115 protein-coding genes (1 of these 115 only partly in view) are annotated in these 110,884 nt (G+C 63.0%); 69 read left to right on the forward strand and 46 right to left on the reverse strand.

Going from position 1 to position 110,884, the window contains the following annotated elements:
- Window positions 1-253: 253 nt before the first annotated feature.
- Window positions 254-1,549 (forward strand): glucoamylase family protein, encoded by a 1,296-nt coding sequence (locus tag NLY37_RS15700; RefSeq protein WP_023724933.1) that lies wholly within the window; start codon window positions 254-256, stop codon window positions 1,547-1,549.
- A gap of 165 nt (window positions 1,550-1,714) precedes the next feature.
- On the opposite strand, the gene NLY37_RS15705 is transcribed toward NLY37_RS15700, so the two are convergent.
- Entirely contained in the window at window positions 1,715-2,320 is a 606-nt protein-coding gene (locus NLY37_RS15705; protein ID WP_023671992.1) for an NADPH-dependent FMN reductase, read from the reverse strand.
- Window positions 2,321-2,409: 89 nt separating this feature from the next.
- On the opposite strand from NLY37_RS15705, the gene NLY37_RS15710 reads away from it, so the two are divergent.
- Window positions 2,410-2,778 carry a winged helix-turn-helix transcriptional regulator gene (locus NLY37_RS15710; RefSeq protein WP_023683744.1) on the forward strand — a complete coding sequence of 123 codons (369 nt, stop codon included), beginning with the start codon at window positions 2,410-2,412 and terminating at the stop codon, window positions 2,776-2,778.
- 500 nt (window positions 2,779-3,278) lie between these two features.
- On the opposite strand, the gene NLY37_RS15715 is transcribed toward NLY37_RS15710, so the two are convergent.
- Window positions 3,279-3,674, reverse strand: coding sequence for an acyl-CoA thioesterase (locus NLY37_RS15715; protein WP_023741089.1), 396 nt, complete (start codon window positions 3,672-3,674; stop codon window positions 3,279-3,281).
- A 223-nt stretch (window positions 3,675-3,897) separates the two neighbouring features.
- Between NLY37_RS15715 and NLY37_RS15720 the strand changes: the two genes are divergently transcribed.
- From NLY37_RS15720 to NLY37_RS15730, 3 genes are read left to right on the forward strand one after another with little or no spacing between them, the layout of a single operon-like run.
- Window positions 3,898-5,514: a GMC family oxidoreductase gene (locus NLY37_RS15720; protein ID WP_023741088.1), complete on the forward strand. Its 1,617-nt coding sequence runs from the start codon at window positions 3,898-3,900 to the stop codon at window positions 5,512-5,514.
- Window positions 5,511-6,725, forward strand: a complete 1,215-nt coding sequence (locus NLY37_RS15725) for a mandelate racemase/muconate lactonizing enzyme family protein (protein ID WP_023741087.1) — start codon at window positions 5,511-5,513, stop codon at window positions 6,723-6,725. Before NLY37_RS15720 ends, NLY37_RS15725 begins: the two co-directional genes overlap by 4 nt.
- The gene (locus NLY37_RS15730; protein ID WP_023683741.1) at window positions 6,722-7,639 is read left to right on the forward strand and encodes an NAD(P)-dependent oxidoreductase; all 918 of its coding nucleotides are present in this window, start codon (window positions 6,722-6,724) and stop codon (window positions 7,637-7,639) included. The genes NLY37_RS15725 and NLY37_RS15730 overlap by 4 nt, the downstream gene beginning before the upstream one ends.
- 92 nt (window positions 7,640-7,731) lie before the next feature.
- On the opposite strand, the gene NLY37_RS15735 is transcribed toward NLY37_RS15730, so the two are convergent.
- Complete coding sequence (locus NLY37_RS15735; protein ID WP_023683740.1) at window positions 7,732-8,670, reverse strand: diacylglycerol/lipid kinase family protein; 939 nt, start codon at window positions 8,668-8,670, stop codon at window positions 7,732-7,734.
- A gap of 659 nt (window positions 8,671-9,329) precedes the next feature.
- Here NLY37_RS15735 and NLY37_RS15740 point away from each other — a divergent pair.
- On the forward strand, window positions 9,330-9,566 hold the full coding sequence (locus tag NLY37_RS15740; RefSeq protein WP_023733333.1) for a hypothetical protein: 237 nt from the start codon (window positions 9,330-9,332) through the stop codon (window positions 9,564-9,566).
- Between the two features lie 118 nt (window positions 9,567-9,684).
- On the opposite strand, the gene NLY37_RS15745 is transcribed toward NLY37_RS15740, so the two are convergent.
- Entirely contained in the window at window positions 9,685-10,317 is a 633-nt protein-coding gene (locus NLY37_RS15745) for a hypothetical protein (protein WP_023733334.1), read from the reverse strand.
- A 284-nt stretch (window positions 10,318-10,601) separates the two neighbouring features.
- On the opposite strand from NLY37_RS15745, the gene NLY37_RS15750 reads away from it, so the two are divergent.
- The 3 genes from NLY37_RS15750 (at window position 10,602) to NLY37_RS15760 (ending at window position 12,725) form a co-directional block, all read left to right on the forward strand.
- A complete protein-coding gene (locus NLY37_RS15750; protein WP_023741085.1) occupies window positions 10,602-11,117 on the forward strand; it encodes a hypothetical protein in 516 nt (171 codons plus the stop codon).
- A gap of 100 nt (window positions 11,118-11,217) precedes the next feature.
- Window positions 11,218-11,712, forward strand: coding sequence for a YegJ family protein (locus tag NLY37_RS15755; protein ID WP_023741084.1), 495 nt, complete (start codon window positions 11,218-11,220; stop codon window positions 11,710-11,712).
- Window positions 11,713-11,723: 11 nt separating this feature from the next.
- Window positions 11,724-12,725, forward strand: coding sequence for a serine hydrolase domain-containing protein (locus NLY37_RS15760; protein ID WP_023691556.1), 1,002 nt, complete (start codon window positions 11,724-11,726; stop codon window positions 12,723-12,725).
- Between the two features lie 28 nt (window positions 12,726-12,753).
- On the opposite strand, the gene NLY37_RS15765 is transcribed toward NLY37_RS15760, so the two are convergent.
- Complete coding sequence (locus NLY37_RS15765) at window positions 12,754-13,731, reverse strand: DUF3137 domain-containing protein (protein WP_023741083.1); 978 nt, start codon at window positions 13,729-13,731, stop codon at window positions 12,754-12,756.
- 46 nt (window positions 13,732-13,777) lie between these two features.
- Entirely contained in the window at window positions 13,778-14,824 is a 1,047-nt protein-coding gene (locus NLY37_RS15770; protein ID WP_023741082.1) for a CapA family protein, read from the reverse strand.
- A gap of 146 nt (window positions 14,825-14,970) precedes the next feature.
- Here NLY37_RS15770 and NLY37_RS15775 point away from each other — a divergent pair, with 146 nt between their 5' ends.
- The 4 genes from NLY37_RS15775 to NLY37_RS15790 all read left to right on the forward strand — a co-directional run bounded on the left by NLY37_RS15775 (window position 14,971) and on the right by NLY37_RS15790 (window position 21,720).
- Window positions 14,971-16,236 carry a hypothetical protein gene (locus tag NLY37_RS15775; protein WP_023724942.1) on the forward strand — a complete coding sequence of 422 codons (1,266 nt, stop codon included), beginning with the start codon at window positions 14,971-14,973 and terminating at the stop codon, window positions 16,234-16,236.
- Window positions 16,237-16,357: 121 nt separating this feature from the next.
- Entirely contained in the window at window positions 16,358-19,801 is a 3,444-nt protein-coding gene (gene uvrB / locus NLY37_RS15780; RefSeq protein WP_502882081.1) for an excinuclease ABC subunit UvrB, read from the forward strand.
- 70 nt (window positions 19,802-19,871) lie between these two features.
- Window positions 19,872-21,398 carry an ABC-F family ATP-binding cassette domain-containing protein gene (locus NLY37_RS15785; RefSeq protein WP_023741080.1) on the forward strand — a complete coding sequence of 509 codons (1,527 nt, stop codon included), beginning with the start codon at window positions 19,872-19,874 and terminating at the stop codon, window positions 21,396-21,398.
- A gap of 148 nt (window positions 21,399-21,546) precedes the next feature.
- Window positions 21,547-21,720: a hypothetical protein gene (locus NLY37_RS15790; RefSeq protein WP_023672009.1), complete on the forward strand. Its 174-nt coding sequence runs from the start codon at window positions 21,547-21,549 to the stop codon at window positions 21,718-21,720.
- Window positions 21,721-21,769: 49 nt separating this feature from the next.
- Here the strand turns inward: NLY37_RS15790 and NLY37_RS15795 are convergent, their stop codons facing one another.
- Window positions 21,770-22,384 (reverse strand): glutathione S-transferase family protein, encoded by a 615-nt coding sequence (locus NLY37_RS15795; protein ID WP_023741079.1) that lies wholly within the window; start codon window positions 22,382-22,384, stop codon window positions 21,770-21,772.
- A 200-nt stretch (window positions 22,385-22,584) separates the two neighbouring features.
- On the opposite strand from NLY37_RS15795, the gene NLY37_RS15800 reads away from it, so the two are divergent.
- Both NLY37_RS15800 and NLY37_RS15805 read left to right on the forward strand, forming a co-directional pair.
- On the forward strand, window positions 22,585-23,013 hold the full coding sequence (locus NLY37_RS15800) for a VOC family protein (protein WP_023691563.1): 429 nt from the start codon (window positions 22,585-22,587) through the stop codon (window positions 23,011-23,013).
- A gap of 71 nt (window positions 23,014-23,084) precedes the next feature.
- On the forward strand, window positions 23,085-23,438 hold the full coding sequence (locus NLY37_RS15805) for a DUF1428 domain-containing protein (protein WP_023733342.1): 354 nt from the start codon (window positions 23,085-23,087) through the stop codon (window positions 23,436-23,438).
- A gap of 7 nt (window positions 23,439-23,445) precedes the next feature.
- Here NLY37_RS15805 and NLY37_RS15810 read toward each other — a convergent pair whose 3' ends face one another.
- Window positions 23,446-25,080, reverse strand: a complete 1,635-nt coding sequence (locus NLY37_RS15810) for a tetratricopeptide repeat-containing sulfotransferase family protein (RefSeq protein ID WP_023691564.1) — start codon at window positions 25,078-25,080, stop codon at window positions 23,446-23,448.
- Between the two features lie 203 nt (window positions 25,081-25,283).
- Window positions 25,284-25,466, reverse strand: coding sequence for a hypothetical protein (locus NLY37_RS15815; protein ID WP_023741078.1), 183 nt, complete (start codon window positions 25,464-25,466; stop codon window positions 25,284-25,286).
- 323 nt (window positions 25,467-25,789) lie between these two features.
- Here NLY37_RS15815 and NLY37_RS15820 point away from each other — a divergent pair, with 323 nt between their 5' ends.
- The 3 genes from NLY37_RS15820 to NLY37_RS15830 are packed head-to-tail and all read left to right on the forward strand — an operon-like array spanning window position 25,790 to window position 26,497.
- Window positions 25,790-26,059 (forward strand): hypothetical protein, encoded by a 270-nt coding sequence (locus NLY37_RS15820; RefSeq protein ID WP_023701590.1) that lies wholly within the window; start codon window positions 25,790-25,792, stop codon window positions 26,057-26,059.
- Window positions 26,056-26,322, forward strand: coding sequence for a hypothetical protein (locus tag NLY37_RS15825; RefSeq protein ID WP_023672015.1), 267 nt, complete (start codon window positions 26,056-26,058; stop codon window positions 26,320-26,322). The genes NLY37_RS15820 and NLY37_RS15825 overlap by 4 nt, the downstream gene beginning before the upstream one ends.
- A 37-nt stretch (window positions 26,323-26,359) precedes the next feature.
- Window positions 26,360-26,497, forward strand: coding sequence for a hypothetical protein (locus NLY37_RS15830; RefSeq protein ID WP_023683725.1), 138 nt, complete (start codon window positions 26,360-26,362; stop codon window positions 26,495-26,497).
- Window positions 26,498-27,051: 554 nt separating this feature from the next.
- Here NLY37_RS15830 and NLY37_RS15835 read toward each other — a convergent pair.
- Window positions 27,052-27,465 carry a Kazal-type serine protease inhibitor domain-containing protein gene (locus NLY37_RS15835; protein ID WP_023672018.1) on the reverse strand — a complete coding sequence of 138 codons (414 nt, stop codon included), beginning with the start codon at window positions 27,463-27,465 and terminating at the stop codon, window positions 27,052-27,054.
- A 484-nt stretch (window positions 27,466-27,949) separates the two neighbouring features.
- On the opposite strand from NLY37_RS15835, the gene NLY37_RS15840 reads away from it, so the two are divergent.
- The 3 genes from NLY37_RS15840 to NLY37_RS15850 all read left to right on the forward strand — a co-directional run bounded on the left by NLY37_RS15840 (window position 27,950) and on the right by NLY37_RS15850 (window position 29,344).
- Window positions 27,950-28,162 carry a cold-shock protein gene (locus NLY37_RS15840; RefSeq protein WP_006202520.1) on the forward strand — a complete coding sequence of 71 codons (213 nt, stop codon included), beginning with the start codon at window positions 27,950-27,952 and terminating at the stop codon, window positions 28,160-28,162.
- Window positions 28,163-28,513: 351 nt separating this feature from the next.
- Entirely contained in the window at window positions 28,514-28,726 is a 213-nt protein-coding gene (locus NLY37_RS15845; RefSeq protein WP_023672019.1) for a cold-shock protein, read from the forward strand.
- Between the two features lie 192 nt (window positions 28,727-28,918).
- Window positions 28,919-29,344 (forward strand): BA14K family protein, encoded by a 426-nt coding sequence (locus tag NLY37_RS15850; protein ID WP_023737823.1) that lies wholly within the window; start codon window positions 28,919-28,921, stop codon window positions 29,342-29,344.
- 64 nt (window positions 29,345-29,408) lie between these two features.
- On the opposite strand, the gene NLY37_RS15855 is transcribed toward NLY37_RS15850, so the two are convergent.
- The 3 genes from NLY37_RS15855 to NLY37_RS15865 form a co-directional block, all read right to left on the reverse strand.
- Window positions 29,409-30,047, reverse strand: coding sequence for an MBL fold metallo-hydrolase (locus tag NLY37_RS15855; protein WP_023695789.1), 639 nt, complete (start codon window positions 30,045-30,047; stop codon window positions 29,409-29,411).
- Between the two features lie 230 nt (window positions 30,048-30,277).
- On the reverse strand, window positions 30,278-30,592 hold the full coding sequence (locus NLY37_RS15860; RefSeq protein ID WP_023672022.1) for a hypothetical protein: 315 nt from the start codon (window positions 30,590-30,592) through the stop codon (window positions 30,278-30,280).
- A gap of 145 nt (window positions 30,593-30,737) precedes the next feature.
- Complete coding sequence (locus NLY37_RS15865) at window positions 30,738-31,631, reverse strand: branched-chain amino acid aminotransferase (RefSeq protein WP_023741077.1); 894 nt, start codon at window positions 31,629-31,631, stop codon at window positions 30,738-30,740.
- 244 nt (window positions 31,632-31,875) lie between these two features.
- On the opposite strand from NLY37_RS15865, the gene NLY37_RS15870 reads away from it, so the two are divergent.
- From NLY37_RS15870 to NLY37_RS15885, 4 genes are all read left to right on the forward strand, one after another.
- Window positions 31,876-32,409, forward strand: a complete 534-nt coding sequence (locus NLY37_RS15870; protein WP_023683723.1) for a MarR family winged helix-turn-helix transcriptional regulator — start codon at window positions 31,876-31,878, stop codon at window positions 32,407-32,409.
- Complete coding sequence (locus NLY37_RS15875; protein WP_023672025.1) at window positions 32,396-33,115, forward strand: response regulator; 720 nt, start codon at window positions 32,396-32,398, stop codon at window positions 33,113-33,115. The genes NLY37_RS15870 and NLY37_RS15875 overlap by 14 nt, the downstream gene beginning before the upstream one ends.
- Before the next feature lie 75 nt (window positions 33,116-33,190).
- Window positions 33,191-34,606: an ATP-binding protein gene (locus tag NLY37_RS15880; RefSeq protein ID WP_023705896.1), complete on the forward strand. Its 1,416-nt coding sequence runs from the start codon at window positions 33,191-33,193 to the stop codon at window positions 34,604-34,606.
- A 221-nt stretch (window positions 34,607-34,827) separates the two neighbouring features.
- Window positions 34,828-35,850, forward strand: coding sequence for a glycosyltransferase family 4 protein (locus NLY37_RS15885; protein WP_023741076.1), 1,023 nt, complete (start codon window positions 34,828-34,830; stop codon window positions 35,848-35,850).
- A gap of 10 nt (window positions 35,851-35,860) precedes the next feature.
- Here the strand turns inward: NLY37_RS15885 and NLY37_RS15890 are convergent, their stop codons facing one another.
- From NLY37_RS15890 to NLY37_RS15900, 3 genes are all read right to left on the reverse strand, one after another.
- Complete coding sequence (locus NLY37_RS15890; RefSeq protein ID WP_023672028.1) at window positions 35,861-36,220, reverse strand: tRNA-binding protein; 360 nt, start codon at window positions 36,218-36,220, stop codon at window positions 35,861-35,863.
- Between the two features lie 6 nt (window positions 36,221-36,226).
- A complete protein-coding gene (locus NLY37_RS15895; protein WP_006202532.1) occupies window positions 36,227-36,727 on the reverse strand; it encodes a type III secretion system chaperone family protein in 501 nt (166 codons plus the stop codon).
- 316 nt (window positions 36,728-37,043) lie between these two features.
- Window positions 37,044-37,346: an accessory factor UbiK family protein gene (locus NLY37_RS15900; protein WP_023711152.1), complete on the reverse strand. Its 303-nt coding sequence runs from the start codon at window positions 37,344-37,346 to the stop codon at window positions 37,044-37,046.
- Between the two features lie 397 nt (window positions 37,347-37,743).
- On the opposite strand from NLY37_RS15900, the gene NLY37_RS15905 reads away from it, so the two are divergent.
- From NLY37_RS15905 to NLY37_RS15945, 9 genes are all read left to right on the forward strand, one after another.
- Window positions 37,744-37,983 (forward strand): BrnA antitoxin family protein, encoded by a 240-nt coding sequence (locus tag NLY37_RS15905; protein WP_023683720.1) that lies wholly within the window; start codon window positions 37,744-37,746, stop codon window positions 37,981-37,983.
- Between the two features lie 103 nt (window positions 37,984-38,086).
- Window positions 38,087-38,971 carry a prolipoprotein diacylglyceryl transferase gene (lgt, locus tag NLY37_RS15910; protein ID WP_023672032.1) on the forward strand — a complete coding sequence of 295 codons (885 nt, stop codon included), beginning with the start codon at window positions 38,087-38,089 and terminating at the stop codon, window positions 38,969-38,971.
- A complete protein-coding gene (locus NLY37_RS15915) occupies window positions 38,968-40,032 on the forward strand; it encodes a class I SAM-dependent methyltransferase (RefSeq protein WP_023683719.1) in 1,065 nt (354 codons plus the stop codon). Before lgt ends, NLY37_RS15915 begins: the two co-directional genes overlap by 4 nt.
- 151 nt (window positions 40,033-40,183) lie before the next feature.
- Window positions 40,184-40,978 carry a peptidoglycan editing factor PgeF gene (gene pgeF / locus NLY37_RS15920; RefSeq protein WP_023741075.1) on the forward strand — a complete coding sequence of 265 codons (795 nt, stop codon included), beginning with the start codon at window positions 40,184-40,186 and terminating at the stop codon, window positions 40,976-40,978.
- Window positions 40,978-42,129 carry a M24 family metallopeptidase gene (locus tag NLY37_RS15925; protein ID WP_023741074.1) on the forward strand — a complete coding sequence of 384 codons (1,152 nt, stop codon included), beginning with the start codon at window positions 40,978-40,980 and terminating at the stop codon, window positions 42,127-42,129. The genes pgeF and NLY37_RS15925 overlap by 1 nt, the downstream gene beginning before the upstream one ends.
- 55 nt (window positions 42,130-42,184) lie before the next feature.
- Entirely contained in the window at window positions 42,185-42,781 is a 597-nt protein-coding gene (locus NLY37_RS15930; RefSeq protein ID WP_023741073.1) for a hypothetical protein, read from the forward strand.
- 141 nt (window positions 42,782-42,922) lie between these two features.
- On the forward strand, window positions 42,923-43,858 hold the full coding sequence (locus NLY37_RS15935) for a ribose-phosphate pyrophosphokinase (protein WP_023686119.1): 936 nt from the start codon (window positions 42,923-42,925) through the stop codon (window positions 43,856-43,858).
- Between the two features lie 93 nt (window positions 43,859-43,951).
- Entirely contained in the window at window positions 43,952-44,467 is a 516-nt protein-coding gene (locus NLY37_RS15940) for a hypothetical protein (protein WP_023741072.1), read from the forward strand.
- A gap of 146 nt (window positions 44,468-44,613) precedes the next feature.
- A complete protein-coding gene (locus NLY37_RS15945) occupies window positions 44,614-45,585 on the forward strand; it encodes a Bug family tripartite tricarboxylate transporter substrate binding protein (protein ID WP_023741071.1) in 972 nt (323 codons plus the stop codon).
- Between the two features lie 35 nt (window positions 45,586-45,620).
- On the opposite strand, the gene NLY37_RS15950 is transcribed toward NLY37_RS15945, so the two are convergent.
- Window positions 45,621-46,493, reverse strand: a complete 873-nt coding sequence (locus NLY37_RS15950; protein WP_023741070.1) for an AraC family transcriptional regulator — start codon at window positions 46,491-46,493, stop codon at window positions 45,621-45,623.
- A gap of 204 nt (window positions 46,494-46,697) precedes the next feature.
- Here NLY37_RS15950 and NLY37_RS15955 point away from each other — a divergent pair, with 204 nt between their 5' ends.
- The gene (locus tag NLY37_RS15955; protein WP_023741069.1) at window positions 46,698-47,939 is read left to right on the forward strand and encodes an MFS transporter; all 1,242 of its coding nucleotides are present in this window, start codon (window positions 46,698-46,700) and stop codon (window positions 47,937-47,939) included.
- A gap of 141 nt (window positions 47,940-48,080) precedes the next feature.
- On the forward strand, window positions 48,081-48,995 hold the full coding sequence (locus NLY37_RS15960) for an alpha/beta fold hydrolase (RefSeq protein WP_023741068.1): 915 nt from the start codon (window positions 48,081-48,083) through the stop codon (window positions 48,993-48,995).
- 99 nt (window positions 48,996-49,094) lie between these two features.
- Here the strand turns inward: NLY37_RS15960 and NLY37_RS15965 are convergent, their stop codons facing one another.
- Entirely contained in the window at window positions 49,095-49,937 is an 843-nt protein-coding gene (locus NLY37_RS15965) for an alpha/beta fold hydrolase (protein WP_286440066.1), read from the reverse strand.
- Between the two features lie 149 nt (window positions 49,938-50,086).
- Here NLY37_RS15965 and NLY37_RS15970 point away from each other — a divergent pair, with 149 nt between their 5' ends.
- Window positions 50,087-50,518, forward strand: coding sequence for a MarR family winged helix-turn-helix transcriptional regulator (locus NLY37_RS15970; RefSeq protein WP_023670043.1), 432 nt, complete (start codon window positions 50,087-50,089; stop codon window positions 50,516-50,518).
- A gap of 22 nt (window positions 50,519-50,540) precedes the next feature.
- Here NLY37_RS15970 and NLY37_RS15975 read toward each other — a convergent pair whose 3' ends face one another.
- The 4 genes from NLY37_RS15975 to NLY37_RS15990 form a co-directional block, all read right to left on the reverse strand.
- Window positions 50,541-51,302 (reverse strand): glutamine amidotransferase, encoded by a 762-nt coding sequence (locus tag NLY37_RS15975; protein WP_023741067.1) that lies wholly within the window; start codon window positions 51,300-51,302, stop codon window positions 50,541-50,543.
- A gap of 79 nt (window positions 51,303-51,381) precedes the next feature.
- Window positions 51,382-52,383, reverse strand: coding sequence for a rhamnose ABC transporter substrate-binding protein (locus NLY37_RS15980; protein ID WP_023701576.1), 1,002 nt, complete (start codon window positions 52,381-52,383; stop codon window positions 51,382-51,384).
- Between the two features lie 46 nt (window positions 52,384-52,429).
- A complete protein-coding gene (locus NLY37_RS15985; protein WP_023741066.1) occupies window positions 52,430-53,419 on the reverse strand; it encodes an ABC transporter permease in 990 nt (329 codons plus the stop codon).
- Entirely contained in the window at window positions 53,416-55,977 is a 2,562-nt protein-coding gene (locus NLY37_RS15990; protein WP_023741065.1) for an ATP-binding cassette domain-containing protein, read from the reverse strand. The genes NLY37_RS15985 and NLY37_RS15990 overlap by 4 nt, the downstream gene beginning before the upstream one ends.
- Window positions 55,978-56,219: 242 nt before the next feature.
- Here NLY37_RS15990 and NLY37_RS15995 point away from each other — a divergent pair, with 242 nt between their 5' ends.
- The 7 genes from NLY37_RS15995 to NLY37_RS16025 all read left to right on the forward strand — a co-directional run bounded on the left by NLY37_RS15995 (window position 56,220) and on the right by NLY37_RS16025 (window position 62,496).
- Window positions 56,220-57,452 (forward strand): ROK family transcriptional regulator, encoded by a 1,233-nt coding sequence (locus tag NLY37_RS15995; RefSeq protein WP_245259840.1) that lies wholly within the window; start codon window positions 56,220-56,222, stop codon window positions 57,450-57,452.
- Window positions 57,453-57,714: 262 nt separating this feature from the next.
- Window positions 57,715-58,359, forward strand: coding sequence for a 50S ribosomal protein L25/general stress protein Ctc (locus NLY37_RS16000; protein ID WP_023686131.1), 645 nt, complete (start codon window positions 57,715-57,717; stop codon window positions 58,357-58,359).
- 21 nt (window positions 58,360-58,380) lie between these two features.
- On the forward strand, window positions 58,381-59,121 hold the full coding sequence (gene pth / locus NLY37_RS16005) for an aminoacyl-tRNA hydrolase (RefSeq protein WP_023741063.1): 741 nt from the start codon (window positions 58,381-58,383) through the stop codon (window positions 59,119-59,121).
- Between the two features lie 95 nt (window positions 59,122-59,216).
- The gene (gene ychF, locus NLY37_RS16010) at window positions 59,217-60,320 is read left to right on the forward strand and encodes a redox-regulated ATPase YchF (protein ID WP_023686133.1); all 1,104 of its coding nucleotides are present in this window, start codon (window positions 59,217-59,219) and stop codon (window positions 60,318-60,320) included.
- 200 nt (window positions 60,321-60,520) lie between these two features.
- Window positions 60,521-61,495 (forward strand): magnesium/cobalt transporter CorA, encoded by a 975-nt coding sequence (corA, locus tag NLY37_RS16015; RefSeq protein WP_023741062.1) that lies wholly within the window; start codon window positions 60,521-60,523, stop codon window positions 61,493-61,495.
- Between the two features lie 78 nt (window positions 61,496-61,573).
- Complete coding sequence (locus tag NLY37_RS16020; RefSeq protein WP_023670033.1) at window positions 61,574-62,035, forward strand: MaoC family dehydratase; 462 nt, start codon at window positions 61,574-61,576, stop codon at window positions 62,033-62,035.
- On the forward strand, window positions 62,032-62,496 hold the full coding sequence (locus NLY37_RS16025) for a MaoC family dehydratase (RefSeq protein ID WP_023733357.1): 465 nt from the start codon (window positions 62,032-62,034) through the stop codon (window positions 62,494-62,496). The genes NLY37_RS16020 and NLY37_RS16025 overlap by 4 nt, the downstream gene beginning before the upstream one ends.
- 174 nt (window positions 62,497-62,670) lie before the next feature.
- Here NLY37_RS16025 and NLY37_RS16030 read toward each other — a convergent pair whose 3' ends face one another.
- The 5 genes from NLY37_RS16030 to petA all read right to left on the reverse strand — a co-directional run bounded on the left by NLY37_RS16030 (window position 62,671) and on the right by petA (window position 67,374).
- Complete coding sequence (locus tag NLY37_RS16030; protein ID WP_013529989.1) at window positions 62,671-63,216, reverse strand: adenine phosphoribosyltransferase; 546 nt, start codon at window positions 63,214-63,216, stop codon at window positions 62,671-62,673.
- Between the two features lie 9 nt (window positions 63,217-63,225).
- Entirely contained in the window at window positions 63,226-64,371 is a 1,146-nt protein-coding gene (locus NLY37_RS16035) for an alpha-hydroxy acid oxidase (protein ID WP_023741061.1), read from the reverse strand.
- A 186-nt stretch (window positions 64,372-64,557) separates the two neighbouring features.
- The gene (locus NLY37_RS16040) at window positions 64,558-65,430 is read right to left on the reverse strand and encodes a cytochrome c1 (protein WP_023670029.1); all 873 of its coding nucleotides are present in this window, start codon (window positions 65,428-65,430) and stop codon (window positions 64,558-64,560) included.
- A 23-nt stretch (window positions 65,431-65,453) separates the two neighbouring features.
- Entirely contained in the window at window positions 65,454-66,797 is a 1,344-nt protein-coding gene (locus tag NLY37_RS16045) for a cytochrome b (protein WP_023670028.1), read from the reverse strand.
- Between the two features lie 16 nt (window positions 66,798-66,813).
- Window positions 66,814-67,374, reverse strand: coding sequence for a ubiquinol-cytochrome c reductase iron-sulfur subunit (gene petA / locus NLY37_RS16050; protein ID WP_023670027.1), 561 nt, complete (start codon window positions 67,372-67,374; stop codon window positions 66,814-66,816).
- 259 nt (window positions 67,375-67,633) lie between these two features.
- Here petA and NLY37_RS16055 point away from each other — a divergent pair, with 259 nt between their 5' ends.
- The 3 genes from NLY37_RS16055 to NLY37_RS16065 are packed head-to-tail and all read left to right on the forward strand — an operon-like array spanning window position 67,634 to window position 68,681.
- Entirely contained in the window at window positions 67,634-67,909 is a 276-nt protein-coding gene (locus NLY37_RS16055) for a type II toxin-antitoxin system Phd/YefM family antitoxin (RefSeq protein ID WP_023701566.1), read from the forward strand.
- On the forward strand, window positions 67,909-68,331 hold the full coding sequence (locus NLY37_RS16060) for a type II toxin-antitoxin system VapC family toxin (protein ID WP_023741060.1): 423 nt from the start codon (window positions 67,909-67,911) through the stop codon (window positions 68,329-68,331). Before NLY37_RS16055 ends, NLY37_RS16060 begins: the two co-directional genes overlap by 1 nt.
- 5 nt (window positions 68,332-68,336) lie before the next feature.
- Window positions 68,337-68,681, forward strand: a complete 345-nt coding sequence (locus NLY37_RS16065; protein ID WP_023724965.1) for a cupin domain-containing protein — start codon at window positions 68,337-68,339, stop codon at window positions 68,679-68,681.
- Window positions 68,682-68,694: 13 nt separating this feature from the next.
- Here NLY37_RS16065 and NLY37_RS16070 read toward each other — a convergent pair whose 3' ends face one another.
- The 5 genes from NLY37_RS16070 to NLY37_RS16090 are packed head-to-tail and all read right to left on the reverse strand — an operon-like array spanning window position 68,695 to window position 73,709.
- Complete coding sequence (locus NLY37_RS16070) at window positions 68,695-69,003, reverse strand: DUF6665 family protein (protein ID WP_023724966.1); 309 nt, start codon at window positions 69,001-69,003, stop codon at window positions 68,695-68,697.
- A 1-nt stretch (window position 69,004) separates the two neighbouring features.
- Window positions 69,005-69,481: a GNAT family N-acetyltransferase gene (locus tag NLY37_RS16075; protein ID WP_023741059.1), complete on the reverse strand. Its 477-nt coding sequence runs from the start codon at window positions 69,479-69,481 to the stop codon at window positions 69,005-69,007.
- Window positions 69,482-69,484: 3 nt separating this feature from the next.
- Window positions 69,485-71,368 (reverse strand): ABC transporter ATP-binding protein, encoded by a 1,884-nt coding sequence (locus tag NLY37_RS16080; protein WP_023741058.1) that lies wholly within the window; start codon window positions 71,366-71,368, stop codon window positions 69,485-69,487.
- A gap of 10 nt (window positions 71,369-71,378) precedes the next feature.
- On the reverse strand, window positions 71,379-73,274 hold the full coding sequence (locus NLY37_RS16085; protein ID WP_023713950.1) for an ABC transporter ATP-binding protein: 1,896 nt from the start codon (window positions 73,272-73,274) through the stop codon (window positions 71,379-71,381).
- 27 nt (window positions 73,275-73,301) lie between these two features.
- Window positions 73,302-73,709 (reverse strand): hypothetical protein, encoded by a 408-nt coding sequence (locus NLY37_RS16090; protein WP_023683691.1) that lies wholly within the window; start codon window positions 73,707-73,709, stop codon window positions 73,302-73,304.
- 445 nt (window positions 73,710-74,154) lie between these two features.
- Between NLY37_RS16090 and NLY37_RS16095 the strand changes: the two genes are divergently transcribed.
- Together NLY37_RS16095 and soxR are read left to right on the forward strand one after the other, a co-directional pair.
- Window positions 74,155-74,613, forward strand: a complete 459-nt coding sequence (locus NLY37_RS16095; protein WP_023670018.1) for a tRNA (cytidine(34)-2'-O)-methyltransferase — start codon at window positions 74,155-74,157, stop codon at window positions 74,611-74,613.
- Window positions 74,614-74,759: 146 nt separating this feature from the next.
- Window positions 74,760-75,206, forward strand: a complete 447-nt coding sequence (soxR, locus tag NLY37_RS16100; RefSeq protein WP_023691595.1) for a redox-sensitive transcriptional activator SoxR — start codon at window positions 74,760-74,762, stop codon at window positions 75,204-75,206.
- Here soxR and NLY37_RS16105 read toward each other — a convergent pair.
- Window positions 75,203-75,460 (reverse strand): hypothetical protein, encoded by a 258-nt coding sequence (locus NLY37_RS16105; RefSeq protein ID WP_023683688.1) that lies wholly within the window; start codon window positions 75,458-75,460, stop codon window positions 75,203-75,205. The genes soxR and NLY37_RS16105 overlap by 4 nt on opposite strands.
- Before the next feature lie 273 nt (window positions 75,461-75,733).
- Between NLY37_RS16105 and hemF the strand changes: the two genes are divergently transcribed.
- From hemF to NLY37_RS16120, 3 genes are all read left to right on the forward strand, one after another.
- The gene (hemF, locus tag NLY37_RS16110; protein WP_023670015.1) at window positions 75,734-76,648 is read left to right on the forward strand and encodes an oxygen-dependent coproporphyrinogen oxidase; all 915 of its coding nucleotides are present in this window, start codon (window positions 75,734-75,736) and stop codon (window positions 76,646-76,648) included.
- Between the two features lie 238 nt (window positions 76,649-76,886).
- Window positions 76,887-77,147, forward strand: a complete 261-nt coding sequence (locus tag NLY37_RS16115; protein WP_023686144.1) for a DUF1344 domain-containing protein — start codon at window positions 76,887-76,889, stop codon at window positions 77,145-77,147.
- A gap of 232 nt (window positions 77,148-77,379) precedes the next feature.
- Window positions 77,380-77,565, forward strand: a complete 186-nt coding sequence (locus NLY37_RS16120; protein ID WP_023670013.1) for a DUF1059 domain-containing protein — start codon at window positions 77,380-77,382, stop codon at window positions 77,563-77,565.
- 6 nt (window positions 77,566-77,571) lie between these two features.
- Here NLY37_RS16120 and NLY37_RS16125 read toward each other — a convergent pair whose 3' ends face one another.
- Genes NLY37_RS16125 through NLY37_RS16135 form a run of 3 tightly spaced genes read right to left on the reverse strand, consistent with a single transcriptional unit; the run spans window position 77,572 to window position 80,101 of the window.
- Window positions 77,572-78,843 (reverse strand): CCA tRNA nucleotidyltransferase, encoded by a 1,272-nt coding sequence (locus NLY37_RS16125; protein ID WP_023741057.1) that lies wholly within the window; start codon window positions 78,841-78,843, stop codon window positions 77,572-77,574.
- The gene (locus NLY37_RS16130) at window positions 78,840-79,472 is read right to left on the reverse strand and encodes a CoA pyrophosphatase (protein ID WP_023683684.1); all 633 of its coding nucleotides are present in this window, start codon (window positions 79,470-79,472) and stop codon (window positions 78,840-78,842) included. Before NLY37_RS16130 ends, NLY37_RS16125 begins: the two co-directional genes overlap by 4 nt.
- Window positions 79,472-80,101 (reverse strand): DUF1285 domain-containing protein, encoded by a 630-nt coding sequence (locus NLY37_RS16135; RefSeq protein ID WP_023686147.1) that lies wholly within the window; start codon window positions 80,099-80,101, stop codon window positions 79,472-79,474. The genes NLY37_RS16130 and NLY37_RS16135 overlap by 1 nt, the downstream gene beginning before the upstream one ends.
- Window positions 80,102-80,245: 144 nt before the next feature.
- On the opposite strand from NLY37_RS16135, the gene NLY37_RS16140 reads away from it, so the two are divergent.
- From NLY37_RS16140 to NLY37_RS16155, 4 genes are read left to right on the forward strand one after another with little or no spacing between them, the layout of a single operon-like run.
- A complete protein-coding gene (locus NLY37_RS16140) occupies window positions 80,246-81,250 on the forward strand; it encodes an AAA family ATPase (protein WP_023705921.1) in 1,005 nt (334 codons plus the stop codon).
- Window positions 81,250-82,164, forward strand: a complete 915-nt coding sequence (locus NLY37_RS16145) for a DUF58 domain-containing protein (protein WP_023683683.1) — start codon at window positions 81,250-81,252, stop codon at window positions 82,162-82,164. Before NLY37_RS16140 ends, NLY37_RS16145 begins: the two co-directional genes overlap by 1 nt.
- On the forward strand, window positions 82,161-84,986 hold the full coding sequence (locus tag NLY37_RS16150; RefSeq protein ID WP_023713952.1) for a DUF4159 domain-containing protein: 2,826 nt from the start codon (window positions 82,161-82,163) through the stop codon (window positions 84,984-84,986). The genes NLY37_RS16145 and NLY37_RS16150 overlap by 4 nt, the downstream gene beginning before the upstream one ends.
- Before the next feature lie 4 nt (window positions 84,987-84,990).
- Window positions 84,991-87,075: a membrane protein gene (locus tag NLY37_RS16155; protein ID WP_023741056.1), complete on the forward strand. Its 2,085-nt coding sequence runs from the start codon at window positions 84,991-84,993 to the stop codon at window positions 87,073-87,075.
- Window positions 87,076-87,119: 44 nt separating this feature from the next.
- Here NLY37_RS16155 and clpS read toward each other — a convergent pair whose 3' ends face one another.
- From clpS to NLY37_RS16175, 4 genes are all read right to left on the reverse strand, one after another.
- On the reverse strand, window positions 87,120-87,425 hold the full coding sequence (gene clpS / locus NLY37_RS16160) for an ATP-dependent Clp protease adapter ClpS (protein WP_023670006.1): 306 nt from the start codon (window positions 87,423-87,425) through the stop codon (window positions 87,120-87,122).
- 133 nt (window positions 87,426-87,558) lie between these two features.
- Window positions 87,559-87,906, reverse strand: coding sequence for a hypothetical protein (locus NLY37_RS16165; protein WP_023713954.1), 348 nt, complete (start codon window positions 87,904-87,906; stop codon window positions 87,559-87,561).
- Window positions 87,907-88,062: 156 nt separating this feature from the next.
- Entirely contained in the window at window positions 88,063-88,293 is a 231-nt protein-coding gene (locus NLY37_RS16170; RefSeq protein ID WP_023741055.1) for a hypothetical protein, read from the reverse strand.
- A 39-nt stretch (window positions 88,294-88,332) separates the two neighbouring features.
- Window positions 88,333-88,635, reverse strand: coding sequence for a hypothetical protein (locus NLY37_RS16175; RefSeq protein WP_023683677.1), 303 nt, complete (start codon window positions 88,633-88,635; stop codon window positions 88,333-88,335).
- A 258-nt stretch (window positions 88,636-88,893) separates the two neighbouring features.
- Here NLY37_RS16175 and NLY37_RS16180 point away from each other — a divergent pair, with 258 nt between their 5' ends.
- The 3 genes from NLY37_RS16180 to NLY37_RS16190 all read left to right on the forward strand — a co-directional run bounded on the left by NLY37_RS16180 (window position 88,894) and on the right by NLY37_RS16190 (window position 91,514).
- Window positions 88,894-89,610, forward strand: a complete 717-nt coding sequence (locus NLY37_RS16180; protein ID WP_023670002.1) for a response regulator — start codon at window positions 88,894-88,896, stop codon at window positions 89,608-89,610.
- On the forward strand, window positions 89,607-91,016 hold the full coding sequence (locus NLY37_RS16185) for an ATP-binding protein (protein ID WP_023683676.1): 1,410 nt from the start codon (window positions 89,607-89,609) through the stop codon (window positions 91,014-91,016). Before NLY37_RS16180 ends, NLY37_RS16185 begins: the two co-directional genes overlap by 4 nt.
- Window positions 91,017-91,109: 93 nt before the next feature.
- Window positions 91,110-91,514, forward strand: a complete 405-nt coding sequence (locus NLY37_RS16190; RefSeq protein WP_023691602.1) for a YciI family protein — start codon at window positions 91,110-91,112, stop codon at window positions 91,512-91,514.
- Between the two features lie 18 nt (window positions 91,515-91,532).
- Here the strand turns inward: NLY37_RS16190 and NLY37_RS16195 are convergent, their stop codons facing one another.
- Both NLY37_RS16195 and NLY37_RS16200 read right to left on the reverse strand, forming a co-directional pair.
- Window positions 91,533-93,008 carry a pyridoxal phosphate-dependent decarboxylase family protein gene (locus NLY37_RS16195; RefSeq protein WP_023701549.1) on the reverse strand — a complete coding sequence of 492 codons (1,476 nt, stop codon included), beginning with the start codon at window positions 93,006-93,008 and terminating at the stop codon, window positions 91,533-91,535.
- 19 nt (window positions 93,009-93,027) lie between these two features.
- A complete protein-coding gene (locus tag NLY37_RS16200) occupies window positions 93,028-94,113 on the reverse strand; it encodes a PLP-dependent cysteine synthase family protein (protein ID WP_023691604.1) in 1,086 nt (361 codons plus the stop codon).
- A 215-nt stretch (window positions 94,114-94,328) separates the two neighbouring features.
- Between NLY37_RS16200 and NLY37_RS16205 the strand changes: the two genes are divergently transcribed.
- Window positions 94,329-96,344, forward strand: a complete 2,016-nt coding sequence (locus tag NLY37_RS16205; protein WP_031203841.1) for a transcriptional regulator — start codon at window positions 94,329-94,331, stop codon at window positions 96,342-96,344.
- A 97-nt stretch (window positions 96,345-96,441) separates the two neighbouring features.
- On the opposite strand, the gene choV is transcribed toward NLY37_RS16205, so the two are convergent.
- From choV to NLY37_RS16220, 3 genes are all read right to left on the reverse strand, one after another.
- Window positions 96,442-97,623 carry a choline ABC transporter ATP-binding protein gene (gene choV, locus NLY37_RS16210; RefSeq protein WP_023669996.1) on the reverse strand — a complete coding sequence of 394 codons (1,182 nt, stop codon included), beginning with the start codon at window positions 97,621-97,623 and terminating at the stop codon, window positions 96,442-96,444.
- Window positions 97,620-98,474 (reverse strand): choline ABC transporter permease subunit, encoded by an 855-nt coding sequence (choW, locus tag NLY37_RS16215; protein ID WP_023669995.1) that lies wholly within the window; start codon window positions 98,472-98,474, stop codon window positions 97,620-97,622. The genes choV and choW overlap by 4 nt, the downstream gene beginning before the upstream one ends.
- 136 nt (window positions 98,475-98,610) lie before the next feature.
- Entirely contained in the window at window positions 98,611-99,546 is a 936-nt protein-coding gene (locus NLY37_RS16220; protein ID WP_023686157.1) for a choline ABC transporter substrate-binding protein, read from the reverse strand.
- Between the two features lie 237 nt (window positions 99,547-99,783).
- Here NLY37_RS16220 and NLY37_RS16225 point away from each other — a divergent pair, with 237 nt between their 5' ends.
- The 6 genes from NLY37_RS16225 (at window position 99,784) to NLY37_RS16250 (ending at window position 106,574) form a co-directional block, all read left to right on the forward strand.
- The gene (locus NLY37_RS16225; RefSeq protein WP_023683669.1) at window positions 99,784-100,395 is read left to right on the forward strand and encodes a thymidine kinase; all 612 of its coding nucleotides are present in this window, start codon (window positions 99,784-99,786) and stop codon (window positions 100,393-100,395) included.
- Between the two features lie 14 nt (window positions 100,396-100,409).
- The gene (locus NLY37_RS16230) at window positions 100,410-101,588 is read left to right on the forward strand and encodes a glycosyltransferase (RefSeq protein ID WP_023691608.1); all 1,179 of its coding nucleotides are present in this window, start codon (window positions 100,410-100,412) and stop codon (window positions 101,586-101,588) included.
- Window positions 101,589-101,672: 84 nt separating this feature from the next.
- Window positions 101,673-102,056: a c-type cytochrome gene (locus NLY37_RS16235; protein WP_023734985.1), complete on the forward strand. Its 384-nt coding sequence runs from the start codon at window positions 101,673-101,675 to the stop codon at window positions 102,054-102,056.
- Window positions 102,057-102,377: 321 nt separating this feature from the next.
- On the forward strand, window positions 102,378-103,466 hold the full coding sequence (locus NLY37_RS16240; protein ID WP_023669990.1) for a hypothetical protein: 1,089 nt from the start codon (window positions 102,378-102,380) through the stop codon (window positions 103,464-103,466).
- A gap of 27 nt (window positions 103,467-103,493) precedes the next feature.
- Complete coding sequence (locus NLY37_RS16245) at window positions 103,494-104,639, forward strand: hypothetical protein (RefSeq protein WP_023741053.1); 1,146 nt, start codon at window positions 103,494-103,496, stop codon at window positions 104,637-104,639.
- A gap of 24 nt (window positions 104,640-104,663) precedes the next feature.
- Window positions 104,664-106,574 carry an ATP-binding protein gene (locus tag NLY37_RS16250; RefSeq protein WP_023741052.1) on the forward strand — a complete coding sequence of 637 codons (1,911 nt, stop codon included), beginning with the start codon at window positions 104,664-104,666 and terminating at the stop codon, window positions 106,572-106,574.
- Window positions 106,575-106,642: 68 nt separating this feature from the next.
- On the opposite strand, the gene NLY37_RS16255 is transcribed toward NLY37_RS16250, so the two are convergent.
- Window positions 106,643-106,780 carry a hypothetical protein gene (locus NLY37_RS16255; RefSeq protein ID WP_023701543.1) on the reverse strand — a complete coding sequence of 46 codons (138 nt, stop codon included), beginning with the start codon at window positions 106,778-106,780 and terminating at the stop codon, window positions 106,643-106,645.
- Window positions 106,781-106,907: 127 nt separating this feature from the next.
- Here NLY37_RS16255 and NLY37_RS16260 point away from each other — a divergent pair, with 127 nt between their 5' ends.
- From NLY37_RS16260 to NLY37_RS16270, 3 genes are all read left to right on the forward strand, one after another.
- Complete coding sequence (locus tag NLY37_RS16260; protein WP_023683664.1) at window positions 106,908-108,212, forward strand: DUF6638 family protein; 1,305 nt, start codon at window positions 106,908-106,910, stop codon at window positions 108,210-108,212.
- Between the two features lie 16 nt (window positions 108,213-108,228).
- Entirely contained in the window at window positions 108,229-109,353 is a 1,125-nt protein-coding gene (locus tag NLY37_RS16265; protein ID WP_023686165.1) for a DUF2333 family protein, read from the forward strand.
- A 312-nt stretch (window positions 109,354-109,665) separates the two neighbouring features.
- Window positions 109,666-110,884 carry the 5' portion of a formate--tetrahydrofolate ligase gene (locus NLY37_RS16270; protein ID WP_023741051.1) on the forward strand. It continues 461 nt past the right edge of the window, so the window shows 1,219 of its 1,680 coding nt (coding positions 1-1,219); it begins with the start codon at window positions 109,666-109,668; the stop codon falls past the right edge of the window.

The raw sequence follows: 110,884 nt of genomic DNA on the forward strand, positions 1-110,884 counted from the left end.
AAACGACGCCTGACAGGCTGGGTGACTTCACGGGGCATGCTCATGTGATGGATCGCAGCCGGATATATCAGGGGAGGACGGCCAGGCCAGATGGCAGGGCCGTGCATATGGCGGTCCAACCGATCTTCGCAGCCCCTCGATTTGAATTCGGTGCGTCGGCAGCGCCTTTCGCTATCGGCCCCAGCCTGCCCTCACCCATGATTGATCCGCTGGAAGAATGGCAAAAGCAACCAAAGCCTCTATATCGATTGTCATGGATGCATCGAACGAACACGCGCTAAACGACGAGCTTCTCCAAGATATCCAGCGCCTGTCCTTCGAGTATTTTCTCAACGAGGCCAACCCTGCCAACGGCCTGGTCGCCGACCGCAACACGCAGGCGTCGCCTGCCAGCATAGCCGCCGTCGGGCTCGCTTTGTCGTCCTATCCCGTCGGTGTCGAGCGCGGTTTCATGACGCGCGATGCCGCAATCGAGCGGACGCTCGCCACGCTTCGCTTCTTCTGGAACGCCCCGCACGGGCCGGAGCCCGATGCCACCGGCTACAGGGGTTTCTACTATCATTTCCTCGACATGAAGACCGGCCGCCGCGTCTGGAATTGCGAACTGTCCACGATCGATACCGCCCTTTTGCTTGCCGGTGTTCTGGCCGCCGGCGCTTATTTCGACGAGGACGATGAGCTCGAACTGGAAATCCGCCAGCTTGCCGATGCGCTCTACCGCCGTGCCGACTGGCGCTGGGCGCAGAACGGCGGCGCCACCGTCACCCATGGCTGGCGGCCTGGAAAAGGCTTTCTCCGCTACCGCTGGGAAGGATTTGACGAGGCGCTGATCCTGTACGTCCTGGGTCTCGGTTCGCCGACCCACTCGCTAACTCCCGAGAGCTACGCGGCCTGGCTGTCCACTTACAAATGGAAGACCATCTACGGCCGCGAGATGGTCTATGCCGGCCCGCTTTTCATCCACCAGTTCTCGCATATCTGGATCGATTTTCGCGACATCCGCGATGCCTTCATGCGCGATCACGACCGGGACTATTTCGAAAACAGCCGCCAGGCGACGTATCTGCAGCGCGATTACGCAATCCGCAATCCGAGGGGGTTCGCGGGCTATGGCGAGAATTGCTGGGGCGTCACCGCCAGCGACGGCCCAGGTCCGATCGCGCGGCGAGCCGATGGACGCCGCTTCTTCGGTTATCTCGCCCGCGGCGCACCGTTTGGCCCCGATGACGGCACGCTGTCGCCATGGGCGGCAATCGCCTCCTTGCCTTTTGCGCCGGAAATCGTGCTGCCGGCGCTGCGCCATTTCCACGAGATGGACCTGCGCGACGGCAACCCTTACGGCTTCACCGCGAGCTTCAACCCGACGATCGCTGCCGACGACGGCCGCGCCTGCGGTTGGGTATCGCCGGACCATGTCGGCATCAACCAGGGGCCGATCGCCCTGATGATCGAGAACTACCGGTCCGACTTCCTGTGGCGATTGATGCGCCGCGTGCCGGCCATCACCACAGGACTGCGCCGGGCCGGGTTTTCCGGCGGTTGGCTGTGACAGGCGGCGATCCTTCGCGCGGGATCGTCAAGGCATCAGCGCGACCTTGCCGGTCCGACTCCACCATCCGGCCAAGGGAGCCGAGAGCGCCTCTTCACGTGAATGAAAAAGGGCGGCGCAAACGCCGCCCTTTGGAAAAATCATCGGTCCTTGGGAGGATAAGGCTCAGGCCGCCTGGGCTTCGCCGGCAATCGCGTCGGCCTGACGCGCTGCCTTGAGCACGCGGGCCCACCAGGCAACGTCGTTGACCAGCGCCGTGGCAGCCTGGTTCAGATGCTCGATCTCCTCGAGCTTCTTCTCGCCCTGGCGCACCGCCAGGAAATCGCTCCAGGCAATGTGAACGGCGGATTTGACCGGCGCCATCTGCAATTCGACCGCGGCAAGACGCAAATGTTCGACAGCGCGCGAGCCGCCGACGCTGCCATAGCCGACGAAACCGGCCGGCTTCTTGTTCCATTCATTGGCGGCGTAATCGATGGCGTTCTTCAGCACGGCCGTCGGGCCATGGTTGTATTCGGCGGCGGTGAAGATGAAGCCGTCGAATTCGGCGACCTTCTTTTGCCAGCGCTGGGCAACTTCGTTCTGCGACGGCGCCCAGGCGGACGAGGCGACCTCGTCGAAGAAGGGCAGCGGCCAGTCGCGCAGGTCGACGGTCTCGACGTCGATGTCGGCATGGGATTTCGCGATCTTGGCGATCCACTGGGCGGGCACATCGGCGAAACGCGCGGCGCGTGTCGAACCGACGACGATGGCGATTTTGGGCTTGGACATGGGGCTCTCCATATATGCAAAAGCTGGTATCGTTTGGATACCGGCGCTATATGAGATACTGACAAATGGCAGCGCAAGGAGGCACCGTTATGTTACTGAGGCACCCGCACAACACCGAAGACTGCCGCGCCGTCTCGGAAATCCTGCAGCGCGTCGGCGACAAATGGACCGTTCTGGTCGTCGGCAAGCTGGGCGGCGGACCGCTGCGTTTCAATGAGTTGCGCGCCGCTGTCGGCGGCATTTCGCAGAAGATGCTGACCACCACCTTGCGCGGTCTTGAGCGCGACGGCTTCGTCACCCGAACCGTGTTCCCGACCATCCCGCCACGCGTCGACTATGAGCTGACGGAGCTCGGCCATGAGCTGCTGGTGCCGGTCGGCGCGCTCGGCGAATGGGCGCGGAAGAACACCTCGCGGGTCCAGGCGGCGCGTGAAAGATTCGATGGCGTGCACGCCTGAAAACCGTTGCTCAGCAATAGTTTACGGATTTTGCCGTCCACGACGCGTACCCGGGTTTAACTGGATCCGCCCTTGCATCGTTGGTCACGCCATGGCGACATAGCTGCAGCGTTCCGTTCGCCGGCGCATCATCATTTTGAGGCTGACGAGGTCTTCCGCTGACGGGCCCTCAGGCCTTTGACGCAGGGTTGCTGCAACACACTGCGCCGCACGTCTCTACCCTTGCAGACCGCTGGGCAGTCCGCTCGTTGCCAACGGTCCGGTCGTGCGTGCAGGCAACGCTTGGAAGCTCTTTCCTGATCTCGGTATAAGCGGTCGTGCCAAGCAGGCAGATCACCGCGACGAGGGCCGCCACGAGCCAGCCGTTCAGCATGTGTTGACGCATTGTCTTCCCTCCGCCGCCCGCAGAATCGGATGTGAAGGCAACCATTGGATGTCGCGCAGCGCATCGCCCGCGCGGGGGATGTTACATAAGCGCAAGCTTGGCAGAATCGACGATGTCAACTTTCGGTTGGAATCGGCTTCGGCTTGCCGTCGCTATCCAGCGCCACCATGACGAAATCGGCGTAGGTGACCTTCTCCATCAGGTCGGAGAGGTAGCGTTGCGCCCAGGCCTCGACCTTGAGCGTCATGGAGGTGCGGCCGACGCGCTCGACATGGGTGTAGATGCACAGCGTGTCGCCGATCTTCATCGCCTTGGCGAAGGACATTTCCTTGACCGCCGCCGTCACCACGCGGCCCTTGGCCCGCTCGGCCGCACGGATGCCGCAGGCAAGATCCATCTGCGCCATCACCCAGCCGCCAAAGATGTCGCCGGCCGCATTTGCATCGGCCGGCATGGCGAGCGTACGCAAGGTCAGATCACCGATCGGCCGTCCGTCCGCGTAATGCACCATCCGAGATTCCCCTGAAGCGATAGCCCTTGATCCCGTAGCGTCATGGACCCAAGAGGTCAACGCGACGGGCGAGGCTCCCGGCGCAATGTCGGTTCCATGGTGGCTTTTCCGACCAGGCGTCTCACGGTCGCTTTTTTCACAAGCCATGCCGGAAGCCGCAGGGGCGCGGCCAAGCCGTCGCGGATAGGCTGCGCTCAGTTTTGCGGAGCCGCCAACACCAATCATGCAGACCTATGACTTCATCATCGTCGGCTCCGGCTCAGCCGGATCGGTTCTCGCCGACAGGCTGTCGGCTTCCGGCCGTTACTCCGTGCTGGTGCTGGAAGCCGGCGGCAGCGACCGCCGCTTCTATGTCCAGATGCCGCTTGGCTACGGCAAGACTTTCTTCGACCCCGCGGTCAACTGGAACTACAAGCCCGAGCCGGACCCCGGCCTTGCCGGCAATGTCGACCATTGGCCGCGCGGCAAGCTGCTTGGCGGCTCAAGCTCGATCAACGCCATGGTCTGGATCCGAGGCGCGCGCGAGGATTTTGATGACTGGCGCGATGCCGGAAATCCCGGTTGGGGCTATGACGATCTGTTGCCGGGCTTCAAGGCGCTTGAGGACAATGAGGCCGGCGCCGACAGATGGCGCGGCACCGGCGGGCCGCTGCATATCACCGACACGACGAACGCCGTCCATCCGCTGACCAGGCGCTACCTCGCAGCCGGCCAGCAGGCTGGGCTGCCGCTCAACCCTGACTTCAACGGCGCCGCCCAGGAAGGCGTCGGCGTCTACCAGATCTCGACCAGGAATGGCCGCCGCATGTCGGCCGCGCGCGCCTTCCTGCGCCCGGCGATGAAGCGCGCGAATGTGCGCGTCGAAGCCAATGCGCTGGCGACCAGAATCCTGTTCGAGGGCAAGCGAGCCGTCGGCATCGAATATCTGCAGAACGGCGAGACCAAGACGGCGCGGGCCGGCCGCGAGGTGATCCTGTCCGCCGGTTCGATCAACTCGCCGCAGCTGCTGCAACTGTCCGGCGTCGGCCCCTCGTCACTGCTCAAGGGGCTTGGCATCCCGGTCGTCCACGGCAACGAAAATGTCGGCGCGCATCTGCAGGACCATGTCGGCATCAACTATACCTTCAAGGGAAACGTGCCGACGCTCAACCAAATCCTGCGGCCCTGGTGGGGCAAGCTGCTGGTCGGCATGCGGTACATCCTCACCCGCTCCGGCCCGCTGTCGCTGTCGATGAACCATGGCGGCGGCTTCTTCCGAACCGACCTGGCGTTTTCGCGCCCCAACATGCAGCTTTATTTCCAGGCTTTCTCGACCGTCATTCCGAAGAGCGGCGAGCGGCCGATCCTGACGCCGGATCCGTGGCCGGGCTTTTCCATCGGCCTCTCCAACTGCCGCCCGTCCAGCCGCGGCGAGATCATGATCCGCTCCAGCAATCCGCTGGACTATCCCAGGATCGTCGCCAACGCCTATTCCACCAACGCCGATGTCGACGAGATGCTGGCGGCGGTGAAATTCGTGCGCAAGATAGCCTCGATGCCCGCCATGGCCGAGATCATCACTGAGGAGGTTTTGCCGGGCCCATCGATCCAATCGGATGCCGATCTGATCCAGGATTTCAGGAAGCGCTCAGGCACCGTCTATCACCCGGTCTCGACGTGCCGCATGGGGCCGGGCGCCGGGGCCGCCGTCGTCGACCCGCGCCTGAAAGTGCACGGGCTCGCAGGTCTGCGTGTCATCGACGCCTCGATCTTTCCCGCCAACATCACCGGCAACACCAACGCCGCCTCGGTCATGACCGGATGGAAGGGCGCCGAACTGGTTCTGGAGGACCAAAAATGAAGATCACCGACGTCAAGACCTGGGTAGTCGGCAACCCGCCGCCCGGCATCGGCGGCAAGTATTTCATCTTCGTCAAGCTGACCACCGATAGCGGCGTCGTCGGTTACGGCGAGGCCTACAACGCCACCTTCTCGGCTCACATAACAGCGAAGCTGGTCGAGGACATGGCCGAGCGTTACCTGATCGGCCACGATCCGCATGACATCGAGACCTTCTTCCGCCGCGCCTATTCCTCAGGATTTACCCAGCGCCCCGACGTTACCGGCATGGGCTGTTTCTCGGCGCTGGAAATGGCCTGCTGGGACATTGTCGGCAAGGAAGCCGACAAGCCGGTCTACAAACTGCTCGGCGGCCAGGTGCACGAGACGCTGCGCTCCTACACCTATCTCTATCCGCACACCGGCAGCGTCCATTCGGAGGACGCGCCGGACGGCCGGAACGTCTACAATGACCCCGAATTGGCGGCCGCCTGCGCGCTCGAATATGTCGAGCAGGGGTTCAACGCCGTCAAGCTCGACCCGGCAGGCCCCTACACCGCCTTCGACGGCCACCAGCCGCGCCTGATCGACATCGATGTCTCCACCCGCATGGTCAAGGCGATCCGCGAAGCCGTCGGCACCCGCGCCGATATTCTGTTCGGCACGCATGGCCAGTTCACCGCATCGGGTGCGCTGCGCATGGCACGCGCCATCGAGCCCTACGATCCCTTGTGGTTCGAAGAGCCGGTGCCGCCCGACATGCCCGAAGTGATGGCTCAGGTGGCGCGAGGCACGTCGATCCCGATCGCCACCGGCGAGCGGTTGACGACCAAGTTCGAATTCGCCCGAATCATCGAGAACCGCGCCGCCACCATCCTGCAACCGGACCTTGGCCGTTCCGGCGGCATTCTCGAAACCAAGAAGATCGCCGCCATCGCCGAGGCATACCACATCCAGATCGCGCCGCACTGCTATTGTGGGCCGATCGTTGGGGCCGCCAACATCCAGCTGGCGGTGACGCTGCCCAATTTCCTCATCCTGGAATCGCTGAAGCAGTGGGACGGCTTCCACGCGACACTGCTCAAGAAGAAGATCGAATGGCAGGACGGCAATGTCATTCCGTCGAAGGAGCCGGGCCTCGGCGTCGAGCTGGACGAAGCGGTCTGCGACGCGCATCCCTACACCGGCAAGGACCTGCATTTGCAGATGATGCAAACGCCGCTGATGCCGTGAGCGAACGCTACGCCTTCATCGGCCTTGGCCATCTCGGCGGCAACCTTGCCGCCAGCCTGTTGCGCAACGGTTTTGTCGTCATCGTCTTCGACCGCGACCCCGCCGCCGTCGAGCGCCTCGTGGCGCTCGGCGCCACGGCCGCGACCAGCCCGGCCGAAGCGGCGGCACAGGCCGGCAATGCCATTACTTGCCTGCCCTCGCCCAAGGTCAGCGAAGCGGTGCTGGCTAATGCCGGCGGCCTGCTCGAGGGTCTGCCCAGGGGCGGCTCCTGGATCGAGATGTCGACCAACGGCCGCGACGAGATCCTGCGCCTCGCCGCCCTCGCCGCGGCCAAAGGCATCGAGACGCTGGAGTGCCCGGTCACCGGCGGCGTGCATCTGGCCGCGGTCGGAAAGATCACCGCGCTTGTCGGCGGCGATGCTGCGCTTTACGAGCGCCATCGTCCGGCCATCGAAGCGATGTGCGCAAAGTCGTTCCTGATGGGTCCGGTCGGCTCCGCGGCGGTGATCAAGGTGATCACCAACATGCTGGCCTTCATCCATCTCGTCGCCGCCGGCGAGGCGCTGATGTTGGCCAAGCAAGGCGGCCTCGACCTCGCGCAATCCTACCACGCCATCGTCGCCTCCTCCGGCAACAGCTTCGTCCATGAGACCGAAAGCCAGCTCATCCTCAACGGCTCCTACGACATTGGCTTCACCATGGACCTGGCACTGAAGGACCTCGGCTTTGCGCTTGCGATGGGCAGGGAGTTCAGACTGCCACTCCAACTGGCGCCGCTTGTGAGTGAGATTTTCCTGATGGGCAAACAGGAATATGGCGGCGGCGCCTGGTCGACCCAGATCGTCAAACTGCTCGAGGATGCCGTCGACATGGATCTGCGCGCGCCCGGTTTCCCAGCCAAGCTGGAAAGCTAAGCCGGGTAAATATGTCCTGCGATTTCAGGCCTTTGGCCGGTTCGCCGGAATCGCCGCTCAAACCACCTGAATCAATCCCTCAACGCCTTGATTCAATATCTCAGCGTCAGCGCTCCGGGCAGGATCTCAAACGTCGCGGGTATACGCCCCGGCGACTCGCCATCTATGTCGACCAGCGCGCCGTTCTTCTCGACATCGCCGATAGGTTCGACCACCACTTTCCGGCCACGCAATATGGTGATGGCCGGATGGTTGCGGTGCCGGCCGCCATAGAGCAGCCGAATATCCCAGATCAGCTTCAGCTTGCCGGCCGCGCGCAGGATGACGATGTCGAACTGGCCGTCGGCGAGTTCGGCGTCCGGGGCGATCATCATGCCGCCGCCGAAGAACTTTCCGTTGGCGACCGCCACCAGCGCCATGCGCGCCTCGACCGGGGTGCCATCGTCGACGGTGATCCTGACGTCCTGGAAGCGGTAGCGGATGAACTCGACCACGGTGCGCCAGAAAAACAGCGCCTTGGCCGACATCCTGCCCTTGCGCTTGTCGGCATTGACCGCACGGTCCGTGGCGCCGGATAGGCCGAGGCTGGCGATATTGATGAAGTGCCGGCTGGCCAGCGCGCCATGGTCGTCGATGTAGCAGATGCGCCCTGCATCGACCTTGCGCGCCTTGGCTTCGGCGATCCGCTTCAGCACCGCATCCACCTCTTTCGGCAGCCCGAGCCCGCGCGCGAAATCGATGCCGGTGCCGCAAGGCAGCAAGGCAAGTTCGGTTGTCCGGCCGCTCTCATCGAAAGCCTGCAGCAATCCGTCGGCCACTTCGCTGGCGGTGCCGTCGCCGCCGGCCGCGATCACCAGCTCGAAGCCGCTTGCCGCGAGGTCGAGCGCCAGCCTTTCGGCGTCGCCCTCGGCCTGCGTCTCGCGCAGCTCGAATTCGCCGAAATGCTTTTTCAGCGAAGCAGCCACCTCCGGCCAATGCCGTTTCAGCCGGCCGCCGCCGGCAATCGGATTGAGCACCACCCCGACTTTCAATGCGCACCCTCCCCGCACCGAGCCGATAGGCTCGATGCTTTGCCTGCATTGAAGCCCGCGCCAGCCGGCGGAGCAAGGGGCACAGCCGATCAGGCGCCAAAAAGCGGGCGGGCTGTCTAATGCAGCTGGAGTCGAAATTCCGAGCTTTGTGGCAAACCGTCCCCGATAATCCCGTTATCCACAGGCTCACGCCCATTCCCCAAAACCCTTACCCGGCGTAAGTTTAACTCATCTCAGGCGGCTACCGATCGCCACGCCGAAAGGCAAAGCGAAAAGGCGGATTTCCTGAGGCCCGTACGGCCCGAAGCGAGAGCAGGCTTGCTTGTTCGAGGGACGGATGCCGAGACCTACGGGGCCGCGGAAAGCGTGCGAACGCCAACGGCGGACCGATGCTGCCATGAAGGACGGCGAAAACCTTCGATGGCGCGCCGAACGAAGCTCGCAAGGGTGGAGAACGGCGTGGTCTGGAACGGGCACTGCCTTCGGGCGGTGACTGGCAGGACCGTCAAAATCAAGGCCGGCATGGCGCGACGACTTTGCGGAAGTTGCTGCCGCGACCGTGTCCTGATCTGACAGGGAGGCGCTGGGAGAAATCCCGGCGCCGACTGTCTTTTGGGCCAAGGTCCGGTCGGCGAAGCGACGCGTAAGAAGCCGATACTTTGCTGGAACGAGATTTCGGCGCTGACGGAACCATCTTCATCACCAGGCGCGATCAGCAATTCACCGACATGATCCCGCGCCTGATCGACAGAGGCGTGTCCTTCGTCGAGATCGGTGGCAATGACGCGATCATGCTCACCGTGCTTTCGGCGGCAGACTTCGCTCCGCCCGAAGGCGCCCGGGCGCTGTTCAGCCAACCGTTCCGATCGATCCGGCCACCCGTCGCACCGGGCTGATCGTCGCCGTGCGCAAGCTGCACATCGTGCTGCCGGCGCTGTTCGAAGCAGGCGCGAGGCTGGAGCGCGTCTACAACTGAAGCCGCGCCCTGCACCGCGGCCTGCCCGGCGGGCCAAGCTACTTCTTCGGGCCGATGCCCGGGATCAAATTGAGGCCAGCGTTTATATATTCCGGCCGTATGGCGCCGCTGATGAGCGTGAAGGTGGCGAGCATGATGCTGGCCAGCGCACCGTCATGCCATGGCCTGAGGGCCAGCGCGTTGACGGCATAGGCCCAGAATGGGAAGGCGAGCATCGACATGACGATGTTGGCTCCCGGAGCCTCCGCATTGTCGGCTGAATCGCTGACCGATTTCAGATACACCGGCGTCATCGCCAGCGCGACGATCAACATGATCCATGAAATGGTCCAGACGCTGATACCGGCCATTTCAATCTTATAGATGGCTGCCTGCACCTTACCCGGAATGTCCCCCGGATTGCCTTTGGTCTCTTCCGCCACCGCATCGGTCAACGCCTTGGCAACCGGCTGCTCAGTGGCATTGACCAGGATGGAGTTGACGAAGATGAAAAATGCCACGACTTCGGCAGGCACGTACTTCGCAACCCGGTCGAGATAGCCATCGCCGCCTTTCGATCCTTGATCTTCTTGCTTGTCATCGTCGACGCCGAGCGGAGCATCGCCTGGAATACCCTCGAGCGTTGATTCCCTTTTCGGCACAGGCTCGGCGGACCGGACAATTCTTCCCATGACAAACCCCTCCTATATTGTTGTATCGCCCCGTGAGTATCGTAGTAGAAAACCGGGCCAAGAAACAGTTGTCGCGGCCATAGCCGACAAGATTTATTCAGGCTTCTTACTGCAAATGCATCACGCCCCCGCCCTATTGCTACCGGGTGTCTCGAAATCCACCTGTAGTGAGCGGTACCCAAAAACGCATCCCCCGGCTCATCGCGTGATCGCGGCCAAAATCCCGCCTTGTTCGCGCGCGATGGAAGGACTGGCTGCCGGGGGGCAATCCGAAGGACAAGACCGTGCTCAAGACCGCCCTTGTCGCCATGACCATTGTCGGCTGCGACTGCGACGCCAAGCTTTGCGAATATATCGGCGAGACGCCGGCGAAGTGGGCGACCATCGCCGACTGCGAAGCGGCGATGAAAAGCCAGATGCTGCACCAGAAGAACTTCGACTATCCGCTGGTCTCCGGCATATGCCGCAGCAAGGGGTCGGCGTCTTCTTCGCAACTGGCGGCGGCCGCATCCCGCCCGGAACTGAAGCCGGCCAGCCGGAATGTCCAAACCCCGTTGCCGCCGGAACTGAGCCATCGGCCGAGCGTTTCCGTCGGCTCCCCGACGACGGCCATGGAGGCAGCAGCGGCACGGCCGGTCGCCTACGAGCAAGTGGTCGATGGCGGAACAGGCGTGCTCTACCGCACCAGGAACGGCTACGCCGTTGTCAAGACAGATCTCGGCCGCGTCGCGTCGGCAACGGTCGGCATTGCCAAGCGGTCCGCGAACTGGCTGGCAGGGCTGGTGCCGAGCGGGTTGTGAGCGGCCTGCCGTTCGGACCATACCACGCTGTCGCACTGCCGTTGAAAACTCCAGATAGATGCATGATGGTGTCAGCATCGACACGCAGGAGCGCCATTTCATGAAGCATGCAGTTCGAACCGTGTTGTCCCTGGTGCTGGCCTTGGCGCCGATTCCGGCCGGTGCGCAGGATTCCGGCCAGGGCGGCGACAAGGTTGTAGGCGTCGCCAGGGACGATCCGGACATGGCGGCGGCCATTGCGCAGGCGCGCGCCAGCCTCGATGAATTCCTGTCCTTGTCGGATGCGCCGCCAGCCGGGACAACCAGCTACAAATTGAAAGTCGAGGTCAGGGACGGAGACGCCTCGGAGCATTTCTGGATCATCCCCTTCCACAAGACCTCGACCGGATTTGCAGGAACATTGGCCAATGAGCCGCAAGCGGTGCACAATGTCGTGGCCGGCCAGGAACTCGAATTCAACCGGGACGATATTTCCGACTGGGGCTACACCAAAAACGGTCGCCAGGTCGGCAGCTTCACCGTCTGCGTGATGTTCAAGACGATGGCGCAAGAAGATGTCGAATATTATCGCCAGAACTACGGCTTCGACTGCTGAGGCGCGGCAACATGAAAGGGGCTGAATATCCCGGCGAAAAATGGAACGTCGTATCGGCGGCCGATGCCGGATGGAACGTCGATCTCCTCGCCGAGGCGAAAGCAGCGGCACGGCAATTTGGTTCGATAGCGTCTGTGGCCATCCATCGCGGATCTGTCGTCGCATCCAGCGGTTCGGCCTCGAAAAAAGTCGTCATCCGCTCGGTCCGCAAAAGCCTGCTGAGCGCTCTAATCGGCATCGAGGTCAAGCGCGGACGCATTCGTCTGGACAACACGCTGGGCGAGCTCGGCATCGATGATGTCGCGCCGTCGTTGAGCGAAGCCGAAAAGCAGGCAACAGTCGGCGATCTCATCAAGGCTCGGTCCGGGATTTACCACCCGGCGCTCGCCGAATCCGAACAGATGAAAGCCGACCGGCCCGTCCGCGGCAGCCACCCCAGGGACAGCCACTGGTATTACAACAATTGGGACTTCAACGCCCTTGGCACCATCTATGAGAGGGCAACCGGCCGCTCCGTTTTTGACGGCTTCCATGCCGACATCGCCGTCCCGCTCGGCATGCAGGATTTTCACCCTGACGACGGCGCGTATTTGCGCGGCCCCGAATCGGAGCACCCCGCCTATCATTTTCGCATGACCGCGCGCGATCTTGCCCGATTCGGCCTTCTGTACCTGCGCAAAGGCAGCTGGCGCGGCACGGAGATCGTGCCGCGGGCGTGGATCGAAGACAGCACAAAGGCTTATTCGATCACTCCAGACGGAAGCGGCTATGGTTACATGTGGTGGACTACCGGCCGTGATGGCGAAGCCCAGTCCGAAGCCACCGTTCTTCGCAATGCGGATTTGCCCAGGGTTCGCTATTTCGCCCATGGCGGTTTCGGTCAGATGATCGGCGTCTTGCCGGCAGCCGAACTGGTAGTCGTCAACCTCGCGGTCAGCCGCTCCAGATCCGCCGAGGAGCAGCGCAGGCTCGGCGATATTGTCCGCCTTGTCGCGAGAGCCGCACCCGGATGAATGGCGGCTTGTTGCAATCGGGAACTGCCTAGCTTGCGGCCGCCTCGCCATCCGTCGCGCCGATCTTGCGCACCAGCGCCGCGGTCGCCAGGATCGCGCCCATATCGGCGATCATCGGGGCGATGTGCTTGGTGTAATCGAGTGGCACGGAAATGGCGGGCAGTTCGAAGAAATTCTTCGGCTGCGGCAAGAGCAGGAAACCATCGCTGCCATTAAGTGCCACCCGCGCCGGATCATCGCGCCATGTCTCGTGCAGCCATTTCAGCGCCTGCGCCAACCGGCCGCTCACCAGCGGCTGCGCGGCGGCGACATTGTCAGTGCGAAATTCGTAGTCGCCGTCGAGCAGCGGATCGCCGCTGGACAGTTCCTGCATCTTGCCGGCGAAGATGCCGCGGAAGAAACCGACCACCGCGTTGCTGCGGCGCGTCGCGACCAATATGCCGGGGAACGGCGCGATCGTCTCGAACGCAACGATGACGCCCTTGAAGACCGTCGACGAGCCTTTGCCCGAACCTTGGCGCAACTCCGCCTCGTAGAGCTCGAACGGAAAATCCTCGTAGCGGCCTGACACGATGTCGTCGAAGCTCTGCCGGTTGAAGGCGCCGACCACGGCGCGCGGCAGCCGGTCGAAGGAATTCGGCGTCACGCTGTGCTGATAGCGCACATCCCTGATGAAGCCGAAGATGATCGGCAGCAGCGTGTCACGGAACGATTGCTGCAGCCGCGTCGCCGGCCTGATCGCCAGGAAGTACAGCAGCAGCGCCGCGAAGAAACCGCCGACATAGAGGAACACATGCGGCGTCGAGAACCATTGCTCGTTCAAGTCGGCGACCTTGTTGAACAGCCAGGCCACCAGCACGACAAAAACCAGCAGCAGCCCCAGAAACACCGGCACCCGCCAGCGCACCTGGCGGCAGGCCGAAGCCCGTCCAGCCTCATAGATCTCGATATTCTTCCTGATGCCGGCGACCACCGCTTCATCAGGCATGAACTCAGCTGCTTCCATCGCCCCCTCGCAAAGTCCTATTATACCTATGATAACGGGAAAGTTGTCAGTCGCCAAAGATCGCCTTCAGCCTGGCCTGGACCTTGCCCTTCATCCGGCCAGTCAGCGCCTCGACCGGAACCAGCCGCTCATGCCCGCCTGCGCGCAGCCGCATGAAGGGATGCATCCGGTACCCGGCGATCGCACCGCGCATGCCGAGATCTGCGCTGACATCGACGACGAAAATGCCGGCGATGCGGCCGGGCCAGGGCTGCCGCGCCAGCGCCGTGCCGAGGAAGTCGCCAAGCCCGTAAGCCACGAGCGTCTTGCCGACCCATTGCACCGGCTGCACGACATGGGCGTGGTGCCCGGCAATCAGCCCCACGCCGTGACCGGCCAGCAACCTCGCCAGCGTTTGCGTTTGCGGCTGCGGAAAATGCCGGAACTCCCAGTCCCAGTGCGGCACCGCACAGGTGAGATCGATGTTCTTGTCGGCCGCGCCTCTCGGCCATGCCGCCGGATCGCCTTGCATCGAGACAAGCTCGGTGAATGGCCCGGCGTCACCATTGCGCCACAGTGTGAAGGCGGCAAAGCCGATCGTCAGCGGCCCGGCCTTGACCTGCTCGACCGGCCCTTTTTTCGCGGTGCCGATGGTGCGGATGCCAAGCCGCTTCAGCGCCGCAGCCGTCTCGTCGAAACCGGCGACGCCCTGGTCGAGCACATGGTTGTTGGCCAGCGACAGCACGAGCTTTTCACGCGCGATGCCTACGGCGGCAAGCGCCGCGGCAAGAAACCGCTCGCTCATCGCATGGTGAGTGCCAAGCCGCGTGCCAAACGCCACGCTCGGCCGCTCGACGACCGGACTTTCGCAATTGCCGATCACCAGATCGGCTGAGCCCAAGAGCTTTGCGATTTCCGGATCGCACTCCGGCGCACTACGGTTGGCCACCGCCGAAATATCGCCGACAAAGGCCAGCCGCACCTTCCGCCCCGGCGGCGGATCGATGATCGTCGTCGCCGCCCTCGGTGCGAAATCCCTGACATCGCCGCCGAGAGATGGTTTCAGGAAGCGCGGCAGCCATGACAGTTTGTAGGAAAGCGGATAATTCGACACGCGACGCCCAATCGTTTGCCCAATCGGTTAGCTTGTGTAGACGGTCTGCCCGGGAAGTGTCGACCGTCAGTCCTTGAAACACTGCCGCCGGCAGACACGGCGCCAAATGCGTGTAATGTCTGCGCATCGCATAGTGGAGGGATGAGATGACACGTTTTGCAGGCCTGCTGGCGTCCGCCCTCCTCCTGTTGGTGCCTTTATCTTCGGCCCGCGCCGCCGCGCCCGAAGCGGCAACCGCTTTGTTCGAGGCCAAAACGGTGACCGAGCGCAACGCCGCGCTTACCACGCTCGAGGCTGCAGCCCAGGGCGATCCGGCGTCAGCCTATGCCGCCGGCGCCGGCGAATTCTTCACCGCGCTGGAAATCCTCGCCGGCGGTCTGCACCGCCACGGGTTCGAAAGCCCGCAATCCTTCATGCTGCCGCTGATGCGGCTGCCGATTCCGGACAATCCCAATCCCGAACCGCTGACCTATGAGCAGTTCCGCGCCATCCTGGTCGCCTTCCGCGACCGGCTGGAGACATCCGCGGCCACTCTGGGCTCGGTACCCGCCGATGCCGATATCGGCATGGTCGTCGACCTCACCCATGCCGGCATCGATCTCAACGAAGACGGCGCCATCGCGCCGGATGAAAGCATGGCCGCCATCATGGCCTCGCTGTCGCGCGGCGGTATCTCGTCGGACGGCGCCGCTTCCTCGCTCACATTCCGCTTCGACCGCGCCGACGGTTTCTGGCTGCAGGGCTATGCCGAATTCCTGATGGCGCAGGCCGATTTCTGGCTGGCGCATGATTTCAGGACCATGTTCGACGGCTCGTTCCACATGCTGTTTCCGCGCGCCAAACTGCCGCTGCAGGACATTCTCGTGCCTCCCGCCGGCGACATGCGCAGCAGCATCTTCTCATCGGAATGGCGCATCGCGGATTTCATCTCCATGGTTCACCTCGTGAACTGGCCGGTGGTCGAGCCCGAGCGCCGTCAAGCGGCGCGCCGCCATCTGCTCGAAATGATCCGGCTGTCGCGCGAGGACTGGAAGGCGATCCGCGCCGAGAACGACAATGACCGCGAATGGCTGCCGGGACCGCAGCAGAAGGGCGAGAACCCGCTCACCGGGCTCGAAGTCGGCGAGGAGCAGGTCGAGGCCTGGCTCGCCACTCTGACCATGGCCGAAGACCTTTTGGAAGGCCGCAAGCTGCTGCCGCATTTCCGCATCACGGCCAGCACCGGCCAGGGCATCAACATGAAGCGTTTCTTCGAAGAACCGAAGCCTTTCGACCTCGTGCTGTCGATTACCGGCCCGGCCATCGCGCCCTACCTCGAGAGCGGTGAGATCTTGACCAGCGGCGAGTTCGACCAGATCCAGCGCCAGTTCGGTGGCGGTGGGTTTTTGACCTTCGCGCTGTGGTTCAATTGAGCAGGCGGCCCGGCTCGCGTAACACAGCTCCTGACACCCTTGTGTCAGGAGCTTCGACCCGCTTAGCGCCCTTCGCCACTGCACTCTTTCCATTTTGGCGGACTCTGCCCATATTTGGGGCATGGCCAAACTCCCTGACAAAAAGACACCGTCTTCGGCGGGTGACAACGGCGCTTCGCCGCCGAAGCGGCGCAGCCCGCTGACCGATTTCCTCGATGCCTCGGAGCCTCTGCACAGAGGCGGCTTCGCCGAGGCGCCGCAGGCCGACTTCACCGGCGCGCCGCTGAGCGGCTCGATTGCCGACTGGGCCGAGCAGATCGAGCAGGAGGCCGAGAAGGAAGGCCGTCTCACCGGTAAGGGCGATGGTAGATCGCCAAAGTCCGCGAAAAAGATCCCGGAGCGGTCCGCTGCGCCCGGCCGCAGTTCGCGCGGCACCTCGATGGGCGGCGCGGCCACGGCCCGCGAACGCACCGCCGCCGGCCTCAACCCGGTCGCCGGTCTCGACATCTCGCTGGAAGACGCCGAGACCATGGCCTCGGGCAGCGTCACCGCAACGGTCGCGGCGCTGTCGGCGCTGATCGAATCCGGCAACCCCTTGCACAAGGACGGCGTGCTGTGGACGCCGCACCGCCCTGCCCGCCCGGAAAAATCCGAAGGCGGCATCGCCATCAAGATGGTGTCGGATTTCGAGCCGGCCGGCGACCAGCCGACCGCCATCAAGGATCTTGTCGAGGGCGTCGACAACAATGACCGCACTCAGGTGCTGCTCGGCGTCACCGGCTCCGGCAAAACCTTCACCATGGCCAAGGTGATCGAGCAGACGCAGCGCCCTGCTTTGATCCTGGCGCCCAACAAAACGCTGGCCGCGCAGCTCTATTCCGAGTTCAAGAAATTCTTCCCCGACAATGCGGTCGAGTATTTCGTCTCCTACTACGACTACTACCAGCCGGAAGCCTACGTTCCGCGCACCGACACCTTCATCGAGAAGGAATCCTCGATCAACGAGCAGATCGACCGGATGCGGCATTCGGCCACGCGTTCGCTGCTCGAGCGCGACGACGTCATCATCGTCGCCTCGGTGTCCTGCATCTACGGTATCGGCTCGGTCGAGACCTACACGGCGATGACCTTCCAGATGCAGATCGGCGACCGGCTCGACCAGCGGGCTCTGCTCGCGGATCTGGTCGCCCAGCAGTACAAGCGCCAGGACATCAATTTCGTGCGCGGCTCGTTCCGCGTGCGCGGCGACACGATCGAAATCTTCCCGGCTCACCTTGAAGACCGCGCCTGGCGCATCTCGATGTTCGGCGACGAGATCGAGGCAATCACCGAATTCGATCCGCTCACCGGCCAGAAGACCGGCGAGCTGAAGAGCGTCAAGATCTACGCCAACTCGCACTACGTGACGCCGCGTCCAACGCTCAACCAGGCGATCAAGTCGATCAAGGAGGAGCTCAAGCACCGGCTCGTCGAGCTCGAGCGCGCCGGCCGCCTGCTGGAGGCACAGCGGCTCGAACAGCGCTGCCGCTTCGATCTTGAGATGCTGGAAGCCACCGGCTCCTGCGCCGGCATCGAGAACTATTCGCGCTATCTCACGGGACGCCAGCCGGGGGATCCGCCGCCGACTTTGTTCGAATATATCCCCGACAATGCGCTGGTCTTCATCGACGAAAGCCACGTCACCGTGCCGCAGATCGGCGGCATGTATCGTGGCGACTTTCGGCGCAAGGCGACACTGGCGGAGTATGGTTTTCGCCTGCCCTCCTGCATGGACAATCGCCCGTTGCGCTTCGAGGAATGGGACGCCATGCGTCCGCTCTCCGTCGCGGTTTCTGCGACACCCGGCGCCTGGGAGATGGAACAGGCCGGCGGCGTGTTCGCCGAGCAGGTCATCCGCCCGACCGGCCTGATCGATCCGCCGGTCGAAGTCCGCCCGGCGAAAAGCCAGGTCGACGATGTCGTCGGCGAAATCCGCGACACCACGGCCGCCGGCTACCGCACGCTGGTCACCGTTTTGACCAAGCGCATGGCCGAAGACCTGACCGAATATTTGCATGAGCAAGGCGTGCGCGTTCGCTACATGCACTCCGACATCGACACGCTGGAGCGCATCGAGATTCTGCGCGATCTCCGCCTCGGCGCTTTCGACGTGCTGGTCGGTATCAACCTGCTGCGCGAAGGCCTCGACATTCCCGAATGCGGTTTCGTCGCCATCCTCGACGCCGACAAGGAGGGCTTCCTGCGCTCCGAGACGTCGCTGATCCAGACCATCGGCCGCGCCGCCCGCAACGTCGACGGCAAGGTCATCCTTTATGCCGACCAGATCACCGGCTCGATGGAGCGGGCGATGGCCGAGACCAACCGCCGCCGCGAAAAGCAGATGGAATGGAACGCGGCCAACGGCATCACCCCGGAATCGGTGAAGTCGCGCATCTCCGACATTCTGGACTCGGTCTACGAGAAGGACCATGTCCGCGCCGATATCTCGCAGTTCACCGACGGCGCCGGTGCGATGATGGGCAACAATCTCAAGGCTCATCTCGACGCCATGGAAAAGCAGATGCGCGACGCCGCCGCCAATCTCGACTTCGAGAAGGCCGCCCGCATCCGCGACGAGATCAAGCGGCTGCGCGAGATGGAACTGTCCATCTCGGAAGACCCTCTGGCCAAATACGCCGACATGGAAAGCCCGGTCTCCGGCCGCGAGAAGGGCAAGCACAACAAGGGCGTGGCCAAGCACCGTACGGCTGAGGAACAGGAGCGTTTTCGCAAAGTCGACGACGCACGCGCGGCTGAAGAGGCGGCCAGGGCTGCCCGGTCCAACCTCTTCCGCAAGCCGGCGCTCGACGAAATGGGCGCCGACGGCGCCGTGCCGGTAAAGAAGCCACTGTTCGCCAAGCCCTCGATCGACGACATGGGCCCAGGCACCGACATGCCGACACCGGCCGGAGCGGTATCGCGCTCGCTGTTCAAGAAACAGTCGGCCGAAGAGGCGCACGGCTCCGACTTCGGCATTCCGGGCGATGCCACCAAGCCGCTGTTCAAGAAAAACTCGCTGGACGAGATGACCGTGCGGCGCACGGAAAAGCCGGTCGAAGGGAAAGTGCCGGCCAGGCCCCAGCCAATCTCCCCCGAGTGGGGGAGATGCCCGGCAGGGCAGAGGGGGGCGCGAAGGAACGCGACGATTCCCCAAAACCATTCGTTCGCCAGCGCGCCGGCATCGGCTCCTACGAAGACCCAGGCGACGCCCGCCGCGAAAAGCGCCGGCCGGGCAAGACGGGACGGCCGGGGAAATAGCACCTCTTTCCTTCTCCACTTGTGGGAGAAGGAAAGAGCGCTCCACCACCGCCGCATCCGTCGCCCACTTGCCTCCACCCCCGCCTTTGGTGTAATCGCTCCACACACTCAAAGTTTTGTCTTGAAAGGAGGGCTGCGTGTCTATCGATCACCATCATCAGCGTGGCCCGATTTCTGCCCTGCGAGTTCGCTTGCAGGGTTGACCGGGGACATTACGGGTTTTCCCGTTTCGATTTTTTGGTCTGCCTTTCGTGGTGCGCAAAGCTGAGCCTGATGGCCGGCAAGCACACCGTCAAAGTGCATCCGGAGTTGTCTCCGGCGAGACCAGAGAAATCGCAATGGCCCTGATCAGCCTCAAATCCCTCGGCGTCACCATGAGTGCGCCGCTGTTTTCCAATCTCGACCTCACCATCGGCGCCGGCGACCGGCTCGGCATCGTCGCCGCCAATGGCCGCGGCAAGTCGACCTTGCTTAAATGCCTGACCGGCGCGCTGGAGCCGACCTCGGGCGACATTTCTCGCACGCGCGGCCTGCGTGTCGGCCATGTCGAGCAGTCGGTTCCGCCTGCCCTTCTTAGCCGCAGCTTCCATCAGGTGGTGGCCGATGCCTTGCCGGCCGAGCAGGCCGACAGCGAGATGTGGCGCGTCGATGTGGTGCTGGATTCGCTCGACGTGCCCGAGCCGATGCGCGAACGGCCGATGCAGGCGCTGAGCGGCGGATGGCAGCGGCTGGCGCTGATTGCCCGCGTCTGGGTCACCGACCCCGATGTGCTTTTGCTCGACGAGCCGACCAACCATCTCGACCTCGCCAAGATCAGCCAGCTGGAAAGCTGGCTGAACGCCCTGCCGCGCGAGGTGCCGGTGGTCATCGCCAGTCACGACCGCGCCTTTCTCGACGCTGTCACCAACCGCACGCTGTTCTTGCGCCCGGAGGACTCGCCGGTGTTTGCACTGCCCTATTCCAGGGCGAGGCAAGCGCTCGACGACCTGGACGCTTCGACGGCGCGCCGGTTCGAGCGCGACATGAAGGTGGCGCAGCAACTGCGCAAGCAGGCCGCCAAGCTCAACAACATCGGCATCAATTCCGGCAGCGACCTTTTGACGGTGAAGACCAAGCAACTCAGGGAACGGGCGGAGAAGCTGGAAGACGCCGCGGTATCGGCGCATCGCGAGAAATCAGCCGGCGCGATCCGGCTGGCCAACCGCGGCACCCATGCCAAGGTGCTGATTACGCTGGACGACGCCGCGGTGGAAACGCCGGACGGCACGCTGCTGTTCAAGACCGGCAAGCGCCACATCTGCCAGGGCGACCGCATCGTGCTGCTCGGCCGCAACGGCGTCGGCAAGTCGCGTTTCGTCGATCTGATCCGCAACGCCATCGCCGAGCCGGACACGGTGCCGAACGTCAAAGTGACGCCGTCGACGGTGCTCGGTTACAGCGACCAGGCGCTGGCCGGCATCAGTGGCGACGAGACCCCGCTGGCCCTGGTCTCGCACCGCTACGATGTCGGCGAGCAACGCGCCCGCTCGCTGCTTGCCGGCGCTGGCGTGGTCATTGAGATGCAGGAGAAAAAGATCGGTGTGCTGTCCGGCGGCCAGAAGGCGCGGCTGATGATGCTGGCGCTCAGGCTCACCCACCCCAACTTCTACCTGCTGGACGAGCCGACCAACCATCTCGACATCGACGGCCAGGAAGCGCTGGAGGAGGAACTGCTCAAGCACCAGGCGAGCTGTGTGCTCGCCTCGCATGACCGCTCCTTCATCCGCGCCGTCGGCAACCGCTTCTGGCTGGTCGACAAGCGGAAGCTGACCGAAGTCGAAGACCCCGAGGATTTCTTCCGCTCGGTGGCTGAAACGGCGGGCTGAGGAACTACCACCATGGGCCGCACCGTGTTGCGGTCCATGCTTTCGCATCTCCCGCAAATATTTTCAGCGTTCTGTCGGATCGGCTGAACCTGCTGCGTCCTTGGGATGCCGACACGATGATGCCGGCTTCATCTGAGGAGAACGCATCATGTCCATTTTGTCATCCATAGGCCGCGTCGCCGCCCGATACGCACAGAACCGCGCCCGCTATCGCAGCGAGCGCGAGCTTCTGGCCCTGCCGATCGAACTGCGCAAGGATATCGGCTGGCCGGAAATCCTCATCGACGCGCAAAACGGCCCGCGGATCTGCAGGGCGCCCTGACCATGCGGTCGGGAAAGATCGATGCAGGCCGCCGCGGGGCGACCGTTGCTCAGTCATGCGTATCGCCAGACAGCGGCGTCGCCTGCATCGATCGACGCTTTTCGAACGCCTCGAACCAGCGCGTCAGCCGCGCCCGCGCGCGAAAGGACGGCAGCTGGCGGAACGCCATCCAGGACAGCGTGGTGGCAAGCGCTATATGGCCGACATGGAGCGATGTCTCGGCGTCCAGCGCGCTTTCGATCCAGTCATAGCTGGCCTCGATTTTTTCCCGGTAGCCTTCGGCAAGCGCTGCATAGCGCAACTGTTCGGGCCGCCTTTCCGTCTCCCAGCGCAGGCCTATGCCCGTCTGCGCCAGGCCTTGGGCGACCGCCTGCAGCCGCAACGCCTGCCAGCGCGCTTCGCCGTCCTGCGGCAGCAATTTGCGGCCGTCATGCAGCGTATCCAGATAGGCGCAGATGACATCGGAATCGAAGAGCGGCGGCGCATCCGGCCGCAGCAGCACCGGCACCTTGCCGAGCGGGTTTTCGGCGTAGACACGGGCATTGCGCAAGGTCGGGCTGGTCTCGTGATGAATGACCTCGAACCGGTCGGCAAGCCCGACCTCATGGGCGAAGACGAGCGCTTTGCGAGCAAAGGGCGAATGGGTCTGGTAATAGAGGATCATTGTCGTCTCAGCGGGGTTAAAGGAGCAGTCCCCTTTCTAGCCTGCTGACAGCGAGCATTGCGCTCTGATTGGGCGCCGCCGACGCAAGTTCGTTTCGCCAGAAAATCGCATCAGACATGTAGGATCGCGGCCGGCTCGTTCGTCCTAGGGTTCGCAAGGCCAAACCAAATGCCCAGACCAAACCCAAAGAGGAACAAGACATGACCGACCAGACCCCCATTCAGCCGGCCGCGAAAGTTCTCGGTGGATTGACCCCCTATCTGCAGCTGGACGGCGCCTTCAAGGCCGCCGAATTCTACAAGAAGGCTTTCGGCGCCGAACAGGTGTTCTTCTATCCGCCCGATGAGCAGGGCCGCACGATGCACATCCATCTCCACATCAACGGCTCGACGCTGATGATTTCCGATTTCTACCCCGAAAACGGCATGCCTGCCGTCAAGCCGCAGGGCTATACCATGCAGCTCCATCTCGGCGCCGACGAGATCGATGGCTGGTGGAAGCGCGCGGTCGGTGCCGGCTGCGAAGTCGCAGTGCCGCTGCAGCTGATGTTCTGGGGCGACCAGTGGGGCAACATGCGCGACCCCTTCGGGGTCGAATGGGCGATGAACGCGCCGGCGAAGAAAGACTGACCACCGCTGACAAAGCTCCTCACCGGCTGACGCCGGTAAGGAGCTTTGTGAGATACTCCAAGGAGAACCTCATGTCCTATGTCGATGGTTTCGTGCTCGCCGTGCCGAAGGCAAATATCGATGACTACAAGAAGCTGGCCAACCTCGCAGGCCCGATATGGAAGGAACACGGAGCGCTCGCCTACGTCGAATGTACCGCCGACGACGTGCCCTATGGCGAGTTGACCTCGTTTCCGCGTGCCGTTCAGGCAAAAGACGACGAGATCGTCGTCTTCGCCTGGGCCGTCTATTCGTCCAGGCAAAGCCGCGACGCGGTAATGGCCAAGGTTATGGCCGATCCGCGTTTGACGCCCGATTCGGGGCCCATGCCCTTCGATATGAAGCGCATGATCTTCGGCGGCTTCCAGCCCTTCATCGAGCTTTAGCCGCTGCTCAGGCCAGCTTGTCCAGCAGCGGCTTCAACCTGTCGCCATAGCGCTTCCAGAGATCGACCGAGCCCTGATACATCGGCTGGCGCACCTGCGCGGCCGAGGCCGTGCGCACCGGGCGGTCGGTCTCGTGGAACGACAGCGCCTTGTCGTCCCAGGACAGGCCGAGATGCCCGATCAGCGCCCGCGTCTGTCCCTCCTGGTCGGCCACGAAATCCTCGTAACGCACGTCATGGACGACGCCCGGCAAAACATCGTGCCAATGCGCCATGATGTCGGTGTAGATGTTGTGGAAATCGGCGAGCTCGCCCAGATCATAGCCGTAGCGGTGGTTGTCGCCGCGGAAATGCACCTTGTAGATCGAAAGGCAGGTCGCCGCCGCATCGCGCGCGCAATGGATGATCTTGGCTTTCGGCAGCATCATATGGATGAAGCCGATGAGCAGGAAGTTGCCGGGCATCTTGTCGGTGACATGCCTGAAGTTGGGATAGCGCTCATGCAGCATGTCGAGATAGGCTTGGCCCGCCTCCGCAAACTCCGCGTCGGATACATCGACCAGTCCCCAGGGGAAACCTCCCGGCATGGTCAGCGGAAATTGCTTGCCGACCGCGGTTTTCAACATGCTGAGCTCGCCCGCGCCATAGACTTGTGGATGGCTGGCGATGATCTGTTCGACCAGCGTGGTGCCGGAGCGCGGCATGCCGACGACGAAAATCGGCGTGTCGTCGGAGATTGCACTTGGCTTGTGCTTTTCGAAAAAGCCGGCGTTGAACACCGTCTTCATCGCCTCGAATTCGGCCCGCGTCCTGACCGGATCATAATCGATGCCCTTGCGGCGGATCGCATTGCCTTCAGCGAAATAGTCGAAGGCCCTGTTGTAGTCCTTCAAATCGTCATTGGCCTTGCCGAGACCGAAGGACAGCTGCATGCGCGCCAGGCTGTCGGCCGGCGCCTTGGCATGCTGGGCCTCCATGCCGGCGAGTTCGGCGTCGCGCTCCTTCTGGCGCTTGACCTGCGTCAGCATCAGCCAGGCTTTTGCCATGCCTGGCGTGATCGCCAGCGCCTGCCGGAACAGGTCGGCCGCCTCATCGAGCTTGCCTTTTTCCATCAGCCCGACGCCGAGCCCGTGCAACAGGTCGGCATCCCTGGGCCGGATCGTCAGCGCCTCGCGAAAGGTCGCCAGCGCCTCGTCCAGACGACCGGCTTCCTGCAACGTTTCGGCAAGCCCGATGCGGGCGCGGACATGGAAGGGATTGCGCCCGATTGTGCCGCGATAGATGTCCTCCGCAGCCTCGAACTGGCCGAGCTGTTTCAACGCCGAACCCAGATTGTCGCGTGCCGCGAGCTGGTCGGGCTTGAGATCTACCGCGCCGCGGAAGAAATCGGCGGCCGCTGCGATGCGGCCGAGATCGCGCATCACCGTGCCGAGATTGTTGAGGAAATCGGGATTCTTCGGCTGCAGACGCACAGACTGCTCGATCAGCTCCAGCCCTTCGGGGTTGCGCCCGGTCTGGTGCAGCAACAGGCCCAGGAAATGCGCCGCTGCCGGGTGATTGGCCTTGCGCGCCAGCACCTGCCGGTACAGCGTCTCGGCCTCCTGCCGGCGCCCGGCCTGATGCAGCTGCAGCGCCTGCTGCACATATTGGTCGAGGCCCAGCGGCGGCTGTCCGCCAGCTCCAGCACCCGCCGCTCTTCTCTGATCTCTGTTGATGGGAAACCTGCCGTGTTTTGTCCGCTTGCCGCGATCTAGGCCATCGGCGCTGCAGGTTCAAGGGAAGAGTGGGCTCGCCAAGGGCGCGGACCTCTTCGAAACTCTAGAGGAATTCCAGGAAAATGTAGCGTTCAAATCAGCCGGTTGCTCTCGGCGAGCCGGCGCTCCCGCCGTTGCGTGCCGTCGGTGTCGGCAATCTTGCGCCGTGCCGCTTCGTCGCTTCTTGTCGTCAGGCGCACTGATATTGCCTTGGGGAAGAGGACGATTGGCTCGATTGTTGCGGTCGGACGATCCGGCGTTTTCATGAATCTCATATATTTTTGCCTTTCGTAAAAAATAATCTTAGGGGCACAGGAATAATTATTCCGATGCTCTCTAAATAAGAAATTGGCTGATATTGTTCCACAATAGCAGATTTGTTAGGGGTTTATACGAGAAATTTTTTATACCGGTCGAGCCGCGGCGGAAATCAGCTTGAATAACCAACAATTTCGGATTATTGATCTGAGATCGTTTTTTGGGTCAAGCTTGGCATATAGCGGCGTCGGAGATACTCGACCCGCCAAACTCATTCCAATCGCCGATGGTTGAGTTCCCGGTTGATGCCGGAAAGCATCGACGAACCAGAGCCAAGCCAATGCCGGATCGCACCACCCGTTCCATCGCCCATTTCGCGGCACCCTTCGTGCTTAGCGGGCTGGAAGGGCAACTGCCGGCCGGCGACTATGACATCGATCACGACGAAGAGCTGATCGAGGGCATGTCGCGGCTTGCCTGGCGTCGCGTCGCCACCTTCATCCATTTGCCGGCAAGGGCGGTGAAGAACCCGGCCACCAGCCAGCTTGTCGCCATCGACTACCTCGAACTCGAAACAGCGCTGAGGCGCGACCAGGAGAACGCAGCATGATCCGCTTCCAGCAGAATGCGCGTCCGCGCACCGACACGCCCTCGCACCTCTTCGCCATCGGCCAGACCGTGCGCATGAAGAGCCGCAGCGGGCTCGCCCAGAAGACCGCCGAGCTGTTTCAGATCAAGAGCAGATTGCCGGTCAAGGATGGCTCGCCGCAATATCGCATCCGCAGCGAGGAGGAGACCTATGAGCGGGTCACCACGGAAGACAACCTCGAAGTAGCGGACGCCCCGGCTGTCCCCGACAGCCAGGCAGTCTGACACCGCACCCACCCAGCACGTACGAAGGAGCAGACAGATGGCCAAGGGTCAGCAGCGCAGCAATCGCGAAACGCGCAAGCCCAAGAAAGACAAGGTGGTGGCCAAGGCCGCCTCCCCGTTCGGTTCCTCGGTCAAGCAGGCAGAGAGCAGCCTGAAGCCGAAGTCGAAGGGCTGACCAGGCAGGGCGCGCCTGGCGCACCTGCCGGCAATGGACTGACGATCTCGGACTGACGATCTCGCCCAAAACTCTGCAACGGAGGCTTGCTTGACGTTCTTCGTCGAGCCGCTCGCGCGACGTCGACGAAGCCACGCTCGACAAGGTATCGCTGGACGCGCCGAACCTGCGCGCCGCCCTGCAGGGCGCCACCGCGCTGTTCCACAGCCTCGCCATGCCGCAGATCCCCGACCGTCTGCGCATTTGCGACGAGGACGGCGCAGAGCTTTATGCCGGCCCGGCCGACGGGGCGTATTCGGCGTAGGCAACCACTCCGATCCGCGACCTTGCCTTCTCCCTTGGGGGTGAGAAGCGGTCCGCGCAGCAGACGAAAAGCCAATTGTTGGCTTTTCGAGTTTCGAACGCCCTGAGCCTGCGAAGGACCAAGGGTGGTCCGGTCCACCCGCCCGGTCCCCGCTGCTTCGCAGGGTCCCGGCATTCGCCGCCTTTTTATCGTGTCAGTGGGACGGTGAATTCGCCTCCGGCGGACTCACCCGACAGGGGAGAAGGAAAAATCAGCAGGGGCCGTCCTCGACGACGCGGTAGTCGGCGGCACGGGCCTCGCAGGCGTTGGGAAAGGTGCGCAGCTCGCCATGGCGGCGGGCGCAGACCGGGGCGTATTCGCGCGTGCAGAATGTCGGCTCTTCGCCACCACCGCCACCACCGCCGCCGTCGCGGCAAGGGCCGTCGCGAACGATGCGGTAGCCTTCCCGTTCGGCAAGGCAGGCATTGGCGAAGGTCTGGCGGTCACCGCCGCGCCGCGCGCAGACCGGCTCGTATTGCCTGGTGCAGAATTCCGGTTCCGGCCGTGGCGGGCGCGGACGTGGTCCCGGCCCGTCATCGACGACGACGGTGCAGGCCGCAAGAAGACCCGACAGGAAGAGAATAGTAAAACCCTGGCGCGAGAAGATCGTCGCAAGAAATCTCATGAATATGCCTCCCTCGAGACCCCCGTCCCCGGCGCAAAACGCGCCTGTCGATCCTCGCCATTCCCTTGCCAAATGCAACCCCCGTTTGCGGCGCGGGAGCCATGCGATGCCCGGCCCGCGCATTGCTTTGGCCCTGGACCAAACCGCTGGACCATGCGTGGCCGGGCTCTGGCTGATGAACTCTTAAGAACCCAGGTTTATCGAAGCGCCTTCGTTGGGACGCGTCGATGGACGCGGCCCGCGGCGCTATCTTGCAACGATCACGTTTCCGTGCGATAAATTTTGTGTTCGGGCATTTGCGACCCGGAGAGCGGAACGTTTTGGACGACCTTTCCCCGATACTGTGAATCTCTGACGGCCCCATTTTCGGCGGGGGGTTTTACCATGCGCAAATGCAGGACTGCCGAAGCAACCACCGGGACTTGCCCACGATGCCAGGCGGCGGGCAAACCATAAGACTGACACGGGTGAAGGAGTTTCCCCAATGGCCCAGACCGGCACCGTTAAATTCTTCAACGCGACCAAAGGCTTCGGCTTCATCACGCCCGACGGCGGCGCCAAGGATGTGTTCGTCCACATTTCCGCGATCGAGGCCTCGGGCCTGCGTACCCTCGTCGACGGCCAGAAGGTCACCTTCGACGTTGAACCCGACCGCATGGGCAAGGGTCCGAAGGCGGTCAACCTCCGCGCGGCCTGAACCGGCGGTGCCCGCGCGCCCGTCAGGGCGCTCGAAAAAGCACCTAAAGCGTGTTTGAACCGGCTTTGTCAGCCGTCCAGAGTTTCGAAGGCGCGACGTTTCCCGTTGCGCCTTTTTCATGACGCCGTCGCCGGAGGCAAAGGACGCTTTATCGGTCAATGCCGTGGCTGATCGCCGGAGCAATCGTCTGGCGCGAATTGCCTTCGGTGCCACGATCTATTTGAGCAGCCTTCAGCGTTGCCGCCGTCGCCAAAACTTTCTCTTGCCGATAGCGCTAAAATAAAGGACAAATTTCCCTTCGGGCATTTGCCGGCCCGAAACTGGACTTTATGGGATCAAAGGGAGCTTCCCATGCCGCAGACCGGCACCGTCAAATTCTTCAATCATGCCAAAGGCTTCGGCTTCATTACGCCCGACGACGGGCAGAAGGATGTCTTCGTTCATATTTCGGCCGTGCAGGCTTCGGGTCTTTCCGGTCTGGAGGATGGACAAAAAGTGACATTCGACACCGAGCCGGACAAGCGCGGCAAGGGTCCAAAGGCCGTCAACCTGTCGGTCGGCTAAGCCGGCTCAAGACAGTCCGGACGGAGATTGACGAGGCGGAGCGCCTTGCGTACGCGCTTGGTTTTGCCGCAAGAACTGGATCGTATCAGCCAATTCCGTTCAGCCCCCGTTCAGCCACGGTCTTCTATTAATCGTCCCCTAGGCTGGACCGCATCCCCGAAAACTATCCGGGCCGGCACGAAGGAGACCAAAATGAATCGCATTTTCAAGACCGCCATCCTGGGCGCCGCTCTCGCCGCGACCACCCTCGCCACCTTGCCTGCCGCCAATGCCAAGGACTGGAACCACTGGCATCATGGCCATGGTCGTCATCATAATGGCGACGCGCTTGCGGCCGGTGTCGTCGGCCTTGCGGCCGGCGCTCTGATCGCCGGTGCGCTGAGCAACCCGCAGCCGCGCTACAGCAGCTATGATGACGATTACGACTACCGCGAAGTGCGGCCGGCGCCGGTGCGCCGTTACTATGCCGAACCGCGGGTCGTCTATGCCGACCGCTATGCCGAGCCGTGGACCCGCGACTGGTACGAATACTGCTCGGACCGCTACCGGAGCTTCAATGCCCGCAGCGGCACGTTCACCGGCAATGACGGTGAGCAGCATTTCTGCGTCGCGAATTGAGCTTCCCTGTCCCACAAAAAGCGCTGACCGCAAGGCCAGCGCTTTTTTTGGCAGAAAGACATCGCTAAGTCAGGAAGGGATTGGTCCGCCTCTCCTCGCCAAAGCGGCCACCCGGGCCGTGGCCGCAGATGAAGCCGATCTCGTCACCGAGCGGCAAAAGCTTGTTCTTAATCGAGGCGATCAGCGCCGCATGGTCGCCGCCCGGCAGGTCGGTGCGCCCGACCGAGCCGCGAAACAGCACGTCGCCGACATGAGCGAACTTCGCCGCGCGATTGTAGTATACGACATGGCCGGGCGCATGGCCGGGGCAGTGCAGCACCTCGAACATATGTGAGCCGAACGAAACCGTCTCGCCCTCTGCGAGAAACCGGTCGGGCACGCAGTTGCGCGCCCCGGCAATGCCGTAGCGCTGGCCCTGGTTCTCGAGATTGTCGAGCAATAGCTTGTCGGCTTCGTGCGGGCCGATGATCTCGATGCCGAGTGCTTCCTTCAGCTCCATGGCGCCGCCGGCGTGATCGATGTGGCCATGGGTGATCCAGATCGCAGCGGCGGTGATCGCATTGTCCTTCAGCACCGCCAGCACCTTGTCGATGTCGCCGCCCGGATCGACGACGACGCCATGCTTGTCATCCATGTCGAACAGGATGGTGCAGTTCTGCTGGAAAGGCGTGACCGGCACGATGCCGGCATTGAGCTGACCCATGATTGTCCTTTCGCTGTTCCAGCGTGATGTAGAGGCGCGGGCGAAGGCCGTCCACTGCTGAAAGGCAAACAGTCCGTCCCAAAACAGAAATGGGCGGCCCAACGGCCGCCCATTTGACGAAGCCTGAGTCTCGAGCAATTCCAGGAAAAGTGTAAAGCGGTTTTCCGTCCGGAATTGGGTAAAACAACAAACTAGATCATTCGCCGTGAAACGGTGAATGATCTAGAGGCTTACTTCTTCATCGCGCCCATGACCGCACCGATGATGCCGGTCAGGATGGCGCCGCCGCCGGCGCCGCCGAGCAGGTTTTTGAGGTTCAGCGTATCGCCCAATCCGCCCGCTGCCGTTGCAGCCGCTGCCGGGTCGGCCGTGCCGCCGAGCAGGCTGCCGAGGATCGCCGCCCCGCCAACGCCGCCAACCGCGCCGCCGAGGATTTTGGTCAACTGGCCCATCGCCGCATTCTTCAGCGCAACGCCGACCGCCTGACCACCGACAACACCTGCAATTACCTGTACAACGAGCGCAATGAGCGTATTCGTATCCATGTACCTAGTCCCTCCATAGCTGCCAGCCTCCCGGGCCGACACCATCATGAGACGCTGAATTGTACGAAAGTCAAATGCACAGATGCTGAAATAAAGGGGCCGGCCTCAAAACCGCCCCTGCTTGCGAAAAAAGCTGTGACTTTCGTTATTCTGCGGCTATCGCATGCTTAGGTTGCACCGCAGCAGAATAGTCGTTCATCAAAGTCTTGGCGATCTCGCCGACCTCGAATCGGTACGGACCGATCTCGGAGACCGGCGTCACTTCCGCTGCCGTTCCGGTGAGGAAGCACTGTTCGAAGCCTTCGAGTTCCTCAGGCATGATGGCGCGCTCGACGACTTCAAGGCCGCGGTCCTTGGCGAGGCCGATGACGGTGCGGCGGGTGATGCCGTCGAGGAAGCAATCGGGCTTCGGCGTGTGGATCTTGCCATCCTTGACGAAGAAGATGTTGGCGCCCGTTGCTTCGGCGACCTGGCCGCGCCAGTCGAGCATCATGGCATCGGCATAGCCCTTGGCCTCGGCGGCATGCTTGGACATGGTGCAGATCATGTAGAGGCCCGCGGCTTTCGACTTCGACGGCGCGGTGCTCGGATCGGGCCGGCGCCATTCCGCCAGATCGAGACGGATGCCCTTGAGCTTCTGCGCCGGGTCGAAATAGCTCGGCCATTGCCAGATGGCGATGGCGCAGTTGATGCGGCTGTTCTGCGCCGACACCCCCATCTGTTCGCTGCCGCGCCAGGCGATCGGCCTGACATAGGCGTCCTGGAAACCCTGCTTCTCCAGAAGCGTGGTCGAGGCGTCATTGAGCTCGGCCACGGAATAGGGAATATTGAAGCCGAGCAGGCGCGCCGATTCATGCAGACGCTCGGTGTGCTCGTTGAGCTTGAAGATGGCGCCGCCATAGGCGCGCTCGCCCTCGAAGACGGCGCTGGCATAGTGCAGGCCGTGGGTCAGCACGTGGATCTTGGCATCGGCCCATTTGACGAACTCGCCGTTGATCCAGATGAAGCCGTCCAGTTGGTCGAAGGGAACGGATGCCATGGAAACCTCCCGCGGGCGGCGACCCGCACATCATTAGTGTTGTTCTTGTTGCGCGACAGCCGCGTCGGGCGGCCCTTGAAGCGTAAGCGGAGAATCGAACTCTGGCAAACTCAGGAAGTTCCGGAAAAACCGCACTCCCTTGCCTTTTCGTTCGCATTCAGCCGAAAAGCTTGTCAAAAATTACCATTGCGGGGAAATTACGTCAATAGTACTGACATAATTTCCCTCTATGGACGGAGAAATGATGACGGATCGAAGCCCAGCTGCCGGAAAACCGATCAAGACGCCGATCACCGACGAGGACGGCATCGACTTCGCCATCATCGAACTGTTCTTCTTTGCGTATCGCGATTTCACTTCCGATCCGGACCAGATCCTGGCCGATTACGGCTTTGGCCGCGCCCATCACCGGGTGCTGCATTTCGTCAACCGCCGGCCGGGACTGACGGTCGCTGAACTGCTCGACGTGCTCAAGATCACCAAGCAGAGCCTGGCGCGGGTGCTCAAGCAGTTGATCGACACCGACCATATCGTGCAATTGCAGGGTCCGCGCGACCGCCGCCAGCGGGAGCTCTATCCGACAGCCAAGGGGCGCGCCCTGGCGCTGGCCCTGGCGCGGCCACAGTCACGCCGCATCCGTGCTGCATTGGAAGATTCCGGAGCCAGCGAGCGTCCCTTGATCGAACGATTCCTGGAAGCCATGGTCAATCCGGAACTAAGGGCGCAGATCGACATTGTGCCTGCAAACATGTCAGGGAAAAGCCATGGAGACCATTGAGAGGGTGGACCAGCCGACGGCGCCGGACGATGACGCGCCGCATCTGCTTGTGGTCGACGACGACACCCGCATTCGCAATTTGCTCAAGCAGTATCTGACCGAAAATGGTTTTCGCGTCACAGTCGCCGGAAATGCCGGCGAGGCCAGGCGAAAGCTTGCAGGACTCGACTTCGACCTCCTTGTCCTCGACGTCATGATGCCCGGAGAGACCGGCGTCGACCTCACCAAGGCGCTGCGGGCGGAGAAGAACGTACCGATCCTGATGCTCACCGCGCTATCGGAAACCGACAGCCGCATCACTGGGCTCGAGGCCGGCGCCGACGACTATCTGCCCAAGCCCTTCGACCCGCGCGAACTGATCCTGCGCATCAACAACATTCTGCGCCGCGGCGGCCCGGCGACGACGCCCAAGGTCGAGCAGCTGGTCTTCGGCCCCTACACCTTCCAGATCGCCAGGCGCGAGCTGAAGCGGGGCGGCGAGGCGCTGAAGCTGACCGACCGCGAGCAGGAGATCTTGGCGATCTTTGCCGCGCGGGCCGGCGAAACGATCCCGCGTCACGAGCTTGTCGGCGACGATTCGGAAGTCGGCGAGCGCACCATCGACGTCCAGATCAACCGCCTGCGCCGCAAGATCGAGCGCGATCCGTCCAATCCGGTCTGGCTGCAGACGGTGCGCGGTATTGGGTATCGGCTCAGCGTGGAATAGAATGCCGCTGACGGCCGCCCTTGGCCATAGATGTGTGGCCATCGACCAGCGGCCATTGACCCAGCGGAAGGATAAATGGCGACCACGCAACTGGAACGGCCGGAACAAGGCGGCTTTGGCGCGCGCGTATCACGCGCGCTGAAAGCAATGCCGCGTGCCTGGAAGCGGTTCTGGCGGCTGGTTGCGTTCTATATGCCCAAGCGGCTTTATGCCCGCTCGCTGATCATCGTCATCGCGCCGATGATCCTTCTGCAGTCGGTCGTCGCCTTCGACTTCATGGAACGCCACTGGGCAACCGTGACGCAGCGCCTGTCGCAGGCCACCGTGCGCGACATCGCCGCGATCATCGACATGATCGAGACCTATCCGCATGATGGCGACTACGCCAACATCATCCGCATCGCCCAGGACCGCATGCAGTTGAAGGTCGACCTCTTGCCGCCCGACCCGTTGCCGGCGCCTGGACCCAAGCCCTTCTTCTCGATCCTTGACGACGTCCTTTCCACCGAGATCACCCGCCAGATCAACCGCCCGTTCTGGATCGACACGGTCGGCAATTCCAACATCGTCGAGGTCCGCATCCAGCTCGAGGGCAAGGTGCTGCGCGTCTTCGTGCGCCGCAGCCAGGCCTATGCCTCCAACACCCACATCTTCCTGATCTGGATGGTCGGGACGTCGCTGGTGCTGCTGACGATCGCCATCCCCTTCCTTCGCAACCAGATCCGGCCGATCCTGTCTCTGGCCGAGGCCGCCGAAAGCTTCGGCAAGGGCCGGCCGATGCCGCGCGATTTCCGCCCACGCGGCGCCGAGGAGGTCCGCCGGGCCGGCTTTGCCTTCATCCAGATGCGCGAGCGCATCGAACGCCAGCTGGAACAGCGCACCGCCATGCTGACCGGCGTCAGCCACGATCTCAGAACCATCCTCACCCGCTTCAAGCTGCAGCTGGCGCTGGCCGGCGGCAAGCCCGAGACCAAGGCCGCGCTCAACCAGGACATCGACGACATGCAGTCGATGCTGGAAGGCTATATCGCCTTTGCCCGCGGCGAAGCGTCGGAAGATGCCGGCCATTTCGATCTCGAGGCTTATTTCCAAAAGCTCGGCGAGGAGGCGTCGCTGCACAAGCGCAAGCTATCGACCGTGCTTGCCGGTGATCCGGACGTGCATGTGCGCCCGCACGCTTTCGCCCGGCTGTTGTCCAATGTCGCCGGCAATGCCTTGCGCTATGCCAAGACGGTGGAGATCAGCGCCGATCACGGCCGCGGCTCACTCGTCGTCACCATCGACGATGACGGTCCGGGCATCCCGCCGGAAAAGCGCGAAGACGTGTTCAAACCGTTCGTGCGGCTCGACGAGGCGCGCAACCTCGACGCCAGCGGCACCGGCCTTGGTCTCTCTATCGCCCGCGACATCGCCCGCAGCCATGGCGGCGACATCACGCTGGAAGACAGCCCGCTCGGCGGCCTGCGGGCGGTGATCAAGGTGCCCGCCTGACCAAAGCATGATCTGGAAGGCGGGTTCAGCCAAAACCACCTTCATCCGCCCGTCATGAAACCATGGTCAAGAGCGCGCATGAAGCGCACGACCTCAGTTGATTCAGCTCAGCCGCCTCACTTCGACCTCGTGCCTGCCCGGGTGCGGTGGAGCCAAGCGAGGGCAGCCGGGCCGTACCGCTATCGCATCAAGGCAACCGTCGACCCGAGCAAAGGACCGCCATGCGCATCCTGATGGTCACCGACGCCTGGCGGCCGCAAGTCAACGGCGTCGTCCACACGCTGGAGCGGCTCACCGAAACGCTGAAAACCTTCGACGTTGCGGTCGACTTCCTGACCCCGAACATCTTTCGCACCTTGCCGTTGCCGACCTACCCCGACATCAGGCTGGCGCTGACCACGCCCGGTCATGTCGCGCGGCTGATCGAGGCTCGCAAGGCCGACCATATCCATATCGTCACCGAAGGCCCGCTCGGCATCATGGCGCGGCGCTATTGCCGCAATGCTGGCCGTCCCTTTACCACCAGCTATCACACCCGCTTTCCCGAATATCTCAGCGCCCGCCTGCCGGTGCCGGAGAGCTGGGCCTATCGCTGGCTGCGTGATTTCCACAATTCGGGACAAGGCACGCTGGTCGCCACCCAGTCGCTGGCGGAGGACCTTGCGTCGCGAGGCTTCACCAAGCTCAGGCCGTGGACGCGGGGCGTCGACACCGATCACTTCCGCCCGGACAAGAAGAAGGACCTCGGCTTTCCCGGCCCGGTATTCCTGTGCGTCGGCCGCGTCGCCATCGAGAAGAACCTGAGCGCCTTCCTCGATCTCGACCTGCCCGGCAGCAAGGTGATCGTCGGCGAAGGACCGGAACTGGCTAGGCTCAGGGCGAAGTACCCGCAGGCGCACTTCCTCGGCCATCGCCCGAACGATGAGCTGGCCGAGATCTACGCCTCGGCTGATGTTTTCGTTTTCCCCAGCCGCACCGACACGTTCGGCAACGTCATCATCGAGGCGCTGGCCAGCGGCACGCCGGTGGCCGCCTATCCGGCCACCGGACCGATCGACATTGTCGGCGACGGCATCGGCGGCGCGGTGTCGACCGATCTGCGCGAGGCCTCGCTCGCAGCGCTCAATGTCGACCGCGCCGAGGCGCGCGAACGCGCCATGCGCTACAGCTGGAAAGCCTGCGCCGAAATGTTCATGGACACGGTCGAAGAGGCGCTGAGCACAAGGCGCAAGCTGGCCGCCTGACGCAATCTTCCTAAAACAATCTGCCGCCGTCCGGCACCTTGCGCTCGATGGCGCCAAGGACCACGGCGCCTTCCTCATCAGGGAAGCCGAGCGTGAGCACTTCCGACATGAACGGACCGATCTGGCGCGGCGGGAAATTCACCACCGCAAACACCTGCCGTCCCACCAGCGTTTCCGGCGCATAGTATTTCGTGATCTGTGCCGAGGATTTCTTCACGCCGATCTCAGGGCCGAAATCGATCTTCAGCTTGAACGCGGGTTTGCGCGCCTCGGGGAAAGGCTCGGCCTCGACGATCGTGCCGGCACGGATGTCGACACGATCAAAATCGGCAAAGCTGATCTCGGGCTTGCGCGCGCTGCTCGAACTCATGGAAGCTCAAGCGTTGCCATAGGTCTCGAACAGGACGCCGGCCAGCGCATCCTTGGCCGAGGTTCCCGACCAGACAACGAACTGGAAGGCCTGGAAATAGCACTCGCAGGCTTCAAGCGCCGACGACAAAAGCACCTCGACCTGCTGGCTCGACGGTTCGACCCCGCCGGCAAGCAGCAGCGACTGGCGAAACATGATCGCGCCCTCCTGCTCCCAGAGATCGAAATGGCCAAACAGCATCTGCTCGTTGATCAGCGACAACAGCCGCATCACTTCCAGCGCGCGGGCTTCCGGCACCTTGATGTCGAAAGCACAGGCCAGATGCAGCGCCTCGAAATCCTCCATCCATGAGAAGGAGACGTGATAGTCGGTCCAGCTGCCGGCAACCGAGATCGAGATTTCGTCATCGCCGGCCCGTTCGAAGGACCAGTCATTGTTATGGGCGACCTGCTCGATGACATCCACCGGATGGATCTCGCGGGAGAATTCGAGTTCGAGAAGTTCCATGGAATGCTTCCTGTGTTCAGGGGAGCGCCACACGCTCCGCGGGGCACACACGACGAACAATCTTGTCTTGAACTCGGACGGCCAGGACTTCACGACACAAAGACCCCGGACCGGACCCCACCGCCCGGCCGCATGACCCTGCTCCGAATCATGCAACAAATTCAGTCTATTGATCGGGAGTCGCGTGAACAGCCTAATTTTTCGCACTGCGTCATCAGCATGTGGAAAGGCGCTGTCACAAAGATTCATGCATTGCCGGTAAACGATTCACGGCAAAGCATTTTTTCGGATTGTGCTTTGTGGAAAAGTTCAAATTTTATTTTTTTGCTTTGGGCTTTGCCGCAGCCGCAGGTGCGGCCTGTCCGGTCAATTCGGCAAGCCTGGCCTCGAGCGCGTCGATGCGGGCGGCCAGCCTGGTGTTTTCTTCGCGGGCCTTGGCAGCCATGTCGCGGGCAGCCTCGAACTCCTCGCGCTGCACCACATCCATGGTGTTGAGGATGCGCTCGGCCTGCCCCTTGAAGGCAGTCTCCACCTCGCGGCGCACGCCTTGTGCGGCACCCGCGGCATCGGTCATCAGCTTGGCGAATTCATCGAGAATGCGGTTCGGTCCGGTCGACATGGCAAATCCTCGCTTGCTGGAATTGACGTAGTGGCACTGCCTGCGGAATGCAAGAACGTTGAAGCTGGTGCGGCTTCATGTCGGACGCGATTTGGCTCACGGTCCGGCCGACAGATTGCTATTATCGCAAATGGATTCTTGGAACGACGGTTGCCGTGACGGACAGTGCGGACTTGGAGAAGCGCTTTGCAGCACTCGATGCAGCACTCGCAAAGGGCATTTCGGATGCCAGTGCGGGCCGGGTCTAGCCTGGCGACGAGGTGCTGGACAGGCTTGAAGCCAAATACAGGGCAATGGCAGAGAGAACCAAGTGAAGTTACTGGTCTTCACAGACCAGCGGCCTAGTTTTCCTCACGACTTGCTCCAGGCAAGAGTCACTCTCATTCAGGATCAACCAATGGCAACGCCCCCGCGCCGACCGACCAATCCGATGGAAGCCGCTGAAGCGGCCTTCAAGCCGGTCAAGAAACCCGCGCCTCCCATTCGCGAACCCTCCGCCGCACCAAACGTTCGCGAGCTTGTCTCGATCAGGATCGATCGCGCCGTGCTCGACCATTTCCAGGAAGATGGCCCCGGCTGGCAAGACAGGATCAACGATGCGCTCAGGCAATTGGTCGCCGGCAAGCCGCAGGGTTGAGCCCATTATCTCTGACGATCAGGCTGTCGTCAGATTGCCTTGACCCCGCCAAAACCCTGCCGCATGGTCCGCGCCCTAACGCGAGCCCTCCCAGGAGATCCTGTTGAACGACTATTTCCCGCTGCCGATGGCGTCGCTGTCCTTCCCCAACATCGACCCGATCCTGGTTCAGATCGGCCCGCTGGCTGTGCACTGGTACGGCATCGGTTATATCGTCGGCATCCTGTTCGCCTGGTGGTACGCCAAGCGGCTCGTCACCAACACAAGGCTGTGGCCTGATGGCGTCTTGCCGATGAAGCCGATCGACCTCGACGATTTCATCGTCTGGGCTGCCGTCGGCGTCGTGCTTGGCGGCCGCACCGGCTATGTGCTGTTCTACGATTTAAAGCGCTATATCGACCACCCGCTCGACATCTTCGCCGTCTGGCAGGGCGGCATGTCGTTCCATGGCGGCCTGCTTGGGGTCATCCTCGCCATGACGCTGTTTTCCCTCAAGCGCGGCATCCGCACCTGGACACTGTTCGACGTAGTGGCAGCCGGCGTGCCGGTCGGGCTCGGCCTCGTCCGCATCGCGAACTTCGTCAATGCCGAACTCTGGGGTCGCGTGACCGACGTGTCGTGGGGCGTCGTCTTCTGCAACGAGCGTCTCCAGCAGACCGTGGCGGGTTGTGTCGCGGGCCTGGAGCCTCGCCATCCGAGCCAGCTCTACGAAGCGCTGCTCGAGGGCGCGGTGCTGTTCCTGGTCCTGCGCTTCCTCACCCATTCGCGGCTGAAGCTGAAGACGCCGCGCTTTGTCGGCGGCGCCTTCATTTGCGGCTACGGCCTGTCACGCATCTTCGTCGAGTTCTTCCGCGAGCCCGACCAGCAGCTCGGCTACCTCCTCGGCGGCTGGCTCACCATGGGCATGGTGCTGTCGCTGCCGATGGTGCTGGCCGGCATCTGGGCGATGGCCACAGCCAAACCGGCGCCGCAACCACAGCCGGCATGACACGGCTGAAGACCCGCATCGTCGACCTGATCGGCGCGCTCGGCCCCCTCCCCGTCAACGAGTACATGGCGCTCTGCCTGTTCGATCCCAGCGACGGCTACTACACCACGCGCGAGCCGTTCGGCGCCGCCGGCGACTTCGTCACCGCACCCGAGATCAGCCAGATGTTCGGCGAACTCGTCGCCGTCTGGCTCTATCAGGCCTGGCTGGCGATCGGCCGACCCCTGCCGGTCACCATCGCGGAGATCGGGCCTGGCCGCGGCACGCTGATGAAGGACATGCTTCGCACCCTGACGCGGCTCGATCCGGCTATCGCCGCCGGAGCCTCCTTCGCTCTGGTCGAGACCAGTCCGCGGCTGACTGAAATCCAGAAGCAGACGCTTGCCGAAACTTCGGTTGAGCTCGGCTGGCACGAAACCATCGCCACACTACCGCAGGCGCCGTTGCTGATTGTCGGCAACGAATTGTTCGACGCTGTGCCGATCCGCCAGTTCATCCGCGCCGGCGCCGGCTGGCGCGAACGGGTGATCGGCCTCGATGTCTCAGACGAGTTGAGCTTCTTCGCCGGCGCCGGCTCGGTCGAGGCGACGCTGCTGCCGGAAGACGCCGCCGAGGCGCCACAAGGCTCTATTTTCGAAATAGCACCGGCCCGCGCGGCACTGATGGCGACCATTGCCGAACGCATAGCCGACCACGGCGGCGCCGGGCTGTTCCCCGATTACGGCCATCTCCAGCCCGGTTTCGGCGACACATTGCAGGCCGTGCGCAGGCACGCCCCCGAAGATGTGCTGGCCAATCCCGGCGAAGCCGATCTCACCGCCCATGTCGACTTCGCGGCACTGGCCGCCGTCGTGCGGGCGCATGGCCTCGATGTGGAATTGGCGACGCAGGGCGACTTTCTGCTTGGCACGGGATTGCTTGAGCGAGCTGGCCAGTTGGGCAGCCAGGCAAGCCAAGAGGCACGACAAACCATTGCCGATGCCGTCGAGCGCCTGGCCGGCCCCGACGGCATGGGCACGCTGTTCAAAATCCTGAAAATCCTGCCGCATCAGCCAGTCTGACCCTCAGAGATCGTTACAAGCCGTCTCGCCATGTCGCTTGTGGTCGCATGCCTGCTTTTGGCCAATGCAAAGTCGACGCGGCAGCACTGTCGCAATCACTCGGCCGAACTTCGCCTTGACGAAAACGCCGGCGCGGACAACAAACCCATCCATGCTGAATCAGACCAAACCGGATCCTGTTCGCTCGCCGCTGCTGGAAGCGGCCAAGCCGCGAGGTATCCGCCATGGCTATTTCACCCGTATCGGCGGCGTCTCCGGCGGCATCTATCAGGGACTTAACATCGGCACCGGCTCGGATGACGATCAGATGCTGGTCGCCGAGAACCGCCGCCGCGTCGCTGCCTGGATGGGTGTGCCGGCCAGCCATCTCCTGACCGCGCATCAGGTCCACTCGCCCGATGTCGTTATTGCCAGGGAACCCTTTCCCGGCCCGCGGCCCAAGGCCGACGCCATCGTCACCGACCGGCCGGGCATCGCCATCGGCGCCTCGACGGCCGATTGCGGCCCCGTGCTGTTCGCCGATGCGCAAGCGCGCATCATTGGCGCTGCACACGCCGGCTGGAAGGGCGCTTTCACCGGTGTGCTTGAAAACACCATTGCCGCGATGGAAAGCCTCGGCGCCCGCCGTCAGCGCATCATTGCGGTTCTCGGTCCTTCGATCGGCCCCGACAATTACGAGGTCGGGCCGGAATTCGTCGCCCGTTTCGTCGAAGCCGATGCCGAAAACATCGGCTATTTCGCGCCTTCGGCCAATCCGGCGCATGCAATGTTCGATCTCAACCTCTATACGGTCGACCGGCTGAAGAAGGCTGGCGTGACCGCGCAGGGGCTTGGCCGCTGCACCTATGCCGAGGAGGATCTCTTCTTTTCCTACCGGCGCGCGACGCATCGCAAGGAACCGGACTACGGTCGGCAGGTTTCGGCAATTGTTTTGGAGAACGGATAATGGCGCTGCATTTCGAACGGTCGGAATTTGACGCCCGGCGTGACCGGTTGATGATCGAGATGACGGAAAAGAGGCTCGATGCTGTACTGCTTTTCGCCCAGGAGAGCATGTACTGGCTAACCGGCTACGACACGTTCGGCTTCTGTTTCTTCCAGTGCCTGGTTGTGAAGGCTGACGGCTCGATGGTGCTGCTCACCCGCTCGGCCGATTTGCGCCAGGCGCGCCACACATCGATCATCGACAACATCGTGCTGTGGACCGACCGCGACGGCGCCAACCCGGCGGTCGACCTGCGCAACCTGCTCAACGACCTCAATCTCCTCGGCGCCCGCATCGGCGTCGAATACGACACCCATGGCCTGACCGCCTTCAATGGCCGCCGCGTCGACGAGCAGCTGCAGACCTTCGGCCAGATCGCCGACGCCTCCGGTATTGTCGGCCGTCTGCGCCTGTTCAAGAGCCCGGCTGAAATCGCCAAGGCCGAAAAGGCCGCCAACCTTTCCGACGACGCGCTCGAAGCGGCCCTGCCGCTGATCAAGCAGGGCGGCGACGAAGCTCTGATCCTTGCCGCCATGCAGGGCGCGGTGTTTGCCGGCGGCGGCGACTATCCGGCCAATGAATTCATCATCGGCTCGGGCATCGACGCGCTGCTCTGCCGCTACAAGGCCGGGCGCCGCAAGCTGACCAAGAACGATCAGCTGACGCTCGAATGGGCCGGCGTGTTCCATCACTATCACGCGCCGATGATGCGCACCGTACTGACCGGCAAGGCGTCGAAGCGTCATCAGGAGCTGTTCGACGCCGCCCGCGCGGCTCTTCTGGCGGTCGAGAAGGCGATGACGCCCGGCAACACCTTCGGCGACGTCTTCGACGCGCATGCCCGCACGCTGGAGGCGCACAGCCTGACCAAGCATCGGTTGAACGCCTGCGGCTATTCCGTCGGCGCCCGCTTCACCCCGTCCTGGATGGACATGCCGATGTTCTACCAGGGCAATCCCGAGCCGATCGCGCCCAACATGACATTGTTCGCGCACATGATCATCATGGACTCCGAAACCGAGACGGCGATGACGCTTGGCCGCACCTACCTGACCACCGAATCCCAGCCGAAGCCGCTTTCACGCCATGATCTCGACTTGATCGTACAGTGAATCCATAATGGTTGGTCCACGCGGGGGCGTTCACGACTAAGGAGTTTTCGGGCAGATGAGACGATCGCACGTGACGACCGTGTCATTGCTCGCAGCGCTTGTGCTGGCCGCTTGCACCAACGCCAAGGACGTCCTTGAGCCGTCCGCCATCACGCCGCCGGCAGCCTCGGCCCAACCGGCTCAGCCCTTGGCTGCCCCGGGCGTCGCGCCCGCCGCCACACCAGCGCCGGCCGTCGGCGCCACGACACCCGCCAACCCCGCGCAGAGCGCCGCCGCTTTGTCGAAGACCCGGCTGCAGATCGCGCCGATCGTCGGCGCCTCGGTGGAAGCGGCAACGCCGCTGACGGCCGAACTGCAGACACGCGCCAAGCAGCGCGGCATCACCCTTGCCGGCAGCGCCGACCAAGCCGCCACCCATGTGCTGAAGGGCTACTTCTCGACGATGACGGAAGGCAAGGACACCACCGTTATCTATGTCTGGGACGTCTATGACCCCGCTGGCAACCGGCTACACCGCATCAATGGCCAGCAGAAGGCGCCCTCGGTCAATGCCGCCGAAGGCTGGCCCGCGGTTGCACCCGCTACCATGCAGGCGATCGCCGACCAGACGATCGACCACTTCGCGGCCTGGCTCGGCGGCAGCGCCGGCTGATCCGCCTGTTACCGGCTTCCGTTCACTGTTGACGTTTTTGAGATTAGCCGGCGGATTCCCGTCAACGAGGCTTGCAATACCGGCACGGCTCGCTACAAGCCCGATTAAGAGGACCTCCCCATCCTTCGCCAGGAACGGTGCATGAAGCTTTTCGCGGGCAATTCCAACCGGGTGCTGGCCGAAGCGGTCGCCCGCTATCTCAATGTCCCGCTGGGCAAGGCCAGCGTCAGACGCTTCGCCGATCAGGAAATCTTCGTCGAAATCCAGGAAAACGTGCGCGGCGAGGATGTCTTCATCCTGCAGTCGACCTCGTTCCCGACCAACGATCATCTGATGGAACTGCTCATCATGATCGATGCCTTCATGCGCTCCTCGGCCAAGCGCATCACCGCGGTCATCCCCTATTTCGGTTACGCCAGGCAGGATCGCCGGGCCTCGGGCCGCACACCGATCTCGGCCAAGCTGGTCGCCAACATGATCACCCGCGCTGGCGTCGACCGCGTTTTGACGCTCGACCTCCATGCCGGCCAGATCCAGGGTTTTTTCGACATTCCGACCGACAATCTGTTCTCGGTGCCGGTGATGGCCCGCGACGTGAAGGCAAAATACAAACAGCTTGCCAATGTCGTCGTCGTCTCGCCCGATATTGGCGGCGTGGTGCGCGCCCGCGCGCTCGCCAAACGCTTCGACGCACAGCTGGCCATCGTCGACAAGCGCCGCGAACGTCCCGGTGAATCCGAAGTGATGAACATCATCGGCGCGGTCGCCGGCAAGGATTGCCTGCTGATCGACGACATCGTCGATTCCGGCGGCACGCTGTGCAACGCCGCCGATGCGCTACTCGCCAATGGCGCTACCAGCGTCACCGCCTATATCACCCACGGCGTGCTGTCGGGCGGTGCGGTCGCCCGCATCAGCGGCTCGAAGCTGCAGGAACTGGTGATCACCGATTCCATCCAGCCGACGCAAGGCGTGCTCGACGCCCCGAATATCCGCGTCATCTCCATCGCCGACCTGATGGGCGAGGCGATTTCGCGCACGGCGACCGAAGAGTCCGTGTCGAGCCTGTTCGATTAATCCATGTTGCCCCAAAGCGTGCCCACGGGCCTAGCTCGGGGGGTAATCTCGTTTTTGGAATCTGCCCCAAACCGTCGTGAAAGGAGCCAGCTGATGCGCAATCGAATCAAGGCTGCAGGCATCGCAGGAATGCTTCTCGCAATCGGCATCGCCAGCGCGGCCTATGCGCCGACAATCGCTCCGGTTTCGACCGCGCAGGCGCAAACGGAATATCTTCCCACCGAAAAGGATTTCATCGGCAAATGGAGCATCGCAGGGTCCGCAATCCGGCCACCGCGTGATCTGAAAGAGCCGGCGAAGCCCGACCAGGAAGCGGCTGCGACCGAATTTCAGCAGACTGTGACCGCCTTTTATGGCGCCTTCGACTATCTGGAGATCACGGCGGACGGCCGCTACAATTTTCACCAACCGGGTGACCCGGCATCGGGGCCTTGCGTCTGGTGCGGGACATGGTCGTTCAAGAACGATTCCCTGTGGCTCGAACTGGACACGGCACCCAGGCTCGACATCTACACCGAGGGCGGCGACATACAGATGACCTACACGGCCGAGCCTGAAGAGACGTCACGATACAAATGGCTTGTTTTCAGCTGGACCAAGGCTGATTGAACTGAGGGGTGAGGCGTTCTCGCGCACGCCAACCGAAGCATCGGTGTCAAGCCCGATCTCCTGAGGCCGGCAGTCAGTCCATGGTTGCATTGTGCGCGGAGTTCACCATGGCCATACTGCCCCTCCAATCAACGGAGGAGTAGCAGATGCGGCGTAGGACTTTGCTCGGGCTTGCGGTTTCCATTGCGGCCGCCTTTTCGGCGCCGGCGGCCTGGGCCGCCGATTTTCCGGACCGGACCATCACCATGGTTGTCCCCTTTTCCGCCGGCGGCTCGACGGATCTGGTCGCGCGCCTCGTCGCCAACAAGATGTCCGAAAAGCTCGGCCAGCAGATTGTCGTCGAAAATGTCGGCGGCGCCGGGGGCAGCATCGGCGCGGCCCAGGTCGCCCGGGCCGAACCGGACGGCTACACAATCCTGATGGGCACGGTCGCAACCCACGCGCTCAACCCGCTGATCCTGAAGACAAAGCCCTACGATGCGGAGAAGGATTTTGCGCCGATATCGTTGCTCGTGCTGGTGCCAAACGTCCTGGTCGTGAACCCTGAATTCCCTGCCAAGGACGTCAAGGAACTGATCGAGATGCTGAAGAAGGACCCGGACAAATATGCCTACGCCTCATCAGGCAATGGCACCCCGCTCCATCTCTCCGGCGAGCTTTTCAAGACGATGGCCGGCGTCAGTATGCAGCACATTCCCTACAAGGGCGCCGGACCGGCCTTGAACGACGTTATCGGCAATCAGGTGCCGATGATGTTCGACAACCTCCCCTCTTCATCGGGCCATATCAAGAGCCGGACGCTGAGAGCGCTTGGCGTCACCACCAAGGAGCGCGTTCCCTCCTTCCCCGACATACCGGCCATTGCCGAAACCATTCCCGGCTATGAAACCTACAGCTGGAACGCTCTGTTCGCGCCCGCAGGCACGCCGCCGGAGGTGGTCGCCGTTCTTCAGAAGGCGGCAGTTGAAGCCCTGAAAGACCCTGATGTGATCGCCCGCATGGCCCAGTTCAGCGCCTCGATCGTGGCCTCCACCCCGGAAGAGCTTGGAGCGCATGTGAAGGCCGAACTCGCCAAATGGGAACCGATCGTCAAGGCCAGCGGCGTTCAGCTGGACTAGGGCCTACGACAAAGTGCTGCGGGCTTTTCCTGGCGCTACGGCGCCGGGGCCTCAAGCCGAGGCTGAGCCCGCCGCATGCCTTCGTCGCGGGCGCCGCGCATATAGCCGCGCGGCGAGGCCCCGAGCATGCGCTTGAACATGGTTATGAATGCCGGCACGCTGTCATAACCGAGGTCGAGCGCCACCCTGGTAATCGGCTCGCCATCGGCGAGCCTGGGCAGGGCCGCAAACAGGCAGGCCTGCTGGCGCCAAGTCGACAAGGACAGTCCGGTCTGGCGCTGGAAGGCGCGGGTGAACGAACGGCGGCTCATGCCTGCGGCATCCGCCCACTCGTCGATCGTGGCGTGCGGCGAAGGTGCCGCGACAAAGCGTCGGCAGAGCGCCGCCAGCTTCGGGTCGGACGGGAACGGCAGCCCGAGCGGCCGTTCCGGCAAGGTCGGGATCTCGTGCAGCAACAGGTTCATGATCAGCCCGCCGCGGCCTTCCAGTTCGCCACCTTGCGGCAGCTTTTCCGATTCTACGATCAGGCTGTGCATCAGCTCGGTGACGCCGACGACACGCAAGCCTTCCGGCAGGCCCGGGATCGCGCCCGGCATGACATAGACCGAGCGCATCGAGACATCGCCCAGCATTTCGACGGAATGCTCGGTGCCGGCCGGTATCCACATTGCGTGGTCGGGTGGCACCATCCAGCGCCCGTACCTGGTCGTCACCAGCACGACACCGACCAGCGCATGCAGCAACTGGCTGCGGCTGTGGCGGTGTTGCGGAACGTGGTAGCCGTCGGGATATTCAGTCGGCAAAGCCACCGCCGGCCCGGAAACCTCCTCCAGCCACTGCCAGCGGCTTTCGTGCAATCGGCCGAGATCGGCATTGCCGGCCCGGAAGATATCCCTGCGATGTGGCATCGGCTATGGCCCACTTGCGAAACTATTGGACCAAACCACGAAAGAAGTCGCCTCGCAAGCAGCTTATAAGGCAGCCATCCCCAAGGCGCTCCGCTGGGGCGTCGCCCCATGCGCTTCAGACGAGCGTCCTTAAGGCGGTCCGCGGGAGCGGCCACCAAGCCTGCCCGCGGGCAAACACCCGCCAAAAAGACCTCGGAGCCTGCCTTGACCGATACAGCCACCAGCATTGCACCGCAGCCAAGCGCCAGCCTCCCTTCAGCCCAGGCGACCGCCTTCACCGTCATTCTGGCGGTGAGCTTTTGCCACGGCATCAACGACATCATGCAATCGCTGCTGCCGGCGATCTATCCGCTGCTGAAAGAGAATTACGGTCTCGATTTCTGGCAGATCGGTCTTCTGACCTTCACCTTCCAGGTCACGGCGTCGCTGCTGCAGCCGGTCATCGGCATGATCACCGACAAGCGGCCAATGCCCTATTCGCTGCCCTACGGCATGGCGTCCTCGCTGATTGGCCTGATCGTTCTGGCCTATGCCGGCCACTATGCGCTGCTTCTGGTCGGCGCCTCGCTGATCGGAATCGGCTCGGCGATCTTCCATCCGGAATCCTCGCGCATTGCCCGCTTTGCCTCCGGCGGCCGCTTTGGCCTGGCGCAATCTTTGTTCCAGGTCGGCGGCAATTTCGGCCAGTCGATGGGGCCGCTGCTCGCTGCCTTCATCGTTGTGCCCTTCGGCCAGACCAGCATTTCATGGTTCGCCGTCGGGTCTCTGATCGGCATCATCGTTTTGTCGCGGGTCGGCGGCTGGTACAGCCGGATGCGCGCCGCGCAGGGCAATCGCAAGGCGGCAAGCTTCGTCTCCCCCTTCCCGCGCAAGAAGGTGATGGGAGCGCTGGCGGTGCTGACGCTGCTGGTGCTGACCAAGAACGCCTACATCGCCTCGCTCTCCAGCTACTACACCTTCTATTCCATCCATAAGTTCGGCGTGTCGGTGCAGATGAGCCAGGTCATGCTGTTCCTGTTCCTCGGCGCCTCGGCGCTGGGCATCCTGCTCGGCGGACCGTTCGGCGACCGCTACGGCCAGAAGGCGATGATCTGGTTCTCGATCGTCGGCGTGCTGCCGTTCACGCTGGCGCTGCCCTACGCCAATTTCGAATGGACGATGGTGCTGACGGTGCTGATCGGCCTGATCCTGTCCTCGGCCTTCTCCAACATCGTCGTGTTTGCGCAGGAGTTGGTGCCGGGACGTGTCGGCACCATCGCCGGGATCTTCTTCGGCTTCGCCTTCGGCATGGGCGGCATTGCAGCCGCCGTGCTCGGCGTCGTCGCCGACATGAAGGGCATCGATTTCGTCTTCCAGATCTGCTCGTATCTGCCGCTGCTCGGCCTGCTGACGGTGTTCCTGCCCAACATGAAGGAAGCCAGGAAGGCGCAAGCGGCGGCCAGATAAAACCGGTCGATTTTGCGGATTTGACGCAGGGCGCGGCATTGCTGCGCCCTCTGTGATTCTTTCACCATGCGCTGGTTGAAAAGCCTCCTAGAGATAGTCATCAACGAAGGCTTGGGGCCTTCGACGTCTCTGGGGGATGACATGCGCAAGATCGTATTGGCCGTATTGGGTGTGCTTCTTGTTACCTTGCCGGCGACGGCACGCATCGTTCCCTTTCCGCCGGGTTTCAAGACGCAGTCCGTCGAAACCAACGGCACCAAACTCTATGTGCGCGTTGGCGGCAAGGGTCCCGCCGTCGTGCTGCTGCACGGCTTTGCCGATACCGGAGACATGTGGGGCGCCGCGGCCATCGCCCTCGCAAAGGACCACACCGTCATCGTGCCGGACCTGCGCGGCATGGGTCTGTCGGCCCACCCGGAAGCGGGCTACGCCAAGAAGAACCAGGCCGTCGACATCGCCGGCGTGTTGGATGCCCTGAAGATCGACAAGGCAGATCTCGTCACCCACGACATCGGCAACATGGTCGGCTATGCGCTTGCCGCGCAATATCCCAAGCGCATCACCAAATGGGTCATCATCGATGCGCCGCTGCCCGGCATCGGCGATTGGGAAAAGATCAAGCAAAGCCCGCTGCTTTGGCACTTCAACTTCCGCGGCCCGGATATGGAGCGGCTGGTCGCAGGGCGCGAGCGCATCTATCTCGATCGCTTCTACAACGAACTGTCGGCAGACCCCAAGAAGATCGACGAGGCCACGCGCAAGCACTACGCCAGACTCTATGCCCGCCCGCATGCGATGCATGACGCTTTCGAGCAGTTCAAGGCGTTTGACCAGGACGCGATCGACAACCAGGCGATGCTTGCCGCCGGCGGCAAACTGACCATGCCGGTGCTGGCTGTCGGCGGTGAAAAATCCGCCGGCACCACGCAGGCCGATCTCCTGCGGCTTGTTGCGACCGATGTCACGGGCGACATCGTGCCCGACTCCGGTCACTGGATCATGGAGGAAAACCCCGACGCGACCGTCAAGCTGATCACTGGTTTTCTCGATAAATAAGGCACCGCCTCGCTGACATTTCGATGAAAGCAAAGGCACCCGCCCGGCGGCGGGTGCCTTGCCTATCCAACTGGACGATGTCTATTCAACTGAACGATTCTACGCCTTGAAGAAGGCCAGCAGGTCGGCGTTGATGACATCGGCATGGGTGGTCGCCATGCCATGCGGGAAGCCCTTGTAGATCTTGAGCTCGCCCTTCTTGAGCAGCTTGACCGAGAGCAGGGCGGAGTCGGCGATGGGAACGATCTGGTCGTCGTCGCCATGCATGACCAGCACCGGCACGTCGATGGCCTTCAGATCGTCGGTGAAGTCGGTTTCCGAGAACGCCTTGATGCAATCATAGTGCGCCTTGGTGCCGCCCATCATGCCCTGGCGCCACCAATTCTCGACGACAGCCTGCGACACCTGGGCGCCGGGGCGGTTGAAGCCGTAGAACGGGCCGGCCGCAACATCGTGGAAAAACTGGGCGCGGTTGGCTGCCTGGGCGGAGCGGAAACCATCGAACACCTCGATCGGCAGGCCACCCGGATTGGCCGCCGTCTTCAGCATGATCGGCGGCACCGCGCCGAGCAATGCGGCCTTGGCGACACGGCCACCGGAGCCGTACTTCGCGACATAACGGGCCACTTCGCCGCCACCGGTGGAATGGCCGACATGGATGGCGTCTCTGAGGTCGAGATGCGCCGCAAGTTCCGCGACATCGGCGGCATACGTATCCATCTCGTTGCCGGTATCGGTCTGGGTCGAGCGGCCATGGCCGCGCCGGTCATGGGCAATGACGCGGTAGCCCTTGGAAAGGAAGAACAGCATCTGGGCGTCCCAGTCGTCGCTGCTCAGCGGCCAGCCGTGATGGAAGACGATGGGTTGTCCCGTTCCCCAATCCTTGTAGAAAATTTCGGTGCCGTCCTTGGTGGTGATCGTGCTGCTGCCGGGCTTGGTCATCTCGCTCTCCATTGATTGCTTCCGCGATAATCAATATCGCGATAACCATAAGATTAGCGCAGGTCCAAATCCTTGTCTACAGAAAAATATATCGCGATATCATTTTTCGTGGTACATATTGATGTGCTCAGTCGGCAAAGGAATGCCTCGTGCCTCTCCCGTTGGACAACCAGCTCTGCTTCACGCTTTACGCCACCAGCATGGCAATCAATCGCACCTACAAGCCCATGCTGGACGAGATGGGCATCACCTATCCGCAATATCTCGTGCTGAACGCACTTGCCGAAGCCGGCGGGATGTCGGTCGGCTCGATTGCGCACAGGCTCGCTTTGGAATCGAGCACCATCACGCCGCTGGTGAAGCGCATGGAACAGGCCGGTCTCGTCACCCGCCAGCGCAGCCAGACGGACGAGCGCCAAGTGCAGGTCGACCTGACGCCTGCCGGCCGCGCGCTGCTCGTCCAGTGCAACTGCCTCAACGAAACCCTGATCGAACGCTCGGGCATGACGATGGCTGATCTCGATGCCTTGAATCGGCGGATCCAGGCGCTGCGCGAAGCGTTGAGCAGCAAGCCGGACTAGCTGCCCTACAAACACGCCAGGCTTAATCCTTGCCGGCCAGCCAGCGCACGACGTTGCCCATCAGCTTGCCGTAGAGCGGCCATCCCAAAAAGTCCTGCGACAGCCAGTGCGGGCCGATGTCGGTCGCCCACGCGACGGTGCGGCCACGGCCATGCTCACGAACCGCAAGCAGCGGCCAGTCCGTGCCACGATAATGGCAGGTCGCCAGCAGCTGGGACGAGCCATCGCGCCTGAAATCGAGTTTGTTCATGCCGAGGATCGGCGGCAACGGGCCCGCGACACCGGCAAGGATTGGATGCGATGCCTGAAGGATCGACGGCTGCAGGCCTTGCGGCACTTCCAGCCCGTCCGAGAATGGCAGGCAGCGCACGGGCAGGCTGTCCTCGACCGGGGTGTCGTGGAAACGCGCCGTGCCGAACATGCCCTGGAACCCCATATAGCCGCCGGCCAGCATCAGCCCGCCACCGCCTTCGACATAGGCCTTGAGGACGTCGAGGCGGTTGACGCCGATGCGCCCGGCGCGGGCCTCCGGCGTGACCAGCAAGGTCAGCGCGCCGACATCGGAGATCACCACCGCCTGGTATTCGGCCAGCGCGTCGAGGTCATACGGAAATTCGGCCGCGCAGCGATCGCCACCGATCTGCGTCACCGCTATGCCCTCTGCGGCAAGTGCGGCATTGAAGGCCGTCGCGCCGTTTACCCACGTCGCACTCGTCAGCACATCGCCGCCGGCGGCGACCGAGGTCGTCGCCGCGAAGGTCTCGCCTGCCAGCAAGAGTTTCATCGTCGCCCTCACGCTTTTCGACTGACAATTGAACGAGCGGGCGCCGGCTTGAACCGGCGCCCGCCGGGCCTTGGGAGGCTTAGAACTTAAACTCGGCCAGATTTTCCGGCGTCACGATCTTGGCCGGGCCAAGGATCAGTTCGCCGCTGGCCCCGATCGTGTATTCGCCGAGCCTGCCCGCCGTGAACTTCTCACCTTCCTTGCCGGTGATCTTGCACTGCGCCAGCGCCTGGGCCGCCTGATAGGTCAGGTAGCCGAGATCGGTGACATTCCACCAGATATCCTGGGCAGCGCCATCCTTGATGTATTTCGAAATCAAAGTGGCCGGCGCAAGGCCGGTCAGCTTGACCTTGCCGATCATGCCGGCTTCCTCGAGTGCGCGCGCGGCCGCCGGAAGGCCAATGCCTGCCGGCACGATGATCACCTTGAGATCCGGAAACGCCTGCACCAGCGCCAAGGCCTGCTGCTGGTTGACCTGCTCGCTCTCCTCGCCATAGGCGACCTGCACCAGTTTCATCTTGGCGTATTTCGGCTCTGCCGCCATCTTCGCCTTCATGAAGTCGATCCAGGCGTTCTGGTTGGTCGCCGTCGGCGTCGACGACAGGATGGCGAACTCGCCTTCGCCGCCGCTGAGGTTGAATGCGCTTTCCAGCATCATTTCGGCCAGACTGTCGCCCTTCACCTGGTTCACGAACACCGCGCGCGCATCGGCCGCGACGTCGGAATCGTACGAGATCACCCGGACGCCTTGCTGAACGGCGCGCTTCAGCGCAGGCGCAACGGCATTGGCGTCGTTGCCGGCGATAGCGATGACCCCGACCTTCTGCGACACCAGGCTGTTGATGAATTCGATCTGTGCCTCGGCCGTCGCCTGCGATGGGGCAACCTGGGTGGCGGTGCCGCCAATTTCCTTCGCAGCCTCCTCGGCGCCGCCGAAAGCCACCTTGAAGTAGGGATCGGTGTCGAGCTTGGGCAGGAAGCCGACCGTTACAGGTTCCTTGGCGCATTCCTGGCTGTATGCCAGCGAGGCCGGCGCAAGCAGAACCGCGGATGCGAGCAGGGCTATTCTAAACGCTTTCATTGTGTCTCCTCCGTCAGAATTCGGGCTTGAAGAAAGGGGCCCGAGATCACCCCTTGGTTTCGCGCAGGACGCGCGATCTTGACAGCCGCTCCTCCAGGGAGCGCCAGTAGTTGGAGACCAGCAGCGAGCCGATCAGGAGCAGGCCGATGATCATGCCTTGGGCGTCGCCGCCGATCTGGTTGAGCGCCAGCACGTTGCGGATGATGGCAATCAAGAGCAGCGCCAGCATGACGCCGGTGAGCCGCCCCTTGCCGCCAAAGACACTGACGCCGCCGAGCAGCACGATGGTGATGACGTCGAGCTCCATGCCGAGCGCATTGTTGGCGCGGGCGTTGGAGAGGCGCGCGGTATAGACGATGCCGGCGATGGCCGCGACGATGCCCGAAACGACGAACAGCTTCAGCACCATTTTGCGCGTATCGATGCCGGAATAACGCGCCACTTCGGGGCTGCCGCCGAGCGCATAGATGCGCTTGCCGGTCGGCGTCTTCTGCAGCACCACCGCGAAGATCGGCGCCAGCAGCAGGAACGGCACGATGGTCCACGGGATTTGTGTGCCCGGCAGATTGTTGATGCCGAAATCGACGACCGCCGGCGGCAATATGTTGACCGAACCGGTGCCGAGCAGGATGTAGCCAATGCCCCGATAGAGCGCCATGGTGCCGAGCGTCACCACCAGCGACTGCAGCCCCAGCCCTGAAACCAGATAGCCATTGAAGGCGCCGAGCAGGCCGCCGAAGACCAGCGTCAGCGGAATGGCCGCCAGCGTCGGCACGCCGCCCTGGACGAGCAGGCCAAACACCACGGATGTCAGCGCCAGCACCGAGGCGATCGACAGGTCGATCTCGCGGGTGTTGATGAGCAGCGTCATCGGCAGGATCAGCAACGCCTTTTCCGAGGCGCTTGCGGCCAATTGCGAGAGGTTGAAGCCGGAGACGAAATTCGGCACGAAGACCGCCGCATAGATAAAGACGGCGAGGCAGGCGGTCGCCAGCAGCAGATCCCAGAAGTCGATCGAGCGGATAAATTTTCTCATCTCGCCCTCGCCTGTCTCGCCTGTTCGGCACGCCGCACGATGAAGGTGTCGATGCCGATGGCAACCAGGATCACCAGGCCATAGACGCCCTGCAGCCAGAGCGGATCGACGCGCACCAGCGTCAGCCCATTCTTGATGACCAAGAGCGTGAGCGCGCCAAGGATGATGCCGAGCAGCGTGCCCGAGCCGCCGCGGATGGCGACGCCGCCGACCACCGCAGAGGCGATCACCGTGAGTTCGAAGCCGAGCGCGACGCGGGCATCGATGGTGGCATAGCGCGATGCCCACAGCGCCCCGCACAGGCCGCCGAGCAGGCCGGCCATGCCGAAGGCCAGCAGGATGCGCCGGTCGACCGGGATGCCGATCAGCCGTGCGCCGTCGGGATTGGAGCCGGTGGCAAACAGCTCGCGCCCGGTTGCGGTGCGATAGAGCAGCACATAGCCGGCGCACAGGATGACAATAGCGATGATGACGATCAGCGGCACGCCTGCGATCTTCAGCCCGGTCATGTCGAGCCAGGCTTGCGTGACTTCGTCGGCGCTGACCTGGTCGCCCGCCGCCCAGATCGAGTTGAAACCGCGGAAGATCGACATCGAAGCCAGCGTAACGACGATGGCCGGGATCTTTCCCCTGGTAACGACAAGGCCGTTGAGCAGTCCGGCAAAGCCGCCGACCGCGCAGGCGGTGATCAGGCCGATGCCGATGTCCAATCCGGGATAGGCCTGAACCATGCTGGCCGCCATATAGGCGGAGAGGCCGATCACAGCTGCGATCGACAGGTCGATGTTGCGGGTGATCAGCACCAGCATCTGCGCCAGTGCGGCGACAATCAGCAAGGCCGCGTCCATCGACACAGCGGTGAGGTTCGCCGCGCTCACCATGCGCGGGTTGATGATGGTAACCGGGATGGCGACGGCGAGCATCGCGGCGAGCAGCCCGAACTCCCGCCGCTTCAGAAAATCGAACGGTCCTTTTGCCTTTTCCTCCCGGGCGGCGCGTTCTATCTGCGCTGCCTGGCCGGCGCGTTCATCGGTCCTGGTCGCCGCTTCCAGTACTTTTTCCTGCGTGGCTTGCCCGCGCGAAAACTCGGCAGTCTGGCGGCCTTCGCGCAGCACGACAATGCGGTCGCACATGCCGATCAGCTCGGGCATCTCTGACGAGATCAAAAGGATCGCCATGCCTTGCGCGGCAAGGTCCGCGATCATTGCATGCACTTCCGCCTTGGTGCCGACATCGATGCCTTGCGTCGGCTCGTCGAGGATGAGCACGCGCGGCTCGGTGCGCAGCCACTTGGCCAGCACCACCTTCTGCTGGTTCCCACCCGACAATTCCTTGACCGGCTGTCCGTAACCGGAAAAGCGCAGCTTCATGCGCTTTAGCCAGTCCGCCACCAGACCGATGGCGCGGTCGGTGCCGTAGAGACCGCGAGGCGCGGCCTTGTCGAGGACCGGCAGCACCGCATTGTCGAGGATGGAGAAATCCATCACCAGGCTCTGGCCCATGCGGTCTTCCGAGACATAGGCAATGCGCGCGTCCATGGCGTCGCGCGCAGAGGCGAAATGCACGGGCTTGCCGTCGATCAGGATTTCGCCGGTGTCGGGCCGGTCGATGCCAAACAGGACGCGTGCAATCTCGGTCCGCCCGCTGCCGACCAGGCCGCCAAGCCCCAGCACCTCGCCGGCGTGAAGCTTGAGGTCGATACCGGCAAACCCGCCGGCGCGCGAAAGTCCCTTCGCCTCCAGCACCAGCGCGCCTGAGGCATGGCGCCGTTCGGGATAGAGGTCGGTGACTTCACGCCCGACCATCATGCTGATGGCGGCAGCACGGCCAAGCTCGGCCTTCGGCTTGACGCCGATCAGGCGCCCGTCGCGCAGCACCGCGATGCGGTCGGCGATGCGGAAGATCTCGTCCATACGGTGGCCGACGAACATCATCGCCACGCCGTGCAGCCTGAGATCGGCAACGACGGAAAACAGCCGCTCGACCTCGCGCTGCGACAGCGCCGCCGTCGGTTCGTCCATGATCAGCACGCGCGCATCCAGCGATAGCGCCCGGGCTATTTCGACCAGTTGCTGTTCTGAGGTACGCAGGGTTCCCAGCCGCGTTGCCGCCGGCACGTCGAGGCCGACGGTCGCCAGCACCTTGCGGGCGCCGGCCAGCATGGCGGCATTGTCGATGCCGCCAAAGCGGTCGCGCGGCATGTGGCCGAGATAGATGTTCTCCGCCACCGACAGATCGGGAAACAGGCCAGGATGCTGGTGCATGACCGCAATGCCGGCCGCCTGCGCGTCATGCGGCGAATGGAAGACGGCTGATTTGCCGTCAACCTCGACATGACCGCTGGTGGGAGAATGCACACCGGCCAGAAGCTTCACGCAGGTGCTCTTGCCGGCGCCGTTTTCGCCAAGCAGCGCCAGCACCTCGCCGGAGCGCAATTCGAAGGAGGCGTCCTTGAGCGCAATCGTGCCGCCGAAAGCCTTCGTCGCCTGAACCAGGGCAACAGGAACAGCCCGCACCACCGCAGCGTCGGCTTCGCTTTGTGTGCTCGAGTGCAGCACGTCTCCTCCCTGACTAGTTATTTTTTCAATTTGCTATATTAAATAGCACAAAGGCGCAACGGCAAAATTGACTTCCATGGTTCCGACGCGCACTGTCGCCGCCAACATAGGCACCGCAGGGTGCGCTCGGCCGCAGGTGGTTTGCGGGCTTCGCGCCGGGAACGGGACATTTGGGGAGTGTGCGGGTTTTGTCAGGGAAAGGCAGCAATTCTGTCAAAGTTCGGCACTATAATGAGCGTTTCGTGCTCGACGCCATCCGTCGCCTCAAGGAAGCCTCCAAGTCCGATCTGGCGCGCGCGGCAAGCCTGACGCCGGCGGCCATCGCTGCCATCGTCGACGGCCTGGAATCTTCCGGATTCGTAAAGCAAGTGGGAAAAAGGTTCGGGCAGCGCGGTTCGCCCTCCACGCTGTACCGGCTGACGCCGGAGCGCATCTACAGCGTCGGCATCAAGATCGGCCGGCGTGCGCTTGAAGCCGTTCTGGTCGACTTCGCCGGTGAAATCCGCGCAAGAGAGTCGCACGAATACCGCTTCCCCGATCCTGATTTGGTGCTGAAGGCCGGCAACATGGCGCTGGCCACCTTCGAAAAGCTGGTGGATGGGCTTGGCGATGCCAGCATCGTCGGCGTCGGCATTGCCTCACCCTATTTCCTCGGCGGCTGGAGCGAGGAACTCGGCTTTCCCGACGATCTCGGCAGCCGCTGGGAGGCGATCGACCTGACGACATGCTTTGCCACGCCGGCGAAGACGCCGGTGTTCGTGGAAAACGACGCCACGTCGGCGGCGCTGGCCGAACTCGTCCAGGGCGCCGGCGCCCGCTTTCGCGATTTCATGCACATCTCGATCGACACTTTTGTCGGCGGCGGCCTGGTGCAAGGCGGCAGGGTCCATACCGGGCCGCATGGCAACAGCGCTGCCCTCGGACCCTTGCCGGTCTCGCCCTCAAGCCTCGATTCGGTGGCGGCGAAGCCTGCGCGCTACCAGAGCCTGCTGCATCGCGCCTCGATCTATGTGCTGGTCAATCACCTGAGGTCGCGCGGCGTGGTGATCAATCGTGTGCGGGAACTCGATCCGTTGCCACCCGAAGCGCGCGTGCCGCTGTTCGAATGGATCGACGATTGTGCGAGCGCGCTGGTCGAGGCGATCATCGCCATCACCTCCATCATCGATATCGAGGCCATCGTTCTCGACTCGATCCTGCCCAGGCCGATCCATCTCGAACTGCTGGCAAGGGTGCAGGCCCAGTTCAACCAGGCCAGCGCCATCGGCATCGTGGCGCCGGAGATCGTGCCGGGGCAATTCGGCCCCGAAGCGTCCTCGATCGGCGCCGCCATGCTGCCGTTCTCGGCGCTGCTGGCGCCCGACAGCGGCGTGCTGATGATCGGCAAGGACCGGACTAAACTGCTGAGCGCGCTGTCCACGCTGGGTGGCGCCAAGGGAAACGGATCAAATCCGCCCGCCGACCTGCCGGCCTGAGCGCAATGCGGCGCCCAACGCAGGATCGGCCGCCCTTGCCCGCCATGGCTTGCACCCTTTCCCGCCTTCCGCTATAGAGCCGCCACCCGCGTAGACACCCTTGGAGGCAACGCGGCGGAAGGCTGCCTTCCCTTGTGATCCCGAACAAAGCTCCGCGTATGCGGTTTCTGGCATTCGGACATCCAGGCCTGGCGGCTTTCGACGTTTACGGTCCAGGCACACTGCCACCGCAAACGCTCCATAAAACGCGAAAGGAAATGCCATGAGCCACGATACTTACGAGCTCAAGGCCGAAGCGCGCGAACAGGTCGGTAAGGGGTCCGCCCGTGCAGTTCGCCGCAACGGTAAAGTGCCTGCAGTTATCTACGGCGACAGACAGCCTCCCCTGGCGATTGCGCTGAACTACAAGGACGTCTTCTACAAGATCCATGGCGGCGGGTTTTTGACCACGATCGCCACGATCGATGTCGACGGCAAGAAAATCCAGGTTCTGCCCAAGGATTTCCAGCTCGACCCGGTCAAGGATTTCCCGGTCCATGTCGACTTCCTGCGCATCGGCAAGGACACCGAGGTCAACGTCGACGTGCCCGTGCACTTCATCAATGAAGACAAGTCGCCCGGCATCAAACGCGGCGGCGTGCTCAACATCGTGCGTCACGAAGTCGAGTTCCACTGCCCGGCCAATGCGATCCCGGAATTCATCACCGTCGATCTCACCGGCGCCGACATTGGCGATTCGATCCACATCTCGGCGGTTACATTGCCGGCCGGCGTCAAGCCGGTGATCTCCGATCGCGACTTCACCATCGCGACCATTGCCGGCTCCTCGGCGATGAAGCCGGAGACGGAAGAGACGGCGGAAGCGGCAGCCCCCGAAGCGGCGGCTCCTGCTGCCGAAGAGAAGTAATTTTCGAGCCCGGAGCGCACGATGCTTGTCTTTGCAGGCCTCGGCAATCCGGGCGCGAAATACGCTGATAACCGGCACAATGTCGGCTTCATGGCGGCGGACGCAATTGCCCGCCGCCATTCCTTTTCGCCCTGGTCGAAGAAGTTCCAGGGCCTGATCGCCGAAGGCACGATTGCCGGCGAGAAGATTCTCCTGATCAAACCGCAGACCTTCATGAACCTGTCGGGACAGCCGGTCGGCGAAGCCTTGCGCTTCTACAAGCTCGGCCCCGAGGCGCTGACCGTCTTCTACGACGAGATCGACCTGCCGGCCGGCAAATTGCGGGTCAAGGTCGGCGGCGGCGCCGGCGGCCACAACGGCATCCGCTCGCTCGACCAGCATGTCGGCAAGAATTTTCGCCGCGTGCGCATCGGCGTCGGCCACCCCGGTGTCCCGGAAATGGTGCACGGCCATGTCCTAGGCGACTTCGCCAAGGCCGACCGCGGGTGGCTGGACGTGCTGCTCGACACCATCGCCGACGATGCCGGACTGCTGGCCAAGGGCGAAGACAGTTCCTTCATGAACCGCATCACGCTGGCGCTTCGCGACAAGCTCGTGCCGACCAGCGACGACGACCGCCCGCCGCCCAAGGCGCCGAACACGCAGAGCCCGAAAGCCCAGAGCCACATCCGCCAGGCACGGCCACAGCAGGCGCCGGCCAAGCTGCCGGAAAGCGGCCCTATGGCCGCCATGCTGAAGAAACTGTTCGGCAAGAAGGACTGAGCGTCGATGGGATCGGGACTGCGGGGCTTGACGTTGCTCACCCCTATCGCCCATAGCCCTCATCAAATTTCTAGTTTCCCGATAGGACCGGACACATGGGTTTCAAATGCGGCATCGTTGGCTTGCCCAACGTCGGCAAGTCGACGCTTTTCAACGCATTGACCAGGACGGCGGCGGCGCAGGCCGCCAACTATCCGTTCTGCACCATCGAACCGAACACCGGCGAGGTGGCGGTGCCTGATCCGCGGCTGCAGAAGATCGCCGCAATCGCCAAGTCTAAGGAGATCATCCCGACCCGCATCTCCTTCGTCGACATCGCCGGCCTGGTGCGCGGCGCCTCCAAGGGCGAAGGGCTGGGCAACCAGTTCCTCGCCAACATCCGTGAGGTCGACGCCATCGTGCATGTGCTGCGCTGTTTCGAGGATGACGACATCACCCATGTCGAGGGCAAGATCGACCCTGTCGCCGACGCCGATACGGTCGAGACCGAGCTGATGCTCGCCGACCTCGACAGCCTCGAGCGCCGCATCGTGCAGATCCGCAAGCGCGCCGGCAGCAAGGACAAGGAAGCAACCACCGTGCTGCCGATGATGGAGGCCGCACTCGAGCTCCTCCAGGCCGGCAAGCCGACCCGCATCCTGCTCAACGGCATTTCAGCGGAAGACCTGCGCATCCTGCAGGGACTGAACCTCTTGACCTCGCACCCCGTGCTCTATGTATGCAACGTCGCCGAAGCCGACGCCGCCACCGGCAACGAGCACACCAGGGCCGTGGAAAAGATGGCGACCGCGCAGGGCGCCGGCACCGTGGTGATCTCAGCCGCGATCGAAGCCGAAGTCGCCCAGCTCTCCGACGAGGAAGAGATGGAGTTCCTGTCCTCGCTCGGCCTCGACGAACCTGGCCTCAACAAGGTCATCCGCGCCGGCTACGATCTGTTGCATCTCATCACCTATTTCACCGCCGGGCCGAAGGAGACCCGCGCCTGGACGATCCACAAGGGCGACAAGGCCCCGCAGGCGGCCGGCGTCATCCACACCGATTTCGAGCGCGGCTTCATCCGCGCCCAGACCATCGCCTATAACGACTACGTCACACTGGGCGGCGAAGTGGCGGCCAAGGAAGCCGGCAAGGCGCGCGACGAAGGCAAGGAATATGTCGTCCAGGATGGCGATGTCCTGCTGTTCAAGTTCAACACCTGAGGCGCCGCGGCTGGCGCGCTGACGGCGACCGATCACGGCTTCGTCAAGTGGAGGAGCCGGCATGCCGCTTCGCTTGACTGCCCTTGGCACCGGGTCTATGGCCGTTTGCATGCGACTTGGCCATCCCCGTGGGAACGGCGGCGCGTGCAAGACCCATCGCTATTAAACGAAACCTTGGGCTCAACCAACGGAGACCGGCGATGATCAAGGCCTTCGTCGTCGACAATGATCGCCTGCGCCTCGCCGACGATCTCGTGGCCAATGGCGATCAGGTCGTCTGGGCCGACCTTCTCAACCCGACCAAGGAAGAAGAAGCGACGATCGAGACCTGGCTCGGCGTTGCCATCCCGACGCGCGAGGAGATGGAGGAGATCGAGATTTCGAGCCGCCTCTACATCGAGGACGGCGCCTACTTCATGACCGCCACCTTGCCGGCGCAGACCGAAATCGATGATCCCTTGATGTCACCGGTTACCTTTGTGCTTGCCGGCCCGAGACTGGTCACCATCCGCTATCATGAGCCGAAGGCGTTCAAGACCTTTCCCCTGCGCGCCGAGAAGGTGGCGACAGGCTGCACCACCGGCAACACCATCCTGATCGGCCTGCTGGAGGCGATCGTCGATCGCCTAGCCGATATTCTCGAACGCGCCGGCCGTGACATCGAGACGATCTCGCGCGATATCTTCGAAGCGCGGTCGACCAAGGTGAACAAGCGCAATCGCGACTTCCAGGAACTGCTCAAGGCCATCGGCCGCAAGGAGGACATTGCCTCCTCGATCCGCGACAGCCTTATCTCGCTGCAGCGCCTCACCGGCTTCCTTGCCCATGTCGCGACCCAGATCAAGATGAGCAAGGACGTCCGCGCCCGCATCAAGACAGTATCGCGCGACGTGCTGTCGCTCGCCGACCACGCCACCTTCCTGTCGCAGAAGATCTCGTTCCTGCTCGACGCGACGCTCGGCATGATCTCGATCGAGCAGAACGCCATAATCAAGATCTTCTCGGTCGCCGCCGTCATCTTCCTGCCGCCGACGCTGGTGGCTTCGATCTACGGCATGAATTTCGACGTCATCCCGGAGCTGAAATGGGAGCTCGGCTATCCCTTCGCCATCGGCCTGATGATCCTGTCGGCGATCCTGCCGTTCTGGTATTTCCGCCGCCGCGGCTGGTTGTAGGCCCAATAGAATTCGCTTGACCAAACGCCGCCCGGACGGCATCCGGATGCCCGGTGATCGTACAACCGGATTGGGATCATGACCGCAAAAAGCTGGGCCTACGAGGATTTCACCGAGGGCGCATCGATCGACCTCGGCGCCAAGCAGGTGAGTGCGGCCGAAATCATCGAATTCGCCACCGAATTCGACCCGCAGCCGATGCATCTCGACGAAGCCGCCGGCAAGGCCAGCATCCTTGGCGGCTTGGCCGCCTCCGGCTGGCACACCTGCGCGATCTTCATGCGCATGCTGTGCGACGCCTTCCTGCTCGACTCGACCGCGCAAGGCGCGCCCGGCATCGACCAGGTCAAATGGAAGAAGCCGGTGCTGGCCGGCGACACACTGGCCGGCAGCACCAGCGTGCTTGCCAGGCGCCTGTCGAAATCCAGGCCTCAGCTCGGCCTCGTCACCTTGCGCAGCGAACTGTTCAACCAGCGCGGTGAAAGCGTCTTCGAACTTGAGAACACTGTCATGTTCTTGACCCGCGAGGCCGGCGCATGAGCCTCGACGCGTTCTTCCGCATCGGCGATACCATCAACCTCGGTTCGCACACATTCGAAGCCGAGGCGATCAAGGCGTTCGCCTGCAAATACGATCCACAGGTCTTTCATGTCGACGAGGAGGCCGCAAAGAAAAGCGTGTTCGGCCGCCTCTGCGCCTCAGGCTGGCACACCGCGGCCACCTGGATGAAGCTCAATCTCAAAAATCCTATGGACGCTTCTCAATGGACCGGACCCGGCCCGGTACCAGAATTCGGCCCCTCCCCCGGCTTCAGGAACCTGAAATGGCCAAAGCCGGTCTATGCCGGCGAAACCGTCACCTTCATGCGCACGGCCCTGTCCCACCGCCCGCTTGCCACCCGCCCCGGCTGGCGCCTGCTGGCGCTGCGCTCGGAAGGTTCCGATTCGGCAGGCGACAAGGTGCTGGAGTTCGACAGCGCCGTGCTGGTGAAGGCTGGGTAGTGAATGGTGAGTAGTGAGTAGTGAGTAGTGAGTAGTGAGTATTCAATATCAGAAAGTGTGAGTAAGCCTAGCGCCTGTCATTGAACGCTGACATTCACTATTCACTATTCACTATTCACTATTCACTATTCACTATTCACTATTCACTATTCACTATTCACTATTCACTGTTCACTAATGCCCCTCAAACCCGATCAACGTCCGCACCGGCACGCCCAGCGCTTCGAGCTTCGCCCGTCCGCCGAGATCCGGCAGGTCGATGACGAAGCACGCGGCAAGAATATCGGCGCCGATCTGCCTCAGCAGCTTGACCGCCGCCTCCGCCGTGCCGCCGGTCGCGATCAGGTCGTCCACCAGGATCACCTTCTCGCCCGGCGCAACGCCGTCCTTGTGCATCTCCATCTCGTCCAGCCCGTATTCCAGGCTGTAGGCGACGCGTACCGTCTCGTAAGGCAGCTTGCCCTTCTTGCGGATCGGCACGAAACCGGCCGAAAGCTGGTGCGCGACCGCACCGCCGAGGATGAAGCCGCGTGCCTCGATGCCGGCGATCTTGTCGATCTTCTGGCCGGCATAGGGATGCACCAGCTCGTCGATGGCGCGGCGGAAGGCGCGCGCATTGCCGAGCAAAGTGGTGATGTCGCGAAACAGGATGCCGGGCTTGGGGTAGTCCGGAATGGTGCGGATCGCGGCGAGCAGCGTGTCTTCGAGCGAGGATTTCATGGGTCGAGATTACCTGAAACGGAGGTTGTTGCGCGACAATTGTTCGATCGAACTGCAGCCCATCAGCTTCATGCCGCGCTCGATCTCGACCCGCATCTGCTCCAGCGCCCGCTCGACGCCCGGCTGTCCGGCCGCCGCCAAGGGGAACAGATAGTAGCGGCCGACGCCAACAGCCTTGGCGCCGAGCGACAGCGCCTTCAGCACATGGGTGCCGCGCTGCACGCCGCCATCCATGATGACGTCTATTCTGTCGCCGACGGCATCGACGATCTCGGCCAGCTGGTCGAACGCCGCCCGCGAGCCGTCCAGCTGCCGGCCGCCGTGGTTGGACAGCACAATGCCGCTGCAGCCGATCTCGACGGCGCGCTTGGCATCCTCCACCGACATGACGCCCTTGAGACAGAACGGACCTCCCCACAGTCTGACCATCTCGGCAACATCGTCCCAGGTCATCGACGGATCGAGCATCTCGGTGAAGTAGCGGCTGATCGACATCGTGCCGGCGCCCATGTCGACATGCTCGTCGAGCTGCGGCAGCTTGAATCCCTCATGGGTGAAATAGTTGATCGCCCAACCCGGCTTCAGCGCGAACTGCAGCATGCCGGCAAGGTTGAGCTTGAACGGGATGGCAAAGCCGGTGCGCTTGTCGCGCTCGCGGTTGCCTCCGGTGATGCTGTCGACGGTCAGCATCATCACTTCGACTCCAACCGCTTTCGCCCGCTGCATCATCGCCCGGTTGAGGCCGCGATCCCGGTGGAAATAGAACTGGTAGACCTGCGGGCTGCTGCTGATCTTGCGCGCTTCCTCAAGACTGACAGTGCCGAGCGAGGACACGCCGAACATCGTGCCGAATTTGGCCGAAGCCTTGGCCACCGCGCGCTCGCCTTGATGATGGAACAGCCGCTGCAAGGCGGTCGGCGAGCAATAGACGGGCATGGCCAGCTTCTGGCCCATCACCGTCACCGACATGTCGATCTCGCTTACCCCGCGCAGCACGTTGGGAACGAGGTCGCAGCGCTCGAAGCTCTCGGTGTTGCGGCGATAGGTGACCTCATCGTCGGCCGCGCCATCGATGTAGTTGAAGATTGGCCCCGGCAACCGCTGCTGGGCCATGCGCCGGAAATCGGAAAAGTTGTGACAGTCGCGTAGCCGCATCATCGATCCCAAATGCCCCTTTAGCCGGCGATCCGCCGGGCGCGCGTGCAATACCAATCGCATGGCGGCGTGCCAACGGACTTCTTACTGGACGGCTGCTGCGCCAAGATGCGAACCATGTCCGGTTTGGCAAGCAAAAAGGGCGTCCGAAGACGCCCTTTCCATTTCCGAGGAATAAGATGCGGCTTAGTGCGCCACGCCTTCCCACACCTTTCGCTTGGTCAGATACATCAGCGCCCCGAACAGAAGCAGAAACACCAGCACGCGGAAGCCGGTCTTCTTGCGGTCTTCCATATGCGGCTCGGCCGCCCACATCAGGAACGCCGAGACGTCGCGCGAATACTGGTCGATCGTCTGCGGCGAACCGTCATCGTAGGTCACCTGGCCGTCGGAGAGCGGCTTGGGCATCTTCAGCGACACGCCGGACATGAAGTATGGATTGTAGTGGGTGCCTTCGGGGATCACCATGCCGGCAGGTGGCGTCTCGTCGTAGCCTGTCAGCAGAGAATGGATGTAGTCCGGGCCGCCCTGCGCATATTGCGTGAAGATGTCGAAGACGAAGCGCGGGAAGCCGCGCTCGACGCCGCGCGCCTTGGCCAGCAGCGACATATCCGGTGGGGCAGCGCCGCCGTTGGAAGCGGCAGCCGCCTCCTCATTGGCGAACGGCGCCGGGAAATGGTCTGACGGCTTGCCCGGCCGGTCGAACATGTCGCCGGCATCGTTGGGTCCATCATGGATGGTGTACTCGGCCGACAGGGACTTGATCTGCGCTTCAGAATAGCCGAGGTCCTCCAGCGTGCGGAACGCCACCAGATTCATCGAGTGGCAGGCCGAGCAGACTTCCTTGTAGACCTTCAAGCCACGCTGCAGCTGCGCCTTGTCGTAGGTGCCGAACGGACCGGCAAAAGTCCAGTCCATCTCCTTCGGCTCGTGGATCGGGAAATGCGTCGGTGCCGCCGCGTTGTGCGCCTCTTCAGCGGCGATCGCCACACTGCCGACGGCTCCGATGCCAGCGGCAAACACGCCTAGCAGGGCGAGCGAGGTGAGAATCTTTTTCATGCCAAATCCCCTTAGATTCTCACTCAGCCTTTGGTTTCCGGCGCCGCGGTCGCACCGGCCGGATGTCCCCCTCCGGCACCCTTGTTCTTCTCCAGCACCGCCTCGGTGATCGAATTCGGCAGTCTGCGTGGCGTCTCGATCAGGCCAAGCACCGGCAGGATGACGAGGAAGAAGGCGAAGTAGAACAGTGTCGCCGCTTGAGCGTAGCCAACGTAGTTGCCCGAGACCTCACCTATCAGGAGGGTCAACAGACCGCCGCCTTCCGCCGGCTGCGAGCCAAGCCAGCCAAGCAGGACAGCGTCTGCGACGAACAGCCAGAAGAACAGCTTGTACCAGGGCCGGTAGACCGCCGAGCGCACCTTGGAGGTGTCGAGCCACGGCACCAGGAACAGCATGACGATGGCGCCGAACATGCACAGCACGCCACCGAGCTTGGAGTTGATCGGCCCGATGTTGAAGGTGATCGCGCGCAGGATCGCGTAGAACGGCAGGAAGTACCATTCCGGCACGATGTGGGCCGGCGTCTTCAGCGGGTTGGCGATCGTGTAATTGTCCGGATGGCCGAGAAAGTTCGGCAGGTAGAAGACGAAATAGGCGAAGAAGAACAGGAACACGATCATGCCGAATGCATCCTTGATGGTCGCATAGGGCGTAAAGGCAACGGTGTCGGTCTTCGATTTCACCTCGATGCCGGTCGGGTTCGACTGGCCGACCACGTGCAGCGCCCAGACGTGCAGCACGACGACGCCGGCGATCATGAACGGCAGCAAATAGTGCAGCGCAAAGAAGCGGTTGAGCGTCGGGTTGTCGACGGCGAAACCGCCGAGCAGCAGTTCCTGGATCCAGTTGCCGACCAGCGGAATGGCGCTGAAGAAGCCGGTGATGACGGTGGCGCCCCAGAAGCTCATCTGACCCCAAGGCAGCACATAGCCCATGAAGCCGGTCGCCATCATCAGCAGATAGATGATGCAGCCGAGGATCCACAGCAGCTCGCGCGGCGCCTTGTAGGAGCCGTAATAGAGCCCGCGGAAGATGTGGATGTAGACGGCGACGAAGAAGAACGAGGCGCCGTTGGAATGCATGTAGCGCAACAGCCAACCGGAATTGACGTCGCGCATGATTTTCTCGACCGAATTGAAGGCGAGATTGGTGTCGGCGGTATAGTGCATGGCGAGCACGATACCGGTCAGGATCTGCGCCACCAGCATGATCGTGAGGATGCCGCCGAAGGTCCACGCATAGTTGAGGTTGCGCGGCACCGGATAGGCGATGAAGCTGTCATAGACCATGCGCGGCAGCGGCATGCGGGCGTCGAACCAGCGTTCGATACCGGTCTTGGGCGTATAGGTCGAGTGTCCCTCGCTCATCGAATTATCCCCTGCCTCAACCGATAAGGATTTTGGTATCGGAAATGAACTTGAATACCGGCACGGCCATGTTTTCCGGCGCCGGGCCTTTGCGGATGCGGCCGGCGGTATCGTACACCGAACCGTGGCACGGGCAGAACCAGCCGCCGAAATCGCCTTCCTGGCCAAGCGGAATGCACCCCAGATGCGTGCAGACTTGCACCATCACCATCCAGGCTTCCTTGCCGGGCGTGGTGCGGTTGGCATCGGTCGCCGGCGCATCGGCGGGCAGATTGGCGTTGCGGGCAATAGGATCCTTGAGATCGGCAAGGTTCACGGCTTCGCCGTCCTTCATCTCCTGCTCGGTGCGATTGCGCACCACGACCGGCTTGCCGCGCCATTTGACGATCAGCGACATGCCAGGCGTCAGCGAGGCGACATCAACCTCGACCGAGGCCAGCGCCAGCGTCGAGGCATCAGGGCGCATCTGGTCGATGAAGGGCCAGGCAACGGCGCCTGCGCCAACCACTGCGGCCATGCCGGTGGCGACGTAGAGAAAATCACGACGGTTGGGATCCTGGGTGTCGGTTGCGCTCACGGGTGCCTGATCCTTTCGCCTCTTCCGAGCCGGCGGCCGAGCTTTGTCCCCGCTCCATCGCGCCGGCCCGACAGCGCATGGCGAACAAGCTAGCGAATTCCTCCGGCATTTGGATTTCGGTTTATGCGTGAAGCCCGTTTTTGTCCAGCGGGCTGAGGCCACAAGGGCAGATTGTCGCGGGCGTTCCGCACGAAGAGAAATTTGACGAGCTTGGCCGAATGTAGCAATATGTCTACATCTTCCGGATGGAGGTGTTGATATGAATATCTCGACGAAGACGATAACCATCATGTCGAGCCGTGAATTCAACCAGGACACGGCGCATGCCAAACGGGCAGCCAAGAACGGGCCGGTCATCATTACCGACCGCGGCAAGCCCTCCCATGTGCTGATGTCGATGGAGGAATATCAGCGTTTAGAGAAGAAGCCGAGAAGCCTCGCGGACGCGATTGCCGATGATCGCCCCGAAGCAGATTTCGACTGGGAACCACCTCGCCTGGAAGGACCGTTTTTCAAGATTCCCGAACTCGACTGATGTTCATTCTTGACACCAATGTCGTTTCGAATCTGCGTCGTCGGGACAAGGCCGATCGCAACGTTTTGGCCTGGTCAGAGACCCACGACATCGCCAGCTTTTTCATGTCGGTCATTTCGATCCTGGAACTCGAAATCGGAACAATGCTCTTGTCGAGGAAGGATACTCGCCAGGCCACCATGTACCGTGAGTGGTTGGATCAGACACTCATTCCACAGTTTGACGACCGGATATTGAGCATAGACACGGCTGTTGTCGTGCGTTGCGCAAACCTCCACGTTCCCGATCCAAAGCCGGAGCGCGACGCCCTCATAGCCGCTACCGCGCTCGTCAAAAACTTGACAGTCGTGACCCGCAACACCAAGGATTTTGAAGGCACCGGCGTGAAGCTTTTCAACCCCTGGATACCGACGAAGGGTTAGAGGCTATGGCACACATCATCGACCGCGAGACCTGGACCAGGACGCCCGGCCGCTGGCAGGGCGAACTGCAATGCGGCGCCTACGGCTCCAACTCCTGCCTGATTTTCAACTATCAGGAAGAGATTGGCGGCGGCCCGCGCCTGCACACGCATCCCTATTGTGAGATATTCATCATCCGGCAAGGCACCGGCCTGTTCACGATCGGCGACCAGCAGATCGAGGCCACGGCCGGCCAGATCCTGATCGTGCCGCCCGATACGCCGCACAAATTCACCAATCTTGGCCCAGGCCCGCTCGAAACGACCGACATCCACGAAAACGGCAGCTTCATCACCGAATGGCTGGAATGAATGTTGCCGACCTCTAGCTTGCACCGAGCCTGACCAGCACGGCCCTTGGGATATCGTATTCGCGGATGACCGACTCATGCCGGCGCAGGCCGCAGAGTTCACGCTGGATGAAATAGGCGTGCACCGCTGCGGCAGCCTCCTTGAGCAGCCGCGGTCGCTGCTCCTTGTCGTCGTTGTTCTGACGGAGCTTGGCCAGCGTTTCCTCGACCCGTTGGCCGGCACGGCCGAGCGCTGCGGCCTTTTCAGCCAGTATCTCATGGCCAAGCGCGTCGAACGCGGCCTCGGCAGCCGAGGCGCCTAGGGATGGCGGACGCAGTGACATCTCAGCCTCCTTTTCTGTCTTGAGAGAGCATCATCCGGTGCGTGACGAATTCTTCGCCCACCACCGGCTGGAAGCCAAGCCGTTCATAGAAGCCAAAGGCTTCTTGTGGCGCGCGGGTGTTCAGCAAGGCAAAATGGTGACGTGCCCTGTCAATGACGGTCTCGACCAGCATGCGCCCAAGGCCGCTGCGGCGGTGACGCGCGCTGACGAACAGGTGCCTGACCCGGCCGTGGTCCCTGCCTTCGAAATAAGGATCGATGTTCAACCCGCACACACCAGCGAGTTCTCGGCCATGCCATGCGCCAAACAGCGCCTCGCCTCGTTTCAGGAACTTGTTGCGGCCGCCCGCCCAGCCATCCGCCAGCCGCACCAGCATCCAGTAGCCCTCCAGCCGGCTCTCCTCCTTCAGCGCGTCGAAGGCCGGCGCGGTTGGCCGCAGCCGCTTGAGGACGTAGCCGACATCAGGCGACCCTGCCATGCCCTACTCCGCCGGCCGTGTCTCTTCCAGCACGCTTTCCTCGTGGTAGAGGAAGCCGCCGGACTGCCGCTTCCACAGCCGCGCATAGAGCCCGTCGAGCGCCACCAGCTCGTCATGCGTGCCCTGTTCGACGATGCGGCCTCCGTCCAGCACCACAAGACGGTCGAGCGCGGCGATGGTCGACAGCCGATGAGCGATGGCGATGACCGTCTTGTTCTCCATCAGCCTGGCCAGATTCTCCTGGATCGCCGCCTCGATGTCGGAATCGAGCGCCGAGGTCGCCTCGTCGAGGATCAGGATCGGCGCATCCTTGAGGAAGACGCGGGCGATCGCGACGCGCTGGCGCTGGCCGCCCGACAGTTTCACGCCGCGCTCGCCGACAAAAGCCTCGTAGCCGGTACGGTCCCGGTTGTCGCGCAGGCCCAATATGAACTCGTGCGCCTCGGCCTTCTTCGCCGCCGCGATCACCTCGGCCTCGGTCGCGTCCGGCATGCCGAGCTTGATGTTGTCGCGCAGCGAGCGGTGGAACAGCGCCGTGTCCTGGCTGACCACGCCGATATTGGCGCGCAGCGAGTTCTGCGTCACCTCGGCGACGTCTTGCCCGTCGATCAGGATTTTGCCGCTCTCGAGGTCGTAGAGGCGCAAGATGAGGTTGGCGAGCGTCGTCTTGCCCGCGCCCGACGGCCCGACCAGCCCGACCTTCTCGCCAGGCTTGACCACAAGGTCGATGCCATTCAGCACGCCAAAACCCTTGCCGTAGTGGAACTCGACATTCTTCACCTCGATGCGGCCTCCCGCGACGACAAGCTCCTTCGCATCCGGCGCATCGACAAGGCCAAGCGGCTGCGAGATCAGCGCCTTGGAGTTCTCCAGCACGCCGAGGTTTCGCAAAATGCCGTTGAGCTGCATCATCACCCGCCCGAGCAGCATGTTGAGCCGCAGCACCAGGGACAGCGTGAAGGCGACGGCGCCGACGGTGATCGACCCTTCGACCCAGAGATAGACGGCAAAGCAGCCAATCGCGGTGATCATGATGCCCGACAGCGTCGTCAGCGCCATGCGCACGCCGGTCAGTCGGCGGGTGAAGGGCCGTAGTGCATCGAGATAGATGTCGAAGCCGTTCTTGATGTAGCGGTCGTCGCCATCGGCCGAGAACAGCTTCAGCGTCTGCACGTTGGAATAGGAATCGATGATGCGCCCATTGATCATCGAGCCCGCTTCGGCCGTGGCCTCGGCATGCCTGCGGATCGAGGGCAGATAGAGCTTGGCCAGCCAGGCGAAAGCGAGGATCCAGATCACCACCAGCACGGCCAGGCGCAGATCCAGCCCGGCGACCAGCGCCAAGGTCGTCACCGTATAGATGAGCATGAACCAGATGACCTCGATGAAGCTCTCCATCAGGTCGCCGGTCGCCTGCCCCGCCTGCCAGACTTTTGTCGCGATACGGCCGGCGAAATCGTTCTGGAAGAAAGTGTAGGACTGCCGCGACACATGCCGGTGTGCCTGCCAGCGCACCAGATTGTAGAAGCCCGGCGTGATCGTCTGTTCGTTGACCAGCGCCGACAGGCCGACGACGACGGTGCGGATGACCAGCACCACTGCGATCATGAAGACAAGCTCAGGCCCGGCGGCGGTCCACAGCGCGTGCCAGCTGCGCTCGCCAGGAAGCTGGTCGAGAATATCGACCAGCCGCCCGACGAAGTAGAAAAGCCCAGCCTCGATCAGCGGCGCGATGCCGCCGATGACCAGCATGGCGAAGAAGGCGAACTTCGCCTGGCCGACATAGTGCCAGAGGAAGCCGCCGACGCTTGGCGGTGGCCGAAGGTCCGCCGGCTCCCTGAACGGATAGACCCAGTCCTCGAACCAGCGATAGACGGCTGTCATCATGCTGACGTCATCACTCTGCGGCTTCACCCTTCACGCCGATGTCGTTGGCAACGGCGTCATTGGCGGCATCGACCGGACCGTCGTCGAGCAGGAACCCGCCCGACTGGCGCTGCCAGAGCTGCGCGTAGAGCCCGCCGCTGGCGACGAGTTCCTCGTGCGACCCTTCCTCGATGACACGGCCCTTGTCGAGGACGACGAGCCTGTCCATCGCCGCGATGGTCGACAGCCGGTGCGCAATGGCGATGACGGTCTTGCCTTGCATGAGCTTGTAGAGATTCTCCTGGATGGCGGCCTCGGCTTCGGAATCCAGCGCCGACGTCGCTTCGTCAAGGATAAGTATCGGTGCGTCCTTCAACATAACGCGAGCAATGGCGATGCGTTGCCGCTGGCCGCCGGACAATTTGACGCCGCGGTCGCCGACATGAGCGTCGAGCCCTTTACGTCCGGTGTGATCCGAAAGCCTGCCGATAAACTCCAGCGCCTCGGCCCGCCCGGCTGCCTCGACAAGCATTTCCTCCGTCGCATCGGGCCGCCCGTAAAGAATGTTGTCGCGCACCGAACGATGCAGCAGCGAAGTGTCCTGCGTCACCATGCCGATCTGCGCGCGCAGCGAATCCTGCGTCACCGAAGCGATCTCCTGGCCGTCGATCAGGATCCGGCCGTTCTCGAGGTCGTAGAACCGCAACAGGAGATTGACCAGCGTCGACTTGCCCGCACCCGAGCGCCCGACAATGCCGACTTTCTCGCCGGGCTTCACCGTCAGCGACAGGTTCTCGATGACGCCCTTCTGCTTGCCATAGTGGAAACGAATGTCGTCGAAGCGGATCTCGCCCTTGGTGACGGCAATGTCCTTCGCCCCCGGCCGGTCTTCGACCAGGCGCGGCAGCGAGATCGAGGCGATGCCGTCTTGCACCGTGCCGATGTTCTCGAACAGGCTCGACATTTCCCACATGATCCACTGCGACATGCCCCACATACGGAGCACGAGGCCGATGACCACGGCGACGGCACCGATCGTCACCGCCTGGCCGAGCCACAGCCACAGCGCCAGCGCCGTCACCGAAAACAGGAGCAGCGCGTTGAGGATATAGAGCAGCCCGTAAAGCACCGTCACCAGCCGCATCGACCGGTAGACCGTGTCGAGGAAGCCTGCCATGCCTTCTCTCGCGAACGTTGCTTCGCGCCGTGCATGGGAAAACAACTTGACCGTCTGGATGTTGGTGTAGCTGTCGACGACGCGGCCGGTCATCGTCGAGCGCGCATTGGCCTGCGCCTCGCCGACCTTGCCCAGCTTCGGGATGATATAGCGCAACAACCCGATATAGCCGAGCAGCCAGACGCCGAGAGGTGCCGCCAGCCGCAAGTCGGCCGAGCCGACGATGAACAGCATGCCGAGGAAATAGACGATGACGTAATTGAGCACCTCGATCACCTTGATGACGCATTCGCGCACGGCGAGTGCCGTCTGCATCAGCTTGGTGGCGATGCGGCCGGCAAATTCGTCCTGGTAGAAGCTCATCGACTGCTTCAAGAGATAACGATGCACCTGCCATCGGATGCGCATGGGGTAGTTGCCCATCAGCGTCTGCTGGTTGAGCAAAGAATGCAGCCATACCGTACCCGGCAGCGCGAACAGCACGACGAAGGCCATGCCGGCGAGCTTCCAGCTCTCGGTCTGCAGGAAGGTTTCGCGGTTCTGCCCGGACAGCCAGTCGACGATGTGGCCCATGAAGCCGAACATCCACACTTCCGCGATGGCAATCGCCGTCACCAGCACCGCATCGACGATGATGTATGGCCAGGCGCCGCGCGTATAATGCACGCAGAAGGCAACCAGCGTCTTCGGCGGCTCGACCGGTTCCGCTGCGGGGAACGGATCGAGCCTTCTTTCAAACCAGCTAAACATAGGGATGCTCACAAAACTGTTGTCCGCTCATGCGGCGCGGGAAAAATCCCCGGGGCGCTCCGCGTCCCCAGACCGTACGTCGGCGGGGACTGACGGCCCGGAATCACCCGGGCCATCGGTCCTGCTTCGCGCAATATAGGGACTTGCGGGCTTTTCACCGACAGAAGCGTTCGACTGAACTGACGGCACGCCGCCGCCAGTCCGGTTTTTCGCGCCCGGCCGGATCAGCCGGATGATCCGGCGCACCAGCGACGGCCGGCTGTGGTCGGGAACCGCACGCGAGAAATCGACATCCGGCAACATGCCGCGATGCGGACGCCGGCGCGTCTGCGCATGAACGGCCGACGAATAGGTCTCGCCGACCAGCAACGCCCAGGTCGCCGTCTTGCGTTCGTGCAGGCTTCTTGAACCAGGTATCTTATAGGGATCGAACATCGGTCCGTCCTCCGTGTGAAAATAGACATAAAAAGGCGAAGCAATGTCGTGCGCCGGCATTCGGCCGGAGGCACGGATTGCATCCGTCGGGACACGAGGATAGGCCTCGGTCGCGACATGCTCAGCTGGGGCGCTTGGCCCCTTTAACCGGTTGAAAAACATCGCAGGATTCCTTCGAGAGCCGAAAATTGGGTTCGGCGGGAATCGGTGCGATCAGATCTAAGAAATCAGGTAAATCGTCGTACCGAAACCGCCGGAAGGCAGGTAAGCCCACGGGAGGGGCGCTGGATGTGCATGGTCATCATGAAATACCCCTCCATCGGTTCGGGTTGACAATGCGTGCGGTATAATCGACTTCGCAGAAAATGGCCACCCGCAGGTCCAGCAATTTCCAAAACCAGCCACCCGCTGTGGCCGATCTGCCACTTATTAGAAAGACGCGGAAATGAACCACCGTCTCCGCATCGCCCTCTACCAGCCTGACATCGCCGGCAACACCGGAACAATCCTGCGCTTCGCCGCCTGCCTCGGCCTTGGCGTCGACATTATCGAACCAGCCGGCTTTCCGCTCTCCGACAAAGCGCTCAAGCGCGCCGGGATGGACTACCTCGAAATGGCTGCCCTGACCCGGCATGTCGACTGGAACGCCTTCGAGGATTGGCGCAAGGGCCAAGCCTGCCGGCTGGTGCTGCTCACCACCAAAGCCGCGACCCCCTATACGGGCTTCAGCTTCGCCCAAGGCGACATCCTGCTGTTCGGCCGCGAATCCGCCGGCGTGCCGGATCCTGTCCATCAGGCGGCGGATGCGCGGCTGACGATCCCGATGCAGCCGGGCACGCGCAGCATCAACGTCGCGCTGTCCGTCGCCATGGTCGCCGGTGAAGCCATCCGGCAACTCGGCTAGAACCTTCAACGCGTTGTCGTCATCGCCAACGGCCCTTGCGTCTTGCATCATTCTCACCCAGGCGCACATCGCCTTCTCCTCAATTGCCCTATCGACATTTCCTGGCTACAAGCTCAACTTAAGTTGAGGTCAAGCGGAAAATCGAGATGGCTCCGGTAAAGGAATTGACGGTCGGCCAGTTGGCCATGCGCAGCGGCGTGGCGGTGTCGGCGCTGCATTTCTACGAGGCGCGCGGGCTGATCCGCAGCCACCGCACGTCGGGCAACCAGCGGCGCTATGGCCGCGACGTGCTGCGGCGGGTGGCGATCATCCGGATCGCCCAGGAGGTCGGCATCTCGCTGGCCGAGATCGGCGCCGCACTTGAATCGCTGCCAGAAGGCCGTACCCCGACGCGCGAGGACTGGAACCTGTTGTCGACCGGCTGGCGCGACGACCTCGATCGCAAGATCACTCAGCTAAAGAAGCTGCGCGACGGCCTTACCGACTGCATCGGCTGCGGCTGCATGTCGATCGACAAATGCCCGCTGCGAAACAGGGAAGATCGCTTGAGTGCGCAAGGGCCGGGCGCAAGGCGACTGCTTGTGGAATCCTAATCCGCCGCGGGCAGCCGCCGTATGGTGAATTCGATTACGTCGCCCGGCCGCTCGAACCAGCTTTCGATCTCGGTCCAGTAGGCCTGCTTGGGAAAACGCTCGAACCATTCCTTGGCCTTGAGCCGCGCATCCGGGCGCGGCAGGACGAAGGTCTCGCGCAAAAACCCGTCACGCGGCATGCGCTCGCGCTCGGCGCGTGAACGATCGAGCCTTTTCTTCAGGCCATGCAGCGGCGGTCTTGCCGGCGTGCGCATGAAAGAACTCCTAGGCCGAACCAGATGACACTTGACCCTTGCCCCTAAGAGATTAGGGATCGCGCCCGGAAAAGGCTAGTGCTCCGATTCCAACATTCGCCTCCTAATCCCCAGTCGCCGTTGCGAACGTTGGAATCACAAGGACCACTAGCAAGTTCATGTTTCTGGTGAGTTTTCGAATTTGACATTTGCGCCGTGCCCTGCGCCACGCTGTGTGCAAATCTCAAATTCACTCCACTAGGTCCTTTGTCGGCTGCGACCGGAGACAGCATTTTGGAACGACCAGAAATACCGGCAGGCCTGCCAGCCGACATCGAACAGAAGAAAATGAAGGCCAGGCTCTGGTTCGAGACGCTGCGGGAGCGCATCTGCACCACCTTCGAGCAGATCGAGCAGGACTTGACCGGTCCGCTGGCCGAATGGTCGCCCGGCCGCTTCGAAAAGACGCCGTGGGAACGAGACCATGGCAAGGGCGGCGGCGGCGCCATGTCGATGATGCGCGGCCGCGTCTTCGAGAAGGTCGGCGTCCATACTTCGACCGTCTATGGCGAATTCTCGCCCGAATTCAGGAAGCAGATGCCCGGCGCCGAGGAAGACCCGAGCTTCTGGGCATCAGGCATTTCGTTGATCGCGCATCCCTGGAACCCCAACGTGCCGGCCGTGCACATGAACACCCGCATGGTCGTGACGTCGCGCCACTGGTTTGGCGGCGGCGCCGATCTGACGCCGGTGCTCGACCGCAACCGCACGGAAGATCACCCCGACACGGTCGCCTTCCATCGAGCCATGCAGTTCGCCTGCGAGAAGAACGCTGCGATCGCCGACCACCCCAAATTCAAGGCCTGGTGCGACGAGTATTTCTATCTGCCGCACCGCCACGAGCCGCGCGGCGTCGGCGGCATCTTTTTCGACTGGCTGCATTCGGGGGAGGAGAAAGGCGGCTGGAATGCCGATTTGAACTTCGTCCAGGATGTCGGGCGTTCTTTCCTTGTCGTCTACGGACACCTGGTTCGCGCCCATTTCAACGAGAACTGGACCGACGACGACCGCGACGAGCAGCTCATTCGCCGCGGCCGTTACGTCGAATTCAACCTTCTTCACGATCGCGGCACCATCTTCGGCCTGAAGACCGGCGGCAATGTCGCTTCGATCCTGTCCAGCCTGCCGCCGGAGGTCAGGTGGCCGTAAAAAATCGGTGAGCGAAACGTGAGCCGCATTGACGTCCCATTCGCCGAATCTGGGCAGCCAATGTGGCATCGCCATTATCTTTTTCGTCTAATAGGCAATTGAAATAAAACGACTATTTGTCGTTTCGGGCCGGGAAGCGCCGGCGGTTCAGTCCCGAACCGCGACACGACGCTACCGGACGGCCCTGAACAAGGCGGAGCATTTTCCAAACGGATGCCCGCATTTCCAGGAGTATTACATGCGAAAGCTCATTGTTTCGGCAGCCGCCGCTGCCCTTCTCGCTTCCGGCTCGATTGCCTTTGCCGCGGTCAAGCACACCACGGGCACGGTCAAGACCTATGATGGCACGGCCATGAGCCTCGTTCTGGACGATGGATCGACCTTTACGCTGCCCAAGACCTTCAAGGATCCTGGCCTGAAGGCAGGCGAAAAGGTCCGCGTTTCCTGGGACATGAGCGGCAAGAACAAGGTTGCCGAGTCCGTCAAGATCGAGAAGTGATCGGGACAAGACCGAACGTTCTCGCCTTGGCTTAGCCTGGCAAGAGGGGGCGGAGCAGCGCTGCTCCGCCTTTTTCGCCCCCACGGCAACCAAACTCGTGGAACCGTGTTATGCTAACTCCCCCGTGCGCGCCCCCGAAACCGACTGCTGTGACAGGGCGCGGAACAGAGATGGCGGAGCTTCGTGTGCCCATGAGAGGCACAGGCTCCAAGGAGGAAAAGGAGAAAATCCCATGAAGGAATTCCATTGCGGCTCGCTGGTTCCCGGCTGTGAGTGGCACACCCGTGCCGGTGAGGAAGCCGAGGTCATGCGCCGCGCCGTCGACCATATGCGCGAGACACATGGCGAAACGGTCATTCGCGAGACGATGATCGAGGCGATCCGCTCGCGCATCGAGAAAGTTCGCGACGCGGCCTGAGCAGTCCTATCTGGCCTTCAAGGCTTCCGCGGCGCGCTCCAGCAGCGCGTCGCGATCGAGCGCAAAGCCGGACCCGATCCATTCCTTTTCCAGGTTTTTCAGGATCGCACCGAGTATTGGCCCCGGCGACGCGCCAAGCGCCGTCAGATCGCCGCCCTTGACTGGGAACACCGGTTTTTCCCATTTCAGCGCAAAAGCGAGCAGGCGCGAAAACCCGCCGGCCTGAACCAGCGCGTCATTGTCCTCGAGAGCCCGCGCTCGCGCCGACGCCAGCGACAGCCGCAGGCGATCGAGAAAACCCTGGCGCTCGCCGGAATAGAGTTTCTTGGCCAGTTCCGCTTCGCTTGTCTTGGGCTCGACGGCAGCCGTCAGCGCCCAGTGGCGCAGGCGCTCCGCCTCAGTGGTCGAAAGTTTCAGCCGCTCGGCCAGTGTCTTCATCCTCGCCGCATCGGGCGGCACGATCGCCTCCAGCCTGAGCAGCGGGTCCGGCGCCCAGCCCAGATCCTTTTCTGTCTTGGTCAGCCCATGAATGGCATCGATGCCCCATTTCTCGCTTTCCGGCAGGGCGCTGGTGAGCACGCCGGCCTGGCGCATCCACAGCAAGGCGCGCGACGGATCTGGGGCCGATAACAACTTCTTCAGTTCGGACCAGATGCGTTCGGCCGAGAGATGGGCGAGACCGTCCTTGAGCCGGGCGCAGGCCTTCAATCCCTCGGCATCGGGCCGACCCTCGCCATACCAGGCGAAAAAGCGGAAGAAACGCAGGATGCGCAGATAGTCTTCGCGGATCCGCTGCTCGGCATCGCCAATGAAGCGCAGCCTTCGTGCCTCGATATCGCCGACGCCGCCAACCAGGTCGACCACCGTCCCGTCAGCCTCCGCATAGAGCGCGTTGATTGTGAAATCGCGCCGTTCGGCGTCGGCCTTCCAGTCGCGGCCGAACGACACTTTAGCGCGGCGGCCATCGGTCTCGATGTCGGCGCGCAGCGTGGTGACCTCATAGGGCGCGCCGCCGGCAATCACCGTGATCGTGCCGTGCTCGATGCCGGTCGGCACCGCCTTGAAGCCCGCCGCCTCGGCGCGGCGAACGGTTTCCTCGGGCAGGCAAGTGGTAGCAAGATCGATATCGGCGACCGGCTGCCCAATCAGCGCATTGCGCACCGCACCGCCGGCGATACGGGCTTCTTCGCCGCCTTGCGCCAGCACGGCAAGCAGCCGCTGGAGATGCTTTTCACCCAGCCAGTCGGCTCTGCCCGCCAGCGATACCGGATCACTCAAGCATAGAGCCTTTCATAGAGGGTGCGGATGATGCCGGCGGTGACGCCCCAGATGCGCTGGCCGCCATAGGGCATATCGTAGAAGAACCATTCCAGGTCGTTCCACATGCGGCTGTCCCTGGTGTGGTTGGCCGGATCCATCAGGAACGAAAGCGGCACTTCGAAGGCGGCGTCGACCTCGTCGGAATTGAGCGACAGCGTAAAACCGGGCTCGACGATCGCCAGCACCGGCGCGATGCGATAGCCGCTGCCGGCGACATAATCGGGCATGCGGCCGATGATCTCGATGCGGTCATGGCCGAGGCCGATCTCCTCGAAGGTCTCGCGCAAGGCCGCTGCTTCCGGGGTCGCATCGGTGGGATCAATGGTGCCGCCGGGAAAAGCCACCTGCCCCGAATGGCTGCGCAGTTTTTCCGCCCGCTTGGTCAAAAGCACGGTCGCATCGCGTCCATGATCGACGACCGGGATCAGCACTGCGGCGTCGCGCAGCGCTTTGAGCTGCGTCAACCGTGGATGGCCGGGGTTGAAGCGATGATCGCCATAATCGTCGCCGGCATGGGCTTCAGCTTGCGCCGCGACCCGCGCGCGAAAATCCGCTGTGGAAAACGGCGGCGGCCTCACCTGATCCATCATGCGCTCAGCCGCTTCAGTTTTTCCGCCGGCATGATCGGATAGATTTCGCCTTTCGAGCGCACGGCAAACATCGTCTTGCCGCCGATATCGATCTCCTCGCCATGCTCGACCAGTTCGTACATCACCGGCCGCGCCACCAGCGCTTCCAGCCTCCCGCGCACCAGCACATAGGGCTTCAGGCCGCCGGTCTCGTTCTCGTCGACGAAGCGCAGCGGATGGCCAGGTCCGGCCTCGACGACATCGCCGACATTGGTGCGGAAAGTGATGGTCTGCTCGGCGCCGGCGCCGGAAACATCCATTTCAACCGCGATGAAAGGCGCGTCCACGACGCGGATGCCGACCCGTTCGACCGGCGTCACCAGATAGGTCCTGCCATCCTCGTCCTTGCGCAGCACGCTGGAAAACAGCTGCACCAGCGGCATGCGGCCGATCGGCGTGCCGAGATAGAACCACGTTCCGTCTTGTTTGATCTCCATGTCTAGATCGCCGCAAAAGTCGGGATTCCAGCGCTCCACCGGCGCCGCGCCCTTGCCGGCGCGAGCCGCACGCGAGATCAACGCTTCGAGACCGCGCGCCTCGGTTGCGGCAGTAAGGCTGTGCTCGCGATGTTCGGAGCGTTCCGTCATGGTCACGAAATAGTCACTGTTGTTCCGCTTGTCAGCCTAAGGCTGTGATTTAAATTCATTCGTAGGCGCCAGGCGAAGCCGAATCGCGGCATTCTAAGGCACTACAGTGCAAGCCGGTACTTCCAGCACAAGGATCGATGCGGCATGAGCGTAATGGTCAAGGAAAGCCCAATCAGCGAAAAGGACATGATCGCCCAGGCCGAGACGGCGCTGGCCGATATTTCCAGGGTGCGCGACGGCGTCGGCCGCGTCATTTTCGGCCAGGAAGTGGTGGTCGAGCGCACGCTGGTGGCGCTGCTTGCCGGCGGCCATGCGCTGCTGGTCGGCGTGCCCGGCCTTGCCAAGACCAAGCTGGTCGAAACGCTCGGTGTCGTGCTCGGCCTCGATTCGCGCCGCATCCAGTTCACACCCGACCTGATGCCGTCGGACATTCTCGGCTCAGAGGTGATGGAGCAGGACGAGGCCGGCAGGCGCTCCTTCCGCTTCATCTCCGGCCCGATCTTCGCGCAATTGCTGATGGCCGACGAGATCAACCGCGCCTCGCCGCGCACCCAGTCGGCGCTGCTGCAGGCGATGCAGGAATATCACGTCACCATCGCCGGCATTCGCCACGACCTGCCCGCGCCCTTCCATGTGCTGGCGACGCAAAACCCGCTGGAGCAGGAAGGCACCTACCCCCTGCCCGAAGCGCAACTCGACCGCTTCCTGATGCAGGTCGATATCCTTTATCCTGAAATCGAGGCCGAGCGGCGCATCCTGCTCGAAACCACCGGCATCGAGGACGCCAAGGCGCAAAACGTCCTGCAGCCGGCGCGGCTGAGGGAAATCCAGACGCTGATCCGCCGTATGCCGGTGCCCGAAAGCGTCGTCGACGCCATCCTCAAACTGGTGCGTTCGGCGCGTCCCGGCCAGGGCAATGCCGAGACCGACAAGCATGTCGCCTGGGGTCCCGGCCCGCGCGCCAGCCAGGCGCTGACGCTGTGCGCCCGTGCGCGCGCGCTTTATGACGGGCGGCTGGCGCCGTCGGTGGACGATATCCGCGCGCTGGCCGAACCGGTGCTGCAGCACCGCATGGCGCTGACCTTTGCCGCCCGCGCCGAGGGCACGACCGTGCGCGACGTGGTAGCGAAACTGGCCAAAGGAATCTGATGGCGCGTATCGGCGAAGTCCAGGCACCGGCAGCGACGCGCGACGCGCTCGCCAGGGGCCGGTTGCGGGCTTCGCTGGTGCCGGACCTGCTGGTCGAGGCACGCCGTATCGTCAATACGGTAATTGCCGGCTGGCATGGCCGCCGCAAGCGCGGCATCGGCGAGAATTTCTGGCAGTTCCGCCCCTATGTCGAAGGCGATTCCTCGCGCATCGACTGGCGCCGTTCGGCCCGCGACGACCACACCTATGTGCGCGACCGCGAATGGGAAGCAGCCCACACGGTGTGGCTTTGGGCCGACCCATCGCCCTCCATGCTCTACAAATCGACTGGCGCCAGCGTTTCCAAGGAATCGCGCGCGCTGGTGCTGGCACTGGCCATGGCCGAACTTTTGTCGCGCAGCGGCGAGCGCATCGCATGGCCCGGCCTGACAGATCCGTTCACCGCCCGCAACGGCGCCGAGCGCATCGCAGCGCAGTTGATGCACGCCGCGGACCTGCCAGCAAAGCCTGACCTGTCCGCCATCCGCCGCTTCTGCGACATCGTCGTCGTGAGCGATTTCCTCGACCCGGTCGAGGAGACCATGGAATGGCTCGATGTGCTGGCGCGGCATGGCGTGCGTGCGCATCTGATCGAGGTTGCCGATCCGGCGGAGGAGACCTTTCCTTATGCCGGCCGCACCGAATTCACCGATCCCGAGACCGGCGACAAGTTGACCGCCGGCCGCGCCGAAATGCTCGGCGACGAATACCGCCTGCTCTACACCGCCCGCCGCCAGGAGATGGCCAGCTGGTGCAAGCGCCTCGGCTGGAGCTACACCGTCAACCACACCGATCGCCTCGCTTCCGAGGCGCTGGTGCGCATCCACATGGCGATGACCGCCGATGGCGCATTCGTGGGAAGGGCCGGCGCATGAGCTGGCTGCCGCTCTCCTTTGGCGCTCCCATGGTGTTGTGGGGCCTGCTCGCGCTGCCGGTGATCTGGTGGCTGCTCAGGCTCACACCGCCCAAGCCGCAGTCCGAAATGTTTCCGCCGCTGAAGATCCTCGCTCGCGTGCTGAAGCGCGAGGAAACGCCGCAGCAGAGCCCGTGGTGGCTGACGCTGCTGCGGCTGTTGATGGCAGCCCTTGTCGTCGCGGCATTAGCCGAACCCGTTTTCAATCCGCGCGAAAAATTGCCGGCCGAGGGCGCCGCCCTGGCGCTCGTCATCGACAATGACTGGGCGAGTGCTGCCGACTGGGGCAAGCGCGTCGCCACCGCCCAGCGGCTGATCGCCGATGCCGGTTCGAACGGCGTACCGGTCGTCATCGCCTTCACCGCCGAAAAGCCGAACGCCGAGATCGGCCCCTTCGATGCGGCGGCTGCCCTCGACCGGCTGCGCGCCGCCAAGCCGAGGCCGATCCCGACCGACCGACCCGCTGTCTATGCCCGCGTCGCCGGCGTGCTGGAAACCTTGCCCGGCGCCAGCGTTGCCGTTCTCGCCGACGGCCTTGCGGCAAAGGGCGACGAGGCCGCCTTCAACACACTGCTGTCGAAAAACGCCGCCCGTGTCGTCTGGGCCTATTCCGACCGGCTGGCGCTGACTGGGCTCACTGGCGCCGAAAATCAGGTCGACGGCTTCGCCCTGACCGCCATCCGCGCGCCCGGCGATCCGGCGCCGGCACAAGTCACCGCCGGCGCCTTCGACGACAAGGGCCGCCGCATCGCCGACGCGACGCTGACCTTCGCGCCGGGTGAGACTACCGCCACCGGCACGATGGCGGTGCCGTTCGAACTGCGCAACGACTTCGCCTCGATCGCGCTCGACGGCGAACGCCAGGCAGGTGCTGTGCGCGTGCTCGACGAAAGCTCCAAGCGCCGCCGCGTCGGACTTTTATCGCAGGCCGAGGCCGACCAGGCGCAGCCGCTTCTGTCGCCGCTCTATTACATCAGGCGCGCGCTGCAGCCTTTCGCCGATCTGGTCGAACCGTCGAGCGTCGATCTCGCCGACGCCATCCCGCAGCTTCTCGACCAGAAGCCGGCGATGATCGTCATGGCCGATATCGGTACCATTCCGCCACAGGTCCATCAGCGGCTGGTCGACTGGGTCGACAATGGCGGCACGCTGGTGCGCTTTGCCGGTTCGCGGCTGGCCGCCGCCGGCAATGACGATGATCTGTTGCCGGTCAGGCTGCGCACCGGCGAGCGCTCGCTTGGCGGCGCGCTGTCATGGACGACGCCACAAGCGGTGACCGAATTCCCGAAGAACGGCCCGTTCGCCGACCTCGCACCGCCGGCCGAGGTCACGGTGAGCCGGCAGGTGTTGGCCGAACCGACGCCGGACATCGTCGAGCGCACCTGGGCAACCCTTGCCGATGGCACCCCGCTGGTGACCGGGTTGAAGAAGGGCAAGGGCACGCTGGTGCTGTTCCATATCACCCCGGAAGCGACATGGTCGACGCTGCCGATCTCCGGCAGCTTCGTCGAGATGCTGCGGCGCATCGTGCAGCTGTCGCGCAACCAGGGTGCGGCGGTTGCCAACGCCGAAGCCGCTGCTACGTCGCTGGCGCCTTATCGCATGATAGCCGCCGACGGCACTTTGGTGCCGCCGACGCCGGACGCACGACCGCTGGTCCCTGGCGCCGGCTCGCTGCCGGTGACGTTCGAGAACCCGCCCGGCCTCTATGGCTCGGAAACCGGCGTTTTCGCCCACAATCTGCTCGACCCGGCCACCGCCTTCGCGCCGCTGGTGCGCCCGCAATTCACAGTGCCGGTGACCAATATCCAGTACGCTTTCGATGAATCGCGCGACCTCAAGGGATCGCTGGTCACAGCGGCACTTGTGCTTATGCTGCTCGACACGCTGGCGGTGTTCTGGATGGGCGGGCTGATGTCGCGCCGACCGCGCCGCGCCCGATCGGCCGCGGCAACGACGGCTGCGCTGCTGCTTGGCCTCGGCATGCTGTTTGGCCATGCCGACCTCGCCCGCGCCGACGACGCCAAGCCCGGCGATGCCGCCGCTATCGAGGACATTGCCAAGACCCGCATCGCCTATGTGCTGACCGGTGTGCCCGGTGACGATTCGATCAGCCGCGCAGGGCTCGAAGGCTTGACCCGCTTCCTGATCGAGAAGACCGCGCTCGAGCCGGGCGCGCCGGCGGGCGTCGATATCTCGAAGGACGAGCTTTCCTTCTATCCGCTGATCTACTGGCCGATCGATCCCTCCGCGCCGATGCCGAGTCAAGCCGCGATCGCCCGCATCGACGCCTATATGCAGCAGGGCGGCACGGTGCTGTTCGACACGCGCGACCAGTTCGCCAACGGCATCGGTGCGGATTCGGCGAGCCCGGCGACGGAACGGTTGCGCGACATTCTCGGCAATCTCAACGTGCCGCCGCTGGAGCCGGTGCCCGCCGACCATGTGCTGACCAAATCCTTCTTCATCCTGCCCGAATTTCCCGGCCGCTTCTCCGGCAGCCCGCTCTGGGTGGAAGCCTCGCTCGAGGCCAGCAATGCCGAGAATCGGCCGGTACGCGTCGGCGACGGCGTCTCGCCGATCCTGATCACCGCCAATGATTTTGCCGGCGCCTGGGCCGTCGACGAGAATGGTGACCCGCTTTTGCCGACCGTGCCATCGGATCCGATGCAGCGCATCTATGCGCTGCGCGCCGGCGTCAACATCATGATGTACATGCTGACCGGCAACTACAAATCCGACCAGGTGCACGTGCCGATCCTGCTCGAACGGCTGGGGCAGTAAGCCTATGAACTGGTCGATTTCCTTCGAACCGCTGCTGTCCTGGCCCTTGCTGGCTTTGGTGCTCGCACCGCTGCTGGTGCTGGCGGCTGTCGGCTTGTGGTTTCGCCAGCGCGGCGCGATCTTCCGCTTCGCGGCGCTGATTGCGCTGGGCGCAGCACTCCTCAATCCGGTCTTCCTCGATGAGGAGCGCGAGGCGCTGAAGAGCGTCGTTGCCGTCATCGTCGACCGCAGCCAGAGCCAGGATATCGGCGACCGGACCAAACAGACCGACGAAGCGCTTGCCGGTTTGCAGCAGCGCCTTGGCCGCTTCAAGCAGTTCGACGTCCGCGTCGTCGAGGCCGGCAAGTCGGAAGCCGCCGACGAGCGCACCGAGACCAAGCTTTTTGCAGCGCTTGAAGGCGCTTTCCGCGACGTGCCGCCCTCGCGCATCGGTGGCGCCATCATGATCACCGATGGCGAGGTGCATGACGCACCGGCCGCCCCCGACTTCAATGCGCCGCTGCACGCGCTGATCACCGGCAACGAGCACGAGAAGGACCGCCGCATCCGCTTCGAGAACGCGCCACGCTTCGGCCTCGTCGGCAAGCCGCTCGACATGACCTACCGCGTCATCGCCACCGACGGCGAAACCGGCCCGGTCGATGTCCGCGTCTCGGTCAATGGAGAGCAGGTCGCGGTCGAAGAAGCGACCATCGGCCAGGCGATGCCGCTGCAGGTGACCATCCCCGGCGCCGGCCGCAACATCGTCGAACTCTCTATTGACCGCGAGCCGGGCGAACTGACCGACGCCAACAACCGCGCCATCGCGCTGATCGACGGCATCCGCGAGAACTTGCGCGTGCTTTTGGTTTCCGGCGAACCGCATGCCGGCGAGCGCACGTGGCGCAATCTGCTGAAATCCGACGCCTCGGTCGATCTCGTCCATTTCACCATTCTGCGGCCGCCGGAAAAGCAGGACGGCACGCCGATCAACGAACTGTCGCTGATCGCCTTCCCGACCCGCGAGTTGTTCGTCGAGAAGATCAAGGATTTCGATCTCATCATCTTCGACCGCTACCAGCACCGCGACGTGCTGCCGATCCTCTATTACGACTACATCTCCGAATACGTCGAAAAGGGCGGCGCGCTGCTGATCGCCGCCGGGCCGGAATATGCCGGCGACTCCTCGATCGCCCGCACCCCGCTAATGTCGTCGCTGCCGGCAATGCCGACCGGCGAAGTCATCGACAAGGCCTTCTATCCGCGCCTCACCGATCTCGGCCAGCGCCATCCGGTGACGCGCGGCCTCGACGGCTCGGCGACCGAGCCGCCGCGCTGGAGCCGCTGGTTCCGCACCATCGGCGTGCAGAACCCCGAAGGCGAAGTGGTGATGAAGGGCGCCGACAACCGCCCGCTGCTTCTGCTCGATCATAAGGGCGAAGGCCGCGTCGGCATGCTTCTGTCCGATCAGGGCTGGCTATGGGCGCGCGGCTTCGAGGGTGGCGGGCCGCATGTCCAGCTTTACCGCCGCATCGCCCACTGGCTGATGAAGGAACCTGAACTCGAGGAAGAGCGGCTGACCGCCGACGGCCGCGGCATGATGCTGGAAATCCGCCGCCAGACGATGAGCGACGATCCCGGCCCGGCGCAGGTGATCACCCCTTCGGGCAAGGCGCTGATCATCAAGCTGGAGAAGTCCGAACCCGGCGTTTTCCTGGGCAGCATCGAGACCAAGGAGATCGGCCTCTACCAGATCGGCAATGGTGACCTGACCGCACTCGCCCATGTCGGCCCGGTCAACGCGCCGGAATTCTCCGACGTCGTCTCTACCGAGGACCGGTTGAAGGCTCCGACTGAGGCCACCGGCGGCAGCGTGCGCCGGCTGGCGGCCTCCTCCACCCTTGGCCAGCTCACCGGCAGCGTCACCCTGCCCTCCATCGTCCCGGTCCGCGCCTCCGGTGCGGCCTCGGGCGCAGACTGGATCGGCCTGCGCAGCACCGACGACAGCGTGCTCAAAGCCGTCTCGCGCGTACCCCTGTTCGGCGGCTTCCTCGGCCTTTGCCTGCTGCTGCTGGCCATGGGCGCGATGTGGTACAGAGAGGGAAGGTAAGGATCCCTTCTCCCCGTCACTATACGGGGAGAAAGACGCTCAACCTACTCCTCCGGCTCCGTCGTAAACAGCAGCGGGTACCCCTTGGCCTTGGCCGCGTCGACGGCCCGTGTCGCCTTGGTCTCGGCGACATCCCTGGTGAAGACGGCAACGACGCAAACGCCGAGCCGGTGCGCGGTGATCATCACCCGGTTAGCCTGGTCTTCGCTGAGCTTGAACTCGCCCTTCAGCACCGTCACCACGAATTCGCGCGGCGTAAAATCGTCATTGATGAGGATGACCTTGTAGAGCTTCGGCCGCTCGGTCCGCGGCTTGGTCTTGGTGCGGGGTTTGGAACTGATTTCAGGCATCGGGAACCGGTATCGCGCGAGGGGTCGCTCTCACTTTGTCATGGGGGAAAGCCGTCGTCCATTTTGATCGGCGCGCCAAACCGGCTTCCCGGAAGTGCTGCCGTTCACAAATTTAGGAAGTGTATGCTGCGGTTCAACGGCCCTGGCGATTGGCGACGCGACGAGCCTGGAATTGCCGTGCGCTGGATGCCGCATCCGGCCTTGATCCGGCCGCCTTGTATTCGACCCAGGCGACCGCGAGCCAGCCGAAGAAGCAGGCCAGCGCCGCGCCGGTGATCACGGTAAGCAGCAGGCTTTGCCATGGTGTGATGTATTGCCAGCTGCTGGAGATTGCCGGTGCAAACAGCGACGGCTCTGTGCGCCCGCTCACCGGATCGGGCACCGGGCTGGCGGTGAACTGGATCAGCACCCTGACCATTGCCGAGGCCACAAGGCCGCCGATGGCCATCGAGCGCAGAATGGATGAAAGCCGCTTCTTCATGCGGGCTATCCTACCGGACCGGCATTGCAAACGTGTTAAAGTCCTGGGTGGCCGGCACCCATCAACGGGTAATCATGCACTCACACGACAAGGCCGCTCCAGCCGGGGGGGGTGCTGGAGCGGCCTTGTTACAGACAAGCCTGTTGGCTGTCTGGATCAGGACTTCGGGGCGTCCGTCTTGACGACCTTCTTCGCCTTCTTGTGCTTCTTGACGGGCTTCTTGGCGACGACCTTCTTCACCGGGGGCTTGGCGGTCGTGGTCGCCGGAGCGGTGGTCGTGGAAGCAGCCGGAGCAGCGGTCGTGGTGGCAGCGGCATTGCCCAGAGCCGGCATTGCGAAAGCGAGAGCGACGGCGAGACCGGTGGCGGAGAGGATGGACTTTTTCATGGCTTCATTTCCTTCTTTGTGCGGGTCGAGTTTCGAGTGTCACTGAACCGGGTCGATCGGTGTCACTCCAAGCAGCTTCAAAGCGTTCGCGAGCATCCGGATACCCTGTGCCTGTTTCTTGTTGGCGCAGAACCGGTTTCCCTTTCTTTGCAGTGCTTTCGCCGCGGTGACCTGCGTTGCCGCGGCATGGGTTTCAAGGGCTTCGTCTACCTGGCGATTGAGATCGATGCAGCGCTCGCTCCTTGTGATCGGCGTCACCTTTGCGGTTGTGGCTCCGACCGCGGCTGTGACGAGCGGAATGCTGAGCAGCGCACCCATCAAGCTGATCGTGAACCTGTGCATTGGTGATGTCCGTTACTCCGGAGACTTCGCGTCGCAGCCGATGTCCTGACCGCCACGGCACCCTTTATGCCCTTGATTTTTTTCGGGAGTTTTTCCGGACTATAGAATTTTGTTTCTGAATTGTTTCTGGCAAATCGGCTTTGCGGGCGATCATCGCCGCTGGCCAACATGTGGCCAGAATTCTATCGTGTGGGTGACGCCACAGAAGCAGACTCAGAAGGCAGCCGCCGACCGGCCGCCAGCAATGACAGGATCGCCGTGAAATCCGATGCGCACATACTGATCGTCGACGACGACAAGGGCATTCGCGACCTGCTTCAGGAATTCTTCCAGAAGCGCGGCCTGCGCACCACGGTTGCCGCCGACGGCGTCGAGATGGAAGACATACTGCGCCGCACGCAGGTAGACCTGATCGTGCTTGATGTGATGCTGCCAGGAAAGAGCGGGCTGGAGCTCTGCCGCGACCTGCGCGCCAGCTACTCGACGCCGATCATCATGCTGACGGCGGTGACCGAGACCACCGACCGCGTCGTCGGCCTGGAGATGGGCGCCGACGACTATGTGCCCAAACCCTTCGATCCGCGCGAGCTGCTGGCCCGCATCCGCGCCGTTTTGAGGCGCAATGGTGCTGCTGAGCCGAAGCGCGCCACCACCAAGCAAATCTACCATTTCGCCGGCTGGACGATGGACTGCTCGCGCCGGCGGCTGATGGCGCCGGGCGATGTCAGGGTCGAGCTGACGATGGCGGAGTTCAACCTGTTGCAGACCTTCGTCAAAAGCGCGCAGCGCGTGCTCACCCGCGACCAGCTCATCGAGCTTTCCGGCGGTGACAGCGACTATTCCTTCGATCGCAGTATCGACATCCTGGTCAGCCGTCTCAGGCGCAAGATGGAAGACGACCCCAAGACGCCGAAACTGATCCTGACTGTGCGCAGCGGCGGCTACCAGTTCCTGCCCGAGACCACCTCCGAATGAGACGTTTCCTGCCGCAAACCCTGCCGGTCTGGGTTTTGCTCATCGTCATTGCCGGCCTGCTGATCAGCCAGGTCGCCACGCTCTACATCGTCTCGCGTGATCGTGCCGTCGCCAATGACGAGGTCGATCTCTACCGGCTTAACGACCGCGCCTATTCGCTGGTGCAGCTGATGCATGACGACACGCCGGAGCAGCGCAAGCTGACGGCCTCCGGTCTGTTCAACGCCACCTATGCGCTCACCGTTTCGGACACGCCCGCGGTCACCTCGTCGATCGCCGGCGACGACGAACTGGCCGAGCTCGAGGACATTCTGGTCGGGCGGCTGTCGAAATTCGGCATCACCGACGCCCGCGTCCGGCGCGATCCGGCAACCCAGGCAGCCAACGCGCCTGGCGGTGTGGCCGTGACCAAGGATGTTGGCGCGGTGGAGCGCGACCTGTTATCGCTGGCGGCCAGCTTCGCCCAAAGCGACAAGCTGACGGCCTCTGTCCGCTTCGCCGACGGCCAATGGCTGAATTTCACCGAGCCCAACACGCCGGTCGGACCGATATTGAGCTTCGACAGCCTGCCGCTCTATTCGCTGATCGCGGCCCTGGTGGTGATCATGTCGATCTGGTCGCTGCGCCGGCTGACGGCGCCCTATCGGATGATGGAAACGGCGGTCAACCGGATCGGCACGGATCTGAAGAGCCCGCCGATCGCCGAGACCGGCAGCCGCGAAATCCGCGCCGCGGCCAAAGCCGTCAACGCCATGCAGGTCCGGCTGCGCGACTATGTCGAGGACCGCGAACATCTGGCCGCCGCGCTCGCCCACGATCTGCGCACGCCGCTGACCCGCATGCGGCTGCGCCTCGAACTGTTGCGCAGATCGACCGCGCGCGAGGCGCTGGCCCACGACCTCGCCGACATCGAGAGCATCGCCAGCTCCGTCATCGACTTCGCCACCTTCGAAGTCACCGAGGAGAAGAGCGAGCGGATCGATTTCTGGTCGCTGGTGGAATCGATCGCCGACAGTTTCGAGGACGTCACGTTCGACCATGACGGCGCCAGGCCGCGTGGCATGATCTGCATCGCGCGACCGGTGGCGCTGAAGCGCTGCGTCAACAATCTGGTCCAGAATGCCGTGACCTACGGCAAGAAAGCCCATGTCAGCCTGCGGCAGTCGGACGGCACGGTCACGCTGGTCATCCGCGACGAGGGGCCGGGCATACCGCAGGCGCAGCTCGACCAGGTGTTCGGTTCCTTCGTGCGGCTGGAGCAATCGCGCAACCGCCAGACCGGCGGTCTCGGCCTCGGCCTGACCATTGCCCGCAACATTGCGCGTGCCGCCGGCGGCGATGTCAACCTGTCCAACCGTCCCCGCGGCGGCCTGCTGACGGAGCTCAGCCTGCCGCTGGCGGCATGAGGCAGCAGACTAGCGTCTCGATGGGCACCGGGGGTGGATCAGCCAACCCAACCTTGCAATAGTGCAGCCGCTCGAACAGGAGGAGATCGCCGCATGTTTTACGCCATCCTGGCCTATCACGTCGAACAGACCATCCAGTCCCTGACGCCGCAGCAGGATGCGGCGCTGATGCACGACCTGCTCGAAGTCAACGCCAGGCTGACCCGCGAAGGCAAGCTCGGGCCGGCGGCAAGACTGGGCGCGACCGCCGACGCCGTGACGCTGCGCGGTCCGGGCGAAGGCATCGTCATCGACGGGCCGTTTGCCGAGACCAAGGAACAATTGCTGGGTCTTTATGTCCTCGACTGCGCCACGCAGGAGGCGGCGATTGCGGCTGCGCGCGACTTGCGCCGCGTGAATCCCTCGGCAGTCTACGAAATCCGGCCGATCACATTTTACCTTCCCGGCGTGACGTTTCCCGCTACGGAGGGCGATTTAAAGGAGGCCGCCAGCGGCTGAGAACTACCCCATGGCCGGTCAGGCAGAAGCGATCTCGTTGACCAGGCGGACCGTTTCGGCGACGAGAAGGTCGAGATCCTCGCGCCGGGTCCGGTGGTTGTTGATCGCCACCCTGAGGCAATGCCGGCCTTGCACCGTGGTATCGGAAATGGCGGCGGTTCCGTCTTCCTGCAGCCTCAGCATGATCTCGGTGTTGAGCGCTTTCGCGCGCTCGCCATCGAGACCATCCGCGCGATAGCGGAAGCAGACGATGTTGATGCTGGTCGGCGCCGTCAGTTCGAGCGCTGGTTCGGCCGCGATCAGCCCTGAGAGATACTGCCCCTGCGCAATGTTCTGGTCGATCAGGCGGCCGAATTTTTCGACGCCGTGTTCTCGCAACGCCATCCACACTTTGAGTGCCTTGAAGCCACGTGTCGTCTGCAGGCCATAGTCGTGCAGCCATTGGCCGGAGGCCAACCCGCGCGGTGTCGATTCCAGATATTCCGGCGTCACCGCGAAGGTCTTGCGATGCGCCGAGGCATCCCTGACCAACGCGCAGCCTGCCTCGAACGGCGCATGCAGCCATTTGTGCGGATCGAGCGCGATGGAATCGGCCCATTCGATGCCGGCGACGCGATGTGCATTCTCAGGCGCGATCGCGATCAGCGCGCCGATGCAGCCGTCGACATGGAACCAGAGGTCCTCCTCATGCGCCAGCTTGGCCAGCGCCTGCAGATCGTCGATGGCGCCGGTGTTGACAGTGCCGGCGTTGCCGATGATGCAGGCCGGCTTGAACCCGGCCGCGCGATCTTCCGATATCGCAGTCCTCAAACCTTCAATGTCGATGCGCAGGCCGGCGTCGCTGGCAATGCGGCGCAGCGCCTTGTTGCCGAGACCGAGCGCTTCCATCCCCTTGCGGTGACAGGAATGGACCTGGTCCGAGCCATAGAAACGCAAAGGCTTTTCGATTGCTCCAACGCCGTGCTCGCGCACGTCGATGCCGGCCTTGGTGTTGCGCGCCACGGTGAGCCCGATGATGTTGGCCATCGAGCCGCCGCTGACCAGCGTACCGCTGGCCGAAGCCGGCATGCCCATCATCTGCTTGCACCAGTCGACCACCTGGCCGTCCATCAGGGCGGCGGCATGGTTGCCGCCGCCGAGATTGGAGCCCTGGATTGCCGCCAGGAAATCGCCGATCGCGCCGGTAAAATTGCTCGACCCCATATACCAGGACCAGAAGCGCGGATGGATGTTGCCCATCGGATAGGGCATCACCTTGTCCACGACATCGCCATAGATGTCGGCAAGCGGGGTCGGCGATTGCGGCAGCGAGGCGGTGAAGAAATCCCTCACATCTCCAGGCATCTCCTGCCACACCGGCCGTTGCCTGACATCGCGCAGGTAAGCGACGGCATCGTCAACGATCCGATGCGACAGGCTTTGCACATCGGCCCAGTCCGAGGGGTCAAGCGTTTCCTCGGCACTGGTAGCCGAGTGTCCAGGCATCGCGTCCATGCAATTTGCTCCCGCGTCATCATGCCGGGAACTGGCAACCGGGCGTCGAGCGCGAGAGAGCAAGCTCTTCCGCATTCATCTCGGCCTCGATGCCGTCGAACAAAGGCGTGGTCATGTAGCGTTCACCGGTATCGGGAAGCATGCACAGGATCACCGATCCGGCCGGTGCCGTGCCGGCGATCTGGCGCGCCACGGCAAAAGCCGAACCGCCGGAAATGCCGGTGAAGATGCCTTCCTGCTGCGCCAGCGCCTTGGCCCATTTCATGCCCTCCGGCCCGGCGATCGGCATCACCTCGTCATAGAAGTTGCCATCGATGGCCTCCTGCAGGACGTGCGGGATGAAATCCGGCGTCCAGCCCTGGATCGGGTGCGGTTCGAAGGACGGATGGCTGGCGGCCGGCGCTCCGCCGGCGCCACGCATCTGCGGCTTGCCGCTGCCGACAAGCTGCGCGTTGGCCGGTTCGGTGAGCACGATCCGGGTCTCAGGCCGCTCGCGGCGCAGCACCCGCGCCACGCCGGCGACGGTGCCGCCGGTGCCGTAGCCGGTGACGAAATAGTCGAGCCGCGAGCCGGCGAAATCGTTGACGATCTCGCGTCCCGTGGTTGCTTCATGGATGTCGGCGTTGGCCTTGGTCTCGAACTGGCGGGCCAGGAACCAGCCATTGGCTTCGGCCAGTTCCACCGCCTTCTTGTACATGCCGAAGCCTTTCTCGGCGCGCGGCGTCAGCACCACCTTGGCGCCCAGCATCCGCATCAGCTTGCGGCGCTCGACCGAGAAACTGTCGGCCATCGTCACCACCAGCTTGTAGCCCTTCTGCGCACAGACCATGGCAAGACCGATGCCCGTGTTGCCGCTGGTCGCCTCGACGATGGTCTGTCCCGGCTTGAGCGCGCCGGTGCGTTCACCTTCCTCGATGATGTTGAGCGCCAGCCGGTCCTTCACCGACGCAGCCGGATTGAAGAACTCGGCCTTGACGTAGATGGTCGCATGCGCCGGGCCGAGATTGTTGACGCGGATGACCGGCGTGTCGCCGACCGTATCGAGAATGCTGTCGAAAAGGCGGCCGCGGCCTGCCGTGGTTCTGATTTTCTGCTGATGCAACATGGGTAAACTCCTGGTTCTTGCTCACGGGCCGGTTACACACCGGCGGTTTGGGCGACGAGGTTTCGACACCTTGCCGCACTACAGGTCTTTGAAGTGCCACAATGTGGAAAGCACCACATTCGGCACACAATCTGCGAGCCGGGTGTGCACTTTGTCGCGTTCGGTGATAAAACAAGGTCCGGTGGGCAAGCGTGGGAAAAGGCGTGGAAACAGGCGTGGAATCGAGCCAGGCAAGCAGCCGGAAAGGCCTGTCTCTGCGGCTTTTCGGCCCGCTGGCGATTGTGCGCGACGCCGCTCCGGTGGCCTTGCCGGCATCGCGCAAGCTGCGCGCGCTGCTGGCCTATCTGGCGCTGGCGCCCCATCCGGTCGGACGTGGCAAGCTCTGCGAGTTGCTGTGGGACGTTCCAAATGATCCCAGGGGTGAGCTTCGCTGGTGCCTGAGCAAGCTGCGGGCCGCGCTCGACGAACCGGGCCGCGGCCGGATCGTAACCGTGCATGATACGATCGTGCTTGATCTCGACGGTATCTCGGTCGACGTGCTGGATGTTGGCGCGGCAACTGCCGCAGGCATCGAAACGCTCGAGCCGACGCGACTGCAGTTGCTCTCCGACCTGTTCGTCGGCGACTTCCTCGAAGGGCTGGAGATCGACCGCAGCCCTCTCTTCAACAGCTGGCTGACCGCGCAGCGCCGCCGTTTCGGTTCCTGCCAAGCTGCTATACTGGAACATCTGGTCAAGACGCTGCCGGCCGATTCCGAAGACGTCTCCGCCCATCTCGAAAAATGGCTGGAATTGACCCCGTTCGACAGCAGCGCCCATGTCGCACTCCTGGTGAGGCTGGCGCGGCGCGGCCAGTTCGGCGCCTGCGAAGACCATCTTGCCGCTGCGGCATCGCTCTTCCAATCGGAAGAGCTGGATTTCGGCCCTGTGCGCCAGGCGTGGCTTGCCATTCGCGCGGAACGTCACTGCGCGACTTTGCCGGCACAGCCTGCGGTAGCGCCGGTGGCGGGCCACAGCCCGATCGCGCGTGCCCCCACCGAAGCCGCGGCGCCCCACAAAGCTTCGCTTGCCGTGATGCCATTTGCCGAAGATGCCGGCGGCGTTTGTGGTGGGCTGGCCGACGGCTTGACCCACGACATCATTACCCGCCTCGCCAAGCTCAGGGACTTCTTTGTAATCGCCCGGGGCTCGGTCTTTGCGCTGGCAGAAAAGAACATCGCGCCGGAAGATGCCGGCCGCAGGCTGGATGTCGACTATGTCGCCACCGGCACGGTGCGCAGCCTGACCGGCCGCCTGATCGTCACCGTCGAGCTTGTCGAGGTGCGCACGGCCAGGATCGTCTGGGCCGAGACCTTCGAGCGCAAGCCCGAGGACATCTTCATTGTCCTCGACGATATCGGCAACAGCATCGTGGCCTTCATCTCATCCGAGATAGAGATGGTCGAGCGCAACCGCGCCATGCTGAAGGCGCCCAATTCGCTCAATGCCTGGGAGGCCTACCATCGAGGACTCTGGCATATGTATCGCTTCACCCGCAGCGAAAACGAGCAGGCCAGGCATTTCTTCGGCATCGCACTGCAGCAGGATCCGACCTTTACCCGCGCCTATGCCGGCCTGTCCTTCACCCATTGGCAGAGCGCCTTCCAGCGCTGGGGCGACCGCGACCAGGACAGCGCGCTTGCCTTTGAGGCGGCCGGCCAGAGCGTTTTGGTCGACGATCATAATCCCGCCGCGCACTGGGCGATGGGCCGGGCGCTGTGGCTGCGCGGCGAGGGTGATGCGTCCGTGCTAGAACTGCAAAGAGCCGTCGACCTCAGCCCGAACTTCGCGCTTGGCCACTATGCGCTGTCCTTCGTGCATTCGCAGTCGGGCGACCCGCACGCGGCGATCGGATCGTCGGATCATTCGCGCCATCTGTCGCCGTTCGACCCGATGCTGTTCGGCATGCTGGGCGCACGCGCCATGGCGCATGTCCGCCTCGGCCAGTTCGACGAGGCGGCCGAATGGGCGCTGAAGGCGGCCGCCCGCCCCAACGCACATGTCATCATCCTGTCGATCGCCGCCCACTGCCTGGCGTTGGCTGGGCGGCTGGACGAGGCGAAAAACTTCGCCGCCGCCATCCGCAAGACGCTTCCGGATTACCGAGCCGACGACTTCATCGACACCTTCCGCTTCGACCGGGATGCCACAGCCCTGTTCAAGCTCGGCGCCACGCGCATCGGGCTGGCTTAGAGCATGATCCCAAAAAGTGGGTACCGGTTTTTGGAAAAGATCATGCTCCAACAAAGGGTTAGATCATGATGAGATTTCAACCAAATCTCATCATGATCTAGCGCCGCAACACCGCGCTCAGCACATCGCGTATCCCGATCGCGCCGACAAAGCGCGACTGGTCGTCGAACAGCGCCACGGGTGCCGTCTGCGAGCGGTGCATGGCCAGCATCACCGTCTTCAGCGAGGTCCCGGGGTTGGCCCAGAACACTTGCGCCGTCTCCTCCGGCTGCGCCTCGACATCGGCGCACGACACCCATACCGCCGGTTTGCCGTCGCGTTCCGCCGCCGCCACCAGCCCGTGCTCGTCGATCTTGAAACGCGTCGTCTTGCGCCGGTCGAGCCACACCCAGCCATTATCGCCGTGCTCGAGGTCGCGGCTGTCGCGCATGACGTTCCAGGCGGTCAGCACCGACAACGGATTCACATTGGCGATGAAGTCGCGGACATAGTCATTGGCGGGCTTGAGCACGATGTCTTCCGGCGCCCCGGTCTGCACGATGCGACCGCCCTCCATGATGGTGATGTGGGTGCCGATCTTCAGCGCCTCTTCCAGATCATGGCTGACGAAGATGATGGTCTTCTTCAGCTCCGCCTGCAGCTGCAGCAATTCGTCCTGCAGCTTGGTGCGGATCAGCGGATCGAGCGCCGAGAACGGCTCGTCCATCAGCAGGATCGGCGCCTCGGTGGCGAAGGCACGGGCCAGGCCGACGCGCTGCTGCATGCCGCCGGACAGCTCATGCGCGTATTTCTTCGACCACTGGTCGAGATTGACCAGTTTCAGCTGGCGTTGCACGCGCTCCTTGCGCTCTTGCTCCGGCACGCCGGCGAGTTCGAGGCCGAGGCCGACATTCTCCTCCACCGTACGCCAAGGCAGCAGGCCGAACTGCTGGAACACCATCGCCACCTGCTTCTGCCGCAGCCGCCGCAGCGTCGCCTGATCGCAGGTCACGACATCGACGATATTGTCGCCGTCCTTGACCAGCACCTGGCCGCGCGACACCACGTTGAGCCGGTTGACCGCCCGCAGCAGCGTCGACTTGCCCGAGCCGGACAGGCCCATCAGCACCGAGATTTCGCCCTCATGCACGGTCAGGCTGGCGCCGGCGCAACCCAGCACATTGCCGGTCTTTTCGAGGATTTCGGCGCGCGTGGCGCCGCCGTCGATCAGCGCCAGCGAACCGGCCTGGTCGGACCCGAAGACGATATCGACATTCTTGAAGTCAACGGCGACGGTCATTTCTTGCCTCCAACGCCGATACGCGTCATCCGGTCGAGCACGATGGCGAGTACGACAATCGCCAGGCCCGCCTCGAGCCCGAGATCGATGCGGCGCGAGCCGAGCGCGCGGTTGATTTCAGTGCCCAGGCCGCCGGCGCCGATGAGTGCTGCAAACACCACCATCGACAGCGACAGCATGATCGATTGCGTCAGCCCGGCCATGATGGTCGGCAGCGCTGAGGGCAATTCGACCTTCCACAGCAGCTGCTGCTTGGTGGCGCCAAACGCCTCGCCGGCCTCGATGATCGACTTCGGCACCGAGACGACGCCGAGATGGGTGAGCCGGACCGCGGTCGGGATGACGAAGATGATGGTGACGATGAGGCCGGGCGCGTTGCCGAGACCGAACAGGGTCAGGACCGGGATCAGGTAGACGAAGGTCGGCAGCGTCTGCATCAGGTCGAGCACCGGCAGCATGATGCGGTAGACCTTCGGCTTGTGCGCGGCCCAGATGCCGAGCGGCACGCCGATGGCCATCGCCATGGCGGCGGCGGCCACGACCAGCACCAGCGTCTGCACCGTCTGCTTCCAGAGGTTCTGGTTGATGATGAAGATCAGGCCGAGAAAGACGCCTATGGCCAGCGGGCGCGAGCGCTGCAGCAGCCAGGCGATGATGGCGATGATCAGCGCCAGCAGCACCGGCGGCACCATCAAAAGGATGCCAACCAGCCCGTCGAGCAGGAAATTGAGGCCATTCGAGAAGGCTCTGAACACGGTGTCGAAATTGTCGGTGAGGAAACCGAAGAACGCCTTTCCCCAGGCGCCGATCGGTATCTTGTGATCAACCATGAATTTCGAAATCGGATCCATATCGCCCCTCTCATGCGAGAGACCGCCTGCTTCCGGCCTCCGCTGTCGTTAGGTCATCTTCTCACAGGATATGAAAAAGGGCAGCCTTTTCTAGATTGGCTGCCCTTCCTGGTTCGGCTTTGCCGAATTAGTCGGCTCAGCTTCCGAGCGCGGTCTTGACCGCCGCTGCCGCATCGCCGCCATCGAAGGTGGTGACGCCGGCAATCCACGGCGCAACCGCGTCAGGGTGCTTCTTCAGCCAGTCGGCTGCGACCGTGTTGGCGTCGCCGCCCTTCAGGATCGCGTCCATCATCTCGCCTTCCATGTCCAGGTTGAACTTCAGGTTGGCGATGAACTTGCCGGCATTCGGGCATTCGGTGGTGTAGCCCTTGCGCACATTGGTGTAGACGGTGGCGGCGCCGAAGCCGCTGTCGCCCATGCCGTCGAGATAGGTGAGCTTCATGGCGCCCATCACCGGATGCGGCGTCCAGCCGAGGAACGCGATCCACTCATTGTTCTTGATCGACTGCTCGGCCTGCGTCAGCATGCCGGCTTCCGAGGACTCGACCAGCTCGAAGCCTTCGAGATTGTCCTTCGGGTTCTTGATCATGTCGAGGATGATGCGGTTGCCGTCATTGCCCGCCTCGATGCCGTAAATCTTGCCGTTGAACTTGTCCTTGAACTTGCCGATGTCGGTCAGCGACTTGACGCCGGCCTCCGCGACATAGGTCGGTACGACGATGCCGTAGCCGGCGCCGGTCAGGTTGGTGCCGATCGTCTCGACCGAACCATCGGCGGTGTAGTCCTTGATGTCGTTGGTCATCGACGGCATCCAGTTGCCGAGGAAGACGTCGAGATCCTTGTTTTTCAGCGACGCCATGGTCACCGGTACCGATAGCTGGATCGTCTGCGGCTCGTAGCCGAGCGCGGTGAGCAGCACCGAAGCGACGCCGGTGGTTGCCTGGATGTCGGTCCAGCCGACATCGGAAAGGCGCACCGCCTTGCAGCTCTCCGGATCGCCGGCAAGTGCAGCGCTCGTGGACAGAAAAGTCGCCAGGCCGAGGCCGGCGACGAAGGTGTTCATACGCGACATTGGCAGTCTCCCATTGTGATTCTTTGGCGAAGCGTAGTTACGGTTTCTCTGCCCGCCTTGTTTCGTCAGCCAAACACCATTCTGGTGTGGTTTCAAGCGCTAAGACAATCACGATCAACGGCGCGGACTGGCCAAACAGCGACACGCCTGCCGCTTTTTCGATGGCAGACGGCTTTTCCCATGAAATGCAGCGGTGCCCTCTCCCCGCGCCGCGCCAACTCGGCTTAAAAGGACGGCATGGCCAAGCTCTACTTCCACTATGCGACGATGAATGCCGGCAAAACGACAATGCTGCTGCAGGCGTCCTACAATTATCGCGAACGCGGTATGACGACGATGCTGTTCGTCGCCGGCCACTACAGAAAGGGCGACACCGGGCTGATCTCGTCGCGCATCGGCCTGGAGACGGAGGCCGAGATGTTCCGCGACGGCGACGATCTCTACGCTCGCGTCGCCGAGCATCACGAACATACGACGGTGCATTGCATCTTTGTCGACGAGGCGCAATTTCTCGAGGAAGAGCAGGTCTGGCAGCTCGCCCGTATCGCCGACCGGCTGAACATCCCGGTGATGTGCTACGGCCTGCGCACCGATTTCCAGGGCAATCTGTTTTCCGGTTCGCGAGCGCTTCTGGCCATCGCAGACGATCTGCGCGAAGTGCGCACCATCTGCCGCTGCGGCCGCAAGGCGACGATGGTCGTGCGTCTCGGCGCTGACGGCAAGGTGGCCAGACAAGGCGAACAGGTGGCGATCGGCAAGGACGTCTATATCTCGCTCTGCCGCCGCCACTGGGAAGAGGAAATGGGCCGCGCCGCGCCCGACGATTTCATTGGCTTCACCAGAGGCTGAACGGCCGGGACAACATGAAAATTCTGCAGTTCACAGTCGATTGCCCGTTTCCGCCGGTCTCCGGCGGAGAGATCCGGAACGCCGCCAATGCACGCGCCCTGGCATCGATGGGCGAGGTCCTGACGGTAAGCCTGACTGGCGCCCCGGCACCCTCCACACCACCGAACATCCGTCACCGGATCATCGAGGCAGCGCGCGGCAGGGCGCCCTGGGGCAGGCGCAGCCCGCACCCGACCGTGCATATGATGCCGGACGACGAGCTGGCCGAAGCCGACGCCATCTGGAGGGAATTCGCGCCCGATCTCGTGGTGATCGAGGAGATCGTGCTTTCGCAGCTGCTGACGCTGGCGCCGAAGCATCGCGCGCGCACCGTCCTTGACCAGCACAACATCGATTCCCGGACGGTGTCCGACCGGATCGCCGGCCTGACGCTGTGGCAGCAAATTCGAGACTGGCGCCAAAACAGGCGAAGGAAGGCAGAGGCGCGCGAAGCCGACAGGTGTGCGGCTGCCCTGGCCGACCAGGTCTGGGTTTGTTCGCGGGCCGACGAAGCGCTTCTGTCCGCTCTCGGCCCCGTCAACGACGTCAGGTTCGTCGCCAACCCCATTCCAGACGAGAGCGTGCTTTCCCTGCCGATTGCTGCCGAGCGCTTCAGTGAGCTCAGCCTGTGCTTCATCGGGCATCTCGGCTACTTCCCCAACATCGACGCCGTCAAGCAGATCGGCCGCGCGATGGCGCCGCGCCTCGCCGCCTCCGGCCGGCCCTGGTCGATCACCGTCGCCGGCAGAAACCCGCGCGATGTCGTGCGCGGTCTATGCACCAGGCATGGTCTGCGGTTGATCGAGAACCCACCGCATCTGCCGGAATTGCTTGGGCGTGCCGGCTATGCGCCGATCCCGCTGCGCTTCGGCGGCGGAACCCGCATCAAGGTGCTGGAGGCGATGGCGGCGGGCCTTGTCGTCGCCGCCACCGAAAAGGCCGTCGAAGGGCTTGGCCTGCAGGCGGGCAGGCATTTCCTGTCCAGCGACGATGCCGGCAAGTTGGCATTGAAAATCATCGATCTCGCGACACGCCCGCAAGCGGCCGCCGAGATGGCGGAGATCGGCCGCGCTTTCGTGCGCGACAATCATTCGTCGGCGGCGATTGAAAAGCAGGTCAAGCAGGCGGTCGCGGCGATCCCGCGCACGGATTGAGCCCGGCTGCTATCCACCGGCATACGGCGTTTGTTAAGGCCTGCAGCCTATTTTGCCCTCAGCCAGAGCCAGCCGGGAACCGCCATGCTTCGAGCCATTTCATCAGGCCTTGTCATTTACTTGGCCGGTATCCTCGCCGCGCTGGCCGACGGCGATGCAGCACTTGGCAAGAAAGTGTTCTACCGCTGCATGGCCTGTCACGAGGCGGCAAGCGACCGCGACAAGGTCGGCCCGCATCTCCTCGGTATCGTCGGCCGCATCGCCGGCACCGCCCAGAACTTCAACTATTCGCAGGCCATGAAGGACGCCGGCGCGGCCGGCCTGGTCTGGGACGAAGCCAACCTCAAAGCCTATCTCGGCGCTCCCAAGCTGAAAGTACCCGGCAACAGGATGGGCTTCTCCGGCCTGAGCAGCGACGAGGACATCGCCAACGTCATCGCCTATCTGAAGGCCGATCCGAAGCCTTGAACGGCGCGATGCGTAGCGTGATGGCGACGGCTTCCGCCAGCTGTCTCGCGCTTGCAACTCATTGAGCCCTCTGTCGAATTCAGCACACCCACACTGTCCGAGATCGACTTCTTCGCAGCCGTCAAAGTTCAATGACAATTGAACAATACTTGGCCGGCTGGTTAATCACGCCATGACCCCGCCTTCATTGCCTTTCAAGACGACCAGGCATTTTTTTGTTTTCGGGGCGGGTCTTGTCTTGCGTCTTTCAATCCCCTGATACCCCACATATATTCGCCGCTGTTCGCAGCCAGCGACCGGAAGCCGAAGCGGGAGGCCCCTATGGCGACATTGCAGAATTTCGATGCCGAAATTGCCAAGACCAGGCAGGTCGTGCAGGACATGCGCTCCAAGATCGAGCAGTCCGGCACCGTGCTTGATACGCTGGCCACCGCCGACAAGAAGATCGGAGACGCCAATTTCGACATCGAGAATGCCCGCATCGAGGACGTGCTGAAGCAGCAGAAGGTGATGGAAGGCAACATCGCCGACCTGATCATCGGGCTGGAAGACGCCACCAACGTCTTCGGCACTGAATTCGAGAGCATGAAGAACTACACCGGCTGGGAAAGCTTCGTCGGTGTCTTCTCGGCGCAACGCAAGCAGCGCATGCGCACCGACCGCGTCCGCAACATGTCGCTGGCCGGCAATCTGCAGGAGCTTCTGGTCAAGTCCGACACCATCGTCGGCATCCTGAAAGCGCAGAAAGAGGTCCTCGACCAGCGCTACAAGACCTCGGAAAACAGCCTGTCGCAGGTGATCGAGCGCCGCAAGGTCACCATGACCAACCTCGAGGCGGTGCAGAAGCGCATCGAGGAGGTCAATCCGCTGCTGCTCGACATCGAAAACAAGATCGCCGCTTCTACCAGTCAGAAGGAGCGCACGCAGCTTGAGGGCGAGCGCTCGAAACTGGCGACCGAATACAATGAAAAGCAAGCCAAGGAGCAGGAGCTTCTGGCCGAGAGCCAGACGCTGGAACGCTACACCTCGATGTTCCAGACCTTCGTCGATTCGCTCAACAATCAGATCGCAGCCCAGTCGACGCTTATCAACAAGCTGACCATCGATACCGAGCAGCGCATCGTGCTCTACAAGGCACTGGAAGATTCCTTGAAGACCGCCGCCCAGCAGGATGTCGCCCACAAGATCAACACGCTGGGCAGCCAGGTTGACAACACCGCCGAAGAGACCATGGCCGGCATTGGCGCCGCCTCGCAAAAGCACATCGGCGATCTTCTCGAAATGCACGAGAAGAACATGGTCGCCAGCTCCGACATCCAGCGCCGCAAGAAGCTCGCCGACGACGCCTTCGCCCGCCGTTTCGACGACGTGATGAAGAAGCACAATTCGGCCAACTACGTGCAGTCGTAAGGAGCGGCTGCACGCGGGCACACCGGCATGACTCCCGAAAACGAAGCGGCGGCGCGCTATTTTTCCGCCATCACGGCGGCACTCAGCGGCCTCGAAGTGTTCATGCGCGACGACCGCTCGCCGCTTTACCGGCACGGCATCGTCGCCAAGATTGTCGCCGAATACATTGCCCGGCTGGACAAATCGTTTTCCTGCTGGCGCAACCGGCTCGGCTTCATGGACACGTTCCGCATTTCGCGCGCCGACAGCGGCTATCCCGTCTTCCAGAACCTGCTCGAACTGGAAAACGACCGCCGCCAGGCCGAGGCGCGGCTGGCCAACATTCCGCTGGCCGGCGAATTGCGCGAGGAAATGGCCGACTTCATCCTGCGCCACAAGGAATTCCCCGAAGCGCTGCAGAAGTCGATGGCCGAGCGGCTCTATCTCGAGGACGTCAAGAGCGAACAGACTTTTGGCCCGTTCTCGCTGGCGCAGACGGCCAAGGTCTCGGTCAATCCAAAGACCGGGCGCCCCTATTACCTCGTGCACTGGGCGAGCTTCGACGGCAGCGCCAACCTGCCGCTGGTCTACATGGTGACGGTGGAGGATTCCTCCGAAAGCATGATCCGGCAGCTCGTTGACAGCAGCGGCAAGCTCAATGAACGGGTCGACATCCCGCTGCCGGTGGACGGTCTGCTCAACCCCGAACTCGCCCATCGTTTCGACGATTTCACCGAGAAGAATTCCGCCTACACGCTTTCGCCCGCAACGATTGCGGTCAATCTCGACAAGGATTTCGAGCCGCTGCACCCCAAGCAGCTGCGCCGCGTCGTGCTCGGCCCCTTTTATTCCGCGGGCATTACCGACAACAATTCGACGGTGGCCGAAGTGCTGGCCAAGGTGCGCAAGCCGGAAAATGCCTGGCTGCTCACCTGGACCATCCAGGAGATCTACTCCAAGGGCGAGAAGCCCGGCCGCAAGGGCCTGTTTTCGAGCGAGAAGACGACGCAGGAATTCTTCATCAACACCGACGATCTCGAAGCTGCGCGCCAGGGCGTGTCGAGCTACGAGAACCACGCGCTAATCCCGCACGAAGCCTATCAAGCACTCTACGCCGCCGGCGAAGCTCAAAAGATCTTTTCCGGCTACAAGGTTCACATCCTGTCAAATGGGCAGGTGATTTCAGATGTCTGACCGTCACATCGCGGAGCATCCTTCATGGACACCGGCCTGACCACCATCCCGGAAGCCGCAATCGAAAAGCACCGCGCAACCGCGCAAAGCTTCATCACTCGCGTCGTCGTGCTGGAGGATCCTGCGCGCGAATCCGGCACAGCACTTGCCGGCACCAATCGCCGCTTTGTCTCGACAGTCTCGGTCGGCTCGGTGCGCCGTACCCGCGAGGTCGAGCTTACCAAGACCGTCGCCGCGATCCATCCCGACGACCAGTTGATGAGCATCCCGCAGCACACGCTTTTGTTTCGCGCCCGCCGCGGCCTGGCGATTGCGCTCGCCATTTCCGATGTCTTCGCCGAAGGCTCCGACCTTGAAAGCCTGCAGGCCAAGAACACCCGCGCACCGCTCGAAGGCGATGAAGCCGCGACCTTCAAGAAGCTTCTGTCAGCCTCTGCTTACGTTTCGGCCTTCAGCCTTGCCTCCTATCTGTTCCAGCTGATCGACAGCGATGGCGAGGCGCCCAACGATATCCCCGAACCCGACTTCCTGTTCGACACGCCGCAGGACGCGGTGAAGTCGATCGTGGCTGGGTTGGACAAGGCGATCACCGGGTCGAAGGACGATGGCGACCTGACGACCCGGGCGCGTGCTTTCGCCCGTGTTGCCATTGACGGGCTCTTGGCCCGTAAAGGCCGCTTCGACGGCATCGGCCCGTTCGAGAACGCCCATATCCGCATCGACGCCGACGATTTCACCCTCGACGGCTTCGACGTCGCGCCCGGCAAGCGCTCCAAGCCGCTGGTGATGACCTTCAAGAAGCCGGAAGAGGTCGTCGGCAACCACATTGCCAAATACCAGTCGGTCAAGCTCGCCAAGATGCTGATGGCCTATGATTTCGAGCGCGAGTTGAACCCGTTCGTCGAACTCGGGGGCTTCCTCTTCACCTTCATCGGCGACGGCGCGCCGGGCACCGGCAAGACGACGCTGATCCAGATGATCGCCGGCCTCGTCAACAATTATTGCCAGGTTGCCGGCTATCCCTTCGCCTATGAGAATTTCGGCGTCGACCAGATCTCGTCCTACCAGGGCAAATCCGGCCAGAATTGCCGCCAGTTCATCAACAATGTCTTGAACCCACGCGTCATCGGTTTCGGCACCGTCGACGACATCGACCAGGTGGCGGCCCGCCGCTCCGACGACCGCGCCTCGGCCGGCCAACAGGAAATCACCGGCGTCTTGATGGACGCCTTTGCCGGCGCCGGCACGGTGGTGCGCGGCAATTGCTCGTTCGGCATGTTTTCCAACTATCCCGAAAATGTCGACGATGCGCTGCGCCAGCGCGCCGGGGCCCGCTGGCTGGTCGACGGCCCACAGAGCCGCGACGACTATATCGACATCTTCGTCCTGCTTGCCGGCAAGAACCACAAGATCCCACTCGGCGACCACAAGCTCTACGCCGCGCAGGAGATCCAGCGCGCGGTGACCGAAGCCTATGAGGAGCACGAGAAGCCTCAGGAAGACGGGCTGATGAAGGTCTATGAGCGCTACATGAAGGAGAATGGCGCGCCGAAATCGATGGCCGACATCGGCACTTATCTGCACCTGATCAAGGATGCCGAGCCGCGCTTCACCGGCCGAGCCATCAAGAACGTCACCGACGCCATCAAGATGCGCGCCATGGACATCGAGCTGCCCGACGACTGGTTCGAGAAGCCGGAAGTCTTCATGCACAAGGGCTACGACGAAAAGAAGGCCATGATCGAGGAACTGCGGGGGCCGTTCTCGATGGACATGGTCATGCAGGAGATCAACCGCTACGCCGACTCGGAGTTCCGCTATTCCGACAAATCCGACGACGCCGCGGTGGAGAAGCTGCTGCGCGACGCACGCCTGCGCGAACGGGCGGGGCGCGAGATGGAGGAGATGAAGAAGAAGGGGCTCTGGAATGCGTGAACTTCCTTCGCTGCCCGCGGGTGCTGAAAGGCTTGGCGCTAACGCTGACGCCCCCCTCTCCCCGTCCTTCACGCGGCGAGGGCAAGGGTGAGGGGCGGCGCATGCGTGGACCAGAGATCGCTACGACCATACTGGCAGCTATCGAACAGCGCCTCGATCGGGACATCCGGACCAATGATCTTCGATTTATTGACGCCAAAGGCCATGGGGAGACATGTCCTTGAATGCTAGCGCTGCCCCTCACCCTTACCCTCTCCCCGTGAAGAACGGGGAGAGGGAGGCGTCAGCGTTGGCGCTTCGCCACAACAGGCAACGCCGCTCGGAACGTTCTGCATGAGCCACGCCAAAAAACCCGACCTTCTCCGCGACAATGAGCTGATCTACGGCCGCTTGCTCACCGTCGACGAGTCGCACCTCATCCAGCGCTACAACAAGGCGCTTGTTGCCTTCGGCCTCAAGCCCACCAAGCTGAAGAGCTTCCAGATCGACCGCACCGGCTTCTCGCCCGAAGTGGCCGAGGAATGCGGCGATTACGATTATCTCGACCCCAATGAGGTCAACCGCCGCTTCATCATCCTGACGCCTTCGCAGATCGATCTGCCGGTGGTGCACACCGCCTTTTCCAACACCTCGCAGCTGATGTTCGAGTTCATGTCCAAGAACCAGCGCGCCATCGATGCGCTGACCATCAAGGATGTCATCTACGGCGAGATCGAGGATTCCGTTCCCCTGGTCAACGACATCGAGGATCTGCTGTCGATCAGCCAGGTCGAGTTCCGGGTGCTTTCGGCCGAGGACGTGCTGGGCAAGGCCGCCGAACTCGGCAAGCTGGTCGACCGGCTGAAGCAGGAGCCCGATGCCTGGCGCGACAACACCATGCTGAGCCGTATGGTGGAGCTGGCGAAGGTCTGCGGCGATATCCGTGAGAATGCGCTGGTGCCCGACCAGGTGATCTTCCGCCACAACGCCTACTGGACCAGCCATTTCGGCGGCGTCTACGTCTTCGTCGATCCTGATATGACCACCGTCATCGGCGACCCGGCCGCCCCCGGCTTTCGCCGTTCGCGGCCCTGGCAGGTCAGCTATCTCTCGATCAACGATGCCGACAAGGTGTTCAAGTTCCTGGCCAGCACCGGCCGCATCGAATTGCCGCGCGCGTCATGGGTCGAAAGCTCGGGCTATCTCGAGCATCGCGCCGAGATGGTGGTGCGCTCTCTCATCCGCGACACAGAGCCGAACCGCAATTTGACCGAGGTCGACAAGGTCTGGCTGCAGACCTGGATCCATGGCCATGCCGATCTGATCACCAAGGACGGCAATTTCCCCTTTCTCAACGCCGCCAAGCGTGAGATCGCCCAGCTCGGCCATCTCAAGATCGAGGATGTGTTTCCGCAACAGCGCTTCCTGGTCGTGCGTGGCAAGCCCGACCATCCCGACGCCTGGCTGACCAACCAGCTGATCTCGGATTTCGTGCCGCAGGACTTTGTCTCGCGTTACGTCTTCAACAAGCCGGGCTTCTACAAGGACTATGACGGCTACAGCGACGCCTGGCGGTCGCATGTTGTGGACGTTCTGAAAACCACATATTTGAAAGACAAAGTGGCGTTTCGCACGCGCCTTTACGGCCTGACTGACTGAGGGGTGAACGAGAGCCATGCTTGATCCGATCGTGAATTTCTTCACCCGCATCTTCCAATGGATAGGCCGCGGCATCGGCCTCGTCATCGGCGCGATCCTGTGGCCGTTCCTCTGGGCTGGGCGCTGGTATACGCAGCGCGGCTGGATCCTGAAGGCTGTGGTCGGCCTCGCGCTTCTGGTATTGATCGGCCTCTACGCCAATTTCTTCTACGCCACCCAGTGGTGGAACAAGTTCGATCCCAACTACGTCGACAAATACACCTTCGAGAACCGCAACATTTCCGCCGGCGAACAGGTCGCGGCCGGCGCCGGCACCGACACCGCCAAGACCTGCGGCAATTCGGGCATCGCCCAGGTGGCGGCCGACCTGACGGACTTCAACGTCAACCAGAATGCCTGGATCTCGTCGATGATCCTCTACAAACTCGGCCTGTTCGGCATCGACTGGGACAACACGCCGTTCATGGACAACAAGGCCTCGTTCCAGCGCGGCATCAACCAGGCGGTGCGGCGCACCGCCACCGAGCTTGCCGACAATCTCGGCCGTGTCCGCACCACATCGCAGATCGACGGCGACCTGCAGGATGCGCGCGGCAATCTGCAGTTCGACGAGGAGACCTGGTATTTCGGCCTCAACCCGTTCGGCCCCAAGACGCCGACGCCGAGTTATTATCGCGATGCCGTCACCAAGCTGCGCTCCTTCAACGCCCGCCTCGGCAGCTGCCAGGCGACGTTCGATGCCCGCGCCGACAATCTGAAGCAGTATATCGACCGCATCTCCTCCGACATCGGTTCGACCTCGGCGATCCTCAAGGAGCGCGCCGAAAACCATAACAATGGCTGGTTCGACTTCCGCGCCGATGACCGCTTCTGGTTCGCCTATGGCCAGCTCTATGCCTATTACGGCCTGATGAAGGGCGCCCAGGCCGACTTCGAGGACGTCATCAAGGAAAAGCATCTCGGCAATCTGTGGGACACGATGGATGCGCAATTCGTCTCGGCCCTGCGCATCCAGCCCTTCATCATCGCCAATGGCCGCGAGGATGGCTGGATCATGCCGACGCACCTGACGACGATGGGTTTCTACGTGCTTCGCGTGCGCTCCAACATGGTCGAGATCAGCAACGTCCTGACTCAGTAGCGTTCACTGCTTTCCCGGCGAGCGATGGCGAATTTGCGCCGTCGCCTCTGTCGCATTCCGTGCATTGGGCGGCTGTTTTGAGACGGCGGAACGTCGCGTCCTCTGGCTTCTATACGGCGCGGCAACGGAGCCAGGAAGAACCGGCGACAGGTCGGCCGGCCGCGGAGACACTTTCTTCATAGGAAACATAGTTGCATGCAAGTTGACGCCGCGGCAGCGACAGGGTTAGAACATGCCCGCGCCCGGGTTCAACATGCCTGCGAGTGAGATCAAACCCGTCCCCTCCACCGTCCAATCCGAAGGAAAGCCGTCATGGCCGAAGTGAAGTCCGACATCGAGATCGCGCGCGGCGCCAAGAAAAAGCAGATCCAGGAGATCGGCGCCAAGATCGGCATCCCGACCGAGCACCTTTTGCCCTACGGCCACGACAAGGCGAAGATTTCGGCCGAATTCATCAAATCGGTGAAGGGCAACAAGGACGGCAAGCTGATCCTCGTCACCGCCATCAACCCGACGCCGGCCGGCGAAGGCAAGACGACCACCACCGTCGGCCTTGGTGACGGTCTGAACCGCATCGGCAAGAAGGCGATCGTCTGCATCCGCGAGGCTTCGCTCGGCCCGAATTTCGGCGTCAAGGGCGGTGCCGCCGGCGGCGGCTACGCGCAGGTCGTGCCGATGGAGGACATGAACCTCCACTTCACCGGCGACTTCCACGCCATCACCACGGCGCACAATCTTTTGTCGGCGCTGATCGACAACCACATCTACTGGGGCAATGAGCTCGGCATCGACACCCGCCGCGTCGCCTGGCGCCGCGTCATGGACATGAACGACCGGGCGCTGCGCGAAATCATCTGCTCGCTCGGCGGCGTCGCCAACGGTTATCCGCGCGAGGCAGGCTTCGACATCACCGTCGCCTCTGAAGTGATGGCGATCCTGTGCCTTTCCACCGACCTCAAGGATCTGGAAAAGCGCCTCGGCGACATCATCGTCGCCTACCGCCGCGACAAGAGCCCGGTCTATGCCCGCGACTTGAAGGCCGACGGCGCCATGGCGGTGCTGCTGAAGGACGCCATGCAGCCAAACCTGGTGCAGACGCTGGAGAACAACCCTGCCTTCGTGCATGGCGGCCCGTTCGCCAACATCGCCCATGGCTGCAACTCGGTGGTCGCCACCACCACGGCGCTGAAGCTCGCCGACTACGTCGTCACCGAAGCCGGCTTCGGCGCCGACCTCGGAGCCGAAAAATTCTTCGACATCAAGTGCCGCAAGGCGGGTTTGAAGCCGGCGGCTGCCGTCATCGTCGCCACCGTGCGCGCCATGAAGATGAATGGCGGCGTCAAGAAGGAAGACCTCGGCAAGGAAAACATCGAGGCAGTCAAGAAGGGCTGCCTCAATCTGGGCCGCCACATCGAGAATGTGAAACAGTTCGGCGTGCCTGCGATCGTGGCGATCAATCATTTCACCACCGATACCGAGGTGGAAATCCAGGCAATGAAGGATTTCGTCGCCTCGCTCGGCGCCGAGGCGA

The organism is Mesorhizobium sp. C395A, assembly GCF_030323205.1.
GTDB lineage: Bacteria > Pseudomonadota > Alphaproteobacteria > Rhizobiales > Rhizobiaceae > Mesorhizobium.

Excerpts from the sequence above, each read along its gene's own strand:
- NLY37_RS15700 (WP_023724933.1), top strand. The coding sequence starts at position 254 with ATGGATGCATCGAACGAACACGCGCTAAACGACGAGCTTCTCCAAGAT.
- NLY37_RS15705 (WP_023671992.1), bottom strand. The coding sequence starts at position 2,320 with ATGTCCAAGCCCAAAATCGCCATCGTCGTCGGTTCGACACGCGCCGCG.
- NLY37_RS15710 (WP_023683744.1), top strand. The coding sequence starts at position 2,410 with ATGTTACTGAGGCACCCGCACAACACCGAAGACTGCCGCGCCGTCTCG.
- NLY37_RS15715 (WP_023741089.1), bottom strand. The coding sequence starts at position 3,674 with ATGGTGCATTACGCGGACGGACGGCCGATCGGTGATCTGACCTTGCGT.
- NLY37_RS15720 (WP_023741088.1), top strand. The coding sequence starts at position 3,898 with ATGCAGACCTATGACTTCATCATCGTCGGCTCCGGCTCAGCCGGATCG.
- NLY37_RS15725 (WP_023741087.1), top strand. The coding sequence starts at position 5,511 with ATGAAGATCACCGACGTCAAGACCTGGGTAGTCGGCAACCCGCCGCCC.
- NLY37_RS15745 (WP_023733334.1), bottom strand. The coding sequence starts at position 10,317 with ATGGGAAGAATTGTCCGGTCCGCCGAGCCTGTGCCGAAAAGGGAATCA.
- NLY37_RS15755 (WP_023741084.1), top strand. The coding sequence starts at position 11,218 with ATGAAGCATGCAGTTCGAACCGTGTTGTCCCTGGTGCTGGCCTTGGCG.
- NLY37_RS15760 (WP_023691556.1), top strand. The coding sequence starts at position 11,724 with ATGAAAGGGGCTGAATATCCCGGCGAAAAATGGAACGTCGTATCGGCG.
- NLY37_RS15765 (WP_023741083.1), bottom strand. The coding sequence starts at position 13,731 with ATGGAAGCAGCTGAGTTCATGCCTGATGAAGCGGTGGTCGCCGGCATC.
- NLY37_RS15775 (WP_023724942.1), top strand. The coding sequence starts at position 14,971 with ATGACACGTTTTGCAGGCCTGCTGGCGTCCGCCCTCCTCCTGTTGGTG.
- uvrB (WP_502882081.1), top strand. The coding sequence starts at position 16,358 with ATGGCCAAACTCCCTGACAAAAAGACACCGTCTTCGGCGGGTGACAAC.
- NLY37_RS15785 (WP_023741080.1), top strand. The coding sequence starts at position 19,872 with ATGGCCCTGATCAGCCTCAAATCCCTCGGCGTCACCATGAGTGCGCCG.
- NLY37_RS15790 (WP_023672009.1), top strand. The coding sequence starts at position 21,547 with ATGTCCATTTTGTCATCCATAGGCCGCGTCGCCGCCCGATACGCACAG.
- NLY37_RS15795 (WP_023741079.1), bottom strand. The coding sequence starts at position 22,384 with ATGATCCTCTATTACCAGACCCATTCGCCCTTTGCTCGCAAAGCGCTC.
- NLY37_RS15800 (WP_023691563.1), top strand. The coding sequence starts at position 22,585 with ATGACCGACCAGACCCCCATTCAGCCGGCCGCGAAAGTTCTCGGTGGA.
- NLY37_RS15805 (WP_023733342.1), top strand. The coding sequence starts at position 23,085 with ATGTCCTATGTCGATGGTTTCGTGCTCGCCGTGCCGAAGGCAAATATC.
- NLY37_RS15815 (WP_023741078.1), bottom strand. The coding sequence starts at position 25,466 with ATGAGATTCATGAAAACGCCGGATCGTCCGACCGCAACAATCGAGCCA.
- NLY37_RS15820 (WP_023701590.1), top strand. The coding sequence starts at position 25,790 with ATGCCGGATCGCACCACCCGTTCCATCGCCCATTTCGCGGCACCCTTC.
- NLY37_RS15825 (WP_023672015.1), top strand. The coding sequence starts at position 26,056 with ATGATCCGCTTCCAGCAGAATGCGCGTCCGCGCACCGACACGCCCTCG.
- NLY37_RS15830 (WP_023683725.1), top strand. The coding sequence starts at position 26,360 with ATGGCCAAGGGTCAGCAGCGCAGCAATCGCGAAACGCGCAAGCCCAAG.
- NLY37_RS15835 (WP_023672018.1), bottom strand. The coding sequence starts at position 27,465 with ATGAGATTTCTTGCGACGATCTTCTCGCGCCAGGGTTTTACTATTCTC.
- NLY37_RS15840 (WP_006202520.1), top strand. The coding sequence starts at position 27,950 with ATGGCCCAGACCGGCACCGTTAAATTCTTCAACGCGACCAAAGGCTTC.
- NLY37_RS15845 (WP_023672019.1), top strand. The coding sequence starts at position 28,514 with ATGCCGCAGACCGGCACCGTCAAATTCTTCAATCATGCCAAAGGCTTC.
- NLY37_RS15850 (WP_023737823.1), top strand. The coding sequence starts at position 28,919 with ATGAATCGCATTTTCAAGACCGCCATCCTGGGCGCCGCTCTCGCCGCG.
- NLY37_RS15855 (WP_023695789.1), bottom strand. The coding sequence starts at position 30,047 with ATGGGTCAGCTCAATGCCGGCATCGTGCCGGTCACGCCTTTCCAGCAG.
- NLY37_RS15860 (WP_023672022.1), bottom strand. The coding sequence starts at position 30,592 with ATGGATACGAATACGCTCATTGCGCTCGTTGTACAGGTAATTGCAGGT.
- NLY37_RS15865 (WP_023741077.1), bottom strand. The coding sequence starts at position 31,631 with ATGGCATCCGTTCCCTTCGACCAACTGGACGGCTTCATCTGGATCAAC.
- NLY37_RS15870 (WP_023683723.1), top strand. The coding sequence starts at position 31,876 with ATGACGGATCGAAGCCCAGCTGCCGGAAAACCGATCAAGACGCCGATC.
- NLY37_RS15875 (WP_023672025.1), top strand. The coding sequence starts at position 32,396 with ATGGAGACCATTGAGAGGGTGGACCAGCCGACGGCGCCGGACGATGAC.
- NLY37_RS15880 (WP_023705896.1), top strand. The coding sequence starts at position 33,191 with ATGGCGACCACGCAACTGGAACGGCCGGAACAAGGCGGCTTTGGCGCG.
- NLY37_RS15885 (WP_023741076.1), top strand. The coding sequence starts at position 34,828 with ATGCGCATCCTGATGGTCACCGACGCCTGGCGGCCGCAAGTCAACGGC.
- NLY37_RS15890 (WP_023672028.1), bottom strand. The coding sequence starts at position 36,220 with ATGAGTTCGAGCAGCGCGCGCAAGCCCGAGATCAGCTTTGCCGATTTT.
- NLY37_RS15895 (WP_006202532.1), bottom strand. The coding sequence starts at position 36,727 with ATGGAACTTCTCGAACTCGAATTCTCCCGCGAGATCCATCCGGTGGAT.
- NLY37_RS15900 (WP_023711152.1), bottom strand. The coding sequence starts at position 37,346 with ATGTCGACCGGACCGAACCGCATTCTCGATGAATTCGCCAAGCTGATG.
- NLY37_RS15905 (WP_023683720.1), top strand. The coding sequence starts at position 37,744 with ATGGCAACGCCCCCGCGCCGACCGACCAATCCGATGGAAGCCGCTGAA.
- NLY37_RS15915 (WP_023683719.1), top strand. The coding sequence starts at position 38,968 with ATGACACGGCTGAAGACCCGCATCGTCGACCTGATCGGCGCGCTCGGC.
- pgeF (WP_023741075.1), top strand. The coding sequence starts at position 40,184 with ATGCTGAATCAGACCAAACCGGATCCTGTTCGCTCGCCGCTGCTGGAA.
- NLY37_RS15925 (WP_023741074.1), top strand. The coding sequence starts at position 40,978 with ATGGCGCTGCATTTCGAACGGTCGGAATTTGACGCCCGGCGTGACCGG.
- NLY37_RS15930 (WP_023741073.1), top strand. The coding sequence starts at position 42,185 with ATGAGACGATCGCACGTGACGACCGTGTCATTGCTCGCAGCGCTTGTG.
- NLY37_RS15935 (WP_023686119.1), top strand. The coding sequence starts at position 42,923 with ATGAAGCTTTTCGCGGGCAATTCCAACCGGGTGCTGGCCGAAGCGGTC.
- NLY37_RS15940 (WP_023741072.1), top strand. The coding sequence starts at position 43,952 with ATGCGCAATCGAATCAAGGCTGCAGGCATCGCAGGAATGCTTCTCGCA.
- NLY37_RS15945 (WP_023741071.1), top strand. The coding sequence starts at position 44,614 with ATGCGGCGTAGGACTTTGCTCGGGCTTGCGGTTTCCATTGCGGCCGCC.
- NLY37_RS15950 (WP_023741070.1), bottom strand. The coding sequence starts at position 46,493 with ATGCCACATCGCAGGGATATCTTCCGGGCCGGCAATGCCGATCTCGGC.
- NLY37_RS15960 (WP_023741068.1), top strand. The coding sequence starts at position 48,081 with ATGCGCAAGATCGTATTGGCCGTATTGGGTGTGCTTCTTGTTACCTTG.
- NLY37_RS15965 (WP_286440066.1), bottom strand. The coding sequence starts at position 49,937 with ATGACCAAGCCCGGCAGCAGCACGATCACCACCAAGGACGGCACCGAA.
- NLY37_RS15975 (WP_023741067.1), bottom strand. The coding sequence starts at position 51,302 with ATGAAACTCTTGCTGGCAGGCGAGACCTTCGCGGCGACGACCTCGGTC.
- NLY37_RS15980 (WP_023701576.1), bottom strand. The coding sequence starts at position 52,383 with ATGAAAGCGTTTAGAATAGCCCTGCTCGCATCCGCGGTTCTGCTTGCG.
- NLY37_RS15985 (WP_023741066.1), bottom strand. The coding sequence starts at position 53,419 with ATGAGAAAATTTATCCGCTCGATCGACTTCTGGGATCTGCTGCTGGCG.
- NLY37_RS16000 (WP_023686131.1), top strand. The coding sequence starts at position 57,715 with ATGAGCCACGATACTTACGAGCTCAAGGCCGAAGCGCGCGAACAGGTC.
- pth (WP_023741063.1), top strand. The coding sequence starts at position 58,381 with ATGCTTGTCTTTGCAGGCCTCGGCAATCCGGGCGCGAAATACGCTGAT.
- ychF (WP_023686133.1), top strand. The coding sequence starts at position 59,217 with ATGGGTTTCAAATGCGGCATCGTTGGCTTGCCCAACGTCGGCAAGTCG.
- corA (WP_023741062.1), top strand. The coding sequence starts at position 60,521 with ATGATCAAGGCCTTCGTCGTCGACAATGATCGCCTGCGCCTCGCCGAC.
- NLY37_RS16020 (WP_023670033.1), top strand. The coding sequence starts at position 61,574 with ATGACCGCAAAAAGCTGGGCCTACGAGGATTTCACCGAGGGCGCATCG.
- NLY37_RS16025 (WP_023733357.1), top strand. The coding sequence starts at position 62,032 with ATGAGCCTCGACGCGTTCTTCCGCATCGGCGATACCATCAACCTCGGT.
- NLY37_RS16030 (WP_013529989.1), bottom strand. The coding sequence starts at position 63,216 with ATGAAATCCTCGCTCGAAGACACGCTGCTCGCCGCGATCCGCACCATT.
- NLY37_RS16035 (WP_023741061.1), bottom strand. The coding sequence starts at position 64,371 with ATGCGGCTACGCGACTGTCACAACTTTTCCGATTTCCGGCGCATGGCC.
- NLY37_RS16040 (WP_023670029.1), bottom strand. The coding sequence starts at position 65,430 with ATGAAAAAGATTCTCACCTCGCTCGCCCTGCTAGGCGTGTTTGCCGCT.
- NLY37_RS16045 (WP_023670028.1), bottom strand. The coding sequence starts at position 66,797 with ATGAGCGAGGGACACTCGACCTATACGCCCAAGACCGGTATCGAACGC.
- NLY37_RS16055 (WP_023701566.1), top strand. The coding sequence starts at position 67,634 with ATGAATATCTCGACGAAGACGATAACCATCATGTCGAGCCGTGAATTC.
- NLY37_RS16060 (WP_023741060.1), top strand. The coding sequence starts at position 67,909 with ATGTTCATTCTTGACACCAATGTCGTTTCGAATCTGCGTCGTCGGGAC.
- NLY37_RS16065 (WP_023724965.1), top strand. The coding sequence starts at position 68,337 with ATGGCACACATCATCGACCGCGAGACCTGGACCAGGACGCCCGGCCGC.
- NLY37_RS16070 (WP_023724966.1), bottom strand. The coding sequence starts at position 69,003 with ATGTCACTGCGTCCGCCATCCCTAGGCGCCTCGGCTGCCGAGGCCGCG.
- NLY37_RS16075 (WP_023741059.1), bottom strand. The coding sequence starts at position 69,481 with ATGGCAGGGTCGCCTGATGTCGGCTACGTCCTCAAGCGGCTGCGGCCA.
- NLY37_RS16080 (WP_023741058.1), bottom strand. The coding sequence starts at position 71,368 with ATGATGACAGCCGTCTATCGCTGGTTCGAGGACTGGGTCTATCCGTTC.
- NLY37_RS16085 (WP_023713950.1), bottom strand. The coding sequence starts at position 73,274 with ATGTTTAGCTGGTTTGAAAGAAGGCTCGATCCGTTCCCCGCAGCGGAA.
- NLY37_RS16090 (WP_023683691.1), bottom strand. The coding sequence starts at position 73,709 with ATGTTCGATCCCTATAAGATACCTGGTTCAAGAAGCCTGCACGAACGC.
- NLY37_RS16095 (WP_023670018.1), top strand. The coding sequence starts at position 74,155 with ATGAACCACCGTCTCCGCATCGCCCTCTACCAGCCTGACATCGCCGGC.
- soxR (WP_023691595.1), top strand. The coding sequence starts at position 74,760 with ATGGCTCCGGTAAAGGAATTGACGGTCGGCCAGTTGGCCATGCGCAGC.
- NLY37_RS16105 (WP_023683688.1), bottom strand. The coding sequence starts at position 75,460 with ATGCGCACGCCGGCAAGACCGCCGCTGCATGGCCTGAAGAAAAGGCTC.
- NLY37_RS16115 (WP_023686144.1), top strand. The coding sequence starts at position 76,887 with ATGCGAAAGCTCATTGTTTCGGCAGCCGCCGCTGCCCTTCTCGCTTCC.
- NLY37_RS16120 (WP_023670013.1), top strand. The coding sequence starts at position 77,380 with ATGAAGGAATTCCATTGCGGCTCGCTGGTTCCCGGCTGTGAGTGGCAC.
- NLY37_RS16130 (WP_023683684.1), bottom strand. The coding sequence starts at position 79,472 with ATGGATCAGGTGAGGCCGCCGCCGTTTTCCACAGCGGATTTTCGCGCG.
- NLY37_RS16135 (WP_023686147.1), bottom strand. The coding sequence starts at position 80,101 with ATGACGGAACGCTCCGAACATCGCGAGCACAGCCTTACTGCCGCAACC.
- NLY37_RS16140 (WP_023705921.1), top strand. The coding sequence starts at position 80,246 with ATGAGCGTAATGGTCAAGGAAAGCCCAATCAGCGAAAAGGACATGATC.
- NLY37_RS16145 (WP_023683683.1), top strand. The coding sequence starts at position 81,250 with ATGGCGCGTATCGGCGAAGTCCAGGCACCGGCAGCGACGCGCGACGCG.
- NLY37_RS16150 (WP_023713952.1), top strand. The coding sequence starts at position 82,161 with ATGAGCTGGCTGCCGCTCTCCTTTGGCGCTCCCATGGTGTTGTGGGGC.
- NLY37_RS16155 (WP_023741056.1), top strand. The coding sequence starts at position 84,991 with ATGAACTGGTCGATTTCCTTCGAACCGCTGCTGTCCTGGCCCTTGCTG.
- clpS (WP_023670006.1), bottom strand. The coding sequence starts at position 87,425 with ATGCCTGAAATCAGTTCCAAACCCCGCACCAAGACCAAGCCGCGGACC.
- NLY37_RS16165 (WP_023713954.1), bottom strand. The coding sequence starts at position 87,906 with ATGAAGAAGCGGCTTTCATCCATTCTGCGCTCGATGGCCATCGGCGGC.
- NLY37_RS16170 (WP_023741055.1), bottom strand. The coding sequence starts at position 88,293 with ATGAAAAAGTCCATCCTCTCCGCCACCGGTCTCGCCGTCGCTCTCGCT.
- NLY37_RS16175 (WP_023683677.1), bottom strand. The coding sequence starts at position 88,635 with ATGCACAGGTTCACGATCAGCTTGATGGGTGCGCTGCTCAGCATTCCG.
- NLY37_RS16185 (WP_023683676.1), top strand. The coding sequence starts at position 89,607 with ATGAGACGTTTCCTGCCGCAAACCCTGCCGGTCTGGGTTTTGCTCATC.
- NLY37_RS16190 (WP_023691602.1), top strand. The coding sequence starts at position 91,110 with ATGTTTTACGCCATCCTGGCCTATCACGTCGAACAGACCATCCAGTCC.
- NLY37_RS16195 (WP_023701549.1), bottom strand. The coding sequence starts at position 93,008 with ATGGACGCGATGCCTGGACACTCGGCTACCAGTGCCGAGGAAACGCTT.
- NLY37_RS16200 (WP_023691604.1), bottom strand. The coding sequence starts at position 94,113 with ATGTTGCATCAGCAGAAAATCAGAACCACGGCAGGCCGCGGCCGCCTT.
- choV (WP_023669996.1), bottom strand. The coding sequence starts at position 97,623 with ATGACCGTCGCCGTTGACTTCAAGAATGTCGATATCGTCTTCGGGTCC.
- choW (WP_023669995.1), bottom strand. The coding sequence starts at position 98,474 with ATGGATCCGATTTCGAAATTCATGGTTGATCACAAGATACCGATCGGC.
- NLY37_RS16220 (WP_023686157.1), bottom strand. The coding sequence starts at position 99,546 with ATGTCGCGTATGAACACCTTCGTCGCCGGCCTCGGCCTGGCGACTTTT.
- NLY37_RS16225 (WP_023683669.1), top strand. The coding sequence starts at position 99,784 with ATGGCCAAGCTCTACTTCCACTATGCGACGATGAATGCCGGCAAAACG.
- NLY37_RS16230 (WP_023691608.1), top strand. The coding sequence starts at position 100,410 with ATGAAAATTCTGCAGTTCACAGTCGATTGCCCGTTTCCGCCGGTCTCC.
- NLY37_RS16235 (WP_023734985.1), top strand. The coding sequence starts at position 101,673 with ATGCTTCGAGCCATTTCATCAGGCCTTGTCATTTACTTGGCCGGTATC.
- NLY37_RS16240 (WP_023669990.1), top strand. The coding sequence starts at position 102,378 with ATGGCGACATTGCAGAATTTCGATGCCGAAATTGCCAAGACCAGGCAG.
- NLY37_RS16245 (WP_023741053.1), top strand. The coding sequence starts at position 103,494 with ATGACTCCCGAAAACGAAGCGGCGGCGCGCTATTTTTCCGCCATCACG.
- NLY37_RS16250 (WP_023741052.1), top strand. The coding sequence starts at position 104,664 with ATGGACACCGGCCTGACCACCATCCCGGAAGCCGCAATCGAAAAGCAC.
- NLY37_RS16255 (WP_023701543.1), bottom strand. The coding sequence starts at position 106,780 with ATGGCCTTTGGCGTCAATAAATCGAAGATCATTGGTCCGGATGTCCCG.
- NLY37_RS16260 (WP_023683664.1), top strand. The coding sequence starts at position 106,908 with ATGAGCCACGCCAAAAAACCCGACCTTCTCCGCGACAATGAGCTGATC.
- NLY37_RS16265 (WP_023686165.1), top strand. The coding sequence starts at position 108,229 with ATGCTTGATCCGATCGTGAATTTCTTCACCCGCATCTTCCAATGGATA.